Genomic DNA, 115,343 nt, shown 5'->3' with positions numbered 1-115,343 from the left:
GTGATCGCCGGGGTCAACGCCGTCATCGAGGAGACCGACCTGCAGCTGATGCTGGTGCTCGCGGCGTCCGAGCGCGGCCGCTCGCGGCTGACGCGGATCCTGCAGTCGCGCGCCGCGGACGGGGTCATGCTGCTGGCCCTGCGGGAGAACGACCCGCTGTCGAAGATCGCCGACGAGGGCCAGGTGCCGGTGGTCCACGGTGGACGCTCGCTCGACCGCACTCCCCCGCACTACGTCGACGCCGACAACCGCGGCGGCGCCCGGCAGGCCGTGGAGTACCTGGTCTCGCTCGGGCGGCAGCGGATCGCGACGATCACCGGCCAGACCGACCAGCACGCCGGCGTCAACCGGTACCTGGGGTTCCGGGAGGCCCTCGCGCTGGCCGGGCTGCCCGACCACCGCGTCGCGCACGGCGACTTCAGCGAGGCCAGCGGCGTCGAGGGGATGGCGCGGCTGCTCGACGAGCACGCGGATCTCGACGCCGTGTTCGTCGCGTCCGACGCGATGGCGGCCGGGGCGCTGAGGGTGCTGCGCGAACGAGGACTTTCCGTGCCCGACGACGTCGCGGTGGTCGGGTTCAACGACATCGTCACCGCGCAGCACACGCACCCCGCGCTGACCACCGTCCGCCAGCCGATCGAGGCGCTGGGCCGGGAGATGACGCGGATGCTGGTGCGGCTGATCGACGGCGAGAAGCCGACGTCGCTGATCCTGCCGACCGAGCTGGTGGTCCGCGAGTCCGCCTGAGCGCGTCATCCCGCGGTCACCTCCAGGGGGTCGAAGCCGATCCGGACCGTGAAGCCGTCCGGCCAGCGGATCCCTTCCTCAGTGACGTCCAGGTCTGCGGCGTCAGTGCCGAGCACGGCGTGGGCGACGAAGACGGTCTGCCCGTCGAGGTCGCCGGTGAGCCTCGGGAGGGAGACCCACGGGGTGTACGCGGTGCCGTGCGGCGCGCGGACCTCGTCCTGCCCGGTCCAGCCGCTGAGGGGTCTCAGCAGGGAGTCCGCGGCCCAGCCGGTCTGCTCGGCGGTCGCTCCCGGTGGGGCGCCGACCACCCGGTGCACGCGCACCTCGTCGCGCCCGCGCACCACGGTGACGCTCTCGACGCGCAAGCCCGGGACGGCCGCCGTCCCGAAGATCGGGCGGTGCCAGGAGGCGGCCCAGCCCCAGCCGTCACCCTGGCCCGCGCCGAGCGGGTGGATCCGGCGGCGGACGCTGCGCAGTCCCCCGACGACGACGGCGAAGTGGTTGTCCGCGGCGTTGTCCTTCGCCGTGGGGCCGGTGTGGGTGGAGTAGGCGAAGCGGCTGTAATGCGGATCGTCGGCCGACTCGGCTTCGTGGGGACGCAGGTGGTCGCTGCCGTGGTTGTGCAGGCGGACGACGCCGTCCGCCTTCTGGAGCAGGAAGCCCGGCGCGGGCTCCGCGCGTACCGTGTCCGCGTCGTCCGACTCCTCTGTGGACGTCCACAGTGGATGATCCTCCGGCGCGAGCAGGCAGGCGAACGCCTTCGACGCCCAGTACGGCGAGCCCGGGCCGGAGTAGAACTGCGTCGTCGGCGCGTGCGGGCCGTGCCAGCCGAGGCTCAGGAGGCCGTTGCCGTCGACCGAGCCGCGGTCGAGGAAGTACCTGAGCGCGCCGCTGAGCAACCGACGTGACAGGCCGGGCCGCAGCGGGGTGTCACCGGTGACCGCGCCGAGGCCGATCGCGGACACGGCGGCGAAGCGGTAGGTCAGGGACCGTCCGAAGTGGAGTGGCGCGCCGTCGCTGCCGAACCACAGTCTCAAGCTCGCCAGGTGCTCGCGCAGCCGGTCGCCGTGGTGGGTCGGTTTACCGGCCAGGTGGGCGTCGAGGACCGGGTAGAGGTGCAGGGCCCAGCCGTTGTAGTAGTCGAACGCTCGGCCGTCGCCGTCGGCGTACCAGCCGTCGCCGCGGTACCAGCCCTCCAGGAGTTCCAGCGCGCGGTCGCGGGCCCGCGCGGTCTCGGCGTCGCCGCGGCCGACGTCGTCGAGGAAACCGGCGACGGTGAAGGGGAACAGGTACCAGTTGTTCGGCGCCGGGAGGTGGTTCAGTGCCCCGCGCAGCCACTCTTCGACGCGGTCCTGGACTGGTGGTTCGAGTCGGTCCCAGAGCCAGGGGCGGGTCAGGCGGAGGCCGAGGGCGACGGACGCGGACTCGACCATCGGCTGCCCGGCGACGTCGTGGCCGAGGATCACCGGCCACGATTCGGCGTCGTCGCGGCCCGGGGTGCGGGTGCCCGCGTCGAGGCCTTCGGCGTAACGCTCCAGCCAGTTGTGCGGGTCGCCGCCCCCGGCCACCCGGAAGGCGGCGGCGAGGAAGGTGCGGGCGAAGCCTTCGAGACCGTCCGAGCGGGCGCCGCTGGCCGACGCGGGTCCGGGCAGGTCGAGCCGCGCTTTGCGGGGGCTCGCCCAGCGCCAGGCGGCGTCGAGGAGGCCGTCCGCGGCGGCGACCCAGTGGTCGCGCGTGTAGCCGGTGTGCGGGCTGAGGCTGCGATCCTCAGGTGGCAGCTTCACGCGATCAGTCCCATCCGGTCGCGGTGCAGGGGGTGGGCGAAGCCGTCGCCGGCCGCCCAGCGCGCGACCTCGGCGACGGCCAGCGCGGCCAGCCGGCCCATCTCGTTGCCCTGCGAGCCCGCCAGGTGCGGGGTGATCAGCACGTGGGGGTCGTCCCAGAGCGGGTGCGCGGGGGGCAGGACCTCGGGCTCGGTGACGTCGAGGATCGCGCGGAGCCGGCCGGCGCCGGTGGCCTCGGCCAGGGCGTCCTGGTCGAGGACGGCGCCGCGGGCGGTGTTGATCAGCACGGCGTCCGGGCGCATCGAGGCCAGCAGTTGCCGGCTGACCAGGCCGCGCGTCTCGGGCAGCAGGGGCGTGTGGACGCTGACGACGTCGCTGCGGGCGAACAGCTCGGCCAGGCTCACCCGCTCGGCTCCCTCCACGTCGTCCACATACGGATCATGCACCAGTATCCGCAGGTCGTGGGGCTGCAGCAGCTCGATGACCCGGCGGCCGATCATCGACGCGGACAGGATGCCGACCGTCCGCCGGTAGTTGCCGACGTCCCGGAGCCAATCATCGCGGGTGCGGTTTTCCCGGTATTCGCGAGCGCGTTCGAGCACGCGTTTGCCCGAGAGCAGGATCATGGCGAGGGTGTACTCGGCGACCGGCACGGCGTTGGCCGCGGCGGCCGACGTCACCTCGATGCCGCGGTCCCAGCAGGCGTCGGTGACGTGCGCGCGGACCGACCCGGCGGTGTGCACGATCGCCCGCAGCTTCGGGGCGGCGGCGAGTGCGGCGGCGTCGAGCGGCGGGCAGCCCCAGCCGGTGATCAGCAGTTCGACGTCCCGCAGCGGGGCGCCCGCGAAGTCGTCGATCACCCCTTCGGCGAGGTCCACGAGGTCGCGGAGCTTGGCCAGGGTTTCGTCGTCGAGGACGGCCTGGGCCGCGTCCCGGCTCATGGCGAGGGCGGCGCGGATCACTTGACGGCTCCCGCGGTGAGTCCGGAGCGCCAGAAGCGTTGCAGGAGAACAAAAGCCAGCAGCAGCGGGAGGACGGCCAGGAGCGAGCCCATGATGACGACCGGGTAGTACTCGGGTGAGACGGTGGCCGAGCTGTTCCAGGTGTAGAGGCCGAGGCTGACCGGGTAGAGCTTCTGGTTCGACAGCATGACCATGGGCAGGAAGAAGTTGTTCCAGATCGCGGTGAGCTGGAACAGGAACACCGTGACCACGCCGGGTCCGAGCATCCTCAGCGCGACGCGGAAGTACGTCTTCAGCTCGCCGGCGCCGTCGATGCGGGCGGCCTCCAGGACCTCGTCCGGGACGTACCCCTGACTGAACACGCGGCCGAGGTAGACGCCGAAGGGGTTGAACAGCACCGGCACGAACACCGCCCACGGCGTGTCGACCAGCCCGGTGCCCGAGGCCATCAGGTACAGCGGCAGCGCGAGCACGGTCTGCGGCACCATCACCGCCGCGAGCACCAGCCCGAAGAGCTTTTCCTTGTGCCTGAAGCGGTATTTGTCGAAGGCGTACCCGCAGGCGATGCTGATCAGTGAGCTGAGCGCGCCGCCGACGACGGCGTAAAAGAGGCTGTTGGCGTACCAGCGGCCGTAGATCCCTTTGTCCATCGCGAACAGGTCTTTGAGGTTGTCCAGGGGTGAAAATCCGTTGAGAGAAAGGAGATCGCCGCCGAAGAGCGCGTCGCCGTTCTTGGCCGCGGCGAGGACGAGCCAGAGCACCGGCAGGAGCGTGTAGAGCACGGAGATCCCGACGACGGTGTTGACGGCCGTGCGGCTGAGCAGCCTCACGGGTTCACCTCCCGGGTGCGGTTGGTCCAGCGCGTCACGCCGTAGGACAGGGCGATGGTGCAGGCGAGGAGGATGACGGACGCGGCCGCGGCGAGGCCGTAGTTGTTGCGGGTGAAGGCGGCGTCGTAGATGTACATGCTCGGCGAGAAGCGCGCGGTGATCACCGGGGTGGACTGCGAGAGCAGCATCGGCTCGGTGAACAGCTGCAGCGACCAGATGAGCGTGAACAGCACGACCATCACGACGCTCGAGCGGATCAGCGGCGTCTTGATCCGCAGCGCGGTGCGGACCGGGCCGGCGCCGTCGACGACCGCGGCCTCGAGCACTTCGCGCGGCACGGCTTGCAGGGCGGCGTAGAAGATGACGACGTTGTAACCGAGGTTGCTCCACAAGGCGATGTTCACGATCGCCGGGAGAACGGCGTGAAAGCCGAGGAAGTCGACGGTGAGGCCGGCTCGACCGAGGACGTCGACGACCGGGCTGAGGCCGGGCGTGTAGAGATAGAGCCAGATGATCGCGGCGATGATCCCGGGCACGGCGTGCGGCAGGAAGAGCCCGAGCCGCGCGAACGACTTGAGCCGCGCGGCGGCGGAGTCGAGCAACAGCGCGAGCCCGAGCGACGCGACGACCAGCAGCGGCAGATAGATCAGGCAGTACAGGGCGATGACGCCGAGTCCACCGAGGAAGGTGGGATCGGTGAGCACGGCGAGGTAACTGCGCAGGCCGACGAAAACGGTCTGCTCGGGCCCGAACCCGAGCCCGGGTTCATCGGCACCGAAAAAACTCAGCCAGACGGCCGTCCCGACGGGAATGAGAAAAACGGCAACAAGAAGCACAAAGAAGGGCGCCATAAGCACAGCAGCGGCCGAGCGCTCCCGATCGCGCCGACGCGGACTCGCGCTCTTCGCGCTCGGCTTGGCCGGGCGGATCAAAGTGGCGGTCATCAATACCCTCCGGTCAACGGGGCTCGCTCACCGACGCCCCATGGCGGAAACACAGCCGCGGCGAGGCGGCTCCCCCGACAGCTTTGGTCCGTGAAGGCCACATTGAGGGACTCTGAGTCCCTCAATGTGGCCTTCACGTACTTCGGGAGTGGCGGGGTCGGCCGCAAGGGTGCGGGGCGGGGCGCGGCGGCGGTCATCGGTGGCCTCCGGTCGGTTGTGACGCACGAGCCGAGGCAGACCGCCGCACACGAAAACACGGGGCGATCCAGGAGCGTGGTCAACGGCGCCCGCCGGTCGGCCGGGCTCGGCCGACGCCACTGACCACCACGGCTGAAGTCCGTGAATGGCCCATTGAGGGACTCTAAGTCCCTTAATGGGCCATTCACGGACTTCGGGGGGACGGCGGCGGGCCTCGGGTAGGAGACTGCGCTTGGCTGGGAGGGCGTGGGGCGGGTTGGGGTGGTCATCGGCCGGGGTTGGTCGGCCGTGTGGGGCGGACGTCCTGTGGTCATCGGAGGCCCTCAGCTCGTGTGCTCGGTTGTGGACAGGCCCAGCGCGACCAGATCCGGCATGGTTGCGCGCTGCGCGTCGCGGACCGCGTCCAGCACCGTGCCCTGGCCTGCGCCCGCCCGCGCGAAGCCGTCCTGCAGGACTCGCTGGGTCGCGCTCATCCGCGGGCCCCAGACCCAGCCGTCGCGGATCAGCCGCGCCTGCTCGTCGAACAAGCCGTAGATGTCCTGGCCGCCGTAGTACGCGCGGTCGAACGCCTGACGACCGACGTCGACCAGGGCCGGCGCCGCCGGGTACTGGCTGCTCGTGCCGCTCGACAGGCGGGCGCGCAGCGCGTCCGGGTGGGCGACCTGCCATTCGATGAACTCCATCGCCGCCTCGGGGTGGGCGCAGTCCTTGGTGACGGCGAACGTCGAGCCGCCGTGGGTGCCGACCGCCGGGTGGGCCGGGTCCCACTGCGGCAGCGGCGCGATCGCCCACTTGCCCTTCTGCCCCGGGCGGGCCTTCATCTGCGCGCCCGCGTCCCACGCGCCGCTCAGCCGGGCCAGCACCAGGCCCTGCCCGATCTGGGCGTCGCTCTGACGGCCCAGCGACGCGTTCGTGAAGACCAGGCCGTCCTCGATCAAGCCCTGCCAGTACGCGGAAACGCGCTGGGTCGCGGCGTCGGCGAGCGAGACGTTCCACGCGCCCGCCGACGTGTCGAACCAGCGCGCGCCGGCCTGCCAGGCGAACGCGGCGAACTGCAGGGCGCCGTCGGTCGGGAACAGCGCGATCCGGCGGCGGCCGTCGCGGATCCGGCGGGCCGCGGCGGCGAACTCGTCCCACGTCCGGGGAAGCGGCCCGCCGAACAGGTCCGAGCGGTAGTGCAGCACCATCGGCTCGACGTCGAGGGGAACCGTGAACACCCGGCCGTTGAACGTCGTCAGCCGCAGCGCCTGCGGTAGCAGCTTCGCGCGGAGGCGGTCGCTCACCAGGTCCGTGATGTCGCGGGCGACGCCGTCGATCGCGAAACCGGGCACCTGCGGGTATTCGATCGTGGCGACGTCCGGGGCGTTGCCCGCGCGGGCGGCGTTGCTCAGCTTCGCGTAACCGCCCTGGTCGCCGGACGGGATCTGCTGGAAGTCGACGCGGATGCGGTTCTGCGTGCGGTTGAACGCGTCGACGACCTGCTGGCTGCCGCGCAACGCCGACCAGAACGTGAGCCGCACCGGCCCACCCGAACCCCCGGGCGCCGAGCACGCGGCCGCCAGGGGCAGGGCCAGGCTCGCGGCCAGCACGGCACGGCGGCTTGCGGGCATCGTCGCCTCCTGTGGTGCGTTACGGGGACGCCCACAGTCTGATCACCTGAACGTTTTTCGGTCAATATCTCCGGTCAACTCGGTCAAACGATCGGGTTGAGCTTCGCACCTTCAGCTCGGGCAGCACCGCGACCTGACGCGACGGCCCGGCGTCCGCGCCGAGCCGTTCGAGCAGCAGCCCGGCCGCGAGCCGGCCCACCTCGGCCTTGGCCGGTGCGACGGCGGTCAGCGGCGGGCTCCCCAGCGCCGCGACGACGTCGTCGTAGGCCACGACCGAGCAGTCCCGCGGCACGGCGATCCCGGCCTCGGCCAGCTGCCGCACCAGCATCAGCGCGTCGATGTCGCCGTGCATGACCACACCGGACGTCCCGCGCTCGCGCACCACTTCGGCCAGCGGCGGCCCGTCGGCGACGGCGGCCGGGTCGGCGCCCGCGTCCGGCGCGCTGAGCACCGCGGTCGCGTCCTCGACCTCCGGCCGCGCGGCGCAGACCTCGGCGAACGCGGCGCGCAGCGCCCGCGCCGTCGGGCTGTCGTCGCGCGCGGCCAGCACCAGCCGCCGGTGCCCGAGCGCCACCAGGTGCGCCACCGCGAGGTGCATGCCGTACCAGTGATCCGTGTACACGGAATCCCTTGCGTGCAAAGCACTTCCCCGCCGGGGACGCCGTTCCAGCAGGACCACGGGCACCTCGACCTCGGCCAGCCAGCCATCGTCCGCGGCTTCGGCCTCGACGGTGCGCCAGCGCGGCGCGATCAGCAGCCCCCGGACGTCGCCGCCGGCGAGCGCGCGCTCCACGATCGGCCGTTCCGCCCCCGCGACCTGCGGCGCCGGGTGCAGCACGATCCGCGTGCCGTCCCCCTCCAGCGCGGCGCGGGCGCCGTGCACGACCTCGTTGAGGTAGGCGTGCCGCTCGGGCACGACCAGCGCGACGACCCCGGTGCCGCGCTCCCCCGGCACCGGTGCCCGCCGGGCCGGCACCAGCGACCGCGCGACGCCGTGACCTCGGCGAAGCCGGCCCGCGCGGGCCAGGTCTTCGACGTCCCGGCGGGCCGTGATGACCGAGACCTCCAGCTCGGCGGCGAGGTCGGTGACCCGCACCTCGCCCCGCGACTCGACCACGGCCAGGACCCGCTGCCGCCGGTCCGCACCCGTCTCCCGCATCACGCCACCTTGACTGCTCGTTTGACCGTTTGACCGAGCATAGCGATCAGGGCTGGAACGACAAAGGTCCCGCTTCTGTCCGGCGGAGGCTGAGGGGGGTTGCCTGCGAGCGGAAGCGGGAGTTCGAGGCCGGTACGGGGGTCGCCTCGCGGCGAGTGGCGCGACACGGCTCCGGCGGACCGGAATTCCGTGAAGGCAAGGGGTGAGGCCCGGGGACCCACCCGTACCGACACCCGTTACAACGCAACGGGAAACATGGTGTTCCCGCGCCTCGGGGTGACGTGCGGCACGCGCCGGTTCACCACCGTCCCAGCCGCTCCAGCAGGTGCCGGACCGGGAGGGTCATCGCGCCCAGCCCGAGCGCCGCGGTGACGCCGTCGTCCGGCGCGGCCAGCCGCCGCTCGAGCTCGGCCAGCAGCTCCCGGCCGTGGTCCAGGTCCACCGGGTGCCCGGTGGTGCCGACGGCGCGGACGACGTCACCGAGGGTCTCGATGAGGTCGGCGAGCGCGGCCCGCGCGTCCGGCCACGGGAGGACGAACGTCTCTTCGTGCTCCGAAGCCGTGCGGATCGCGCCGACCAGCTGCTCGATCGGCGGCCACAACCCGATCAGCGTCTCGGTCCGGCGGTCGTGGTCGTGACCGGACCGGGGATGCCGCCGTCGCAGGTTGAGGACGCGTTCCTCCCGCGTCTGCCGGACGGCGTCGGCGGCGGCCGTGACCAGGCTGCGCAGCTCGCGGGCCTCGCCGAGCCAGTCCTCGACGTCGTCGGGCGGCTCCTCCGCGCGGACCAGCCCGGCCGTGGCGTCGAGGAACGCGGCCATCGCGGTGGACAGCCGTCCCGCGGCCGCCGCGATCCGCTGCCCGAACAGCGGCGGGTACACCAGCGCGTTGACCGCGGCACCGATCGCCGCGCCCAGCGCCGTCTCGACGAGCCGGTCGCCGAGCAGCACCGTCGGCGTCCCGTAGGCGATCAGCAGCATGCCCGTGACGCCGACCCAGATCCCGGATTCGCCGAACCGCCGCCACGACCCGGCCAGCAGGCCGACGAACACCACCAGCCCCAGTGCCACCGCGGGCCACGGGATCAGCTGCCCGGCGATGCCGGCCAGGACGACGCCGGCGGCGACCGCGCCGACCTGCTGCGCCCAGCCGCGCACCGACCGGTAGACCGTCGTCTCCACGAGGAAGACCGCGGCGTAGGGGGCAAGGAACGGCTGGGGCAGGTGCAGCACCGCCGTCGCCAGCAGCCACGCCCCGGTCGCCGCGAGCGTCGCTTTCGCCGCCTGCACGAGGACGTAGCGTTCGCGGCCCGGGACGCGGAAGGCGCGTGTCAGCCAGCCCAGCGGCGTCCGGACGCCCTGGCCGAGGATGTCGTCGCCGGCCGCCGTTGTCGTCTGTTCCACCCGCCGCGACTACCCGAACCGGCGATGGATCACGCATGATCGCCCGGAATCCGGGTACCCGGGACGCATGATCACGTGGGAGGCCAGACCGGCACACGGTCTGCTGGAAACCGCTCCGCCGAAGCCGCTGCCGCTGCCCCGGTCCACCGCTTCGATCGGCGGTGACTTGCGCACGCTGTACGCGGCCGGCGCGCTCGACCTGCCGCAGCCCGGCACCGGCGGGCTGGTCGGCCGGTGGGCTGCTTTGGCCGCCATCGGCCGGATCGACCTGACCCTCGCGCGGCTGGCCGAGGGGCACACCGACGCCGTCGCGATCCTCGGCGAGGCCGGCCTGACCCCGGTGCCCGGCGCGCTCTACGGCGTCTGGGCGGCGAAGTCCGGCGGCACCGGCGCGGTCCTCGAAGACGGCAGGCTCGGCGGCACCGTGCGGTTCTGCTCCGGACTGTCCCTCCTGGACCGCGCGCTGGTCGCGGCGGGCAACCGGCTGGTCGACGTCGACCTCACCGACCCCGGTGTGCAGCGGCACCCGGACACCTGGCAGGCGGTCGGGATGGACGCCTCCGACAGCGGCGACGTCGTCTTCGACGGCATCCTGGTCTCCGCCGACTCGCTCATCGGCCCGCCGGACTGGTACATCGGCCGGCCCGGTTTCGCACTGGGCGGCGGCGGGGTGGCCGCCGTCTGGCTCGGCGGGGCGGCCGGCGTCTTCGACGGGGTCCTGGCGTACCTGCGCGAAACCGGCCGCGCCGACGACCACCAGCTGGCCCACCTGGGCGCGATGCACGCCGCCCTGCGCTCGGCCGAGACGCTGCTGCTGCACGCGGCCGGCACCATCGAGCAGGCCGCCGACCCGTGGCACGTCGCCAGCACGTGCCGCGCCGGCGTGGAGCACGCCGTGCGCGAGATCCTCGACCACGCGCCCCGGCTGACCGGCGCGAGCCCGCTGGGCCGCGACCGCCGGTTCGCGCAGCGGCTGGCCGACCTGGGGGTCTACGTCCGCCAGCACCACGCCGAACGCGACCTCGCCGCGCTGGGCCGTCAGGTGCTGGACGCCGGGGAGGGCGTGTGACGCCCGAGTCGGCGTGGACCCGCGAGTTTCCCGAGTGGACGGACGACCCGTTCACCCGCGCGCTGGTCGTCGCCGCCCATCCGGACGACGAGACCCTCGGCGCGAGCGGCCTGCTGCAGCACCTGCACGCCGCGGGCACCGCCGTGACGCTCGTGGTCGCCACCGACGGTGAAGCCGCGTTCCCCGACGCGGGCCCGGACGAACGCCGCGAGCTGGGCCGCACCCGGCGTCAGGAACTGCGGGATTCCCTGCGGGAGCAAGGACTTTCCGACGTCGAACCAGTCTGGCTCGGCCTGCCGGACTCGGGTCTCACCGAGCACGAAGACGCGATGACCGACGCGCTGCGCGAGCACGCCGACGGGTGCGACCTCGTGCTGATGCCGTGGCCGCAGGATCCGCACCCCGACCACCGCGCGGCCGGGCGGGCCGCGCTCGCCGCCGCGCCGGTGTCCGCCCACCGCTGGTCGTACCCGATCTGGCTGTGGCACTGGCACTCCCCCGCGGACACCGGGATCCCCTGGCCGCGGGCGCGGTCCTACCGCCTGACCGACGCCGAGCGCGCCGCGAAGGCCGCCGCCGTCGCGGCTTTCCCGTCCCAGCTCAAGCCCGGCCCGCGGGGTGAGGACCCGATCCTGCCGCCGGAGGTCCTCGCGCACTTCGACCGGCCGGCCGAGACGTTCTTCCGTGAGCCGCCCGCGCGTTCGGCGCCGGTGAGCCGGTTCGCGCAGCTCTACGCCGCCGACGACGACCCGTGGCACGTCGCCGACGGCTGGTACGAGCGGCGCAAACGCGCGGTGCTGCTCGCTTCCCTGCCGCGGGAGCACTACGGCACCGTCGTCGAGCCGGGCTGCGGCCTCGGCCTGCTGACCCGCGAACTGGCGGCGCGCTGCGACCGGCTGTACGCCTTCGACCCGGTACCCGATGCCGTCTCCCGGGCCACATCGCTCGTTTCTGACTTGTCCCATGTGGACGTCCACAGTGGATCCGTTCCGGCCGGGATCCCGGCGGGACCGGTGGATCTGCTGGTGTACAGCGAACTCCTGTACTACCTGGACGACGACGATCTCACAGCCACCATCGAGGCGTCGGCCTCGGCGTTGGCGCCGGGCGGGGACCTGGTCGCCCTCCACTGGCGGCCGTGGGCCCCGGAGGCGCCCCGCGACGCCGCCGAGACGCACGAACGGCTGCTCGCACACCCGGCGTTCGCACAGGTGGTGGCCCACACGGACGAAGCGTTCCTGCTGCACGTGCTGAGGCGCCGGTGATCACGGCGGTCGGCGTGGTCGTCCCGGCCCGGGACGAGCAGGACCTGATCGAGCCGTGCCTGCGCGCGCTCCGGCAGGCACTGTGGCGGCTGCCCACGCGGGTCGAGCGGGCGGTGTGCGTGGTCGCCGACCGGTGCGCGGACGACACCGCCGCCCGCGCCCGTTCCGTCTTCGGCGACTGGGCGACCGGCCGCGTCGTGGTCACCGACCGGCCCCGCACGATCGGCGAGGTCCGCGACCTCGGCGTCCACGCGGTGCGGGCCGAGCTGGCCGGGCACGCGGCGTCGGAGATCCTGCTGCTCAACACGGACGCCGACACGCGGGTCGCCTCGGGCTGGGCGCGCGAGCACCTGCGCCGCGTCGAGCGGGGCGCGCACGCGGTCACCGGCCCGGCCGAGCTGGCGGGCCCGTTCCCCGGTTCGCCGCACGCGGCCCGCCGTTACCACGCGGTGGTCTCGGGCGGGGTGAACGTCTACGGCGCCAACCTCGGCGTCCGCGCGGACGCGTTCGACACGGTCGGCGGCTTCGGCGTCTGCCGGACCGGTGAGGACCACGACCTGTGGCGACGTCTCGGCGAAGCCGGGTTCCGCTGCCGGGTGGAGCCGGCGGCGGTGGTGCGGACGAGCGCACGTCTGGACGGCCGCGCTCCGGACGGGCTGGCCTCGCTGCTGCGCAGCACGTTGCGCGAGGAACCGGTGGCCTGAGCATTCGGGCCGGCCGACGATTACCCTGGCCCAGCGCGGGTACGCGTAGAGCATGACCTCCGAAAGCCTGGTAGTGATCGGAAGTGGCGCGGCCGGGGTGTCGGCCGCCCGTGCGTATCGCGAGGCCGGTGGGCGCGGCGACGTCCGGCTGCTCACCGCCGACACGGATCCGCCCTACGAGCGGCCGCCGTTGTCCAAGGAGTTCCTGCGCGGCGAGACCGACGACATCGGCATGGAGAGCGAAGAGTTCTTCACCGGGCAGGACATCGCCGTGTCCCTGGGTGATCCGGTTGTCGAACTCGGCGACCATCGTGTGCGCACCGCCGCCGGTCTGGAGCACGCCTTCACCCGCTGCGTGATCGCGACCGGCGCGGAACCCGCCCGGCCCGCCATCCCCGGCGCGGACCACGTCGACGTGCTGGTGCTGCGGTCGGCGAAGTCGTCGCGTGAGCTGAAGAAGGTCGCGGCGGACGCTCGCAGTGCCATCGTCGTCGGCGCCGGGTTCATCGGCTGCGAGGCCGCGGTTTCGCTCGCGCGCCTCGGCGTGCAGGTGACCGTCGTCTGCCCGGAGGGCGTCCCCCAGGAGGGCCGCCTCGGCCGGGACGCCGGGATCCGGATCCTGCGGTGGCTCAAGGCCGAAGGCGTCAGCGTGCTGCGCGGCACGACGCTCGAGTCGATCGAGGCCGGCCACCGGATCCGCTCCGACCTCGTGCCGGTGCTCGACGCCGGGCTTGTCCTGCTCGCCACCGGCATCCGGCCGCGGGTGCAGCTCGCCGAGAAGGCCGGGCTGAAGATCGAGCAGGGCCGGATCCGCGCCGACGACCGGCTGCGCACCAGTGCGGACGACGTCTTCGCGGCCGGTGACGTCGCCTTCGCGGACAACGCCGCCGCGGGCCGCGCGCTGGCCGTCGAGCACTGGGGTGAGGGCCTCGCGATGGGCGCGATCGCCGGGCGCAACGCCGCGGGCGAGTCCGAGGCCTGGGCGGACGTCCCGGGCTTCTGGTCCGAGATCGGCGACCGGGTGCTGAAGTACGCCGCCTGGGGTGACGGCTTCGACCAGGCCCACCTGGTCGAGCATGACGGCGGCGGCTTCACGGTCTGGTACGAACGCGACGGCGCGGCGGTCGGCGTCCTCACCCACGAAGCCGACGACGACTACGAGCGCGGCGAGGACCTGATCCGGAAGGGCGAGCCGGTCACGGCCCGGTGACCAGCGGCTCCGCCCGCTCCCGGATCTCCTCGAACAGCTCGCCGACGTACTCGCGGACCCGCGGGCCGCCGTCGCGGCCGGTCCAGTAGCGGCGGACCGCGCCCACCAGGCGGTAGCAGACGTCGATGGGGACCAGGAAGCAGTCCGTGCCGCACTCGGCTTCGTGGAACAGGATCGCCTCGACCTCCGGCTCGGCCGCCGCGAGCAGCGGGTGGCCGTCGGACAGTTCGGTCCAGAGGTCGAGCGTCAGCAGGCTTTCGGTGGGACCGGCCGGCCCCGGGTGGAACGCCGCGACACCCGCCCCGCGGCGCAGGAAGAACGCGAAGCTCGCCGGGATACCCAGCCCGGCCCAGTCGATGCCGGTGACCGGGCGGTCCGGGTCCCACAGGTAGCGCTCGGGCACCGCGCGGTACCGGGGGTCGCAGCAGCGGCTTTCGGTGAAGAGCAGGAAACACGCGCGGCACGCGCACAGCAGGCCGCGGCGGCCGGTGTCGACGACGTGGCCGTGCCGCGACGCGACCGGCGTCCCGCACAGCTCGCACTTCTCCAGCCACGCCGAACGCTGCGCCGGCACCGGGCGGGGCCGGTCCCCGCGGTGCGGGAAACCGGTTCGGGAGCTCATGAAGCCCGCCCCTCGGTGGCGGCCCCCCAGCCGGGCGGCGGGCCCATGCCGATCTGGAAGAGTGCCGCGGGCTCGGCGATCTCGACGCCGGTCAGCTCCGGGGCGGCGTCGAGGAGCGCCGTTTCGAGGAGCGCGTCGGAGGCCGAAGAGCCACAACCACGACTGCCCGCGCGCCGCAGCCGGGCCACGCCGCCGTCGACGCCCAGGAACTCGGCGTCGCTGCCCAGCCGGTCCAGCGCGTGGCGGATCCGGACGTCCGCGTTGTGCGGGTGCAGGTCGTGCAAGACCAGGAGCCCGGACAGCAGGCCGTCTTCGGCGAGCGCGTCGACCAGGGCGGGGTCCCGCGCGCGCAGCACGCCGACGACCCGGGCGAGGCCTTCGCCGTAGAGGTCCATCAGCTGCCGGACGAGCTCCTCGGCCGGCTCCCGGCCGGCTCCGCCGAGCAGGACGCCCAGCAGTTCCTCGACGCGGTCGCCGACGGCGCGAACGGAGGTCATCGCCGTCACCAGCGGGTGGCCCGCGACGGCGTGGCCTGCGGTTCCTCGGCGCCCGCCTTGGTGCGGATCTCCCGCAGGATGCGGATCGCCGAGCCCGACACCGTGCTCGCCGCGGCCGGGGCGCCGGCGCCCGCCGGGTCCTCCATGAAGGGCATGAACTTGTCGGGGAAGCCGGGCATGGTGCAGCCGATGCAGATGCCGCCGACGTTCGGGCAGCCGCCGATGCCGTTGATCCAGCCGCGCTTGGGCACGTTGCACTTGACGACCTGGCCCCAGCAGCCGAGCTTGACCAGGCACTTCGGCGAGCCGTGCTGCTCGGCGAACTCGTCCTGCTCGTAGTACCCGGCCCGGTCGCAACCCTCGTGCACGGTGTTCTGGAACAGCCACTTGGGCCGCAGGGCGTCGTCGACGTCGATCACCGGCGCCCGGCCGGAGGCCTGGAAGAGCAGGTGCAGGATGGTCTCGGAGAGGTTGTCGGGCTGGGCGGGGCAGCCGGGGACGCACACGATCGGCAGGCCGGCCTTGGACCGCCAGTCCCAGCCGAGGTAGTCGGGCACGCCCATCGCGCCGGTCGGGTTGCCCGCCATCGCGTGGATGCCGCCGTAGGCCGCGCAGGTGCCGACGGCCATGATCGCCATCGCCTTGGGCGCCAGGCGGTCGAGCCACTCGCTGGCGGTCACGGGCTGGCCGGTGACCGGGTCGTTGCCGAACCCGGACCAGAAACCCTCGGTCTTGTTCGACTCGTCGGCTATCGAGCCTTCGATCACCAGGATGAACGGCTCGAGCTCACCCCGATCGGCTTTGTGCCACCACTCGATGAAACTGTCACGGCCCTGTTCGGGACCGCATTGGAAATCGAGGAACGGCCAGTGCATTTCGATCTTCGGCAACCCGGGAAGACCGCCGAGAACGATCTCTTCGATGCTCGGCTGGCTCGCCGCGGTCAACGCGACGGATTCCCCGTCGCAGCTCAGGCCGCCATTCATCCACAGGATATGAACGGTCGGTGGCTCATAAACCGGTTCGGCCGAAGGGCCGTTGCCGTTCTGCGTGGCCCTGTCCATCGATGCGCACCTCTGCAGGCTCGGGGATCTTCAGGCTCGGGTTCTTCAGGAATCCCGCCCCGGGACGGCCCGGCGGACGCCCACCGTAGACCTGTCCGGCATTCGCGGCAAGAGTGTCCCCCGCACGGACGGCACCGTCCCTGCTCCGTTCCGGGGTCGGGGAAAATCCCTGCGACGGCTACACTCGGAGGCCACCGGAAGGGGCACTTCGAGTGGTTGAGTCGGCTGGTCGGTCGCGCGGGGGATCGATCGAGGTGGTATCGGTCGAGGTCAGCACGAAAGTCTTTCCGGCCCGGCCGTCCGCGGTTCCGGAAATCCGCGAATTCCTCCGCGGCTGCCTCGCGGACTCACCACTGCCCGAGTCCGAAGATCGGGAACTCGGAAACACGATCCTGACCACTCTGCTGGCGGCGGCGGGACCGGCGGGAATGATCGAAATCTCGTGCCGGAAATACCCCGGACGGGTCGAGTTCGACGTCCTGCCTTCGGCGACCGCGCACCTCGACCCGGCGGCGGCGACGGAACCCGATCCGGAAGAACCCGACCCCGCCGAAAGCTTCGCCGACTGGATGACGGAGGCCCTGCGCCGGTCCGGCACCACCCGGGAAGCCGCGGCACAACGGCTGGGCGTGTCGGTGAAGACGGTGAACCGCTGGATCGGCGGCCAGACCGAGCCGCGGCTGCGTGAGCTGCGCCGGATCCAGGACCAGTTCGGCGACGTGCCCCTGCGCTGACCGGTGGACACTTCTGTCCCGGCCTCAGCCGAGCGTCCCCGTGCCCTCCCCCGCCCACGACCCCGGCGTCGCCAGCTCGATGGTGCAGCCGGCCGAGTCGGAGCTGATGTCGAGCCACTCGCAGATCTGGTCGGTCATCCACAGTCCGGTGTCGGAGCGGCGCAGGTCCGGCGGCCGGGACCCGAAGAACGGCGGCAGGTCGAGCGGCTCGTCGCTGTGCAGCGTGCACACGACCCGCCCGGCGGCCGGCCGGACCCACACCTCGGCCCGGTTGATGCCGTGGTCGATCAGGTAGGCGATCGCCTCGCCGACGGCGATGCCGAACATCGCCACGGCGTTCTCGGGCTGCAGCAGCGGCCCGGCCTTCTCGAGCACGTAACGCCGCACGGCGATCAGGTCACCCTCGAAGCGGAAGATGTCGGCCCCTTCGCCGAGCGGCGGCGGTGATGCGGGGAAACCGTCGACCCGCGCGGGCGCGGTGAACTGCTCGGAGGGCTTCGCCTGGCCGTCGACCAGGAACTCCGGGTGCGCGCGGCGGGCGTCCTCGATCGCGCCGGCCTCGAAGACCCTGGTGTCGTACGGGCAGACCAGCCAGATCCCGGTGCCGGCGAGGGACACGTTGAACCCGGCCTCGGCGAGCTTCCACTCGGCCGCGCCGCGTGCGACGCGGGCCGGCTCGGCCAGCACCCGCACCGTGGTGCCCGGTGTGGTCGACCGGTAGCGCGTCCAGTACCGGTGCAGGGCGGCGGCCAGCTGGGGCGGACGGCGTTCGAAGCAGGCCGGCTCGACCTGGACGAGCTTGCCCGCGTCGGCCCCCAGCACGTCGTCGAGCAGCTCCTGGTTGGCCTGGGTCGTGCTGACCAGCACCGGCTCTCCCCGCCGCAGCCCGTCCCGCGCGAACGGCACGGCCATCGCGAGGAACTCCTCGTCGCTGCCGTAGACGCAGCTCTGATGCCGGAAGTCCGCCTCGGCGGGAAGGGGCGTCGGGGTCGCCATGCGCGTTTCAACCTCCGGAACCGGTCGTCGAAGACGACCGCAAGATGGTGTCGTTCCCCAGAACTCGAACGGGAACGTGGGGAGAGTACCCGGGCCGACGCCTTTCCGGTATCGCCGCGCGAATGCATTCCACCTTTCGGACCAGCAGCAGGCCGTACGTTTGGAACGTCTGGGTACCGTGCCATTTATGTCTCGCGCCATGATCACCATTGCCGCAGGTCAACGACCTGGTTGTCGCTCGGCGTCGAGCGCCGAGACCATTTATGTCCGAAGGGCGCGGACGCGCGAACACAACTGTCCCGGCGGTCCCGCAAAAACGGTGAGACGGCATAACGAGGTGCGGCGGTGGTTCGCAAAATACAAATTTCCGGTATTCGGCGGGAAGGCCCGGCGACACCCGGTCCGCGCCGGCTCTGGGCACCCCCCGAAGAGCACCCAGAGCCGCGCGGGTCGCGCCACCCCCCGTCGCGCGACCGGAGAACACCCGCCGGGCCTCCCCCGTCCCGGTGGGTGTTCTCCTCGATCCCCACGGTGCCAGGCGGCCCGATCCGGCGGCAGGGAGTCGACCGGGGAGGATGGGCGGGAGGATGCGGGGAGATTTCGCCGAAGGCCTTGACGTCCGCTTCGTCCTGTGGTTGACACTCGGCGCGAAAATGCCTCAGACTGGATCTCGCTGTGCCACGTTGGCGGGGAGGGTTGACCGTGGCGACACCCAACACCGTGCTGCGTGAGCTGCGGGAACGCACGAGCTCGTCCCGGTATCCCGGCGAAGGCCTGTCCCGCCAGGAACTGGCCGAGAAGGTCAATTCCCACCTGTGGACCACCCACCGGCAACGGGTCGAGGTCGACGCCGGGTACATCGGCAAGCTCGAACGCGGCGTGATCCGCTGGCCGGGCGGTTCCTACCGGGAAGCACTGCGCACGATCCTGCGGGTTTCCACGGACGCCGAACTCGGGTTCGGCAACACCCGGCGTGCCGCGGTCCCCGTCGCCGAGCCTGGCCCGGTCCCGTCCGGCGTGCCGGACACCGTCGACGAGCGGCACGTCCGGGACGTCGCCGGTGCCGCCGAGCTGCTGAGCGCGTGGGACCACCGGCACGGCGGCTGGTCGCTGCTCGAAGCCACGCTGGCCCAGGCCCGCTGGGCGCGCGAGCTGGTGCGCGCCGGCTGCCCGGCGCCGCTGCGTGCCCCGCTCCACCAAGCGGTCGCCGATCTCGTCGGCGCGTGCGGGTTCAAGCTCTTCGACACCGGCGCCCACCGGGAAGCGAGCCGCTACTTCCGCTTCGCTCTCGAGTGCGCGGAGGAGGCCGGCGACTGGCACCGCCGCGCCCGGATCCTCGCCCGGATGGTGCGCCTGGCCGTCGAAACCGGCCAGGCCGACCAAGCGCTGACCTTGGCGGAGTACGGGCTGGTGCGCGCCGATCGCCTGTCCCCCGTCCGGCAGGCGATGCTGCACGCCGCGCACGCCAAGGCGTTGGCGGCAATGCTGCGGAAACAGGAGGCCCTGCGCGCGATCGGCGCCGCGGACGAGGCCTTCGACCGGGCGTCGGACGACGACTTCGCGACCCTGCCCACCGACCGCTACACCCGCGCCAACCTGGCCGGGGAAACGTGCGAGGCGCTCGCCACGCTGCGCACCGACTTCGGTGCGAGTTTCACCTTGGCCCAGAACGGTTTCGGCGACGAATACCCGCGGTCCCGGGTCCTGGCCGAGCTCAAGTTCGCGTCGTTCACGCTGGCGACCGGCGACCCGGCCGAAGCGGCCCGCATCGGCCACGTCGCGCTCGACACCGCCGAGCGGATGCGCTCCGGCCGGGTCGACGAACTGGTCCGCGTCCTCGAACGGGAAGTCGCCGAAGAGAACAGCCGCGCGGTGCGCGACCTCCACGACCGGCTCAGGTCGTCCGTGTGCCGGTGAGCGTTCCGGAAGCCAGGACGTGTCCCGCGAGCACCGAGGGCACGGCCTGCGTGTCGGCGACCTCGGTGAAGTCGACGTCGATGTCGAGGGCGTAGAGGTGGAAGCGGTAGCGGTGCGTGCCGTGGCCGGGCAGCGGCCTCGGCCCGACGTACTTGGCCTGACGGCGGTGATTGGGGACGAACCGGAAGCGCGGGTCGTCCGGCGTGAGCGCACCTTCCGGGAGGGCGCTCTCGATCGGCCTGAACGCGGCGATCGTGTGGATGCCGGGCGTGGCACCCGGGTTGTCGAGGTCTTCGAGCACGAAGACCAGGCCCTGGGTGCCCTCGGGAAGGGCGCTCCACGCGAGAGCGGGTGAGACGTCCTCGCCGATGAACTGCCCGCAGTGCTTGGCGGGCACCACTTCCCCGTCACCGAAGGCCGGTGACGTCAGCGTGATGCGGTCGCCGGTCGCGAGTTCGGGGGCGTTGGCGATGCTCGCGGCTTCGTCGGGGCGCCGCTTGCGCAGCAGCCGGCCGACGGGGACGAGCAGGGCTTCTACGGGGTGCATGGTGGTCCTGTTCAAGAATCGGCGAGACGGAGGAGAAGTGGAGCGATCCGGAGCAGGTCGTCGCGTTCGGCGGCGGTCAGTTCGGCGAGCCGGCCGTTGAGCCAGTCCTCCCGGTGACGGCGGGACGCCGCGGCCGCCGCCCGGCCCCCTTCGGTCAGCGTGAACAGGACCTTGCGCCGGTCGTCCGCGCCGCGGGACTTCGTGACGTGGGCGAGTTGCTCGAGCCGCCGGACCGTCTGGCTCATCGAGCCGAGCGTGACCTTCGCGGTCGCGGCGAGGTCGCTCAGGCTCAGCGGGCCCTCCTTGTCGAGGACGACGAGCACGAGCAGCGCGGCCTCGGAGACCTCGCCCTCCACGCGTTCGGAACGGAACCGGCTGTAGAGCCGCACGACCGCGCGTCGCAGCTCCGCGCCGACCGCGCCGACGTCCTCGCTCACGCCACACCTCCTAATACTTAGTAGACCATAGCATCTACTGAGTACTACTAAGCAAAGTGCGCTCGCGCGTGGCTCTCCTCCAGGGACAGGCCGTGCTGCCGGCCGTCGACGATCGTCCAGAAGCGGGGGCACTTCAGCGGTTCGCCGGCCGGGCACCGCTGCCCGTGTTCGAGGGCGGTGCGGGCCACCTCGATGCGGTGCTGCCGCTCGGCGAGCTCGGCCAGCTTCTGCTCGATCAGCTCCTGGCGGCCGTCTCCCTCGCCCGAGAGGAAGCTCGCGATCTCGGCCAGCGTGAAGCCGATCTCGCGGAAGAAGAGGATCACCCCGACGTCCTTGACCGCCGACTCGGTGTACCGGCGGCGGCCGCCGTCGCGGGTCGCCGGCCGGACCAGGCCGAGTTCGTCGTAGTACCGCAGCGTGGTCGCCGGCACACCGGTGCGTGCGGCCAGCTCACCGATGGGCAAAGTGCGCTCGGTCATTGACTTCGAGCCTACTCGAAGTGGTTCTCTCGGCCCATGGACATCAAGGAACGGGTGCTGGGCCACGGATTGCGCTGGTGGGCCCGGCACGGCGGGATCGCGCAGTTCCACCGGCCGGCCGGTGCCGCGGGGCACGTCGCGGGCTGGGTCATGGGACGGCGTTCGTCGAACGTGGCACGCAACCGTTGGGCGGCAAGGCTTCTCGACGTCCAAGCGCCCGAGCATGTCCTCGAGCTGGGCTGCGGTCCGGGGGTGGCCGTCGCCGCGCTCGCCGGCCGGGCGACCCGCGGAATGGTGGTCGGCGTCGACCATTCGGCCGTCATGATCCGGCAGGCCGGCCGCCGCAACCGGGCCGCGGTGAAGGCCGGGCGGGTACGCCTGATCCACACGCCGGTCGAAAGCCTGGCCCTCGATGGCGAGCCGTTCGACGCCGCGCTGGCGGTCAACACCCTCGGCATGTGGCCCGAACCGGCCGCCCGGCTGCGCGAACTCGCCCGGCTGCTGCGGCCCGGCGGCCGCATCGCGCTGGTGTCCCAGCCCCGCTGCGCCGGCGCCACCGCGGCGACGTCGGTGACGGCCGCCGACGAGCTGACGGCCCTGCTCACCGGCGCCGGGTTCGACGGCCTCCGGACCGAAACCCTCGACCTGGACCCACCGGTGGTGTGCGTGATCGGGTACGTCAGCGGCAGAGCTGCGCGCGCAACGTCGTGAAGGCCCACTCCTCCCACGCGCCGGCCTGCCAGCCGCAGTCACGGACGAACAGCAGGTAGAGCTCCGGGCTCAGCACCCCGAACAGCACGTCCGCCACGCGGCCGACCGGCAGATCCGGTGCGGCGCCGGTCTTTTCCACCAGGGATTCGGCGGCCGCGGCGTGCACGACGTACCGCGGGTCCTGGTCGCGTGGCCAGAGTTCGGCGATCCCGGGGTCGACGGTGGCCGCGGTGCGCAGAACCTCCAGCACGGGCGCCACCCGGCCGAGGATCGCCACCGTGCCCCGGACGTGGGCCCGCAGCAGGTCTTCGGCCGTCGACGCCGCGAGCGCGTCCCGGAACCAGTCGCGGTCCATGGTCGCCACCGGCTCGTCGTCACCCGCGATCGTGGTGTCCACGAACTCCTTGAGCAGGGCGCGTTTGTTCCCGAAGGTGAAGTAGATCGTCTGCACCGCGACCGATGCGGCGTCGGCGACGTCCTGCAGCGCCGTCGCGCCGTAGCCGCGCTCGAGGAAGAGCCGCCCCGCCGCCGCCACCATCCGGCGCCGGGTCTGCCTCGTCTGCTCCGCCCGGGCACCGCTCTTGACTCGCGCCATGGCCATAGTCTAGCTCTAGAGTCATGCACTAGAGATACACTCTAGTGAAATGACCGGGAGGTCGCCGTGGAAGCTGTCGCCAACGTCGCCCAGGCCGAAGCGTGGAACGGCTGGGAAGGCGAGAACTGGGCCCGGGACTGCGAGCGCTACGACGTGCTGATGCGGGAGTTCGACGACGCCTTCTTCGACGCCGCGGGCCTCTCGGGCCAGGACCGCGTCCTCGACGTCGGCTGCGGCACGGGCCAGACCGCCCGCCGGGCGGCGCGCACGGCCGCGCGGGTCACCGGCATCGACATCTCCGGGCCGATGCTCGCCCGCGCGCGGCAGCTCACCCGGGAAGCGAACCTCACGTTCGTGCAGGGTGACGCCCAGGTGCACCCCTTCCCGGACGGCGGGTTCGACCAGGCCATCAGCCGTGGCGGGGTCCTGTTCTTCGCCGACCCGGTCGCCGCGTTCACCAACATCGCCCGCTGCCTGCGCCCCGGCGGCCGGCTGACGTTCCTCGGGCCGCGGGCGTCCCGGCCGGACGGCGCCTACGCGCGGGCGACGGCGGCCCTGAAGCCGTGGCTCCGCGAGCCGTCCCCGGCGGCGCGGGGCATGACGTCCTTGACCGACCCGGACGGCATCCGCCGCCTGCTCGGCGAAGCCGGGTTCACCGATGTGGGCGTCGAGCCGGTCGACCGCCCGATGCCGTACGGCGCGGATGCACTGGAAGCAGCCGACTTCGTGCTTTCGCAGGGCCCGGTGCGCCACAACCTCCGCGACGCCACCGCCGCCGAGATCGACCGCCTGCGCGCGGAGCTGCGGGACGGGTTCGAGCCCTTCCGGACCCCGGACGGCGTCCTGGTGCCCGGGCACGTCTGGCTGGTCACCGCCACCCGCGCGTAGCAGCGGAAAGCTCCACCGTCAACACATCAGGCGGTAACTGGCGTGTTTCCCTGGTGTCATTGGCGCCGGGCCAGTATCGGGCCCAGGACGTTGTCGGGACACCGGTTCACAGGCCACCGTGGAGATCGACTTCGGAAACCTGAGCAAGGCGGTGACCCGTGCGTTTCGATCTTCTCGGCCCCCTCGACGTCGTCCACGACGGACGTCCGGTCGTGCTGCGCGGGGCGACCCAGCGAGCCGTGCTGGCCTATCTGCTGCTGCACCACAACGAGGTCGTCGCCACGAGCGCGCTGCTCTCGGCGCTCTGGCCGGACGAGATCCCGGCGACCGCGCGGAAGATGGTGCAGAACGCCGTTTCCGGGCTGCGCACCACCCTCGCCACCGGGGGCGGGCAGGCGATGCTGCTGACCCACGCGCCGGGTTACCTGCTGCGCCTCGACGGCGACCAGGTCGACGTCGCCCGGTTCCGGCGGCTCGCCGCCGACGGGCGGGCGGCCCAGGCCGACGGCGACCCGGACCGGGCCGTCACGGCCTACCGGGAAGCCCTCGCCCTGTGGCGGGGCCGGGTGCTCGCCGACCTCGCCGAGACCGGCGTGGTGTGGCCCGAGCTGGTCGCGCTCGAGGACCAGCGGCTGGCCGTGCACGAGGACCTCTTCGGGCTGGAGCTGGACCGCGGGCGGCACCACGAGGTGCTGCCCGACCTGCGCGGGCTGGCCGAGGCCCACCCGAACCGGGAACGGCTCAACGCCCAGCTGATGACCGCGCTCTACCGCTGCGGGCGGCACGTCGACGCGCTCGAGGTCTACCGCGCGACGCGGGCCAGCCTCGCCGAGGGCCTCGGCCTGGAGCCGGGCAAGGAGCTGCGCGAGCTGGAACGCGCGATCCTCCAGCACGACGAAACCCTGCTGACGCGGCGGCCGGACCCGGTGGCCGAGCCCGAACCGGAGCCCGCGCCCGAGGTCGCACCGCCGCTGCCGTTCACCCCCGCACCCGTCACAGTCGTTCCCCGCGCGGAAACCGTGGAGAGCGAACGGAAGCCGGTCGTCGCGGTCGGCGTCGCCGTCACCTTGGACGACGATCCCGAGGACGCCGCCGAGGTCCAGGCGCGGCTGCGGGCCATCGCCGAAGAAGAGGCAGGCACCTGCCTGCCCGGCGGCCCGGTGCTGCTGGTCGTGTTCGGCCTCCCGCGCACCGGGGACGACGACGCCGTCCAGGCGGTCCGGACGGCGCTGCGGATCCGCGACCGGCTGGCCGCGGAGGGGATCACCACGCAGATCGGCGTCGACAGCGGCGACGTGCTCGTCGAGAACGCCACCGAGCCGGCCGGCCCGGTGCTGGACCGCTGCGTGCGGTCGGCGCTGTGCGCGCCGGAAGGCCGGGTGCGGGTGTCGGACGCGGTGCGCGAGGCCGCCGAACCGGTGGTGGTGCACGAGGCGGCCGAGGACTCCCCCAGCTGGTGGCACGCCGTTTCGGTGCGCCCGCGCACGGTGGCCGAGCCCGCCGACCCCGGCAGTTTCGCCGGCCGCGACCACGACCTGGACCTGCTGGGTCACTTCCTCGGTTTTGTCGAGCGCAGCGGACGTCCGCACCGGGTGACGGTGCTCGGCGAGCCCGGCATCGGCAAGACGCGGCTGCTCGCCGAGTTCGCGGAGGTGCTGGCCAAGCGCACGGAGATCCGGGTGCTGGAGGCCGGTTCGGACGTCGTCGAAGCGTTCGCGTCCGCCCCCGGCCTGCTCCCCCGCACCGCCGCACGGCTGCGGAGCGAAGGAGGACTCCGGTCCGCGGCCGCCGAGCTGACCGCGCACGGCCCGCTGGTCGTGCTGGCCGACGACCTGCACCGCGCGGGCCCGGACGAGCGGGACACGATCGGCGGCCTCGACGACGTCTGCGCCGGTCTGCCGGTGCTGGTCGTCGCGGCTGCCCGCACCGAGCTGCCGGACGGCTGGGCCACGGGCGGCACGACGCTGACCCTCGCCCCGCTGGCCGACGACGCCGTCGGAGCGCTGCTCGACACCCTGCTGCCCGGCACCACCCGCCTCGCCCGCGGCCGCCGCGAGCTGGTCGCCCGGATCGGCGGCAACCCGCGGTTCGCCCACGCGTACGCCGAGGGCGTCCACGGCCGCACGACGCCGTTCCCGGCCCTGGGCCAGGCGACGACCCAGCACCCGACACCCCCGCTGGTCCGCCGGACCCTGGCCGTCCAGCTCGACAGCCTGCCTGCGGCGGAGAAGGCGGCCCTGAAGGCGGCGAGCTTGACGGGCGACACGTTCACGGCCGAGGAGGTCGCGGCGGTCTGCGACCTGTCGCTCCCGGAAATTGAGGGGGCTTTGAGCCGGTTGGCGCGGCTCGAGGTGCTGGACCGGGAGGATGACGCGTTTGCGTTCCGCCGGGCTTCGTTGCGGGAGCTGGCCTACCAGCGGATCCCGCGGGCGACTCGCACGGCGTTGCTGCGCCGCCCGGCTGCCCGGCCGGCCCGCGTCGAAGCCCTCGCCTGACACCTTCCCCGGCCCGGGTGGCAGGAACCTCAGCTTGCCGGGCGCTGCACCTTCCGGCGCGCGTCGCTGCGCGAGCTGGCCTACCAGCGGATTCCGCGGGCGACCCGTACGGCATTGCTGCGCCGCCCGGCTGCCCGGCCGGCCCGCGTCGGAGCCCTCGCCTGACGCACCACAGCGAGAAGCCCCGGTCACCGAGGTGACCGGGGCTTTCGCGGTGCGACGCTCAGCTGGCCGGGCGCTGCATCACGTCCGACGTGTACTTCACCGAGGACGCCTCGTGCCGCGAGGTGAACGGGCACTTCCAGTCCTCCTCGGTCATGCGGCCGGCGAAATGCCGGGACGGCATCTGGTACTCGTACGTCGTGAAGCTCGGGTTGACCGAGCCGTTGTTGGTCGTCTCGCGTTTGCGGATCGCGTCCTGCATCGAGAAGAACTTGTCGCCCAGCAGCATGAACTGCATCAGCGAGTTGAACGCGATCGCCGGGCGGACGAAACGGCGGCTGGCGCGGGAGGCGCCCGGGTGCATGCCGACGACGAAGAACGAGTGGCCGGCCACGTGGAAGCCGAAGTTCGGCTCGGCCGGGTCGGACGTCGCGCCTTCGTCGAGGCCGTACGTGCGGCTGTCGATGTCGTGCATCAGCTGGAGGTGACGCCACAGCAGGCGTTCGTGCTCCTCCTCGTCCAGGATCCCGCCCGGCTCCTCGAACGTCGAGACGAACGTGCGGAAGCTCTAGTCCGACAACGTGGGCCGGATGCCGCGGGCGTACGCCAGGATGTCGCGGTAGTGGGCGCGCGCCGACGCCGGGTCGCCCAACGCCGGGTAGTGACCGTGGACGATCGAGCCCTTCTTCAGCGCCGCGCGGGCGCCCAGGCAGCTGAACTCCTTGGTCTGGATGAACTCTTCGAGCTCCGTCCGGGGATCGCTCATGACACTCCGCCTTTCCGGTGGCCTTTCCGGTGCGCGCGGGCCGGGCGCGGCAGCCAGTCGAAGGCGCGCACCGTGACCGGGCGCGCCGGGACGGCCAGCGCGGCCGCGTGACCGCTCCCGGCGTCCAGTTCCGTGATCGTCCACTCGGGACAGTCCTCGAAGGACACTTCACCGCCGGTCAGGGTGAACGACGGCCCGGGCAGTCCGGCCAGGCCACGGCCGTCGACCTTGAGGTACGCCTCTTTGCACGTCCAGTACCGGAAGAACGTCACCGGCTCGCGGACGGCGGCGGCCTCTTCGGGACGCAGGGTCCGCGCGGCCAGGCCGTCGTGGTCGACGTCGCGGACCTCCTCGACGTCCACCCCGACCCGGACGCCGGACGTCACGGCGATCAGCGCCAGCCCGCCGGAGCGCGACAGGCTGAACTCGATCCCGGACGTCCCCGCGAGCACCGGACGGTCGCCGTCGCGGGTGAAGCGCAGAGCCTCCGGCGTGTACCCGGCCAGGACGTCGCGCAGGGCGACGTGCGACGCCAGGAACCGCGCCCGCTCCTCGTCCACCGTGATCCGCGCCGCGCGGCGCAGCTCCTCGTCGGACAGCTCGCCGAGCAGGCCGTAGACGTCGGCCGAGCCCGGGGCGAGCACGCGGGACAGCGGGACTCGCCACACATGCGCGTCCAGGATCGGGCGGAGGCGTTCCCCCAGCGCGCCGGACGGCTGCTGCCAGGCCAGGGACCACTGGGTCATCGCGCCAGCCTCCGGTGGATCACGCGCAGCAGCTCCGGCACACGCTGGTCGAGGTAGAAGTGCCCGCCCGGGTAGGTGAACAGCGTCGCGTCGGTGCCGAGCTCGAGCCACGCGGCCAGCTCGTCCTCGTCGGCCCGCGGGTCGCGGTCGCCGCCGAACACGGTGAGCGGCACCGGCAGCGGCTCCCCCGGCACGTGCCGGTAAGTCTCGTTGACCGCCAGATCGGCTCGCATGAGCGGTAGAAACATCGCCAGCAGCGAAGGTTCGCGCCGAAGGACGTCCGGCAGCCCACCCAGTGCGTGCAGCTCGGCCGCCAGCCGCTGGTCGGGCAGGGCCCGCAGCGGCGGCCGGGTGTCGGGCAGCTGCGGCGCGGCCCGCCCGGAGACGAACAGGTGCCGGGGCGGGGTCGCCCCGCGCTCGACCAGCCGCCGCGTGAGCAGGTACGCCGTCAGGGCGCCGACACTGTGGCCGAAGAACGCGTAGTCCCCGGTCAGCGCGTCGCCCAGGCCGTCGAGCGCCGCGTCGACCAGCGTTTCGACGTCCTCGTACGGCGTCTCGCGGCCGCGCTCGGCCCGGCCCGGCAGCTGCACCGGCAGCACGGCGAGGCCTTCACCCGCCGCCGCGGCCCAGTCGCGGTAGACGACCGCGCTCGCCCCGGCGTGCGGGAAGCAGAACAGCCGGGTCGCGGTGCCGTCCGGGACACCGCCGGGCAGCCAGGGCCGCGCCGTGACCGGGGCGGTCACCGCAGCTCCACCGTGAGATAGGACGGCGGCGGCTGGATCTGGCTCAGGTCGGACTCGAATACCAGCCGAGAACCGTCGCGCGAGATCTCGGTGAACCCGGCGAAGGCGTACGTCACGTACATGACGCGGTTGCGCCCGGTTTCGACGAAGTCCGCGCGCAGCTTCGCGCCGTCGGCCTTGGCCAGGCCCATGATGTGGTTGAGCAGCACGGTGCCCACCCCGCGCGACATCACGCGGCAGGACATCAGCATCATCCGCAGGTGCCAGGCTTCCGTGCCGCGCTCGGCCAGCGCCAGGCCGATCTTGCCGTAGCCGCCGTACTTGTCCGAAAGGGACGCGACGAGCAGCACGTGGTCCGGCGACTGCCGCAGCTCGTCCAGCTCGTCGTAGGAGTACGTCCGCCCGGTCGAGTTGAGCTGGTTCGTGCGGACCGTCAGCTCCTCGGCGCGCTGCAGATCCTCGCGCTGGGCGCGGGCGATGGTGAACTTCATGTCCAAAGTGGACAAGAACTCCTCGCTGGTGCCTTCGTGATCCTGCTCGACCTGCTCACGGACGGCCGCCGCGCGGTACAGATCACGCCGCACGCGGGACTCGTCGGTGACGAACTTGGGCCGGAACTCCTCCGACGCCAGCTCCGAAGCCAGCTCGGCGACGTCGACGGTCTTGACGGCCGGCAGCGCGTGCGCGACCTCGGCCAGCTCGAACGGCTGGTCGTCGACGAACGCGACCGCGTCCAGGCCGATGTTGAGCGCCTTCGCGATCCGTTCCACCGAGCCGGACTTGGGGTTCCAGGTGATCTGCGGGTACAGGAAGTACTCGTCGAGCCCGGCCGCCTTCAGCCGCGCCATCGCGGCGTCGTGGTCGTTGCGGCTGGCCACCGAGTGCAGCACGCCCAGCTCGTCGAGCCGCTTGATCTCCGCGACGACCTCGGGCCGCACGGCGACCTCGCCGTCTTCGAGCAGGGTGCCGTCCCACACCGTGTTGTCCAGGTCCCAGACCACGCACTTGATCCGGCCCCGCTTCGGTTTCTCTACAACAGTTGTTTCCAAGCTGGTCATTTCGCCACCTCCCGGTACGCCTCGTCCGCGATGGTCAGCTCCTGGATCTGGGTGCTGCCCTCGATGATCTCCATGACTTTCGCGTCGCGGTACAGCCGCGCGACCGGGTAGTCCGGGCCGCAGCCGTTCGCGCCGTGGATCTGGACCGCGTCCGCGCCGGCCTTGGCCGCGGCGGTGGACGCGAAGTACTTGGCCACCCAGGTCGCCATGATCGTCGCCGGGTCGCCGGCGTCCTTGAGCCGGCCCGCCTTCTCGCACAGCAGCCGCGCGGCGTCGCGCGCGGTGACCATCTCGCTGATCTTGGCGCGGATCTGCGGCAGGTCCCGCAGCAGCCCGCCGCCGGCCGAGCGGGCCGACGAGTAGGCCGCCGACGCCGCCAGCGCGCCCCGGATGATCCCGACGGACCCGCACGCGACGCTGTAGCGCCCGAGGTCCAGCGCCCCGGTCATCACCGTGCCCGCGGCCCAGCCGGGCGGCCCGACCAGCGCGTCCGGTTCGAGCCGGACGTCGTCGAACTCGATCGTGGCCAGCATGCTGGCGCTGGTGCCGAGCATGTTGCGCACCGGCGTCACGCGGACGCCGGGGTGGTCGGCGGGCACCAGGAACGCGCTCATCCCGGTGGCCGTGCCGGCGAACACCAGCAGCAGCCCGGCGAGCTGGCCACCGGTGATCCACGTCTTGCGGCCGCGCAACGTCCAGCTGCCGTTCTCCGCGACCGCGACGGTTCCCGCAGCGGTCGAGTCGCTGCCGCTGAAGTCCGGCTCGGTCAGGCAGAACGCGCCCAGCGTCGCGCCTTCGGCCAGCGCGGGCAGCCAGCGCTCGCGCTGTTCGTCGTCACCCCAGCGCTGCACCGTCGCGGTCACCATCGTGTGCACGGTGAGCAGGCTGCGCAGCGACGAGCAGCCGCGCCCGACCTCCTCGTGCACCCGGCCGAGGGTGACCATGTCCATGCCGGCGCCGCCCGCTTCGGGCGGGAGGAACGGGGCCCACAGTCCCAGATCCGCCACCCGCCGCAGCACGTCGCCGGGGACGGCTTCGTCCCGGTCCCACGCGTCGGCGTGCGGAACGACCTCTTCGTCGACGAAGCGCCCGACCACCACGAGTTCGGGGGCTTCGGTCCGTGTCCTCGCCCTCATGACACCGCCCTCACGTCAGGCTCCGCTCAGTGGGCGGCGGCGGCCGTGCGCCGCTGCACCAGCTCGGTCATCCGCGTGACGGTGCGGAAGTTGTCCAGCTTCAGCTCCTCGTTGGGGATGCGCGTGGCGAACGCCTTCTCGATGAACATGACCAGCTCCATCGCGAAGAGGGAGTTCACGAACCCGAGGGCGAAGATGTCCTGCTCGTCGGTGAACGACAGGCCGGGGAACTTCGCCCCGATGAAGGTGCGGATCTCGCCGCGGACGTCCTGCGACATGGTGGCTGCCTCTCTCGTGTGCGTAGGGGGTCGGCTGCGGCGTTCAGCCGCTGTAGCTGTAGAAGCCCTTGCCGCTCTTGCGGCCGTGCAACCCGGCCGACGTCATCTGCTTGAGCAGCGGGCAGGGGCGGTACTTGCTGTCGTTGTACTCGTCGTAGAGCACCTCGACGCTGTAGAGGATCGTGTCGACGCCGATCAGGTCCGCGGTTTCCAGCGGGCCCATCGGGTGGCCGAAGCAGCTGCGGAACACCTCGTCGACGGTGGCCGCGTCGGCGACACCTTCGTGCACCAGGAAAGCGGCCTCGTTGACGGTGAGCATGAGCACGCGGTTGGAGACGAACCCGGAGGCGTCGTTGACCGGGATCGGCTTCTTGCCCATCGACTCCAGCAGCGTCCGCACGATGTCCTTTGTGGACTCGCTCGTGTGGTAGCCGGGGATGAACTCGCACGCCGGCTTCATCGGCACCGGGTTCATGAAGTGCACGCCCATCACCTTGTCCGGGCGCGAGGTGAGCGCGGCGACCTTGGTGATCGGGATGGCCGAGGTGTTGACGACGAACACGGTGTCGGCCTTGCAGGCCTCGTCGAGCTTCGGGTACAGGCGGGACTTCAGGTCCCAGTTCTCGGTGATGTTCTCGATCACGACCTCGGTCTCGGCCAGCAGCTCCAGCTCGGTGCCGGTGGTGATCCGGGCGAGCACGGCGGCCGCGTCGATCTCCGGGCCGCCGAGCATCCGGCTCATCCGGCACTCGAGCTCGATACGGTCGCGGGCGTCGGCCAGCTTGCCCGGGTCGACGTCGACGAGCACGGCTTCGTGCCCGCTGGTGGCGAGGTTCTGCGCGACCCCAGTGCCCATCACACCGGCGCCGACGACTCCGACGATGCTCATCGATTCTCCTTGGCTTCACTCGTGGTCAGGTCCAGCACGCCGTCGAGACGCCCGTGTTCGGCCCGCACGGCCGCGGCGTCGGAACCGAACACGACGGTCGCGCCCAGTTCCGCACCCAGCCGGGTGGCCAGGTCCCGGGCGGTGACGTCCAGGTCACCCTCGACCAGGTAGACCGGCTTTCCGGCGTCCCGGGCGCCCAGGGCGACGTCCGAACGTGCTTCCGTCGGCTCGATCCAGTAGCGCTCGCGCTGGAACGGGTAGCCCGGCAACGTCGTCTTCCGCGGGTCACGGCCGGCGTGGTAGGCACGCCAGTCGATCGCCACGCCGGACAGCCAGGCCCGGCCGAGCGCTTCGGTGAGCACCTCCGTGTCCGGTCGCGGGTCGGCCTCCCCGGGCAGGGTCGGCACCAGCAGCGGCCACGACGCCTGCGGGAAGCCGGGGTGACCGCGGAACATCGAGCCGAGCGACTGCCCGGCTCCCAGCTCCAGCAGCACGGTATCCGGCGAATCGCTGGCCAAGTGCTCGATCATCGCGGCGAACCGGACGGGCCGGCACATGTGCTCGGCCCAGTAACCGGGGTCCTTGAGCTGCTTCGCGGTGATCGGCGCGCCGGTGACGTTCGACAGGTACGGGACGTCCGGTTCGCGTGGAGTCAGGTGCTGCCGCGCCCACGCGGTCAGCTCGGCGGCGACCGGGCGCAGCGCGCGGGAGTGGAACGCGTGCGTGGTGCGCAGCGGCCGGGCCGGGACGCCGTGCTCGGCGAGCGCCGCGGCCAGCTTCTCGACACCGTCGGCGGGGCCGGACACGACGATCATCCGCGGCCCGTTGAGCGCGGCGACGTCGACGCCGAACGCCGTCACGTCACCGACCTTCGCGGCGAGTTCGTCGGCGCCGAGCGGGATCGCGGCCATCGCGCCCTGCGGCAGCTTCTCGATCAGCTTCGCCCGGGTCGCGACCAGCGCGGTGGCTTCTTCGAGCGTCAGGGCGCCCACGAGGGCGGCGGCGGCGAACTCGCCGACGCTGTACCCGGCGAGCACCGCGGGTTCGACACCCCAGGCGCGCAGCAGACGGCCGAGGGCATAGCCGAGGGTGAACACCGCGGGCTGGGTGACGGCCGGGCCCGCGTCCTCGTTGTCGGTCGCGCGGCCGAGCAGGCGGGCCAGGTCGCCGCCGTCGGACCCGCGCGCGCCGAGCAGGCTCGACGTCGGGTCGGTACCGAGGTGCTGGCGGAACAGCGCGGCGCACTCGTCGATCGCGGCCTTGAACTCCGGCTCGCTGTCGTAGAGGCCGCCCGCCATGCCGCGGTACTGCTCCCCCACTCCGGCGAGCAGGAACGCCGCCTTCCTCGAGTGCGTGTCCGCTTCGGCGACCACTCGCGTCTCGGACCCGAAGGCTTCGGCGGCGTCGTCCACTGAGGACACGACGGTCATCCGCCGGTGCTCGAACGCCTTGCGCCCGGCGTGCAGGGTGTAGGCGACGTCGGCCAGGTCCGTCCACTCGGGACGGTCCGCGGCCAGCCGCCCGGTCATGGCGTCGGCCGCCTCGGGTGTCCGCGCGGACCAGGCCAGCAGCTGGTGCGGCCGGGCGGCGGGCCGTGACGGGTGGTTCTCCGGCGCCTCTTCGATGACGACGTGGGCGTCGGTGCCGCCGAAGCCATACGCGCTGACGCCGGCCAGCCGGGGGCGGTCACCGCGCGGCCAGTCGGCCAGGGTCTCCTGCACGACCAGCTTGTCGCCGCTGTGCGCGAGCTGCGGGTTGGGTTTCTCGAAGTTGACCGCGGGCGGCAGTTTCTCGTGGTGCAGTGCGAGAGCGGCCTTGATGAACCGGGCGATGCCGCCGGCCTGGTTGATGTGGCCGAGGTTCGCGTCGATCGAACCGAGGGTGACCCGCTCGACGCCGTCGACGTCGAAGATCTTCTGCAGCGCGGAGATCTCGGCGACGTCGCCGAACGGAGTGCCCAAAGTGGACACTTCGACGTGGTCGATTTCGGCCGGGTCGACGTCGGCGGCGGCCAGGGCCTCGGCGACGACGGCGGCCTGGCCGGGCACCCCCGGCAGGTTGAACGCCTGGCGCGCGCGGTTGCCCTCGTGGTGGATGGCCCAGCCGCGGACCACGGCGTACACGCGGTCGCCGTCGGCGAGAGCGTCCTCCAGGCGGCGCATGACGACCACGCCGAGGCCGTTGCCGGGGACCTTGCCGTTGGCGCCGGCGTCGAGGATGCGGTTGATGCCGTCGGGGGCGAACCGGCTGCCCTCGCGGTAGAGGTACCCCGGTTCTTGCGGCACCACCACGGACACCGCTCCCGCGACGACCAGGTCGGACTCTCCGGTGAGCAGGCTCGAGCAGCCCTGGGCGACCGCGGCGAGCGCGGTCGAGCTGCAGCTCTGCACGCTCACCGACGGCCCGGTCAGGTCGAGCGCGTACGACAGCCGCGACGCGATCAGGTCCTTCTCGTTCTGCAGGATCAGCTGGTCCGGGCCGGCGGTCAGGGCCGTGACGTCGTTCTGCAGCAGGTTCGACAGCAGGTACGTGCTCGGCGCGCCGCCGGCGAACACCCCGGCGAGGCCCTCGATGCGGTCCGGGTCGACACCCGCGTCTTCGAGCGCGTGCCAGGCGTTTTCGAGGAACAGCCGGTGCTGCGGGTCGAGCAGCTCGGCGTCGGCGCGGTTGTAGCCGAAGAAGTCGGCGTCGAAGCGGTCGATGCCGGGCAGCAGGCCGGCCGCGGCGACGAACGCGGGGTCGTCGGCGACTTGGGGGGCGACCCCCGTGGCGAGCAGCTCGTCGCGGGTCATCCGGGTGATGCCGTCGCGGCCGGCGCACAGGTCGGCCCAGAACTTGCCGATGTCGGGCGCGCCGGGGAAGTTCCCGGCCATGCCGACGATCGCGATGTCGTCGCCGGTGTCCCGTGATTGCGTGGTCATGGTCTACCTTCCGGTCCGGCTGGGGCGCTTGCGGAGGTTCGCGGCGCGGGCGCGGCGGCGCTCGCCGCGCGCGGAGACGTCTTCGGCGGGTTCCGCGGCGGGCGAGGAGGACGCCGCAGCTGTGTCCGGCTCGCCGAGCAGCGTGACGAACTCGGCGATGGTCGGTTTCTCGAACAGGCTGGCCGGGGCGAGCTCGACGCCGAACTCCTTGGCCACACGGCCGATCAGCACCAGGCCGATCAGCGACGTGCCGCCGAGGTCGAAGAACGGGTCGTGCACGCCGACCTCTTCCAGGCCCAGGCAGTCGCACCACGCGGCGGCGACGCGCTCCTCGGCCGGGGTGCGCGGCGCGACGAGCGCGGTGCGCAGGTCGGGCCGCGGGTAGCGTTCGCCGCTGGGCATCGCGGCATCGGCGCCGACCAGCGCGTCGACCGAGCCCATCCGGGCCAGCGCGGCCAGGACGTCGGTGAGCGGCAGCGGCAGCACCGTCACCTGCGACTCCCCGGAGGCGACGATCCGCGACAGCAGCTCGGTGCCTTCCTCCGCGCCGATGCCGAACTCCTCGCGGAACCGGCGGGAGCCCTCCTGGGCCTCGTCCGAGCCGGAGAGCCCGGACGACGTCCAGGCGTCCAGCTGCCACGGCCCCCAGGCGACCGACACGACCTGCTTGGCCGGGCCGCGCCCGCCGGCTTCGGCGGCGGCGAACCCGTCGAGGAAGGCGTTGGCCGCGGAGTAGTCGGTCTCGCCGACGCCCACGGTGAGCGTCACCGTCGAGGAATAGAGGACGAGGAGGTCGACCGGCTCGACGCGCAGGGCCTCGGCCAGGGCGAGGGTGCCGTCGATCTTCGGGGCCAGCACGGCGGCCGCCTGCTCGCGGGTCTTGTTCTGCAGCAGGCCACCACCGGCGATGCCGGCCGCGTGGACGACGCCGTCGAGGTCACCGAAGTAGCCCCGGACCTCGGCCAGCAGGGCCGCGGCCTCGCCGGGGACGCTGACGTCGGCCCGGACGGTCAGCACGTCGGCACCCAGGGCCCGCAGGTCGCGGACGGCCAGCAGGACGCTGCTCGTGCGGTCGTCGACGCCGTGGTCGCGGATCCAGTCGTCCCAGGTGTCGTCGGGCGGCAGCTCGGTGCGGCCGGCGAGGGCGAGGTTGGCGCCCAGGGGCGCGAGCCGCCGGGCCAGGGCCAGGCCGAGCACGCCGAGGCCGCCGGTGATCAGGTAGGTGCCGCCGGGTTTCCACGCTTGGGCGTCGTCGACTTCGGGCAGCTCGACGACGTCGAAACCGCGCAGCCAGCGCCGTCCCTTGCGCCAGGCCGCTACCGCGACACCGTCGACAGTGTCCACAGTGGAATTGGCCAGGAGGTCTAGTTCGTGGGCTGCCTCTTGCGCCAGGTCTCCGCCGAGGTCCGCGTACTGGGCGTGGACCAGGGGGTATTCGGCGGCGATGGCGTCGGTCATCGCGGCGATCGTCGGGGCGAAGGGGTCGTGCGCGTCGCCGCCGAGGACGTCGAAGCCGTTGCGGCCGAGGGAAAGGAGGTCGACGCGGCGGCCGGAGCACTCGGCGCCGATCGCCTTGCCGAGCCACATCAGGCTGTAGAAGCCGGATTCGCGGTCGGTCGCGGTGAGGCCGTTCGCGTGGACGATCCGCAGCGGGCCGTCACCCTTGACCTCGGCGAGAGTCTTGCGGTAACCGTCCACATCGGACTCTTCGACGACGGTCACCCGGTGGCCCGCTTCTTCGGCGGCCTCGGCGAAGCCGTCGAGCTTGCCGAAGAGGACCAGGTCACCCGGTGTCGCGGGGGTCCGGCGGGTGGTGTCGCGGCGCCAGGTCGGGGTGTGGGCGCTCAGGCCGGCTTTGACCGGGGTCTCTTCGGTGGCGGTCATCTGGTTGAGCGACCAGCCGGTGCCGCGGGAGGCGACCTCGGGCCAGTAGCGGGTGCGCTGGAAGCGGTAGGCGGGCAGCGGGACGAACTTCCGTCCCTCGCCGGCCCACTTGACGGGCACGCCGTGCTCCCAGAGCTGCCCGAGCGCGGCCAGCCACGCGTGCCGCCCGGGCTCCGGCTGCAGCGAGACCACGGGGGTTTGCGGCAGGTAGCGCCCGGCCGCCTCGGCACCTACGTCGCCGAGTCCGCCTTCGACCAGCACGGCGGCGTACTTCGCGAGGGCGAGGAGGCCGTCTTCGAAGCGGTCGTCGGCGATCCGCCAGTGGGCCGCGTCGGCGGCTTCCGCGGCGGTGAGGACCTCGCCGGTCCGCGGGGAGATCACCGGGATCGAGGGTGCCTGCGCGGCCGGAACCGCTCCGCCCAGCGCGAGTTCGAGACCACCGGCGAGGTCGAACACCCCGCCCGCGACGGCGGCGACGTACTCGCCGGTGCCGTGGCCGAGGATGACCGCGGGTTCGAGTCCCCAGGCGTCGAGCAGCCGGGTGAGGGAGTACTCGACGGCGAAGGTGACGGCCCGTTCATCGGCTGTGCCGTCGAGCAGGTCGCCGTCGACCAAGACCGCGCATTCGACGAGCGCCGTGCGGAAGGCCGGTTCGGTGCGGTACAGCTCGCCGGGGACCGAACCCGTCGTTCCCGGGAGCAGCAGGCCGAAGCGTCGGCGGTCGGTGACGGCCGATCCTCCGGTAACCGCGTGCAGGGCGGTCACGGCGTCGGCGTGGTCGCGGACCAGCACCGCCTTGCGCAACGGGAGGGCGCTGCGGCCCGCCTGGGTCGTGAAGGCCACGTCGGCGAGTTCGACGTCGGCGGTCAAGTGATCAGCAAGGGCCGAGGCGTTCGCGCGCAGCCCGGCTTCGCTGTTGCCGGACAGCGTCAGCAGCTGCCAGTCCGGACCGGGCGCGGACGACGGCACCGGCGCGGCCTGGTCCAGGACGAAGTGGACGTTCGAACCCGACCAGCCGAAGGAGCTGACCCCCGCGCGCAGCACACCGTCCGCGTTCGCCGGGAACGGCCGGGCCGCGGGGACCGGACGCACCGGGCCGTCCACCGTCACCACCGAGTTCGGGGTGCTCATGTGCAGGTTGCCCGGCAGCGTCCCGTGTTCCAGGGACAGGACCGTCTTGATCAGCCCGGCCATCCCGGCCGCGGCCAGGGTGTGCCCGACGTTCGTCTTGACCGCGCCGACGTACAGCGGCTCGGGCGCGGTGCGCTCGCCGAAGATCTCGCCGAGGGCGGTGAACTCGATCGCGTCGCCGAGCTGGGTGCCCGAGCCGTGGGCCTCGACGTAGCCGATCTCGTCGGGGGCGACGCCGGCGTCGGCCAGGGCCGCGCGGATGACCGCGTTCTGGGCCGCGCGGTTGGGGGCGGTGAGGCCGTTGCTGCGGCCGTCCTGGTTGGTCGCGGTGCCGCGGATGACCGCGCGCGCCCGCCCGGCCGGGCCGACCTCGGCCGCGCGGCGGAGTACGACGACCCCGCCGCCTTCGCCGATGACGTAACCGTCGGCGCTCTCGTCGAACGTCTTGGTGCGGCCGTCGGCGGCGAGCATGCTCATCTTGCAGGACTGGATGAAGACGTCCGGGTTGATCATCGCCGACGCCGCGCCGACGATCGCGATGTCGCACTCGCCGCGCCGCAGGCTCTGCACGGCCAGGTGCGCCGCGCTCAGCGCCGACGAGCAGGCGGTGTCCACGGTCAGGCACGGCCCCCGCAGGTCGAGCAGGTGCGCGATCCGGCCCGCGGCGGCGGACAGCGAGCTGCCGAGGCCGAAGTACGGGTCGTCGGCCGCGTCCATGCCGTCGGCCTCGAGCTGGCGCATCGAGTACTGCATGGTGTCGATCAGGCCGGCGAACACGCCGGTGCGGCTGCCGCGCAGCTCGTCCGCGGTCAGGCCGGCGTCCTCGATGCCCTCCCAGACCAGCTCCATGAGCAGCCGGAACGTCGGGTCGAGCCGCCGCGCCTCCTGGGGCGAGAGGCCGAAGAACGCCGCGTCCCAGCCGGCGATGTCGTCGACGAACGCGCCCTGCTGCGTGTACGCCTTGCCCGGCGCGGTGCGGTCGGGGTCGTAGTAGTCGGCGGCGTTCCAGCGGTCCGCGGGCACCTCGCGCACGAGGTCACGGCCCTCGACGAGGTTCGTCCAGAACTTCTCGGGGGTGTCGCTGCCGCCGGCGAACCGGCAGGACAGGCCGACGACGGCGACGTCCTGGCCCGCCGCGGCCGGCCCGCCGGTCGTCGCGCGCGGAGCGTCCGGCGCGGTCGTGAGGGAAGCCAGCAGGTGCGCGGCGAGGGCCGCCGGGGTCGCGTGGTCGAACACCATGGTCGGCGGCAGCGCCAGGCCGGTCTCGGTGTTGATCCGGCCGCGCAGCTCGATCGCGGTCAGGGAGTCGATGCCCAGCTTGGTGAACTGCTGCCCGGCCGGGACGCCGTCGGTGTGCCCGAGCACGGCCGCGGTGTGGGTCAGGACCAGCTCGGTGACGACACGCTCGCGCTCGGCTTCCGGCAGCCCGGCGAGCCGGGTGCGCCACGCGTCGGCGGCTTCCGCCCCTTCGGCGGCCTGGGCCGCTTCGGCCTCGGCGATGGCGACGACCTCGGGCAGGTCGGCCAGCAACGGGCTCGGCCGCAGCGCGGCGAACGGCGGCGCGAACTTCTCCCACGTCAGCTCGGCGACGGTCAGCGCGGTCTCGTCGCGGTCGAGCGCGTGCTGCAGCGCGACGAGGCCGGTCTCCGGCTCCATGGCCGGGACGCCCAGGCCGCTGAGCAGCTCGTCGAGGTCCTCGCCGACCCCCATGCCGACGCGGCCCCAGCGGCCCCACGCGACCGACGTCGCGGTCAGCCCCTGGGCCCGCCGCCGCTGGGCGACGGCTTCGAGGTGCGCGTTCGCGGCGCCGTACGCACTCTGGACAGCGTTGCCGATCGACGCGGCGATCGAGGAGAACAGCACGAAGGCGTCGAGGTCGAGTCCCTCGGTCAGCTCTTCGAGGTTCCGTGTCCCGGCGACCTTCGGGCGCAGGACGTCGGCGTAGCGGGTGCGGTCCATCGTCTCGACCAGGCCGAGTTCGAGAACACCCGCGAGGTGGAAGACCGCGCGCAGGTCGCCGCGGATCGGCTCGACGACCGCGGCCAAGGCGTCGCGGTCGGCGACGTCGCAGGCGGCGATGGTCACGCGGTCGCCGGCCAGTTCGGCGGCCCCCGGAGCGTCCGCGCCCTGGCGGGACACCAGGACGACGTGCTCGGCGCCGTGCTCGACCAGCCAGCGGGTGACGACCGAGCCCAGGCCACCGGTGCCACCGGTGACGAGCACGGTGCCGCGCGGCCGCCACGAGCGTGTCGGCTCGGCGGGTTCGGCGTGGGCCAGCCGTCGGCCGAACGCGCCGGTCGCCCGGATCGCGACCTGGTCCTCGCCGCGCGGGCCGGTGAGCACCCCGCGCAGCAGGGTGACGGTCCGCTCCCCCGGCTCGGCCGGGACGTCGACCAGGCCACCCCACGCCTGGGGGTTCTCCAGGGCCGCCGCGCGGCCGAAGCCCCACAGCTGGGACTGGGCGGGCGCGTCCGGGGCATCGTGCGGCCCGGTCGAGACGGCGCCGCGGGTCAGCATCCACAGTGGACCCTGCGGGTCACGGGCCGCAAGCGCTTGCACCAGGGCCATCGTGGCTTCGGCGCCGAACGACAGGCCGTCCGTCTCGGTCTCGTCGAGGGCGAGCAGGGACAGGATCCCGTCGAACGACTCGTCCGGCAGGGACACCCGGTCGGGACGCTCGACGACCAGCCGCTGGACGTCGGCACCGGACAGCGCTTCCAGCGCCGGGGCGGCCCAGGTGTCCTGAGTGGACGTGACGAGCAGCCAGCGGCCGGCGGCGGTGGTCGTCGCGGGGGTGAACGGCTGCCAGCGGACGTGGTAGGCCAGGGCGTCGGCCTCGGCGGCGAGGGACCGGGCGCGGCGGTAGCGCGTCAGGGCGGGCAGGACCGTGCCGAGCGGGGCTTCGACGTCGGACAGCTTCAGTTCGGCGGCGAACTCGCCGACGTCGCCGGCTTCGACGACCGACCAGAACCGGCTGTCCTCGGCGGCGACGGCAGGACCACCGGGGTCCTCCAGCCAGAAGCGCTTGCGCTGGAACGGGTACGTCGGCAGCGGGACGGTCCGGGCGCCGCTGCCGTCGAGGTAGGCGGCCCAGCCGACGCGGGCGCCGTGGGCGTGCAGCAGGCCGAGCGCGCTGACGAGCGTCGCGGCCTGGTCGCGGTCCTTGCGCTGGGCCGCGGCGAAAACGGCGCCATCGGGCAGCACCGAGCGGCCCATCGGGGTGAGCGCCGCGTCCGGGCCGAGTTCGAGGAACGTCGTGACGCCCTGGCCGTGCAGGGTTTCGACCGCGTCGGCGAACCGGACGGTGCCGCGGACGTGCTCGGCCCAGTACGCCGGGTCGGTGAGCCGGTCGGCGGGCTCGCCGGTCAGCGTGGAGACGACCGGGATCGACGGCTCGTGGTAGGTCAGGGTCTTCGCGACGGCCGTGAACTCGGCCAGCATCGGCTCCATCAGGGCCGAGTGGAAGGCGTGCGAGACGGCCAGGCGGGTGCTCCGGCGGCCGGGGAACCGCTCGGCAACGGCCAGGGTCGCGGCCTCGGCGCCGGAGAGGACCACCGCGCGGGGGCCGTTGACGGCGGCGAGCGCGACGTCGGCGGACAGGTGCGGGCGGACCTCGTCCTCGGTCGCTTCGAGGGCGAGCATCGCGCCGCCCTCGGGCAGGGCCTGCATCAGGCGGCCACGGGCCAGCACGAGTTTCGCGGCGTCCGCCAGCGAGAACACCCCGGCGACGTGCGCGGCGGCCAGCTCGCCGATCGAGTGCCCGGCCAGCGCGTCCGGGGTGACACCCCAGGACGTGACTAGGCGGTAGAGCGCGACCTCGAAGGCGAACAGCGCGGGCTGGGCGAACTCGGTGCGGTCGAGGCGGGCCGTGTCGGCGCCGAACACGACGTCCCGGACGCCGGGCAGGTGCGCGCAGACCTCGTCGAAGGCCGCGGCGAAGACGGGGAAGCACTCGTGGAGCCGGCGGCCCATGCCGAGGCGCTGCGCGCCCTGACCGGTGAACAGGAAGGCCAGGCGCCCGGCGGTGTCCTGACCGGTGACGGCGCCCGCGTCGCCGCCCGCGACGGCCCGCAGGCCCGCGGCCAGCTCGGCGCGGTCGGCGCCGGTGACGACCGCGCGGTGCTCCAGCGCGGCGCGGGTGGTGGCCAGCGACAGGGCGACGTCGACCGGCTCGGCACCGGACTCGTCCACAGTGGACAATAGGGCCGCGGCCTGCGCCCGGACCGCCGCCGGAGACGCACCGGAGAGGACGTACGGGACCACCGGCGGCGCGGTGACCGTGCGCTCCTCTTCGACCTCCGCGGCGGGCTCTTCCAGGATGACGTGCGCGTTGGTGCCGCTGATGCCGAACGACGACACGCCCGCCCGCCGCGGCCGGTCCGCGGGCCACGGCCGCGCCTGGTCCAGCAGCTCGACCGAACCGGCGGACCAGTCGACGTGCGGCGACGGCCGGTCGACGTGCAAGGTGGCGGGCAGGACGCCGTGGCGCATCGCCTCGACCAGCTTGACGATCCCGGCCATGCCCGCCGCGGCCTGGGTGTGGCCGATGTTGGACTTGACCGAGCCCAGGTACAACGGCTGCGAGCGGTCACGGCCGTAGGTGGCGAGCAGGGCCTGTGCCTCGATCGGGTCACCGAGGGCGGTGCCGGTGCCGTGTGCCTCCACGACGTCGACGTCCGAAGTGGACAGTCCAGCGTTGGCCAGTGCCGCGCGGATCACGCGTTGCTGGGACGGGCCGTTCGGCGCGGTCAGGCCGCTGGACGCGCCGTCGGAGTTGACGGCGCTGCCGCGGACCAGCGCGAGCACCGGGTGGCCGTGGCGGCGGGCGTCGGAAAGCCTTTCCAGCACGAGCATTCCGGCGCCTTCGGCCCAGTTCGTGCCGTCGGCGGCCGCGGCGAACGGCTTGCAGCGGCCGTCCGGCGCCAGGCCCCGCTGCCGGGAGAACTCGACGAACGCGCCGGGGGTCGCCATGACCGTGACCCCGCCGGCCAGCGCGAGGGTGCACTCCCCCGACCGCAGCGAGCGGGCCGCGAGGTGCACGGCGACCAGCGACGACGAGCACGCCGTGTCGATCGACACCGACGGCCCTTCCAGGCCGAGCGAGTAGGAGACGCGGCCGGAGACGACGCTGCCGGACGTCCCGATGCCGAGGTACCCCTCGTGCTCCTCGGGCAGCGCGGTCAGCCGGGACGCGTAGTCGGTGAAACCGACCCCCGCGAACACCCCCGTGCTGCTCCCGCGCAGCGTCGCCGGGTTGATGCCGGCCCGTTCGACCGCTTCCCACGCCGTCTCCAGCAGCAGCCGCTGCTGCGGGTCGGTCGCCTCGGCCTCGCGGGGCGAGATGCCGAACAGCTCGTTGTCGAACTCGGCGGCGTCGTGCAGGAAGCCGCCCTCGCGGACGTAGCTGGTGCCCGGCACGGACGCGTCGAGGTCGTGGATCGTGTCGGTGTCCCAGCCGCGGTCGATGGGGAACGGCGAGATGGCGTCACCACCGGCGTCGACCAGGTCCCACAGCTGTTCCGGGGTGCGGACCCCGCCGGGGAACCGGCAGCTCATCGCGACGATGGCGATGGGCTCGGTCTCCTTCTCCCGCGCGTCCGCCAGCTCGCGGCGGCTTTCGCGCAGGTCGGCCGCCATCCGCTTGAGGTAGTCGACGTACTGCTCTTCCGAAGGCATGGGTCACGGCTCCCGAGGGGCTGGAGGGCGGGTCAGCGCGGGCCGAACTCGTCGTCGATCAGCGCGAGGAGGTCGTCCGGGGACGCGGCTTCGAGGTCGGCGTGCGCAGGCTTCTTCGCCGCCCACGCCGTCACCAGCCGCTTGAGGCGGGCTTCGATGTCCGTGTCGGCGGGGTCGGCCCCGTCGAGCAGGGCTTCGAGCCGGGTGATCTGCTCGGTCACCGCGGCTCCCGGCCCGGTCTCGGGCGCGAGTTCGGTCTGCAGGTACTTGGCCAGCGCGTCCGGCGCCGGGTAGTCGAACACGACGGTGCTCGGCAAGGTGAGACCGGTCGCGACGGCCAGCGCGGTCCGGAACTCGACCGCGGTCAGCGAGTCGAAGCCCAGGTCGAGGAAGCCGCGGCCGGGAGCGATCGCGGCCGCGCCGGCGTGCCCGAGCACCGCCGCGGCCTGCCCGCGCACCAGGTCGAGCAGCGCACGTTCCTGGTCGGTCTCGGCGAGCCCGGCCAGCTTGCGACGCAGTTCGCCCGCGTCGGCCGCGGCGGCCCGGCGCCGGGTCGCCGGCACGAGGTCCCGCAGCACGGGAGGCACCTGCCCGGCGGCCAGCCCGGCACGGTCCAGCTTGACCGGCACCGTAGCGGCGACGTCCGCCGCGAGGGCCGCGTCGAACAGCGCCAGGCCTTCTTCGGTGCTGAGGGCGGGGAAGCCGTTGCGGCTCAGGCGGTTGCCCGCCTGGGTGCTGAGCGCGCCGCCCATGCCGTCGGCCCAGCGGCCCCAGGCCAGCGCGCGGCCGGGCAGGCCGAGGGCCTTGCGGTGCACGGCGAGGCCGTCGAGGAAGGCGTTGGCCGCGGCGTAGTTGCCCTGCCCGGCGTTGCCGAGCACCCCGGCGGCCGAGGAGAACAGCACGAACGCGGCGAGGTCGTGGCCCTTGGTGAGCTCGTGCAGGTGCCAGGCGGCCGCGGCCTTGGGGCCGAAGACGGTGTCCAGGCGGTCCGGGGTGAGCGCCTCGACGAGGCCGTCTTCGAGGACACCGGCCGCGTGCACGACCCCCGTCAGCTGGGGAATCCCGGCCAGGAGGCCTTCGACAGCGCCGCGGTCGGCGACGTCGCAGGCCTCGATCCGAACGGTCGCGCCCAGGTCGGTGAGTTCGGTGGTCAGTGCGGCGGCACCGGGCGCGTCCGCGCCACGACGGCTGGTGAGGACCAGGTCGCAGACGCCGTGTGCCTGGACGAGGTGCCGCGCCAGGTGAGCGCCGAGCCCGCCGGTACCGCCCGTGACGAGCACGGTGCCACCGCCGAGGTTCGGGCTTTCGCTCGCGGTCGCGCCGACCGGCGCCAGCCGGGGTGCGTAAGCCTTTCCTTCGCGCAGCAGCAGCTGGTCTTCACCCGTGGCCAGGGCCCGGCTCAGCACCGTCGTATCGCCGTCGCCGTCCACGAGGACGAAGCGGCCGGGGTGTTCCGACTGCGCCGCGCGGACCAGGCCCCAGACCGCGGCGGCGGCCGGGTCGGCACCGTCCTCTTCGGACAGTCCGACGGCGCCCGCGGTCAGGATCACCAGGCGGCCGTCCCGGGGTGCCGCGAGCCACTCCTGCAGCTTCGCCAGCACCTCGGTGGTCGCCAGCCGGGCCGCGTCGGCGACGCCCGTGGTGCCCTGCGGTTCGGGCAGTTCGAGGATCTCCGCGTCGATCTCGGAGCCGGTGAGGGTGACCGGGGTCCAGCTCAGGCGGTGCAGCGACTCGCTCGGCGCGGTCGCCACGGCCGGGCGCTCGCCGAACGTCACCTCGGCGGTGAGCACCGGCTCGCCCGCGAGGTCGACGACGCTCAGCGCGCCCGTGTCGGCCAGCGCCGTCCGAACGCGGGTGGCGCCGGTCGCGTGCAGGGTGACGTTGCGCCAGGCCACCGGCCAGCCGTGCTCGGCCAGCAGCGGGTCGAGCAGGTTCGGGTGCAGGCCGTAGAGCGTGTCCTCCGGCACGGTCAGCTCCACAAAGGACCCCTCGGCCGAGGTCGCCACGGACTCGGTGACCAGGAACCCGGTCGCGTGCCGCTGCCAGTCCTGCCCGGCGCGGGTGTGGATCGAGACCGGGCGGCGGCCGCCGTCCGCGGCGCCGACGGCGACCTGGACCTCACGGTCTCCGGCGAGGGGCGCCTCGACGGTCAGCTCGGCCAGCGTCGCGTAGCCGACCTCGTCACCGGCCCGGATCGCCAGCTCGACCAGCAGCGTGTCCGACGGCTCCGCGGGCAGGACGCCGGTGCACAGCACCGAACCGTCCCCGGCCGACGTCACGGCGGAAGCGAGCACCGGGTGACGCAGACTGCCGGCCACCCGCGCGACGGCCGGTTCGCGAATCCAGTACCGCTCGTGCTGGAAGGCGTAGGTGGGCAGGTCGACCACCCGCGGCGACGCCGGGGCGAAGAACGCGGGCCAGTCGACGTCGATCCCGCGGACGTGCAGGCGGGCCAGCGCCGTCACCGCGGCCGACGGCTCGTCGCGGTCGGCGCGCAGGGCCGGGATCGCCTCGCCGGACCCCGCGGCCAGGGCCGAGAGCACCGCGGCCGGGCCGATCTCGAGGAACGTCGTCACGCCTTCGGCGGTCAACGCCGTCAGGGCGTCGGCGAACCGGACCGGCTCCCGCACGTGCCGCACCCAGTGGGCCGGGTCGGTGAGGTCGGCGGTCAGCGTCGACACGACCGGGATCGACGGCTCGGCGTAGGTCAGTTCGTTCGCCACCGCGGCGAACTCGTCCAGCATCGGGTCCATCAGCGGCGAGTGGAACGCGTGGGAGACGTCGAGGCGCTTCACCCTGCGGCCCCGCGCTTCCAGCGCCGCGGCGGCGGCGAGCACCGGTTCCGCCACGCCCGAAAGCACCACGGCGTCCGGGCCGTTGACCGCCGCGACGGCGACGTCGGAGAACTCGGCCACCTCGGCTTCGCTCGCCTGCACGGCGACCATCGCACCACCCGCGGGCAGGGCCTCCATCAGCCTGCCGCGAGCCTCGATCAGCGTGGCCGCGTCGGCCAGGGACAGCACCCCGGCCACGTGCGCCGCGGCGATCTCGCCGATCGAATGCCCGGCGACGAAGGCCGGGCGCACGCCCCACGACTCGAAGAGCCGGTACAGCGCGACTTCCAGGGCGAAGATCGCGGGCTGGGCGGTGCCGGTCCGGTCGAGGTCGTCGCCACTGACGGCCGGAAGCAGTGCGGCGATCTCGTCGTAAGCCGCCGCGTAAGCCGGGAACGCCTCGTACAGCCCGCGGCCCATCCCGGCCCGCTGCGAACCCTGGCCGGTGAACAGGAAGGCCAGGCGGCCGGTCGCGGTTTCCCCGGTGACGAGGTTCGCGGCCGACCTGCCTCCGGCGAGGGCACGCAACCCCGAAGCCGCGTCTCCGACGACGACCGCGCGGTGGTCGTGGTGCGTACGAGTGGTCGCCAGCGAAAACCCGACGTCCACAGTCGACTTGTCCACAGCGGACAGTCGAGCTGCCTGGTCGGCCAGCGCCGCCGGGGTGCGTCCCGAAAGGACCCACGGCACGACCGGCAGGTCCCGCGACGGCTCCGGCTCGGCGAAGTCCGGCGCCTGCTCGATGACGATGTGCGCGTTGGTGCCGCTGATGCCGAACGACGACACGCCGGCGCGGCGCGGCCGCCCGGTCTCCGGCCAGGGGGTCTGCTCGGTGAGCAGTGCGATGTCGCCGGTGGTCCAGTCGACGTGCGGGGTCGGCTCGTCCACGTGCAGGCTCGCCGGGACGACGCCGTGGCGCATCGCCTCGACGACCTTGATGATCCCGGCGACGCCCGCCGCGGCCTGGGTGTGGCCGATGTTGGACTTGACCGAGCCGAGCAGCAGCGGCCACTCGCGGTCCTGGCCGTAGGTGGCCAGCAGGGCCTGCGCCTCGATCGGGTCGCCCAGCGGCGTGCCGGTGCCGTGCGCCTCGACGACGTCCACAGTGGACGATTCGACACCGGCGTTGGCCAGCGCCGCGCGGATCACGCGTTGCTGCGACGGGCCGTTGGGGGCGGTGAGACCGTTGGACGCGCCGTCCTGGTTGACCGCGGAGCCGCGCACGACGGCCAGCACGGTGTGCCCGTTGCGGCGGGCGTCGGAAAGCCGTTCCAGCACGAGGATCCCGACACCTTCGGCCCAGTTCGTGCCGTCGGCCGCGCCGGCGAACGGCTTGCAGCGCCCGTCCGGCGCGAGGCCGCGCTGCCGCGAGAACTCGACGAACATGTCGGGCGAGGCCATCACGTTGACGCCGCCGGCCAGAGCGAGCGTGCACTCCCCCGACCGCAGCGACTGGGCGGCGAGGTGCACCGCGACCAGCGACGACGAGCACGCCGTGTCGACCGAGACGGCCGGGCCCTCCAGGCCCAGCGCGTAGGCGACGCGGCCGGAGACGACGCTGCTGAAGGACGCGGTGCCGAGGAAGCCTTCGACCTGCTCGGGGATCGCGCTGAGCCGGGAGATGTAGTCGTTGGACAGGGCCCCGGCGAACACGCCGGTGCTGGTCCCGCGCAGGGTCGCCGGGTTGATGCCGGAGCGTTCGAGGGCCTCCCACGCCGTCTCCAGGACCTGCCGCTGCTGCGGGTCGATGGCGAGGGCCTCGCGGGGCGAGATGCCGAAGAACTCGGCGTCGAAGTCGCCCGCGTTGTGGAGGAAAGCGCCTTCCGAGGCGTACGTGGTGCCGCGGTGGTCTGGGTCCGGGTGGAACAGCGAGTCGAGGGGCCAGTCGCGGTCGGCCGGGAAGTCGCCGACGCCGTCGCGGCCCTCGGCGACCAGCTGCCACAGGTCACCGGGCGAGGTGACCTCACCCGGGTAGCGGCAGCCCATGCCGACGATGACGATCGGGTCGTCGTGGGTACCGGTCCCGGCCGCGATGGGGGTGACCGCGGCCGGGACCGGCGTCTCGTCCCCGACGACCTCCGTGCGCAGGAAGGTGCTGAGCGCGGCGGGTGTCGGGTGGTCGAACACGAGCGTCGCGGGCAGCCGGAGGCCGGTCGCGGCGCCGAGGCGGTTGCGCAGCTCGACCGCGGTGAGCGAGTCGAAGCCGATCTCGTTGAACGCGCGGGTCGCGGCGATCCCGGACGCGTCGGCGTGGCCGAGCACCAGCGCGACCTCGCGGCGCACCAGGTCGAGGAGCAGCTCGTCCTGCTCGCTCACGGGCAGCCCGGTGAGCTTGCGGCGCAGCTCGCCCGCCTGCTCGGCGGTCGCCGTCTTGGCCTTGGCCCGGCCGGATCCGCCGACCAGCGCGCGGATGAGCGGCGAGATCGGGGCGTCGCTGCCGCGGACGGTCGCGCGGTCGAACTTGAGGCCGAGCAGGACGGCGTGGTCGAGGCCGACCGCGCGGTCGAACATCGCCAGGCCCTCTTCGGGGTCGATCGGCGGGAACCCGCTGCGGCGCAGGCGTTCCTCGCCCGCGTCGCCGAGCTCCCCGCGCATGCCGCCGGACCACAGGCCCCAGGCGACCGACTGCGCGGCCAGGCCGTCGGCGCGGCGGCGCGTGGCGAGCCCGTCGAGGAAGGCGTTGGCGGCGGCGTAGTTGCCCTGGCCCGGGTTGCCGAGCACGCCGGCGGCCGAGGAGAACTGGACGAACCAGCGCAGTGGCAGGTCCGCGGTCAGCTCGTGCAGGTGCCAGGCGGCTTCGGCCTTCGGCGCGAGGACGCGGTCGAGACGTTCGGGGGTCAGTGCGTCGAGCGGGGCGTCGTCGAGGACACCGGCCGCGTGGACGACCCCGGTCAACGGGTGCTCGGCGGGGATCCCGGCCAGCAGCTCGGCGACGGCGTCGCGGTCCGAGCCGTTACACGCGCTGATGGTGACCGAGGCGCCCAGAGCGGTCAGCTCTGCGGCCAGTTCGGCCGCGCCCGGTGCGTCCGGGCCCCGGCGGCTGGTCAAGACCAGGTGCCGGACGTCGTGGGTGGTGATCAGGTGCTTGGCCAGCATCGCGCCGAGACCGCCGGTGCCGCCGGTGATCAGGACGGTGCCCCCGGGCTCCGGGCCGCGCGGCACGGTCAGCACGACCTTGCCGATGTGCTTGGCCTGGCTGAGCAGGCGGAACGCCTCGGGCGCGCGGCGGACGTCCCAGGTGTGACGCGGCAGCGGCGTCAGGACACCCTGCGCGAACAGGTCGAGGACCTCGGCCCACATGCGGGAGAACTGCTCGGGCCCGGCTTCGATCAGGTCGTACGGCCGGTAGTGGACACCGGGGTGCTGCGCGGCGACCTCGTCCGGGTCGCGCAGGCCCGCCTTGCCCATCTCGAGGAACCGGCCGCCGCGCGGCAGCAGCCGCAGGGACGCGTCGACGAAGTCGCCGGTGAGCGCGTCGAGCACGACGTCGACGCCGCGGCCGTCGCTGGTGGCCAGGAACTGCTGTTCGAAGTCGAGGGTGCGGGAGTTGGCGATGTGGGCGTCGTCGAGGCCGGCTTCGCGCAGGACGTGCTGCTTGCCGGGGCTGGCGGTGCCGTAGACCTCGGCGCCGAGGTGGCGCGCGATCTGGACGGCCGCCATGCCGACACCGCCCGCGGCCGCGTGGACCAGCACGGACTCGCCCTCGTGCAGCCCGGCGAGTTCCTTCAGACCGAAGTAGGCCGTGAGGAACACCAGCGGCACGGACGCGGCCTCTTCGTAGGACCAGCCGGACGGGATCCGGGCGCACATCGAGCGCTGCGCGGTGGTGACCGTGCCGATGCCGCCGATCGCGACGCCCATCACGCGGTCGCCGACGGCGAGATCGTCCACTTCGGACCCGACCTCGAGGACCACGCCGGCGACCTCGTTGCCGAGTGGGCCGGGCTCACCCTCGAACATGCCGAGGACGTTGAGCGCGTCACGGAAGTTGAGACCCGCCGCGGCGACACCGACGCGGATGTGCCCGGGGGACAGGGGTTCCAGGGCCTGGGGGCACGGCTCGAGCCGCAGCTCCTCCAGGGTGCCGCGGGCGGCCATGCCGAGGCGCCACGCGGGTTCGGCGGGCGGGACCAGCTCGTCGGGGCCCGGCACCGGGCCGAGGCGCAGGGCCGCGAAGGCGCCGTCGCGCAGGGTCAGCTGGGGTTCGCCGGTGGCCAGGACCGCGGCGAGCTCGCTGTCGGAGAGGTCGCCGGTCTCGCTGTCGACGAGCACGACCCGGCCGGGCAGCTCGCTCTGCGCCGAGCGGCCGAGGCCCCAGACGGCGGCGGCCGCCGGGTCGACGCGGCCGGGGCCGATCGCGTCGCAGGTGACGACGATGAGCTTCGCGTCGGCGAACCGGTCCTCTGTGGACAGTTGCTGCAGGACGGAAAGCACTTCGTGGGTGGCGATCCGGACGCCCATGGGGTCGGTGAACACCGGGAGCACGACCACCGGCGGCACCTCACCGCCGCCGATGCGGCCGTGGTAGGCCCAGCCGACCACGGCCGGGTCCGCCGGGGTCGGCACCGGCGTCCAGTCGAGCCGGAACAGCGAGTCGAGCCCGGGTGCGGTGGTCAGCGCCCCGGCGGCCAGCTCGCGCAGGGTCAGGGAGCCGATGGTGACGACGGGGGCGCCGGTGCCGTCGGCGGCGCGCAGGGTGACCGCGCCGGACGCGCCCGGGGTCAGCCGCAGCCGGAGCGCGGACGCCCCGGTGGCGTGCAGGGTGACGTCCTGCCAGAGGAACGGCAGCTTCGCGCCACCCGGCTCCTCGCTCAGCAGGCCGATCGCGTGCAGGCCCGCGTCGAGCAGCGCCGGGTGCAGGCCGAAGCGCTCGACGTCGGCCTTGCCGGCCGAGTCCGGCAGCTCGGTCTCGGCGAAGATCTCCTCGCCGACGCGCCAGGCGGCCTTGAGCCCGCGGAACACCGGGCCGTACTCGAGACCGGCGGCGGCGAAGACCGGGTAGACGTCGGTGACGTCGACCGCGACCGCGTCCCGCGGCGGCCACTCGGCCAGGTCGAACCCGGCCGCCGGGGCCTGCGACGCCAGCGTGCCAGAGCCGTGCAGCGTCCAGGCGCCTTCACCGGAGCGCGAGTACACCGCGACGGCGCGGCGGCCGGACTCGTCCGGCGCGGCCAGCACGACCTGGACGTCCACCGGCCCGGCCAGGACCATCGGCTCGCGCAGGGTCAGCTCTTCGAGGTGGGCGCAGCCGGCTTCGTCACCGGCTCGCAGCGCCAGCTCGACAAGCGCGGTGCCGGGCACGATGACGGTGCCGGCGACCGCGTGGTCGGTGAGCCACGGGTGGGTGGCCGGGGAGATCCGGCCGGTCAGCACGATCCCCGCGCCGTCGGCGAGCGGGACGGACGCGCCGAGCAGCGGGTGGGCGGCGTCGGCCAGGCCGAGCCCGCCTGGGTCGCCCGCGCCGCGGCCGCCGCGCAGCCAGTAGTTCTCGCGCTGGAACGGGTAGGTGGGCAGGTCGATGGTGCGGGCGCCGGTCCCGGCGTGGAACGCGGTCCAGTCGACGCGGGCGCCGCGCACGTGCAGCTCGGCGAGCACGGCCATCGCGGTGAGCGCCTCGGGACGGTCCTTACGCAGCACCGGCACAGCGACGGTGCCTTCGGGCGGCAGCGTCCGCGCGGCCATCCCGGCCAGCACGGAGTCGGGGCCGATCTCGACGAACCGGGAAACGCCTTCGCCGCGCAGGAAGCCGACACCGTCGGCGAACCGCACGGGCTGCCGGACGTGCCGCGGCCAGTAGCCGGGCACGGTGACCTCGTCCGGCCCGGCGAGGCGGCCGGTCACGTTGGACACCACCGGGATCGTGGGCTCGTGATAAGTCGCGCGGGAGGCGATCTCGCTGTACTCGGCGAGCATGCCGTCCATCCGTGCCGAGTGCGACGCGTGGGAGATGTTGAGCCGCTTGACCTTGCGGCCACGTTCGGCGAACTTCGCCGCCAGTGCCTCGGCGATCGTCTCCTCGCCCGAGATGACGACCGAGTCCGGCGCGTTGAGCGCGCCGATCGCGAGGCCGTCGGTCAGCTCGGCGGCGATCTCCTCCTCGGTGGCCTGGATCCCGATCATCGCGCCACCCGGCGGCTGCGCCTCCATCAGGCGGCCGCGGGCGGTGATCATCCGGGCGGCGTCGGCGAGGTCCCAGACGCCGGCGACGTGCGCGGCGCCCAGTTCCCCGGCGGAGTGGCCGACGACGTAGTCCGGGCGCACGCCCCGCGACCCGAGCAGCCGGAACAGCGCGACCTGCAGGGCGAACATCGCGGGCTGGGCGTACGTCATCCGGTCGAGCAGGCTCTGGTCGTCGCCGAAGACGATGCCGGCCAGCGGCCGGTCGAGGTGCGCGTCGAGGGCGGCGCACGCCTCGTCGAAGGCGGTCCGGTAGGCCGGGAACGTGTCGTACAGCTCGCGGCCCATGCCGCAGCGCTGGGCGCCCATGCCGGAGAACAGGAACGCGGTGCGCCCGAGCAGCGGCTCGCCGGTGACGACACCCGGCGCGGGCGTACCCGAAGCCAGCGCGTTCAGCCCGGCCTTGAGGTCGTCGCGGGTCCGGCCGACGACGACGGCACGGCTTTCCAGCGCGGTGCGGGTGGTGGCCAGGGACCAGCCGAGGTCGAGCGGGTCGACGTCGTCCACTGTGGACAGCAGGCTTTCTGCGGCAGCCTGCAGCGCGGCGGGTCCGCGGGCCGAGAGCGGCCACGCCTGGACCGGCGGCGGAGTGCGTTCCGGCGCAGGCTCTTCGGCCGACGGCGCCTGTTCCAGGATGACGTGGGCGTTGGTGCCGCTCATGCCGAAGGACGACACCCCGGCGCGGCGCGGGCGGTCGCCGGTGTCCCACGGCTTCGGCTCGGTGAGCAGCTCGACCGCCCCGGCCGTCCAGTCGACGTGCGGCGACGGCTCGTCGACGTGCAGGGTCCGCGGCAGGACGCCGTGGCGCATCGCCTCGATCACCTTGATGATCCCGGCGGCGCCCGCGGCGGCCTGGGTGTGCCCGATGTTGGACTTGATCGACCCCAGCCACAGCGGTTCCGAGCGGTCGCGGCCGTAGGTGGCCAGCACCGCCTGGGCCTCGATCGGGTCGCCCAGGGTGGTGCCGGTGCCGTGGGCCTCGACGGCATCGACGTCCGCGGCGGTGAGCTTGGCGTTCTTCAGCGCGGCGCGGATGACGCGCTGCTGGGCCGGGCCGTTGGGCGCGGTCAGGCCGTTGGACGCGCCGTCCTGGTTGACCGCGGACCCGCGGACCACGGCGAGGATCCGGTGCCCGTTGCGGCGGGCGTCGGACAGCCGTTCCAGCAGCAGCATGCCGGCGCCCTCGGACCAGCCGGTGCCGTCGGCGCCCGCGGCGAACGCCTTGCAGCGGCCGTCCGGGGCCATGCCGCGCTGGCGGGAGAACTCGACGAACGTCTCCGGCGTCGCCATCACGGTGACGCCGCCGGCCAGGGCGAGCGAGCACTCCCCCGACCGCAGCGCGTGCGCCGCGAGGTGGACCGCGACCAGCGACGACGAGCAAGCCGTGTCGATCGTGACGGCCGGGCCCTCCAGTCCGAGGGTGTAGGCGAGCCGTCCCGACAGCACGCTGTTGGACGAGCCGGTGCCGAGGAACCCTTCGACCTCTTCGGAACCGCCGTCGAACCCCGAGACGTACTCGCTGCGCATGGCCCCGGCGAACACGCCGGTGGCGCTGCCCTTCAGCGCCGCGGTGTCCAGCCCGGCGCGTTCGAACGTCTCCCAGGTGACCTCCAGCAGCAGCCGCTGCTGCGGGTCCATGGCGAGGGCCTCCCGCGGCGAGATGCCGAAGAAGCCCGCGTCGAACTCGCCCGCGTCGTGCAGGAAACCGCCCTGGTCGCTGTAGCTGGTGCCGCGGTGCTCCGGGTCCGGGTGGTACAGCGCGTCGGTGTCCCAGCCGCGGTTGGCCGGGAAGCCCGACATGCCGTCACCGCCGCCGTCGACGAGGTCCCACAGCTGCTCCGGCGAGGTGACCCCGCCGGGGTACCGGCAGGCCATGCCGATCACGGCCAGGGGCTCGGAACCGCTTTCCTCGGCGTCCTTGAGGCGGCGCCGCGTCTCGCGCAGCTCGGCGGCCAGCCGCTTGAAGTAGTCGAGCGTCCGTTCGTCGGTCGTCATGACGGTGGTCCTCCTAGCGGCGGCGGTGTCGCGGCGCCGGGCCGGGGTCAGAGTTCGTTGTCCAGCAGGGCGAACATGTCGTCGATGGTGTCCACTTCCAGGTCCGCTTCGCCGTCGGACGGCCGGACCCGGTCCTGCCACAGGGCGACCAGGTTCCGCAGCTTCGTCTCGACCTCGGCGCTGTCCGCGGCCGAGACGTCCACTGTGGACAGCTCGGCGGCGAGCCGGTCGATCCCGGACGCCAGGCCGGTCTCTTCGCCGGCGGCGGGCACCACTTCGGACTGCAGGTACTTGGCCAGGTCGTCGGGGGTCGGGTAGTCGAAGATCAGCGTCGCGGGGAGGCGCAGGCCGGTGGCCGCGTCGAGCCCGTTGCGCAGCTCGACCGCGGTCAGCGAGTCGAAGCCCAGCTCGGTGAACGCCTTGGCCGGCTCGATCGCGTCCGGCCCGGTGTGCCCGAGGGCCGCCGCGGCCTGGCCGCGCACCACCCCGAGCAGCACCAGTTCGGCGTCGGCCTGCGACATCCCGGCGAGCCGGCGCTTGAGCCCGTCCGCCTGCGCCGCCGCGTCGACCGGGGCGGCCCGGCGCACCGAGCCGCGGACCAGGCCGCGCAGCAGCGGCGGCACCGGCCCGGTGGCCGAGCGGAGGCCGGCCACGTCCAGCTTGACCGGCACGGACACCGGCTCGGCCAGGGTGGTGGCCAGGTCGAACAGGGCGAGGCCCTCGGCCGGGTCGAAGCTGCCGACGCCGTCGCGGCCCATCCGGTCGGCGTCCGCTGCGCCTCCCATGCCGCCCATCCCGTCGGCCCAGAGGCCGAAGGCGAGCGACGTCGCGGGCAGCCCCAGGCCGCGGCGGTGGTGCGCCAGGCCGTCGAGGAAGGTGTTCGCCGCGGCGTAGTTGGCCTGCCCCGGCGCGCCGAGCACCCCGGCGGCCGAGGAGAACAGCACGAACATGGTCAGGTCGCGGTCGCGGGTGAGCTCGTGGAGGTTCCACGCCGCGTCCACCTTGGGCCGCAGCACCTTCTCGAGCCGCTCGGGGGTGAGCGCGGTGAGCAGGCCGTCGTCGAGGACGCCGGCCGCGTGCACCACGCCGGTCAGGCCGGGGGTGCCCTCCAGCACCGCGCTCAGCGCGTCGCGGTCCGCGGCGTCGCACGCCTCGATCCGCACGGTCGCGCCCAGCCCGGTCAGGTCCGCCGCCAGTTCGGCCGCGCCCGGAGCGTCCGGGCCGCGGCGGCTGGTGAGCACCAGGTCCCGGACGTCGTGCTTCGTGACCAGGTGGCGGGCCAGTACCGCGCCGAGCCCGCCGGTGCCGCCGGTGACGAGCACCGTGCCGGTCGCCGGGCGCCGCGGCACGGTCAGGACGACCTTGCCGACGTGCTTGGCCTGGCTGAGGAAGCGCAGTGCCTCGGGGGCGCGGCGCAGGTCCCAGGTGCGGACGGGCAGCGGGGTGAGTGCGCCTTCGGTGAACAAGACCATCAGCTCCTCCCACATCTGCGCGATCCGGCGGTTGCCCGCTTCGATCACGTCGAACGCCCGGTAAGTGACCTCCGGATGGTGCCCCGCGCCGGCGCCGTCCGGGCGGACGTCGGTCTTCCCCATTTCCACGAACCGCCCACCGCGCGGTAACAGGCGCATCGAGGCGTCGATGAACTCGCCCGTCAGGGCGTTGAGCACGACGTCGACCCCGCGCCCGCCGGTCGTCTCGCGGAACCGGTCCTCGAACGCGAGGGTCCGGGACGACGCGATGTGGTCGTCGGCCAGCCCGGCGGCGCGCAGGACGTCCCACTTGCCCTCGCTGGCGGTGCCGAAGACCTCGGCGCCGAGGTGGCGGGCCAGCTGCGTGGCCGCCATGCCGACGCCGCCGGCCGCGGCGTGGATCAGCACCGACTCGCCCTTCTGCAGGGCGCCGAGGTCGGCCAGCGCGTAGTAGGCGGTCAGGAACACCAGCGGCACGGACGCGGCCTGCTCGAACGTCCAGTCGTCCGGCATCTTCGCCAGCAGGTCCCGGTCGGCGAAGGTGATCGGGCCGAAGCCGCCGTGCACCAGGCCCATCACCCGGTCACCGGGCACGAGATCGTCCACTTCGGACCCGACCTCGGTGACGACGCCGGCGCCCTCGTAGCCGATGCGGCCGGCGTCACCCGGGTACATGCCGAGCACGTTGAGCACGTCGCGGAAGTTGGTCCCGGCCGCGCGGGTGGCGATCCGGACTTCGCGCGGCAGCAACGGTTCCACAGCCTCGGGGAACGGCTCGAACGAGAGCCGCTCGAGGGTGCCCTTGACGACGCTGTCCAGGCGCCAGGCCGGTTCGTGCCACGGCGGCACGAGGTCCGGCGACGACGCCGCGGTCAGCAGCCGCGCGGCGTGGACGACACCGTCGCGCACGGCCAGCTGGGTTTCGTCACCCAGCACGGCGAGTGCGGTCTCGACGCCGGTCTCGGCCGCGTCGAGCAGGACCAGGCGACCGGGGTGTTCGGACTGGGCACTGCGGACCAGGCCCCAGACCGCGGCGGCGGCCGGGTCGACGGTGTCCGAAGTGGACACCGCCACGGCGTTCTCGGTGCGGACGACCAGGGTGGCGCCCTTGCCCTCGGCCAGCCACTCCTGCAGCTTCGCCAGCGTGCTCCGCAGCAGGGCGTGCGTGGCTGCCGGGGCGTCGCCACTCTCCGGGACCGCCCGCAGGATCTCCACCTCCGGAGCCGGGCCGGGCTCGGTCATGACCGGGCTCCAGCCGAGCCGGAACAGATCGTCCGAAGTGGACTGGTCGACTGAGGTGACTTCGCGCAGCAGCAACGATCCGACCGTCAGCACCGGGGCTCCGGCGCCGTCCGTGAGTTCCAGGCGCACCGAGTCGGTACCGGTGGTGGCGACCCGGACCCGGGCGGCGGTGGCGCCGGCCGCGTGCAGGACGACGTCCCGCCAGAGGAACGGCAGCCGGGTCTTGGTGGTGTCGCCGGTGGGCAGCAGGCCGATCGCGTGCAGCGCGGCGTCGAGCAGGGCCGGGTGCAGGCCGAACTTCCCGGCGTCGCCGTGCGCGGCGGCGGGCAGTTCGAGGTCGGCGCAGACGTCGTCACCGACGCGCCACGCGGCGGTCAGGCCCTGGAACACCGGCCCGTACTGCAGACCGGCCTCGGCGAGCCCCGGGTACAGCTCCGTGACATCCAGGGCCTCGGCCCCGGCCGGCGGCCACTCCCCCGAAGCGGCACTTTCACGTGAAAGTGACGGCTCCAGGAGGCCGGTGGCGTGCTCGGTCCAGGGGGCGTCGGCGAGGCGGGAGTGGACGGACACCGGGCGGCGGCCGTCGTCGTCCGCGGCGCCGACCACGACCTGGACGGCCAGGCCGCCGGTCTCCGGCAGCACCATCGGCGCGGCCAGGGTCAGCTCGGTGACGCGGGCGCAGCCCAGCTCGTCGCCCGCCCGGACGGCGAGTTCGACGAGCGCCGCGCCGGGGACCAGGACGGTGCCGAGCACCGCGTGGTCGGCCAGCCACGGCTGGGCCGTGCGGGACAGCCGGCCGTAGCCGACCAGGCCGTCCTCACCCGCCGTCGGGACGGTCGCGCCGAGCAGCGGGTGCCCGGCCGCGGCCAGGCCCAGCCCGGCCGCGTCGCCGCTGGTGGCGGGCGGGTCGAGCCAGAACCGCTCACGCTGGAAGGCGTAGGTCGGCAGCGGCACAGCACGGGCGTCCGTGCCGGCGAAGAACGCCGTCCAGTCGACGTCGGTCCCGGTGGCGACGAGCTTGCCGAACGCCGCCGCGGCGGTCTGGCGCTCGTCGCGGTCCTTGCGCAGGACCGGCACGAACACCGCGTCCGGGGCGCTGTCGGCGCCCATGGCCGAGAGCACGCCGTCCGGGCCCAACTCGGCGAACCGGGTGACCCCGGCCGCGGTGAGCGCGCGGACGCCGTCGGCGAACCGGACCGGCTCCCGCACGTGGCGCACCCAGTACGCCGGGTCCGTGAAGTCGGCTTCGCGGGTCACGGTGGAGACGATCGGGATCGCCGGCTCGGCGTAAGTCAGGCTTTCGGCTACCGAAGCGAACTCCGCCAGCATCGGTTCCATCAGCATCGAGTGGAACGCGTGGGACACGACCAGCGCCTTGGTGCGGCGCCCGCGTTCGGCGAAAAGCGCGGCCACGGCGTGCACCGCACCGTCCACACCGGACAGGACCACGGCGTTGGGTCCGTTGACCGCGGCCAAGCCGACCTCGTCGGTCAGGTGCTCGCGGACCTCGTCCTCGGTCGCCTGGATCGCGACCATCGCGCCGCCCTCGGGCAGGGCCTGCATCAGCCGGCCCCGCGCCTCGACGAGTTTGGCCGCGTCCTCCAGCGAGAACACCCCGGCGACATGCGCGGCGGCGATCTCGCCGATCGAGTGCCCGGCCAGGAAGTCGGGGCGGATGCCCCACGACTCCACCAGTCGGAACAGCGCGACTTCGAGGGCGAAGATCGCGGGCTGGGCGGTGCCGGTGCGGTTGAGGACGTCCGCGTCGGTGACGTCACGGACCGCGGGCAGCAGCTCACAAACCTCGTCGTAGGCGGCCGCGAACACCGGGAACGCGTCGTACAGCCCACGGCCCATGCCGAGCCGCTGGGAACCCTGACCGGTGAAGAGCACCGCGAGCTTGCCCTCGGCGGCCCGGCCCGTCACGACCTCCGGAGTCGCGCGGCCACCGGCGAGGGCGGCGAGCCCGGCGCGGACGTCACCGCTGACCACGGCCCGCCGTTCGAACGCCGAGCGCGTGGTGGCCAGGGAGAACCCGATGTCCACAGGGTCCGCGAAGCCGACCGTGCCGAGCAGCCGCTCGGCCTGGGCCCGCAGCGCGTCCTCCGTACGGCCGGTCAGCACCCACGGCAGGAGCGCGGGAGCCGTCGGCGCCCGGTCGGGCGCGGGGGCGTCCGGGGCCTGTTCCAGGATGACGTGCGCGTTGGTGCCGCTGATGCCGAACGCCGACACCGCCGCGCGCCGCGGGCGGCCGTCCGCCGGCCAGGGCCGCGACTCGGTGAGCAGCTGGACGGCACCGTCGGACCAGTCGACGTGCGGGGACGGCTCGTCGACGTGCAGGGTCGCGGGCAGGACGCCGTGGCGCATGGCCTCGACCATCTTGATGATCCCGGCGAGCCCGGCCGCGGCCTGGGTGTGCCCGATGTTGGACTTGACCGAGCCGAGCCACAGCGGCTCGTCGCGCTCCTGGCCGTAGGTGGCCAGCAGGGCTTGCGCTTCGATCGGGTCACCCAGCGCGGTGCCGGTGCCGTGCGCCTCGACGACGTCCACTGTGGACGACTCGACCCCGGCGGCGGCCAGGGCGCGGCGGATCACCCGCTGCTGCGACGGGCCGTTCGGCGCGGTCATGCCGTTGGACGCGCCGTCCTGGTTGACCGCGGAGCCGCGGACGACGGCCAGGATGCGACGGCCGTTGCGGCGGGCGTCGGAAAGCCGTTCCAGGAGCAGGAAACCGGCACCCTCGGCCCAGGCGGTCCCGTCGGCCGCGGCCGCGAACGGCTTGCAGCGGCCGTCGGCGGCCAGGCCGCGCTGACGCGAGAACTCGATGAACGGGTTGGGGCTCGCCATCACGGTCGCGCCGCCGACCAGCGCCAGTTCGCATTCGCCGGAGCGCAGCGCCTGGGCCGCCCAGTGCAGGGCGACCAGCGACGACGAGCACGCCGTGTCGACCGAGACCGCCGGACCTTCGAGCCCGAAGGTGTAGGCGACACGACCGGACAGCACGCTGCTCGCGCTGCCGGTGCCGAGCAGGCCCTCCAGGCCGTCCGGGGTGGCGGCCAGGCGGGAGGCGTAGTCGTCGTACATCACGCCGGCGAACACGCCGGTGGCGCTGCCGCGCAGCCGGGCGGGGTCGATGCCGGCACGTTCGAACGCCTCGTGCGCGGTCTCCAGCAGCAGCCGCTGCTGCGGGTCGACGGTGACCGCCTCCCGCGGCGAGATACCGAAGAACTCGGCGTCGAAGTCGGCGGCGTCGTGCAGGAACCCGCCTTCGCGGGAGTAGCTGGTGCCGGCGTGGTCGGAGTCCGGGTGGTAGAGGCGTTCCAGGTCCCAGCCGCGGTCGGCGGGGAACGGCGTGATCGCGTCGGTCCCGTCGGCGACCAGCCGCCAGAGGTCCTCCGGCGAGCTGACGCCGCCGGGGAACCGCCAGCTCATCGCGACGATGGCCAGGGGCTCGTCCGGCTCGGCCACGCGGAGCGGCTGGACGTCCACAGTGGACGTCGCCCCGACCAGCTCGCCCTGGACGTACCCGGCCAGCGCGGCCGGGGTCGGGTGGTCGAACACCAGCGTCGCGGGCAGGCGGAGGCCGGTCGCCTCACCGAGCCGGTTGCGCAGTTCGACGGCGGTGAGCGAGTCGAAGCCAAGCTCGGTGAAGGCACGGTTCGCCTCAACGGACGTCGCGGTGCCGTGGCCGAGGACGTCGGCGACCTGGCCCCGCACGAGGTCGACCAGGTGGGAGAGCTGGTCGGCCGGGGAAAGGCGGGACAGGGTCGCGGTCAGTCCCGCGGCGGCCGCGGCGTTGGCCGCACCGCGCCGCTTCGGGACGCGCACCAGCCCGCGCAGGGCCGGGGCGGGCTCGGTCGTGCGGGCCAGCGTGCGCAGGGTGGCCAGGTCGAGCTTGACCGGCACCGGGACCGGCGTCTCGGACGCCAGCGCCGCGTCGAACAGGGCCAGGCCCTCTTCGTCGGTGAGCGCGCCGAACCCGGCGCGGGCGAGACGGTCCACATCGGACTGGCCGCCCATGCCGTTGGCCCACAGGCCGTACGCCAGGGACTTGCCGGGCAGGCCGGCGTCGTGGCGTCGCCGCGCGAGGTCGTCGAGCAGGGCGTTGGCCGCGGCGTAGCTGGCCTGACCCGGGCCGCCGAGGATGCCGGAGACCGAGGACACCAAGACGAACTGGGTCAGCGGCCGATCCAGGGTCAGCTCGTGGAGCGCGTACGCTGCCTCGGCCTTGGGCCGCAGCACGGTGTCGAAGCGCTCCGGGGTCAGCTCGGTCAGGACGCCGTCGTCGAGCACCCCAGCCGCATGCACGATCCCGGTGAGGTCGCCGATCCCGTCGAGCAGAGCCGCGAGCGCAGAGCGGTCGGTGACGTCGCAGGCCACGACGTCGGCGCCGAGTTCGTCCGCCAGCTCGGCCGCGCCAGGCGCGTCGAGCCCGCGACGGCTGGTGAGGACCAGCCGCGTGACGTTCGGTGCGAGGTGCCGGGCGATCGCGGCGCCCACACCACCGGTGCCGCCGGTGATCAGGACGGTGCCCTCGCCCCAGACCGCGGGCTCGCCGGTGGTCGCCCGGGTGAGCCGGGGAACCTCCGTGACGCCGTCGCGGACCCGGACCTCGGGTTCGGCGGTGACGCTCTCGCCGTCCACGACGGTGAACCGGCCCGGGTGCTCGGACGCGGCGGTGCGGGCGAGACCACGGACCGCGGCTCCGGCCGGGGTGTCCCCGGTCTGGATGACCATCCGCGCGACCTGGTCGTCGCGGAGAAACTCCTGGACGGCTTGGAGGGTGGCCGCCAGGGCCTCGCGCGGCTCGCCGTCCGGGGCGCGGAACACGGAGACGTCCTCAGTGGACTCACCGTCGGCGGGCACTTCGGTCCAGGTCAGCTCGTACAGCGAGTCCGTGCCGCGCGGCCGCGGGGCCTCCGCCGTCCGGACGGTGACCGTACCGAGCGTCGCGACCGGCGCGCCGGTCGTGTCCGTGGCCAGCACGGACACGCTGCCGGGCCCGGTCGGCGTCACGCGCACCCGGAGCGCGGTGGCGCCAGTGGCGTGCAGGGTGACGTCGCCGAAGAGGAACGGCAGGCGGGTGCCCTCCCTCGGCGTCAGGCCGAGGGTGTGCAACGCCGCGTCGAGGAGCGCGGGGTGCAGGCCGAAGCCGTCGACGTCGGTGCCCTCGGGCAGCGCAACCTCGGCGTACAGGGTGTCCCCGCTACGCCAGGCCGTGGTGAGCCCGCGGAACGGCGGCCCGTACTCAAGCCCCGCTGCGGCGAGATCGGCGTAAAGCCCGTCCAAGGCGATCGGCTCGGCGGCCGGTGGCCATTCCCCCAGGGCGTCACTTTCACGTGAAAGTGACGGGGTCAGGGAGCCGGTCGCGTGTTCGGTCCACTCCCCCTGCGGGGCGCGCGAGTGCACCGAGACCGGACGACGTCCGCCCGTCCCGGTCGCACCGACCAGCACCTGGACGTCCAGGGCGCCGTGCGGCGGCAGGATCAGCGGTGCGGCCAGGGTCAGTTCCTCGACGGTCGCGCAGCCGGCTTCGTCACCGGCGCGGACCGCGAGTTCCAGCAGGCCCGTGCCGGGGACGAGGATTTCGCCGAACGCGGCGTGCCCGGCCAGCCACGGGTGCGTCGCCGCCGAGAGGCGGCCGGTGAGGACCCAGCCGTCGCCGTCGGCGAACGGCACCGCGGCACCCAGCAGCGGGTGCCCGGCGGGCTGGAGCCCGGCCGCACCGACGTCGCCCGCGCCGGAGCCGGCGGCGAGCCAGAAGCGGCGACGGTCGAACACCGAAGTCGGGACGTCGACGACGCGGGCGCCGGTCGGGCGGAACACCGCGGTCCAGTCGACCAGGACACCGCGGGTGAACGCGGCGGCCAGCGTGGTGAGCGCGTTCTCGGCCTCGTCTCGGTCGGCGCGCAGGAACGCCGCCGCGAAGGTGTCCGGGCCGTCGTCGGCGAGCGCGGTCAGGACCGCGGCCGGGCCGGCCTCGAGGAACTTGGTGACACCAGCTTCGCGCAGCCACGCCAGTCCGGCGGCGAACCGGACGGTCGAGCGGACGTGCTCGACCCAGTACTCCGGCTCGGTCACCCGGCCGGTCCGCTCGCCGTCCACAGTGGACACGAACGGAATGACGGGCTCGGCGAAGTCGAGTTCCCGCACCACGGCGGTGAACTCGTCGAGCATCGGTTCCATCAGGGCCGAGTGGAACGCGTGCGAGACGTCGAGGCGCTTGGTACGTCGGCCGAGCTTCTCGAACTTCTTGGCCAGCTTCACCGTCGGCGACAAAGCGCCCGACAGCACCACCGAGTCCGGGCCGTTGACCGCGGCCAGGGAGACCTTCGGGGTCAGGTGCTCGCGGACCTCGTCCTCACTCGCCTGGACCGCGACCATCGCGCCGCCCTCGGGCAGCGCCTCCATGAGCCGCCCGCGGGCCTCGACGAGCTTGGCCGCGTCGGCCAGGGACAGCACCCCGGCCACGTGCGCGGCCGCGATCTCACCGATCGAATGCCCGGCGACGAAGTCGGGCACGACACCCCAGGACTCGGCGAGCCGGTATAGCGCGACTTCCAGGGCGAAGATCGCGGGCTGCGCGGCGCCGGTGCGGTTGAGCGCGGCGGCGTCGGTGACCTCCAGCAACCCGGGCAGGTGCGCGCGGACCTCGTCGTAGGCGGCGGCGAACGCCGGGAACGCGGCGTACAGCCCCTCCCCCATGCCGAGCCGCTGCGAACCCTGGCCGGTGAACAGGAACGCCGTCCGTCCGGGCAGCACCCGCCCGGTCACCACGGAACCAGCGGACTCGCCATCCGCCAGGGAAGCCAGGCCCTCGCGGAGGTCGGCGTCGGTCGCGCCGAGCACGACGGCCCGGCGTTCGTGCGCGGTGCGGGTGGTGGCGAGCGCGAGGCCGACGTCGACCGGCTCGCCGTCGCGGCCGAGCAGGCGTCCGGCCTGCTCGCGCAGGGTTTCCGCACCACGGCCGGAGAGCACCCACGGCACCAGGGCCGGGGCCACGACCTCGCGCGGCACCGGCGTCTCCGCCGGGGCCTGCTCCAGGATGACGTGCGCGTTGGTGCCGCTGATGCCGAACGACGACACGGCGGACCGCCGCGGGCGTCCGGTCTCCGGCCAGCCGCGGCCCTCGGCCAGCAGCTCGACGTCGCCGGCTTCCCAGTCGACGTGCAGGCTCGCCTCACCCAGGTGCAGCGACGGCGGCAGGACGCCGTGCCGCATCGCCTGGACCATCTTGATGATCCCGGCGACGCCCGCCGCGGCCTGCGTGTGGCCGAAGTTGGACTTCACCGAGCCGAGGTACAGCGGCTCGCCGTCGCGCTCACGGCCGTAGGTGGCCAGCAGGGCCTGCGCTTCGATCGGGTCACCGAGGGTGGTACCGGTGCCGTGCGCCTCGACGGCGTCCACAGTGGACGATTCGACACCCGCGGCAGCGAGGGCCTGGCGGATGACCCGTTGCTGCGACGGGCCGTTCGGCGCGGTCAGGCCGTTGGACGCGCCGTCGGAGTTGACCGCGCTGCCGCGGACCACCGCGAGTACCTGGTGGCCGTTGCGGCGCGCGTCGGAAAGCCGTTCCAGCACGAGCATTCCGGCGCCTTCGGCCCAGCCGGTGCCGTCGGCGTCGGCGGAGAAGGACTTGCACCGGCCGTCGGCGGCGAGGCCGCGCTGGCGGGAGAAGCCGATGAACGTCTCCGGCGTCGCCATCACCGTGACGCCGCCGGCCAGCGCGAGGGAGCACTCCCCCGAGCGCAGGGCCTGCATCGCCCAGTGCAGCGCGACCAGCGAAGACGAGCACGCGGTGTCGACCGAGACGGCCGGGCCTTCGAGGCCGAGGGTGTAGGAGACGCGGCCGGACAGCACGCTGCCGGAGGTGCCGGTGCCGAGGAAACCCTCGACGTCGTCGGGAACGTCGCTGCCGAGGCGGGTGCCGTAGTCGTGGTACATCACGCCGGCGAACACGCCGGTCGGGCTGCCCTTGAGCGACGCCGGGTCGGTGCCGGCACGCTCCAGCGACTCCCAGGCGACTTCGAGCAGCAGGCGTTGCTGCGGGTCCATCGCCAGGGCCTCGCGCGGCGAGATACCGAAGAACTCCGGGTCGAAGTCGCCCGCGTCGTGCAGGAAACCGCCTTCGCGGGTGTAGGTCTTGCCCGCGCGGTCGGGGTCGGGGTCGTAGATGCCGTCGACGTCCCAGCCGCGGTCCTCGGGGAACCGCGTCACGCCGTCGCGTCCCGCGGCGACGAGGTCCCACAGCTCTTCCGGCGACGTGACGCCGCCCGGGTAGCGGCAGGCCATGCCGACGATGACGATCGGGTCGCCGTCGGCCCGGGTGGGCGTGAAGACCGGGGTCGCGGTGTCCGGCTCGTCGAGCAGCTCGGCGAGCAGGAACTCGGCCAGGGCCAACGGGGTCGGGTGGTCGAAGGTGAGGGTCGCGGGCAGGCGCAGGCCGGTGGCCGTGCCGAGGCGGTTGCGGAACTCGACCGCGGTCAGCGAGTCGAACCCGAGGTCACCGAAGGCGCGGTCGGCCTCGACGGCGTCGGGACTGGTGTGGCTGAGGACGTGCGCGGCCTCGGTGCGGACCAGCTCGGTGAGCAGCCGCACGCGCTCGGCGGCGGGCAGTCCGGCGAGCCGCTGGCGCAGCCCGGCCGCTTCCGCCTCCTCCGCCGCCCGGCGACGCCGGGGCCGGACCAGGCTCCGCAGCACGTGCGGGACCTCGGTCTCGGCGCGCAGCGCGGCCAGGTCGAGCTTGGCCGCGACCGGACGCGGGTCGTCACCGATGGCCAGGAGGTCGAACAGGTCCAGGCCGGTTTCGATCGCCAGGGCCGCGCCGTCGCGGCCTTCGCCCATGCCGGTTTCCCAGAGGCCGTAAGCGATCGACGTCCCGGGCAGACCCTGGGCGCGGCGGTGCGCGGCGAGGCCGTCGAGGTACCCGTTGGCCGCGGCGTAGTTCGCCTGGCCGGGCGCGCCGAGGGCGCCGGCGATCGAGGAGAACGTGACGAACAGCTCGAGGTCGCTGGTGAGTTCGTGCAGGTGCCGCGCGGCGTCGGCCTTCGGGCCCGCGACGGCCGCGAGCCGCTCGGGGGTCATGGACGTGAGGACGCCGTCGTCGAGCACGCCCGCCGCGTGCACCACGCCGGCCAGCGAGCGCCCAGCGAGCAGGGACTCGACCTGGGTGCGGTCGGCGACGTCGCACGCGGCGATCGTCACCTCGGCGCCCAGCGCGGTCAGCTCCTCGCGCAGGGCCTCGGCACCCGGGGCGTCGGCGCCCCGGCGGCCGGCCAGCAGGAGGTGCCGGACGCCGTGGCGCTCGACGAGCCGCCGGGCCAGGTGGGCACCGAGCCCGCCGGTGCCGCCGGTGACCAGGACGGTCCCGTCGAGGGTCCAGTCCGGGTCCGCGGTGGCGCGGGTGCGGACCAGCCGCGGGACGCGCAGGCCGTCTTCGGTCAGCTTCACCTCGGGCTCGCCGGTGGCGGCCGCGGCGGCGACGTCACCGGTGCCGTGCACCAGGACGAACCGGTCCGGGTACTCGGCCTGGGCGCTGCGCACCAGCCCGGCGACGGCGGCGTGACCCGGGGTGTCGCCGGTGAGCTGCACGACCAGGCGGTCTTCGGCGGCCTGCAGCATGCCGAGCACGACGTCGATCGGGGTGTCGTCGAGGACCTCGTAGACGGTGACGTCTTCACCCTGCGACGGCGTGGCGACCGGGATCCAGTCGATCCCGAACACGGCGTCTCCGCTTGCACTCGGCAGCGGGCCGTCGCCGACCGGGCGAAGGCTCAGCGAGTCGACCGAGAGCACGGGCGCGCCAACGCCGTCGGTGACGTGCAGGGCGACGGCGTCGGTCCCGGCCGGGGTGAGGCGCGCGCGCAGGGTGGTCGCGCCGGTGGCGTGTAGCCGCAGTCCGGCCCACGAGAACGGCAGCCGCGCCGGGCCGCCGGTCAGGCCGACGGCGTGCAGGACCGCGTCGAGCAACGCCGGGTGCAGCCCGAACCCGCGGACGTCGGCGCCGTCGGGCAGGGCGACCTCGGCGAAGACGTCGTCGCCGCTTCGCCAAGCCTTGGTCAGACCACGGAATGGATCACCGTAAGCGAGTCCGGCTTCGGCGAGAGTGTCGTAGAAGCCGTCGAGGGGCGCCGGTTCGGCCCCCGCGGGAGGCCACTCGGAGGCGTCACTTTCACGTGAAAGTGACGCTTCCGTGGTGAGGGAGCCGGTGGCGTGCAGGGTCCAGTCGGCGTCCGGCTCCCGGGAGTGGATGGTGAGCGTCCGGCGCGCGGCATCGTCCGAAAGGGACACTCGCAGCTGGACCGGGGTCTTCGTGAGCACCAGGGGTGCCTGCAGGGTCAGCTCTTCGACGGTGCCGCAGCCGACCTCGTCCCCGGCCCGGACCGCCAGCTCGGCGAACGCGGTGCCGGGCAGCAACACGGCGTCCCGCACCCGGTGCCCGGCCAGCCACGGCTGCTCGTCCAGCGAGAGCCGTCCGGTGAGCACCAGACCGCCGCGCTCGGGCAGCGCGACGGCCGCGCCGAGCAGCGGGTGATCGAGCGCGCCGAGGCCCAGCGCGGTGGCGTCCCCGGCGCCCGGCGGAGCCAACAGCCAGAAGCGGCGGCGCTGGAACGGATACGTCGGCAGGACGGCGGGGCGGGCGCCGCTGCCGTCGAAGTAGCGGTCCCAGTCGACCGGTCCGCCGGCCGCGTGCACCGCGCCCAGCGCCGACACCGCGGCGCGGGCCTCGTCCTGGTCCTTGCGCAGCGCCGGGACGAACACGGCGTCGGCCGCGGAGTCGGCGCCCATCGCGGACAGCACCGCGTCGGGGCCGAGCTCGAGGAACGCCGTGACGCCCTCGGCGGCCAGCCGCTCCACGGCGTCGGCGAACCGGACCGGCTCGCGGACGTGGGTGACCCAGTACTCCGGATCGGTGAAGTCGGCGTCGGCCGCGACGGTCGACACGACCGGGATGTGCAGGTCGTTATACGTCAGGCTCCGCGCGACTTCGCCGAACTCGGCGAGCATCGGCTCCATCAGCGCGGAGTGGAAGGCGTGCGACACCACGAGGTGCTTGGTGCGGCGGCCGTCCTGGGCGAACCGGGCGGCGACCGTCCGCAGTGCACTGTCCACACCGGACAGGACGACGGCGTTCGGGCCGTTGACCGCGGCCAGCGACACCTCGCCGGACAGGTACTCGCGCACCTCGTCCTCGGACGCCTGGATCGCGACCATCGTGCCACCCGCGGGCAGGGCCTCCATCAGCCGGCCCCGCGCCTCGACGAGCTTGGCCGCGTCCGCCAGGGAGAACACCCCGGCGACGTGCGCGGCGGCGATCTCGCCGATCGAGTGCCCAGCGAGGAAGGCCGGCTTCACACCCCACGACTCGTAGAGCCGGAACAACGCAACTTCCAGGGCGAAGATCGCGGGCTGGGCGGTGCCGGTGCGGTTGAGGACGTCGGCATCGGTGACGTCGCGGACCGCGGGCAGCAGCGCGCTGACCTCGTCGTACGCGGCCGCGAAGGCCGGGAAGGCGTCGTAGAGCCCGCGGCCCATGCCCAGGCGCTGGGAGCCCTGGCCGGTGAACAGCATCGCGAACCGCCCGGTGACGGCGCGGCCGGTGACGACGTTGGCCGCCCGGCCGGTGTCGGCGAACGCGGCCAGCCCGGCGCGCAGCACCGCCGGGTCGGCGCCGACGACGACCGCGCGCCGCTCGTGCGCGGTGCGGGCGGTGGCGAGGGACCAGGCCACGTCGAGGGGGTCGGCCGCCAGGTCGGCCAGCTGCGCGGCCTGCGCCCGCAGGGCCTCCTCGGACCGGCCAGACAGCACCCACGGCAGCACCGCGGGCCCGGTGCCGGACTCGGTCTCTTCGGACGGAACGTGCTCCAGCACGACGTGGGCGTTGGTGCCGCTGAAGCCGAACGACGAGACGCCGGCACGGCGCGGGCGGCCGGTCTCCGGCCAGCCCACGGACTCGCCGGCCACGCGGATCGCCCCGGCTTCCCAGTCGACCTGGGCCGACGGCGCGTCGACGTGCAGCGTCGCGGGGACAACCCCGTGGCGCATCGCCTCGACCATCTTGATCACCCCGGCGACGCCGGCCGCGGCCTGCGTGTGCCCGAAGTTCGACTTGACCGAGCCGAGCAGCAGCGGCTCTTCGCGGTCCTGGCCGTAGGTGGCCAGCAAGGCCTGGGCCTCGATCGGGTCGCCGAGGCGGGTGCCGGTGCCGTGCGCCTCGACGACGTCGACGTCCGAAGTGGACAGTCCGGCGTTGGCCAGGGCCTGCCGGATCACGCGCTGCTGCGAGGGCCCGTTCGGGGCGGTGAGACCGCTGGACGCGCCGTCCTGGTTGACCGCGGATCCCTTGAGCAGCGCCAAAACCGGGTGGCCGTTGCGGCGAGCGTCGGACAGCTTCTCGAGCAGGACGAACCCGGCGCCCTCACCCCAGCTGACGCCGTCGGCGCCGTCGGCGAACGCCTTGCAGCGGCCGTCGATCGCCATCGCGTTCTGCTTGCTGAAGTCGACGAACGGGTCGGGGTTGGCCATCACGGTGACGCCGCCGGCCAGCGCGAGCGTGCACTCCCCCGAGCGCAGGGCCTGGCTCGCCAAGTGCATCGCGACGAGCGACGACGAGCACGCCGTGTCGACCGACACGGCCGGGCCCTCGAAGCCGAAGGTGTAGGAGACGCGGCCGGACATCATCGCGCCGGACGTCCCGGTGCCGAGGAAACCCTCGACCTCCTCGGGGATCTTCGTCAGCCGCGACGCGTACTCGTGGTAGATCGCGCCGGTGAAGACGCCGGTGTCGCTGCCGCGCAGGGTGCCCGGCGGGATGCCGGCGCGTTCGAACGCCTCCCACGCGATTTCCAGCAGGAGCCGCTGCTGCGGGTCCATGGCGAGTGCTTCGCGGGGCGAGATGCCGAAGAACTCCGGGTCGAAGTCGCCCGCGGACGGCAGGAAGCCGCCGGTGCGGGTGTGTGAAACGCCCTGCTTGCCCGGGGTCTGGTCGAACAGCGCGGCCAGGTCCCAGCCGCGGTCGGCCGGGAACTCCGTGAGGCCTTCGCGGCCTTCGGCGACCAGGCGCCACAGGTCTTCCGGCGTGTTGACACCGCCGGGGAACCGGCAGCTGGTCGCGACGATCGCGATCGGCTCGGCGTCGTCGGTGACGCGGGCCTGGGCCCGCGGCCCGGCGGTGAGGTCGCCGAGGAGTTCCGAGCGGACGTAACCGGCGAGGGCCACGGGTGTCGGGTGGTCGAAGATCACCGTGGACGGCAGCCGCAGGCCGGTCGCGGCACCGAGGCGGTTGCGCAGCTCGACCGCGGTGAGCGAGTCGAAGCCGAGGTCCATGAACCCACGGCCCGGTTCGACGGTGGCGGCCGTGACGTGCCCGAGCACCAGAGCGACCTGGGTGCGGACGAGGTCGAGGAGTTCGCGGTCCTGGTCCGCCTCGGTGAGCGCGGCCAGCCGCCGCGCCAGCGAGGAGTCCTGGCCGGACTTCGCGGTCCGGCGGCCGGGCTTCACGAGCGCGCCGAGCAGCGGCGGCAACGGGCCGGATGCGGCGAGCACCGGCAGGTCCAGCTGCACCGGGATCGCGAGGGGCGCTCCGCCGGCGAGGGCGGCGTCGAAGAGCGCGAGGCCGTCCTCGACGGCGAGGGCGGGCGTGCCCCCGGCGCGTAGCCGCGCGAGGTGGGCTTCACCGAGGGTCTCGGCCATGCCCGCGGCCCACGGGCCCCAGGCGAGCGACTGCCCGGCCAGGCCGAGCGAGCGGCGGTGGGCGGCGAGACCGTCGAGGTACCCGTTGGCCGCGGCGTAGTTGCCCTGCCCGGGCGCGCCGAGGACACCGGCGGCCGAGGAGAAGGTGACGAACAGATCGACGTCGCCGGCGAGTTCGTGCAGGTGGCGGGCCGCGTCGGCCTTGGGCCCGAAGACGTGGTCGAGGCGGTCCTGGGTGAGGGTGTCGATGGTGCCGTCGTCGAGGACACCGGCGGCATGGACGACGCCGGTGAGGTCGACGCCGTCGAGGAGGGCGACCACGGCGTCGCGGTCGGCGACGTCACAGGCGACGACCTCGGCGTTCAACTCGTCGGCCAGTTCCCGCGCGCCCGGCGCGTCCAGGCCGCGACGGCTGGTGAGGATCAGCTTGCGGACGCCGTGCTCGGCCACGAGGTGTCGCGCGATCAGCGCGCCGAGGCCGCCGGTGCCGCCGGTGATGAGCACCGGCTTCTCCGGATCCAAGGTCCGCGGCATCGTGAGCGCGACCTTGCCGATGTGCTTGGCCTGGCTGAGGAATCGGAAGGCTTCCCGTGCTTCGCGGACGTCCCAGGTGCGGACCGGCAGCGGGGTGAGCACACCCGTCGCGAACAGCTCGGTGAGCGCGTCCCACATCTGCGCGGTGCGCTCGGGGCCCGCGTCGATCAGGTCGAACGCCTGGTAGTGGACGTCTTCCGGTTCGCGGATGTCGGTCTTGCCCATCTCCAGGAACCGGCCGCCCGGGGCCATCGTGCGGATCGAGGCGTCGACGAAGTCGCCGGCGAGGGCGTTCAGGACGACGTTGATGCCGCTGAACCGCTGCTCGAAGTCGAGGGTGCGGGACGACGCGATGTGGGCGTCGTCGAGCCCGGCGTCGCGCAGGACGTGCTGCTTGCCCTCACTCGCGGTGCCGTAGACCTCGGCGCCGAGGTGGCGCGCGAGCTGCGTGGCGGCCATGCCGACCCCACCGGCGGCGGCGTGGATGAGGATCGACTCGCCTTGGTCGAGGCCGGCCAGGTCGACCAGGGCGTAGTAGGCGGTCAGGAAGACCAGCGGGGTCGACGCGGCCTGCTCGTACGTCCAGTCCGCGGGCTTGCGGGTGATCATCGGCCGCTCGGCGACCGCGACCGGGCCCGCGCCGCCGGAGACGAGACCCATGACCTCGTCGCCGGGGCGCAGGTCGGTGACGCCGTCGCCGACCTCGAGGACGGTCCCGGCGAACTCGCTGCCCAGCAGCCCGGCCTCGCCGGGGTACATGCCGAGGGCGTTGAGGACGTCGCGGAAGTTGAGCCCGGCGGCGCGGACGGTGACGCGCACCCCCTGCGGGCCCAGGGGTTCCTCGGCGACCGGCTCCAGGATGAGGTGGTCGAAGGTGCCCTTGCCGGACAGGCCGAGCCGCCAGTTCCCGGCCGGCGGCAGGAGCCGCTCGGGGGCCACCAGCCGAGGCACGCGCAACTCGCCCTCGCGGACGGCGACCTGCGGCTCACCGGTGGCCAGGACGGCGTCGGTCAGCTCGTCGGCGTCGGCCAGGAGGAACCGGTCCGGGTGCTCGGACTGGGCGCTGCGGACCAGGCCCCACACCGCAGCGGCGACCGGGTCCACATCGGACTGTCCGGTGTGGACGAGCAGTTTCGCCTCGGCGAAGCGCTCTTCGGCGAGGAAGGTCTTGAGCACGTCCAAGGCTTCGCCGGCGACGGCGTGGACGTCGTCCCCTTCCGCACGGTGGACGACAACGTCGGCGACCTCCGGCCAGCGGGCCCAGCGCGGGGCTTCTCCGGTGGCGGTGATCGGCTGCCAGGCCAGCTCGTAGAGGCCGTCGCGAGAAGCGGTGGGACGCAGCTGCGCGGCCGTGACCGGCCGGACGACCAGGGAGCCGACGGTCGCGACCGGCGCACCGGTCCCGTCGGCCACCCGCAGCGTCACGGCGTCGGTGCCGGACGGGGTGAGCCGGACACGCAGCTCGGCCGCGCCGGAGGCGTGCAGGACGACGTCGCTCCAGGCGAAGGGCAGCCGGGCCGGGCCGTCGCCGTCGGCGAGGGCGTGCAGGGCCGCGTCGAGCAGCGCGGGGTGCAGGCCGAAACGTCCGGCCTGGTCGCGGGCGTGCTCGGGCAGGGAGACCTCGGCGTAGGTGTGTTCACCGTCGCGCCACAGCGCGCGGAGCCCCTGGAAGGTCTCGCCGTACTCCAGGCCGTTCGCGGCCAGCTCGGCGTACCGGCCGTCGAGCGAGACGGCTTCCGCGCCGGCCGGCGGCCACTCGGCCAGGTCCCAGTTCGCGGCGGTCGCGGTCGGCGCGAGGGCGCCGGTGGCGTGCAGGGTCCAGTCACCCGCACCGTGCGGTCGCGAGTGGACGGTCAGCGGTCGGTGGCCGGACTCCTCCGGTGCCCCGGCCCAGAGCTGGACCTGCACCGCGCCGCTTTCGGGGAGCACCAGCGGTGTCTGCAGGGTCAGCTCTTCGAGCACGGCCAGGCCGGTCTCGTCGGCCGCGCGGACGGCCAGCTCGACCAGCGCGGTGCCGGGCACGACGACCTGGCCGTGCACGGCGTGCTCGGCCAGCCACGGGTGCGTGCGCAGGGAAAGGCTGCCGGTGAACAGGAACCCGCCCGCGTCGGCGACCGACACGGCCGCGCCGAGCAGCGGGTGGTCGAGCGAGCCGAGGCCGAGCCCGGCCGCGTCCCCCGCGGCGTGCGTCGCGGGCAGCCAGTAGTGCTCGCGCTGGAACGGGTAGGTGGGCAGGTCGACGCGCCGCGCGCCGGCGAGCATCGCGGCCCAGCCGACGGTCCCGCCGTGGACGTACACCGCGGCCAGTGCGTTGATCAGCGTCTCGACCTCGGGGCGGTTGCGGCGCAGTGCGGGGACGAACAGGCCGTCGGCGCTGTCCTGGCCCGCGGCCGAGAGGACACCGTCCGGGCCCAGTTCGAGGAAGCGGGTGACCCCGGCGTCGGCGAGCGCGCGGACGCCGTCGGCGTACCGGACGGCCTCGCGGACGTGCCGAACCCAGTAGCCGGGGTCGGTGATCTCGGCGGTGGCGGCGATGCGGCCGGTGACGTTGGAGACGAGCGCGATCTTCGGCGTCCGGTAGGTGATCCGCCGGGCGACCGTGCCGAACTCGTCGAGCATGCCGTCCATCAGCGCGGAGTGGAACGCGTGCGACACGGTGAGCTGCTTGGTGCGGCGGTCGCTGAAGGCCGCCTGCACCTGGCGGACGGCGTCCTCGGTCCCGGAGACGACGATCGCGCGCGGGCCGTTGACGGCGGCGATGTCCGCACCCGGCACCAGGGCCGCGCGGACCTCGTCTTCGGTCGCCTCGATCGCGCACATCGCGCCGCCGCGCGGCAGCGCGCTCATCAAGCGGCCACGCGCGGCGACCAGCTCGGCCGCGTCTTCGAGGGACCAGACGCCGGCGACGTGCGCGGCGGCCAGCTCGCCGACGGAGTGGCCGATCAGGAAGTCCGGGATCACACCCCACGACTCGACGAGCCGGTAGAGCGCGACCTCCAGCGCGAACAGCGCGGGCTGGGCGTTCCCGGTGTCGTTCAGCGCGGCCGCGTCGTCGCCGAAGACGACGTCACGGACGCCGGGCAGCAGCGCGCAGACCTCGTCGAATGCCGCGGCGAACGCCGGGTACGCGTCATACAGCTCGCGGCCCATGCCGAGCCGCTGGGAACCCTGGCCGGTGAAGGCGACGGCGAGCTGCCCGCCGGTCGCCTCGCCGGTGGTGGCACCGTCTGCGACCGCGGTGAGAACTTCCCGCAGCTGCGTGAGGTCGGAGCCGGTGACGACGGCGCGGTGGTCGAACGTCGCGCGGGTGGCGGCCAGGGACCAGCCGATGCCGGCCGGGTCGCCGTCGACGTCCAGCAGGGCCCGGGCCTGGGCGCGCAGAGCCGCGTCGGTGTGGCCGGACAGCACCCACGGCACCACCGGGAAGCTGGGTTCGTCCACTATGGACGTTTCGACCGCAGGCGCCTGCTCCAGCAGGACGTGGGAGTTGGTGCCGCTGATGCCGAACGACGATACGCCGGCGCGGCGGTGCTCACCGTCCCAGGCGCGGGCGGCGGTCAGCAGTTCGACGGTGCCGGGTGACCAGTCGACCTGGGGGCTCGGCGCGTCGATGTGCAGGCTGGCGGGCAGGACGCCGTGCTGCAGGGCGAGGACCATCTTGACGATCCCGGCGACGCCGGCGGCGGCCTGGGTGTGGCCGATGTTCGTCTTGACCGAGCCGAGGAGCAGCGGGCCACGCTCGCCGCGGTCGCGGCCGTAGGTGGCCTGCAGGGCCTGGACCTCAATCGGGTCGCCCAGCGTCGTACCGGTGCCGTGCGCCTCGACGACGTCGACGTCCTTCGTGGACAGTCGCGCGTCGGCGAGTGCCTGGCGGATGACGCGTTGCTGCGACGGGCCGTTGGGCGCGGTGAGGCCGTTGGACGCGCCGTCCTGGTTGACCGCGGTGCCGCGGACGACCGCGAGGACCGGGTGCCCGTGGCGCTGGGCGTCGGAAAGCCGTTCCAGCACGAGCATGCCGGCGCCCTCGCCCCACGCGGTGCCGTCGGCGCCGGCCGCAAACGCTTTCACCAGGCCGTCGCGGGCGAGGCCGCGCTGGCGGGAGAACTCGATGAACGCGTCCGGGCTCGCCATCACCGTGGCACCACCGGACAACGCGAGGTCGCACTCGCCCGCCCGCAGCGCGCGGACGGCGAGGTGCAGCGTGACCAGCGACGCCGAGCACGCGGTGTCGACGGTGACGGAAGGGCCTTCCAGGCCGAGGACGTAGGAGATCCGTCCGGAAAGGACACTGCCGGAGATGCCGGTGCCGAGGTAACCCTCGACCCCTTCGACGCCCTTGGGCAGGTCACGGCCGTAGTCCTGGCCGTTGGTGCCGACGAACACGCCCGCGCGGCTGCCGCCCAGGGAGGCGGGGTTGATCCCGCTGCGCTCCAGCGCTTCCCACGACGTCTCGAGCAGGAGCCGCTGCTGCGGGTCCATCGAGACGGCTTCGCGCGGTGAGATGCCGAAGAACTCGGGGTCGAACTCGCCGGCGCCGTCGACGAACCCGCCGCGGTCGACGTAGCTGGTGCCGAGGTGGTCCGGGTCCGGGTCGACGAGCGCGCCGACGTCCCAGCCGCGGTCGCCGGGGAACCCGGTGATGCCGTGGTCCCCGGCGGTCAGCATCGCCCAGAACTGTTCCGGGGAACGGACGCCGCCGGGGAACCGGCAGCCCATCCCGATGATCGCGATCGGCTCCGCCGCGCGTTCTTCCAGCGAGGCGAGGCGGCCGCGCGTGCGCTGCAGCTCACCGGTGACTCGCGTCAGGTAGTCGCGAAGCTTGTCGTTCTCACCCACGGTGTCCCCACTCATGTCAGGCGCCGAGTTGCTGGTCGATGAAGGCGAAGAGCTCGTCGTCCGAAGACGGCTTGAAGTCCGGCCGCGCCAGGTCCGCCAGGCGCGTGAGCGCCCGGGCGTGCTCTTCGCTGTCCGCGTCGAGGCGGCTCAGTGCGGCTTCGAGCGTGTCGAGCAGGCCGTCGACGTCGTCGTCCGCTCCCCCGGCCAGCTCCTGCCAGAGGTAGGCGGCGAGAGCCTGCGGTGTCGGGTGGTCGAAGACGAGCGTCGCGGGCACGGCCAGGCCGGTCGCGGCGTCGAGCCGGTTGCGCAGCTCGACGGCGGTCAGCGAGTCGAAGCCCAGCTCGGTGAACGCGCGGTCCGCGCCGATCTTGCTCACGTCCGGGTGGCCGAGCACCCGCGCCACGGTTTCGCGGGCGAGCTGGAGCAGCAGCCGTCGCTGTTCGGGCTCGATCAGGCCGGTCAGCTGGGCTCGCAGATCCGGTGTCTCTTGTTTCGTTTCGGGACGCGGCAGCTCGACGAGGGCCGGAGCGGCGCGGAAGTCCTCGAAGAACGTGGGCCAGTCGATGTCGGCGACGGTCACGGTGACGTCGTCGGCGGCGATCGCGTTCATGAACTCTTCCGCGCCGGCTTCGGGGGTCATCGGGCGAAGGCCCTTGTGGTGGACGTTCTCCGCCATGCCGCCTTCGGCCCACGGGCCCCAGGCGATCGACACCGCCGGGACACCCTCCTCGCGCCACTGCGCGGCGAGGGCGTCGAGTTCCGCGTTGGCGGCGGCGTAGGCGGCTTGGCCGCCGTTGCCGAGGACGCCGGCCACCGAGGAGAACAGGACGAAGGCGTCGAGGTCGCTGGTGAGTTCCCGCAGGTGCCGCGCGGCGGTCACCTTCGGCCGGGCGACGGCTGCGAAGCGCTCCGGGGTGGCGTCGTCGAGGAGGGCGTCGTCGAGGACGCCCGCCGTGTGGACGACGACCCGGAGGTCGTCTATCTGGGAGACCACTGTGGACAGTGCGGTTTTGTCCGCCGCGTCGCAGGCGTGGATGGTGACGCGGACACCCAGCCGCTCGCGCAGTTCCGCCGCGCCCGGTGCGTCCTCACCGCGGCGGGACAGCAGCACGAGGTGCTCGGCTCCGGCGCGGGCGAGGCGTTCGGCCACGATCGCGCCGAGGGCGCCGGTGCCGCCGGTGATCAGCGCGGTGCCCGTTGTCGTCCACGGCTTCGCGGACGTGGGCTTGGCCGGGACGAACCTTCGTGCGAAGACCTGGCCGTCGCGGATCGCCACTTCGTCTTCCGGACCGCCGAGGACGTCTCGCAGGCGGGCGACGTCCTCCTTCTCACGCAGGGTGACGCAGCCGCCCCAGCGTCGGGGCTGTTCGATCGCCGCGACGCGGCCGACGGCGGCGACGCCGGGGTCGGTGGTGGCGCACCAGACCTTCGCCGGAGTCGCCCGGAGGATTTCGGCGAGGTCGGCGGCGTCCGCGGGGAAGGCGAGGATCGGGCCGTCCTCCGGGATCTCGGTCACGAGTGGCGCGTTCAGGGCTTTCGCGGCGCCTTCGGCCCACTCGTGCCGTTCCGGTGCGTAGACCGTCCAGTCGGCTTCGGGCGTCGCCGCGGGCTCGATCGGGCGCCAGACGACCTCGTACCGCCGGGCCGGGGGCGTGCCGCGGTCCGCGGCGGCGAGCCAGAAGCGGTCTCGCCGGAACGGATAGGTCGGTAAGTCGACACGGGCGGCGCCGGTGCCCGCGAAGATCGCGGCCCAGTCGAGCCGGACCCCGGCGGTGAACAGCCGGGCCCGGGCCAGGTCGGCGGCGGCCGTCTCGTCTTGATCTTTCCGTTGGGCGGCAACAAAAGTCGCGTCGGTGACGCAGTCGGCGCCGAGGGCGGACAGGGAGGCGTCCGGCCCGATCTCGAGGAACCGCCGGACGCCGCGGGAGCGCAGGGTGCGGACGCCGTCGGCGAACCGGACGGCGTCGCGCACCTGCCGCACCCAGTACTCCGGGTCGGTGAAGTCGGCGGTCTCGGTCACGGTCGACACGATCGGAATCCGTGGCTCGGCGTAGGTGACGCTCCGGGCGACCTCGCGGAAGTCGTCGAGCATCCCGTCCATGAGCGCGGAGTGGAAGGCGTGGCTGACGGGGAGACGCTTGGCGCGCCGGTCCGGGAAGCTTTCGACGAGTGCGGTGACCGCGGCTTCCTCGCCGGAGAGCACGACGGACTTGGGCCCGTTGATCGCGGCGATGCTCACGCCGTCGGGCAGGTCCAGCTCGTCTTCGGTCGCCTGCAAGGCGACCATCGCGCCGCCGGCGGGCAGCGCCTGCATGAGACGGCCGCGGGCGGCGACCAGGCGGGCGGCGTCGTCGAGGGACCAGACGCCGGCGAGGTACGCGGCGGCGAGCTCGCCGATGGAGTGACCGAGCAGGAAGTCCGGCTCGACGCCCCAGGAGCGGACCAGTGCGGCCATGGCCACCTCGAAGGCGAACAGCGCGGGCTGCGCGACCTCGGTGCGGTCGATCATGGCCTTGTCGCCGCAGGCCAGGACGTCGGTGAGCCGGAACCCGGTGTGCGCGTCCAGCCGCTCGGCAACCCGGGTGAAGGCCTCGCCGAAGACCGGGAACGCCGTGGCGAGCTCGGTGCCCATCGCGAGCCGCTGGGCGCCCTGGCCGGTGCAGAGGAAGGCGAGCTTGCCGCCAGTCGCGCGCCCGGTGACAACCCCGGGAGCGGCTTCACCGGCGGCCAGCGCTTCGAGGCCGGTCTTGAGGTCCCCGGTGACGGCCGCGCGGAACGGCAGAGCAGCGCGGCTGGTGGCGAGGGACCAGGCGATGTCGACCGGGTCGCCTTCGGTGCGGAGCAAGCGGGCCGCCAGCTCGGGCAGGGCGGATTCGTCGCGGGCGGAGAGCACCCACGGAAACCGTGCGGTCGGGCGGTCGGCCTCGCCGGAGACTCCGGGCGCCTGCGCTCCGGCGACCAGGTCGGCGGGGGTCCGCCGCGACCCGGCGGAGGATTCGGCCGAGCCCGGTGCCGACACCTCGCCGAAGACCCCGGGCGCTCCGGCGACCAGGTCGGCGGGAGCCCGCCGCGACTCCCCCGGCGCGGGCACCTCGGCGGGGGCCCGCCGCGGCCCGGCGTGCTTGCTCGTCCCGGCGGAGCCCGGTGCCGACACCTCAGAGGAGGTTCCGGGCGCGTGCACCCCAGCGACCGGGTCGGCGGAGACCCGCCGCGACCCGGCCGACGCTGGCACCTCCGCGGGAGCCTGGCGCAGCACCACGTGAGCGTTCGTCCCGCTGATGCCGAACGACGACACCGCCGCCGCGCGCGGGCGATCCACCGAGGGCCACGGGCGGTGCGAGGTGAGCAGCTCCACCGCGCCCGAGTCCCACGCCACGTGCGGGGACGGCTCGTCGGCGTGCAGGGTGCGGGGCAGTTCGCCGCGGCGAAGGGCCTCGACCATCTTGATGATCCCGGCCACCCCGGCGGCCGCCTGGGTGTGGCCGAGGTTCGACTTGACCGAGCCCAGGTACAGCGGCACCGACCGGTCGCGGCCGTACGTGGCCAGCAGCGTGTCGGCCTCGATCGGGTCGCCCAGGCGGGTGCCCGTTCCGTGCGCTTCGACGACGTCGATGTCCGATGTGGACAGTCCGGCGCTCGCCAGCGCGGCGCGGATCACCCGTTGCTGGGACGGGCCGTTGGGGGCGGTGAGGCCGTTGGACGCGCCGTCGGAGTTGACCGCCGAACCCTGCACGACCGCGAGGACGCGGTGGCCGTTTGCTAGCGCGTCCGACAGCTTTTCCAGCAGCAGGACGCCCGCGCCTTCGCCCCAGCCGGTGCCGTCGGCGGCCGCGCCGAAGGACTTGCAGCGGCCGTCCGGGGCGAGGCCGCGCTGGCGGGAGAACTCGACGAACGTGTCCGGGACGGCCATCACCGTCGCGCCGCCGGCCAGGGCGAGCGTGCACTCCCCCGCCCGCAGCGCCTGCGCGGCCAGGTGCACCGCCACCAGCGACGACGAGCACGCCGTGTCGACCGAGACGGCCGGGCCCTCGAAACCGAAGGAGTAGGCAACGCGGCCGGACAGCACACTGCCGGCCGTACCGGTGCCGAGGAAACCTTCGACGCCTTCGGGCAGCTGACCCGCGCCGGAACCGTAGTCGTGGTACATGATCCCGGCGAACACGCCGGTGGCGCTGCCCTTCAACGCCGAGGCGTCGAGACCCGCCCGTTCGATCGCTTCCCAGCTGATCTGCAGCAGCAGCCGCTGCTGCGGGTCCATGGCGAGGGCCTCGCGCGGCGAGATGCCGAAGAATTCGGGGTCGAACTCGGCGGCGTCGTGGAGGAAGCCGCCTTCGCGCGCGTAGGACGTGCCGGGGTGGTCGGGATCGGGGTGGAACAGCTCGGCGAGGTTCCAGCCGCGGTCGGCGGGGAACTCCGACACGGCGTCGCGGCCGTCGGCCACGAGGTCCCACAGCCGTTCGGGCGAGTCGGCCCCACCGGGGTAGCGGCACCCCATGCCGATGATCGCGACCGGTTCGCGCGCGGCGTCGGCGAGTTCCCGGTTGCGCGCGGCCAGCCTGCTGTTCTCCTTGACCGATTCCCGCAGTGCGGCAACCAGTTCCTCAGGTGTCGCCATCAGATTCTCCGGACCGGACGAGACGGGCGAAGCTCGGGCATGCCCCCCATCCTGGGCGCGCCGGCGCCCTCCCCCGCGCGCCCTTCACCACCCCCCGGTAACCCGGCACCCACTCCCCCCGAACGCAAGCAAGTCCGTGAATGGCCCATTGAGGGACTTGAAGTCCCTCAATGGGCCATTCACGGACTTTCGGGGTGGAGCGTCAGTCGCGGGAGGTGGACATGGCCCGGCTGATGAGGTCGCCGACGTCCAGGTCGTCGATGGATTCCTCGGACTCCGGTGCCGGGGTGTCCTCGGTCAGGTGGAGTAGCGCTTCCAGGACGCCTAGCTCGCGGAGGCGGTTAAGGGAGGCGGCTGCTAGGGCGCGGCGGAGGCGGGCCTCGTCGGGGACGACGATCTCCGGGAACAGCAGCGTGGCCAGGTGCGTGGCCAGGGCCGCCGGGGTCGGGTGGTCGAACACCACCGTCGCGCCCAGGGGACGGCCGGCCGCGGCCGCCAGGCGGTTGCGCAGCTCCACCGACGTCAGGGAGTCGAACCCGAGGTCGGTGAAGGCGTGCTCCGGGTCGATCTCGGACGCCGTCGCGAAGCCGAGCACCTGGGCCGTGTGGGTCAGCACCAGCTCCGGCAGCGCCTCCCGGGTGAGCACCGGAACCGCACCGCTGGAGACGACCCGGCGCACGGGCAGCCGGACCAGGCCGGTGAGCAGCGCGGGCAGCACCCCCGCCCGGGCCTGGTCGCGCAGCCCGGCCAGGTCGAGCTTGACCGGCACCGACACCGGGCCGGGCGCGAGGTCGAACAGCACCGCGCCCTCCTCCGGGGACAGCGCACCGAAGCCGTCACGCCGCATCCGGTCGACGAGTGCCTGGTCCAGCACCCCGCCCATGCCCTCGGCCGCCCACATCCCGAACGCCAGCGACCGCGCGGGCAGGCCGTCGGCGTACCGCTGCTCGGCCAGCGCGTCGAGGTAGGCGTTGGCCGCGGCGTAGTTGCCCTGGCCCGGCCCGCCGAGTACCCCGGACACCGACGAGACCAGCACGAACTCCGTCAGCGGCCGGTCCAGGGTCAGCTCGTGCAGGTGCCGCGCGCCGTCGGCCTTCGGGCCCAGCACACGGTCCAGCCGCTCGGGGGTCAGCGCGGTGACGACGCCGTCGTCGAGGACGCCGGCCGCGTGCACGATCCCCGACAAACCGGGAATGCCGTCGAGCAGCGCGGCCACCGCCGAACGATCGGCGACGTCGCAGGCTTCCACCCGCACCTCGGCGCCCAGCTCACGCAGCCGCAGCGCCAGTTCCTCTGCGCCGGGCGCGGCGAGGCCGCGGCGGCTGGTGAGCACGAGGCTTTCGACGCCGTGTTCGGTGACGAGCCGTTCGGCCAGCTTGGCCCCGACCCCGCCGGTGCCGCCGGTGACCAGCACGGTCCCCGCGGGTTCCCAGTTCGGCTTGCGGCCGGGTTCGGTCTTGACCAGCCGCGGCACCTCGGCGCGGCCGTCGCGGACGCGGACGCGGGGTTCCCCGGTGGCCAGCGCGAGGTCCACATCGGACACTTCGCCGTCCAGCAGCACAAACCGGCCGGGGTTCTCGGCCTGCGCCGAGCGGACGAGCCCGGTCGCAGCCGCGTCGTCGAGCCCGCCGCCGGTCACGACGACCAGGCGCGAGCCGGAGAACCGCGGTTCGGTGAGGAAGCGCTGCAGGACGTCGAGCACCGCGTGGACCCCGGACGCCGGCAGGACAACCACCGGCGGCACCGGCTCGGTCACCTCGTCCCAGCGCGCCTGCACCACCGGCGACGCGGGCGGCGGTTCGACGGCGACGTGCTCAACCCGGAACAGCGACCGGTCCTCGCCGGCCCGGAGTTGCTCGCCGGTGACCGCGCGGACGACCAGCGACCCGACCGACAGCACCGGCGCCCCGGCGAGGTCGGTCAGCTCGACCGCGACCTCGCCGGGCCCGGTGAACCGCAGCCGCGCGCGGACCGCCGTGGCGCCGCTCGCGTGCAGGCTGACGTCGCTCCAGCTGAACGGCAGGGCGCCCGCTTCCTCACCGGCGCCGAGGAACATGCCGTGCAGCGCGGCGTCGAACAGCGCGGGGTGCAGGCCGAAGCGGGCCGCGTCGTCGTGGGCCTCCTCCGGCAGCGAGATCTCGGCGTAGCGGTCCTCGCCGTGCCGCCAGGCCGCGCGCAGGCCCTGGAACAGCGGGCCGTAGGCGAAGCCGCGGTCGGCGAGGTCGTCGTAGAACGAGCCGAGGTCGATCGGCTCGAGCCCGTCCGGCCAGGCGAACCCGGTGACCGGCGGGGCGGCCTCGGCCAGTAGACCGGACGCGTTGAGCTCCCACTCCTCACCGGGGATCCGCGAGTGCACGGTGACCGCCGCGGCGGCGCTGACCGCGACCTGCAGTTCGACCGGTCCGGATTCGGGGATGACGACGGGCGCGTGCAGGGTCAGCTCGACCAGCCGCGGCCGTCCGGCCTCGTCCCCGGCCCGGACGGCCAGTTCAGCAAGGGCCGCGCCCGGCAGCAGGACGGTGTCGTGCACGGTGTGCCCGGCCAGCCACGGGTGGCTGGACAGGGACAACCGTCCCGTGAGGACAGTCCCGTCCCCTTCAGCCAGCGAAAGCCCGGCCGCGAGCAGGGGGTGGTCCGAGGTCTCCAGCCCGGCCGCCGTGAGGTCGCCGGTGGACGCCGGTTCGAGCCAGAAGTGCTTGCGCTGGAACGGATAGGTGGGCAGGTCGAGCCGTCGCGCGCCCGGGAGGACGCCGTCCCAGTCGATCGGCACACCCTGGACGTGCAGCGTCGCGAGTGCGGTCATCACCGTGGTCGCTTCGTCACGTCCCTTGCGCAGCAAGGGAACGCCCTCGGTGAGCGCGGACAGGACGGCGTCGGGGCCGAGTTCGAGGAACTTCGTGACGCCACCCTCGGCCAGCCGCGCCACTGCGTCAGCGAACCGGACGGTCTCCCGCACGTGCGTCACCCAGTACTCCGGATCGGTGAAGTCCGCGGTCTCGCTCACGGTCGACACGATCGGGATCCGCGGCGCGGCGAAGGTCAGTTCCCGCACCACCGCGGCGAAGTCGTCGAGCATCGGTTCCATCAGGACCGAGTGAAACGCGTGCGACACGTCGAGGCGCTTGGTCTTCCGTCCGGCGAACCGTTCCGCGACCGCGAGGGTCGGGCCTTCGGCGCCGGACAGCACCACGGAGTTCTCGTCGTTGACCGCGGCCAGGGAGACCTCGCCGGACAGGTGCTCGCGCACCTCGTCCTCGGATGCCTGGATGGCGACCATGACACCGCCCGCGGGCAGGGCCTGCATCAACCGGCCGCGCGCTTCGACAAGCTTCGCCGCGTCCGGCAACGAGAGCACTCCGGCGACGTGCGCGGCGGCGATCTCGCCGATCGAATGGCCAGCCAGGAAATCGGGCCGGACACCCCACGACTCGACCAGCCGGAACAGCGCGACTTCGAGGGCGAAGATCGCGGGCTGCGCGAACTGGGTCTGCCCGAGGTCGCCGATCTCCGGCAGCAACGCCGACACCTCGTCGTAGGCCGCCGCGAACACCGGGAATGCCTCGTACAGCTCGGTTCCCATGCCGGGTCGCTGCGAACCCTGGCCGGTGAACAAGAACGCCAGCTTGCCCGGCCGGGGCCGTCCGACGATCCCCTGGCCCTCGGCCACGGCCTTCAGACCGGCTCGCAACTCGGACGTGTCCGCGCCGACGACCGCGGCCCGGCGCTCGTGCACCGTCCGGGTCGTGGCCAGCGAGAAAGCGACGTCACGCGGGTCGGCGTCCAGGTCCAGGAGTGCGAGGGCCCGGTCGGCCAGCGCCTGGTCGGTCTTCGCCGAGAGCACCCACGGCACGACACCGGGCCGGGCGGGTCCGGCCGGGGCAGGCTCCGGGACCTGCTCCAGGACGACGTGCGCGTTGGTCCCGCTGATCCCGAACGACGACACGCCCGCACGGCGCGGGCGGCCGCTGCCGGGCCACGGCCGCGGCTCGGTCAGCAGCGAAACCGCGCCCGCGTCCCAGTCGACCTCGGCCGACAGCTCCGCCGCGTGCAGGCTGCGGGGCAGCACACCGCGGCGCATCGCCTCGACCATCTTGATGATCCCGGCGACCCCCGCGGCGGCCTGCGTGTGGCCGAGGTTGGACTTGACCGAACCGAACCACAGCGGTTCGTCGCGCTCGTCGCCGTAGGTCGCGAGGAGTGCCTGCGCCTCGATCGGGTCGCCGAGGCGGGTGCCGGTGCCGTGCGCCTCGACGGCGTCGATGTCCGAAGTGGACAGACCGGCGTCGGCCAGCGCGGCGCGGATCACGCGTTGCTGCGACGGTCCGTTCGGGGCGGTGAGGCCGTTGGACGCGCCGTCCTGGTTGACGGCGGACCCGCGGACCACGGCCAGGACCGGGTGCCCGTTACGGCGGGCGTCGGACAGCCGTTCGAGCACGAGCACGCCGGCGCCTTCGGACCAGCCGGTGCCGTCGGCGTCGTTCGAGAACGACTTGCACCGGCCGTCCGGGGACAGGCCGCGCTGGCGGGAGAAGTCGAGGAAGGTCTCCGGCGTCGCCATCACCGTGACCCCACCCGCGAGGGCCATCGTGCACTCCCCCGCCCGCAGCGAGCGGGCGGCGAGGTGCAGCGCGACCAGCGACGACGAGCAAGCCGTGTCCACCGACACCGCCGGGCCCTCCAGCCCGAGCGTGTAGGCGACGCGGCCGGACAGCACGCTCGCGGAGGTGCCGGTGCCGAGGAAGCCAGCGACGCTGTCGGGCACGCCGGCGAGTTTCGCTGCGTAGTCGTAGTACATGATCCCGGCGAAAACGCCGGTCGCGCTGCCCTTGAGCGACGCCGGGTCGAGCTGGGCGCGTTCCAGGGCCTCCCAGCTGATCTCGAGGAGCAGCCGCTGCTGCGGGTCCATCGCGAGGGCTTCGCGCGGCGAGATGCCGAAGAACTCGGGGTCGAACTCACCCGCGTCGTGCAGAAAGCCGCCGTGCCGGGTATAGGTCTTGCCGGGCAGTCCGGGCTCCGGATCGTAGATGCCGTCGACGTCCCAGCCACGCCCACTGGGGAACGGCGAGATGGCGTCGGTCCCGGCGTCGACGAGGTTCCACAGGTCCTCCGGCGACCGGACACCGCCGGGGTAACGGCAGCTCATCGCGACGATGGCGATCGGCTCGTCGGTCTGCTTGCGCCGGGTCACGGCAGGGCGGGTTTCCTGAGGCGCGCCAACCAATTCAGTGCCGAGGAAGGTCGCGACGGCCGCCGGGCTCGGGTGGTCGAAAACGAGCGTCGCGGGCAGCCGCAGCCCGGTCTCGGCGCCGAGTTCGTTGCGCAGTTCGACGGCGGTCAGCGAGTCGAAGCCCAGTTCGGTGAACGGCCTGGACGCCTCCACGGTGTCCGCACCGGCCCGGCCGAGCACGGCCGCGACGCGGGCGCGGACCAGGTCGACGAGCAGGGCTTCCCGGTCGGCTTCGGACAGCCCGGCCAGCCGTCCAGCCAGGCCGGTCTCGGCGCGCCGAGCTTCACGACGGGTCTTGACGCGGACCAGCCCGCGCAACAGCGGCGGGACCCCGGCCTTCCGGACGGCCGCGAGGTCGAGCTGCACCGGCACCAGGACTTCGCCGCCGTCGGCGACGGCGGCGTCGAACAGCGCGAGGCCGTCTTCCGGGGCGAGGGCGCCGAAGCCGTCGCGGCCGATGCGGTCGCGGTCGGTGCCGGTCAGGGTGGCGCCCATGCCGTCCTGCCACAGACCCCAGGCGAGCGACTGGGCGGGCTTCCCCTCCGCGCGACGCTGTCGGGCGAGGGCGTCGAGGTCGGCGTTGGCGGCGGAGTAGGCGGCCTGGCCCGGGGAGCCGAAGACACCCGCGATCGACGAGAACAGGACGAAGAAGTCCAGGTCGCCGGTGAGGTCGTGCAGCACCCGGGCGGCGGTCGCCTTGGCCCGGAAGACGCCGTCGAGACGCTCGGGGGTGAGCGAGGTGAGGACACCGTCGTCGAGCACACCGGCCGCGTGGACGACCCCGGTGACCTGCGGCTGGGCCCGGTCGAGGAGGTCGCGGACCTGCTCACGGTCGGCGACGTCACAGGCCTCGACGCGAACGGTGGCACCGAGGCCGGTGAGTTCCTCGGCCAGTTCGGCGGCGCCGGGCGCGGCCTCGCCGCGGCGGCTGACCAGCAGCAGGTGCCGGACACCGTGGGTGGTGACGAGGTGCCGGGCGAGCCAGGCGGCAAGACCGCCGGTACCCCCGGTGATCAGCACGGTGCCTGGCGTGTCCAGTGTGGACGATTGCCCAGCGGCCACCCTCGCCAAGCGCGGGGCGAACAGGGCTCCGTCGTGGGCGTGGACCTCCGGTTCGCCGGTGGCGAGCGCGGCTTCGACGTCTGAATGGGCGCCGCGGAGCAGGACGATGCGGTCCGGGTTCTCCGCCTGTGCCGCCCTGACCAGGCCTTCGACGGCCCCGTCGGCCGGGCCGGTCAGCACGACCAGGGGGTCCGGTTCGTCCGAGGCCAAGAACTCCTGCAGCGCCAAGAGAGTGGCGTCGAGCGAGTCGGCCGCCACGACCGCGGCCAGGCTGGAAGCTGTGACGGCCGAGAGCGGGACCTCGTCGATGCGGTAGAGGCCCTCGAGTGACCGCGTGGTGGTCACCGCGCGGACGCTCAGGCCGCCGATCGACGCCACCGGGGCACCTGTTCCGTCGGCAAGCTCCAGGGACAGGCCGTCAGCGCTCGGACGGGCGTGCACCCGCAGCTCGGTCGCGCCTCGGGCGTGGAGCACGACGTCGCGCCACGCGAACGGGACCGAGCTCTGGTCCTCGCCCCGCACGGCCGTGGCCTGCAACGCCGCGTCCAGCAGCGCCGGATGGAGACCGAAGCCGCCTCCCGCGTTCTCGGGCAGGGCCACCTCGGCGAAGATCTCGTCGCCCCGGCGCCAGACCTTGCGCAGCCCCTGGAACATCGGGCCGTACGCGAGCCCGGCCGCCGCGAGACGGTCGTAGGCGTCGTCGAGAGCGACCTCCGTGGCGTCCGGCGGCCACGGGATGTCCACAGTGGACGTCGTTGGGGTGCCGAGGAAGCCGGTGGCGTGGGTGGTCCACGGGTGCTCCGGCAGGCGCGAGTGGATCGACACCGGACGGCGGCCGTGCTCGTCGGCCGCCCCCGCGACGACCTGGACCTCCGGCGCCGAACCGGGTTCGAGGACCAGGGGCTCCTGCAGGATCAGCTCTTCGATCCCGGTGCACCCGGCTTCGTCGCCGGCGCGGATGGCCAGCTCGGCGAACGCCGTGCCCGGCACCAGCACCCGGCCCGCGACGACGTGGTCGGCCAGCCACGGGTGCCGCTCCAGGGAGAGCCGGCCGGTGAGCAGGACGCCGTCGTCGGCGGCCACGGACACCGCGGCGCCGAGCAGCGGGTGGTCGGCGGCGGCGAGCCCGGCCGAGGTGACGTCGGCGTCGCTCTCCTGGCCGAGCCAGAAGTGCTCGTGCTGGAAGGCGTAGGTGGGCAGCTCGACGAACCGGCCGCTGCCGCCGAAGTACGTGGCCCAGTCGACGGGGACGCCGTGCGCGTGCAGCGTGCCGAGCGCGGTGACCAGCTGCCGCGGCTCGTCGTGGTCACGGCGCAGTGCGGGCACGGCGACGTCCGCGTCGACCAGGGCGCTCAGCACGGCGTCGGGCCCGAGTTCGAGGAACTTGGTGACGCCCTTCCCGCGCAGGTGATCGACCGCGTCGGAGAAGAGCACGGTGTCCCGGACGTGCGAGACCCAGTACTCGGGATCGGTCAGGTCCGCGCCCTCACGGACCGTCGAGACGATCGGGACCCGCGGCGCCGCGAAGGTCAATTCCCTTACCACCGAAGCGAATTCGGCCAGCATCGGTTCCATCAGCACCGAGTGGAACGCGTGCGAGACGTCGAGGCGCTTGGTCTTGCGGTCGGCGAACCGGGCCGCGGCCTCAAGGGTGGCTTCCGCAACACCGGACAGCACGACGGACGTCGGCCCGTTCACCGCAGCCAGTGACACCTTGTCCGAGAGCACCTCGCGGACCTCGTCCGCCGACGCCTGGACCGCGACCATCGCGCCGCCTTCGGGCAGCGCCTGCATCAACCGGCCGCGCGCGGACACCAGCTTCGCCGCGTCTTCCAGCGACAGGACACCTGCCACATGGGCGGCCGCGATCTCGCCGATCGAGTGCCCGGCCAGGAAGTCCGGGCGGACGCCCCACGACTCGACCAGCCGGAACAACGCGACTTCCAGGGCGAAGATCGCGGGCTGCGCGAACTCCGTCCGAGACAGGTCCCCGATGTCCGGCAGCACCGCCGCAACCTCGTCGTAGGCCGCCGCGAACACCGGGAACGCCTCGTACAGCGCGGCACCCATGCCGGGCCGCTGCGAACCCTGGCCGGTGAACAGGAACGCCAGCCCGCCTTCGGTGACGCGGCCGGTCACCCGGTCCGAGCCGACGACGACCGCGCGGTACGGCAACGCGGCCCGGGTCGTCGCCAGGGTGTACCCCACGTCGACCGGCTCCGCGGTGACCGAGGCCAGCCGGGCGAGCTGGCCGGCCAGCGCGGGTTCCGTGGCCGCGGACAGCAGCAGCGGGACGACCGCGGGCGGCGCGGGCCGCTCTTCGACCACGGCTTCAGGTGCCTGTTCCAGCACCACGTGCGCATTGGTCCCGCTGATCCCGAACGACGACACGGCACACCGCCGCGTGCCCTCGGGCCAGCCGGTGCGCTCGGTCAGCAGCGACACTGGGCCGCCGGCCCAGTCGACCTCGGTGCTGGGCGTGCCGACGTTCAGGGTCGGCGGCAGGACGCCGTGGCGCATCGCCTCGACCATCTTGATGATGCCGGCCACCCCGGCCGCGGCCTGGGCGTGGCCGAAGTTCGACTTGACCGAGCCCAGGAACAGGGGGCGTGAGCGGTCGCGGCCGTAGGTCGCCAGCAGGGCTTCGGCCTCGATCGGGTCGCCGAGGCGGGTGCCGGTGCCGTGCGCCTCGATCGCGTCGACGTCCGATGTGGACAATCGGGCGTCGGCCAGCGCGGCACGGATCACGCGTTGCTGCGACGGGCCGTTCGGGGCGGTGAGGCCGTTGGACGCGCCGTCGGAGTTCACCGCGGAACCCTTGACCACGGCGAGGATCCGGTGGCCGTTGCGCTGCGCGTCGGACAGCTTCTCCAGCACGAGCATGCCGACGCCTTCGGCCCAGGCGGTGCCGTCGGCGTCGTCGGAGAACGACTTGCACCGCCCGTCCGGGGCCAGGCCGCGCTGGCGTGCGAAGTCGACGAAGATGCCCGGGGACGCCATCAGGTTGACCCCGCCGGCCAGCGCGAGGGTGCACTCCCCCGCGCGCAGGCCACGGACCGCGGCGTGCACCGCGACCAGCGACGACGAGCACGCCGTGTCGATCGACACGGCCGGGCCCTCCAGGCCGAGCTGGTAGGCGATCCGTCCGGAGTGGACACTGCAGGTGGTGCCGGTGAGCAGGTAGCCGTCGACCGCGTCACCCGGGTTGTGCAGGCGCGGCCCGTATTCCTGCGCCGACACTCCGATGTAGACACCGGTGGGGCTGCCGCGCAGCGCGGCCGGGTCGAGACCCGAACGTTCGACGGCCTCCCAGCCGACCTCCAGCAGCAGCCGTTGCTGCGGCTCCATCGCGAGCGCCTCACGCGGCGAGATCCCGAAGAACTCGGCGTCGAACCCGGCGGCACTGGGCAGGAAGCCGCCGGTGCGCACGTAGGTGGTGCCGCGGTGGTCGGGGTCGTCGTCGAACAGGCCGGAGGTGTCCCAGCCGCGGTCGGCGGGGAACTCGCCGATGCCTTCACGGCCGTTGTCGACGAGGTCCCACAGCGCGGCGGGGGTGTCGGCACCGCCGGGGAACCGGCAGGCCATGCCGACGATCGCGACCGGCTCGTGCCGGCCGTCCTCGGCGTCACGCAGCCGTTCGCGGGTCCGCTGCAGGTCTCCCGTGACGCGCTTGAGCAGGTCGAGGAGCTTGTCTTGGTCCGCCATCATTCCCTCGCTGTGGTCAGAAGATCTCGTCGGTGAGGAAGTCGAAGACCTTGTCGATCGCGGCGTCGACGAGCAGGTCGTCGAACTTCTCGTCGCCGTCCCCGGTGGCGTAGGCCAGCAGCAGCTTCTTCAGCGGCTTGGCGACTTTCTTGCGGTCTTCCTTGTCGAGCTCGCGCAGGTTCTCGCTCAGCTTCTCGATCTCGCCGAGCACCCGCTTGACGGCCTTCTTGTCCGGCATCAGGAGATCCCCAGCTCGGTGGCCAGGAAGTCGACGACCTCGTCGGCGGTCGCGTCCTCCAGCCGGGAGCTGGCACCGGGCGCGGCGAACCCGTCCAGCAGAGCACGGAGCCGCGCGGCGATCCGGCCGTCGTCGTCCACAGTGGAGAGCCGTGCTTCGAAGCGGTCCAGTTCGGACAGGAGAGCGTCGGTCGGGCTCACCGACGGGGGTGCCAGCTCGGCCAGGAGGTGCCCGGCCAGCGACGCGACGGTCGGGTGGTCGAACACCGCGGTGGCCGACAGGCGCAGGCCGGTGACGGTGTTGATCCGGTTGCGCAGCTCCACCGACGTCAGGGAGTCGAACCCGAGGTCCTTGAACGCGCGGGCCGGGTCGATCGCGCCGCCGGCTTCGTGGCCGAGGACCGCGGCGGCGTTGTGCCGCACCAGGTCGATCAGCAGGGTCGAGCGTTCCTCGTCGGGCAACGTCGTGAGCCGGTCGCCCAGGGCGTGTCCGGCCGTCGCGGGCCCGGCCGCGCGGCGCGTGGTGACCTTCGCGAGGCCCCGCAGCACCGGCGCGACCTCGGTGGTCCGGGCGTGGGCGCGCAGGGCCGCGCGGTCCAGCTCGATCGGCAGGACGGTGGTGAACCCGCCGTCCAAGGCCGCGTCGAACAGCGCGAGCCCGGTCTCCGCGGTGAGCGGCGGCAGGCCTTCGCGGGCCATGCGGTCGACGTCGGTGTCGGCCAGCCCGCTGCCCATGCCTTCGCGCCAGAGCCCCCACGCGAGCGAGACCGCGGGCAGACCCTCGGCTCGGCGGTGGGCGGCCAAGGCGTCGAGGAACGTGTTCGCGGCGGCATAGGACGCCTGGCCCGCGGAGCCGACGATCCCGGACACCGACGAGTACAGCGCGAACAGCGCGAGGTCGTGGCCGCGCGTCAGCTCGTGCAGGTGCCAGGCCGCGTCCACCTTGGGGCGCAACACCTTCTCGAGCCGCTCGGGTGTCAACCCGGTCAGGACGCCGTCGTCGAGCACACCCGCAGTGTGCACGACACCGGTCAACTCGACGCCGTCCAGGAGCGCGGCCAGCGCCGCGCGGTCCGTGACGTCACAGGCGACCACCTCGGCGTTCAGCTCGGCAGCCAACTCCCGCGCACCCGGTGCGTCGAGGCCACGACGGCTGGTGAGGATCAGCTTGCGGACGCCGTGCTCGGCCACGAGGTGCCGGGCGATCAAGGCCCCCAGCCCGCCGGTACCGCCGGTGATCAGCACCGGCTTCTCCGGATCGAGTGCTCGCGGCAGTGTGAGAGCGACCTTGCCGATGTGCTTGGCCTGGCTCAGGAACCGGAACGCCTCGGGGGCTTCGCGGACGTCCCAGGTGCGCACCGGCAGCGGGGTGAGCGCGCCGGACGCGAACAGCTCGGCCAGGGCGTCCCAGATCTCCGCCGTCCGTGACGGGCCCGCGTCGATCAGGTCGAACGCCTGGTAGTGGACGTCTTCCGGCTCGCGGATGTCCGTCTTGCCCATCTCCAGGAACCGGCCGCCGGGCGCCATGGTGCGCAGGGACGCGTCGACGAAGTCCCCGGAGAGGGCGTTCAGGACGACGTCGATCCCGCTGAACCGCTGCTCGAAGTCGAGGGTGCGCGACGACGCGATGTGGTCTTCGGGCAGGCCGGCCGCGCGCAGGACGTGCTGCTTGCCCTCGCTCGCGGTGCCGAACACCTCGGCGCCGAGGTGGTGCGCGAGCTGCGTCGCGGCCATGCCGACACCGCCCGCGGCCGAGTGGACCAGGATCGACTCGCCTTGCCTCAGCCCGGCCAGGTCGACCAGCGCGTAGTACGCGGTCAGGAAGACCAGCGGCACGGTCGCGGCCTGCTCGTCGGTCCAGCTGTCGGGGACGCGGGCCAGGAACGGCCGCTCGCCGACGGCGACCGGGCCGATGCCGCCGTGCACCATGCCCATCACGCGGTCACCGGGGGCCAGGTCGGTGACGGCGGCGCCGGTGGCGAGAACCGTCCCGGCCACCTCGCAGCCCAGCGGCCCGGCCTCGCCGGGGTACATGCCCAGGACGTTGAGCACGTCCCGGAAGTTGAGCCCGGCCGCTCGCACGGCGATCCGGACGTCGTGGGGGCCGAGGTCGGACTCCTCGACCGGCGCGAGGGTGAGGTGGTCGACGGTGCCCTCGCCGTCCTTGTCCAGGCGCCACGGGCCGTGCGGCGGGAGGAGACCACCCGCTTCGGCGATCCGCGGGACCAGCGGGACGCCGTCGCGCACCGCGACCTGCGGTTCGCCGGTGGCCACTGCTAGGGGGACGTCCTCGAGGTCGCCGTCGACGAGGACGAACCGGCCCTGGTGCTCGGCCTGGGCGCTGCGCACCAGACCCCAGACCGCCGCGGCCGCCGGGTCGGCGGCGCCGGGACCGGCCGCGTGTCGCGTGTGGACGACCAAAGTGGACTCGTCTCGGGTCACCCAGTCCTGCAGCACTTCCAGGAGCCGCGTGGCCAGTTCGTGCGCCGAGGCGACCGGGTCGCCTTCGGACGTCACCGACAGCACGGCCGGCCGTCCCGGGATGACCTCGGGGTAGGTCGTGCAGGTCACCGGTTCGGCGGCCGCGATCGGCGTCCAGTCGAGGGTGAACAACCCGGACGGGACATCCCGGCCGCGGGCGGCGGGGCGGCGGACGACGAGGGACTCGACGCTGAGCACCTCGGCGCCCGCCGGATCGACGGCGACCAGCGACACCGTGTCGGCCGCGCGGAACGAGATCCGCAGCCGCAGGCTGGTCGCGCCGGTCGCGTGCAGCCGGACCCCCGACCAGGAAAACGGCAGTCCCCCGGCGGATTCGGCCGACTCGCGCAGGAACAGGGCGTGCAACCCGGCGTCGAGCAGCGCCGGGTGGATCCCGAACCCGCCCTCGGCGTCTTCGGCCAGGGCGACTTCGGCGTGGACGTCGTCCCCGTCGACCCACACGGCTTGCAGGCCGCGGAAGACACCGTCGTAGCTGAAGCCGGGCAGGTCGTCGTAAAAGCCCTCGAGGGACTGAGCCTCACCCGGCGGCGGCCATGCGCCTAGTGCGGCACTTTCACGTGAAAGTGCCGCCAGGGTGCCGGTCGCGTGGCGGGTCCAGTCGTCGCCGTGTTCCGGGCGGGAGTGGACGGTGACCGCGCGGCGGCCGTCGTCGTCCGGGGGTGCCACCACGACCTGGACCTCGGCCGGGGCCGAGAGCACCAGCGGCGCGCCCAGGGTCAGCTCCTCGACGGCCGGGCAGCCGGTCTCGGCGCCGGCGTGCAGGGCCAGCTCGAGGAAGCCGGTGCCGGGGAACAGGACGTCGCCGCCGACGACGTGGCCGGACAGCCAGGGCTGGTCGGTCACCGAGAGCCGAGCCGTGAACACCGTGTCGCCGCCGGGGACCGGGACGACCGCGCCGAGGAGCGGGTGCTCGGCGCCGCGCAGGCCGAGGCCGCGCGCGCCGCTGGTGCCCGCGCCGGGGGTGAGCCAGTAGCGCGACCGCTGGAACGGGTAGGTGGGCAGGTCGATCCGGCGGCCGCCGGGGGCGAGGGCCGCGAAGTCGACGTCCGCACCGCGTACGTAGGCCGTGCCGAGGGCGTTCAGCGCCTCCGGGACTTCCGGGCGGTCGCGGCGCAGGAGCGGCCGGGCGACACCGTCGTCGACCAGGGCCGAGAGGACGCCGTCCGGGCCCAGCTCCAGGTAGGTGCCGCAGCCGGCGTCACGCAGCACGTCCAGGGCGTCGGCGAACCGGACGGTCGCCTCGACGTGCTCGATCCAATATTCCGGCGTGTCGTGGCCGCCGATCTGGCCGGTGACCGTGGAGACGATCGGGAGGCGCGCCGGGTGGTAGTCGGCGAGGCGGCAGATCCGCGCGAAGTCGTCGAGCATGCCCCGCATGAGCGGCGAGTGGAAGGCGTGGCTGACGTTGAGCCACTTGGTCTTGCCGTCGAACCCGGCGATCGCCTTCTCCAGGACGTCACCCGAGCCGGACAGCACGACGGCGTCCGCGCTGTTGACCGCGGCGAGCCCGGCGTACCGCTCGTGTCCCTTGAGCAGCGAGAGAGCGGTTTCCTCCGACGCGCGCAGGGAAACCATCGCGCCGCCTTCGGGCAGCTCCCGCATGAGACGACCGCGCGCGGTGACCAGCATGGCCGCGTCGGACAGCGAGAGCACGCCCGCCACGTGCGCGGCCGCGAACTCGCCCACCGAGTGCCCGCACAGGTACGCCGGGGTGACCCCCCACGACTCCAGCAGCCGGAAGAGGGCGACCTCGACGGCGAACAACGCGGGCTGGGCGTAGTCGGTGCGGTCCACCAGCTCCGAGCCGAACACGACGTCACGCAGCGGGGTGTCGAGCTGGACGTCCACGTGCGCGCAGACCTCGTCGAAGGCGTCCGCGTAGACGTCGTAGGTGTCGTAGAGGCCGCGGCCCATCGCGATCCGCTGGGCGCCCTGGCCGGTGAACAGGTAGGCCAGTTCCGTCTGCTGATTGCCGTGGAGAACGCGGTCGTCGAAGGCGGTCAGGGCGGCGGAGAGGGCGGCGGAGTCCGGGGCCACGACGAAGGCGCGTTCGGGGAGGGTGGCCCGGGTCGTCGCCAGGGAGAAAGCGAGGTCCGCGGGGTTGCCGTCGAAGGCCGCGAGCTGGGCGGCTTGGGCGCGGAGTGCGTCCGGATCGGCGGCCGAGAAGCCGAGCGCGATCGGCGACAGTGGTTCCGGCTCGGGCCGTTCCGCGGTGACGGCGGGTTCTTCGAGGATGACGTGGGCGTTGGTGCCGGAGATGCCGAACGACGACACCGCGGCCCGCCGAGGTTCGCCGCCGCGGGGCCAGGGTCGCGGCTCGGCCAGCAGCGAGACCGCGCCGGACGTCCAGTCGACGGCCGACGAAGGATCGGCGCCGAGCAGCGTGCGCGGCAATCGGTCGTGCTGCAGGGCCATGATCATCTTGATCACGCCCGCCGCGCCCGCGGCGGCCTGCGCGTGCCCGATGTTGGCCTTGATCGACCCCAGCCACAGCGGTTCCCCGCGGTCGCGGCCGTAGGTGGCGAGCAGCGCCTGCGCCTCGATCGGGTCACCCAGGGTGGTACCGGTGCCGTGCGCCTCCACGACGTCCACAGTGGACGCCTCGACGCCGGCGTCGGCCAGCGCGGCGCGGATCACCCGCTGCTGCGACGGGCCGTTCGGGGCGGTCAGGCCGTTGGACGCGCCGTCGGAGTTGACCGCGCTGCCGCGGACCACCGCGAGCACCGGGTGGCCGAGGCGCTCGGCGTCGGACCGCCGTTCCAGGACGAACATCCCGGCGCCCTCGGCCCACGCCGTGCCGTCGGCGGCCGCCGAGAACGGCTTGCAGCGGCCGTCCGGGGCCAGGCCGCGCTGGTTCGAGAAGGCGACGAACGGGCCGGGGGTGCCCAGCACCGCGACCCCGCCGGCCAGGGCGAGCGTGCACTCCCCCGCCCGCAGCGCGCGGACCGCCAGGTGCAGCGCGACGAGCGAGCCCGAGCACGCGGTGTCGACGGTGAGCGCGGGCCCCTGCAGGCCGAGGGTGTAGGCGATGCGGCCGGAGACGACGCTGGGCGCGCTGCCGGTGAGCAGGTGCCCGTCGAGGCCCTCGGGCGCGTCGGCCAGGCGGGTGCCGTACTCCTGCGGCTCGGCGCCGACGAACACACCGGTCGGGCTGCCGGCCAGGGTGCCGGCGTCGATCCCGGCGCGTTCCAGCGCTTCCCACGCCGTCTCCAGGACCAGGCGCTGCTGCGGGTCCATGGCCAGGGCTTCCCGCGGTGAAATGCCGAAGAAGCCCGCGTCGAACTCGGCGGCGTCGTGCAGGAAACCGCCGTGGCGCACGTAGGTGCGGCCCGGGGTGCCGGGGCGGGGGTCGTAGAGGCCGTCGACGTCCCAGCCGCGGTCGCGCGGGAACTCCGTGACGACGTCCCGTCCTTCGTCCACAATGGACCATAGGGCGGCGGGCGAGTGGGCGTCGCCGGGGAAGCGGCAGCCGATGCCGACGATCACGATCGGCTCGCTGTCCACCGTGACGGCAGCTTCGTCGGCAAGAGAAACCGCGCCGAACAGGCACTCGTCCAGGAAGTCGGCCAGCGCGTCGGGGCCCGGGTGGTCGTAAGCCAGGGTCACCGGCAGGTCGAGGCCGGTCTCGGCGGTCAGCCACGCGTGCAGCCGCACGGCGAGCAGCGAGTCGAAGCCGAGGTCGGCGAACGTGCGGCCGGACGGCGGCGGGCCGTCCAGCACCGCCGCCACGGCCCGGCGCACCAGGGCCAGCAGCGTCCGGCGTCGCTCGGGGCGCGGCCGGCCTTCCAGCCGTCGCAGGGAATCCAGCTCGGTCATGCGCGCACTCGCCACCTCGGGTCGCCCGGCACAGGGAATTCGCTGCTCCAGCTAGCCACAGGGGGGTGCGCGGCCGGGGCGGAACTGTTCCACCGGCGGGTAATCGCGCGCCCCGCGAGCCGGTTTCCGTTCCGTGGACGGGCGGTGGAAAAGGTATCCGGCGCGGCGGTACGGAATCGTTAACGTGGCTCTCGGCGAACCGGATTTCAGCGCCGAGACCCGTGGCCGCACGACTGCCGGGACGCACCGGCGACAGCGTAAGGGCGCTCCTCCCGGGCGTCCGCCGTGCCGGCCGGGGGCCGCCTGCGCGACGCCAGAACTAGTGCCGGAGGTAACGCCGATGACCATGTCTCCCGTCGAAGAACGCCCGCTGCCCGGCCTCCCGGCCGAGGCCGGTTCGGCGAGCATGCTGTGTCCCGACTTCCCGTTCGCCTACGACGACTGGATCCGGCACCCGGCCGGCCTGGGCCGCGTGCCCCGGCACGCGCACGGCACCGAGGTCGCGGTGATCGGCGGCGGCCTGTCCGGGATGGTGGCCGCCTACGAGCTGATGAAGCTCGGCCTGAAGCCGGTGATCTACGAGGCCGAGCAGCTCGGCGGGCGGATGCGCTCGGTCAGCCTGCCCGGATACCCGGACGCCGTCGCGGAGCTGGGCGCGATGCGCTTCCCGCCGTCCGCCGGCGCGCTCTTCCACTACATCAACAAGCTCGGGTTGGAGACGACGCCGTTCCCGAACCCGCTCTCGCCGGCGTCGCCGAGCACGGTGATCAACCTGCACGGCGAGAGCCACTGGGCCCGCACGTCCGCCGATCTACCGTCGGTGTACCGCGAGGTCAACGACGCCTGGACGAAAACGCTGCAGGAGCAGGCCGACCTGTCGCTGATGGAGGACGCCATCCGGCGCCGTGACGTCGGCACCATCAAGGCGCTGTGGAACCACCTGGTCACCAAGTTCGACAACGTGTCGTTCTACGGCTTCCTGACGTCGTCGCCGCTGTTCTCCTCCTTCGAGCACCGCGAGATCTTCGGCCAGGTCGGCTTCGGCTGCGGCGGCTGGGACACCGACTTCCCCAACTCCGCGCTCGAGATCCTGCGGGTGATCTGCACCGACACCAGCGACGAGCACCACCGGATCCTCGGCGGCTGCCAGCAGCTGCCGCTCGGCCTGTGGTCCGACGAGCCCGACGGCCTCGAGTACTGGCCGGCCGGGACGTCGCTGGAGTCGCTGCACGGCGGGCAGCCGCACCCGGCGGTCGTCCGGATCGACCGGACCGGCCGCGGGTTCACCATCGAGGACGCCGACCGCGACGTGCGCACCTACCCGGCCGCGATCTTCGCCGCGCAGAACTGGAACCTGCTCTCGGGCATGAAGGCGGACGACTCGCTGCTGCCCCAGCCGGTGTGGACCGCCCTGGAGCGCACGCACTACATGGGCGCGTCCAAGCTGTTCGTCATCACCGACCGGCCGTTCTGGCTCGACCAGGACCCGGCGACCGGGCGGGACGTGATGAGCACGACGCTCACCGACCGCATGCCGCGCGGGGTCTACCTCATCGACAACGGCCCCGACGAGCCCGGCACGATGCTGCTGTCCTACACGTGGAACGACGACTCGCTGAAGGTCGCCTCGCTGACCCCGGACGAGCGGCTCGACGTGATGCTGTCCGCGCTGGGCAAGATCTACCCCGGCGTCGACATCCGCTCGCACATGATCGGCCCGCCGATCGCGATCACCTGGGAGACCCAGCCGCACTTCAAGGGCGCCTTCAAGTCCTGCCTGCCCGGCAGCTACCGCTACCAGCGCCGGCTGTTCACCCAGTTCATGCAGCGGGACGCCGCCGAGCGCCACCGCGGCTTCTTCCTGGCCGGCGACGACGTCGCGTGGATCGCCGGGTTCTCCGAGAGCGCGGTCACGACCGCGCTGAACGCCGTGTGGGGCGTTGTCGAGCACCTGGGCGGCGGCACCCATCCGGACAACCCCGGCCCCGGCGACGTGTTCGACGAGATCGCCCCGGTGAGCCTCGACTGACCAGCGGAAAGGACTTCCCATGTTCGCGAAGATCTATTCCCCCGACGCGGTCACCGGGGGTGAAGCCTTCGAACAGCACGCCCTGCGCGTGGCCGAGGTGCTGCGCGACCGCGGTGTCGGCTCCGGCGACCGGGTGCTGCTCAAGGCCGACAACACCCTGGCCTACCTGACGATCCTCGTCGCGCTGATGCACGCCGGCGCGTCGGTGGTGCTCGTCGACCACATGGAGCACGCCGACCGCACCGCCGAGACGATCGCGGCCTCCGGCGTCGTACTGGCGGTCGTCGACGACGACGCGCCGCTGCCACCGGACGCGCCCTCGGCGTTCACCTACGAGATCATGGTCGCCGCCGCCGACCGGACCCCGGCCGACGACCACCTGCGCTTCGACGTCTGGGAGAAGCTGCCGGACAGCCTCGTCATGTGGTCGTCGGGCTCGACCGGCGTCCCCAAGGGCGTCGCGAAGAACGGCGCGCGGTTCCTGAAGAACCTGGAGCGCAACGCCGATCTCGTCGGCCACGTCGCCGACGACGTCCTGCTGCCGCTGCTGCCGTTCAACCACCAGTACGGCCTGTCGATGGTGCTGATCGCGTGGCTGCGCGACTGTTCACTGGTCATCGCACCCTACCGGCGCCCCGACCGGGCCCTGCGCCTGGCCGGGCGGGCCGGGACGACGGTCGTCGACGCGACGCCGTCGACCTACCGCAGCCTGTTCAACATCGTCGGCAAGCGCCCGGCGCTCAAGGACGAGTTCTCCCGCGTCCGGATGCTGTGCAGTGGCGCGGCGCCGCTCGAGCCCGCGCTGGTGGCGCAGGCCGAGGAGCTGTTCGGGATGCCGCTGCTCGACAGCTACGGCAGCACCGAGATGGGCAACGTCGCCTTCGCCAACACAGAAAACCCTTACGGCTGCGGGCAAATCGTCGACGGACTGACCCTGGAAGTGCGCGCCGACGACGGCACCGTGCTGCCCGCCGGCGAGGTCGGCGAGCTGCACGTGCTCGACCCGGACCTGATGGAGGGTTACCTCGACGGCGCCGGGCGGGTCGTGCCCGCCGACCGCGGCTGGTACGCCACCGGCGACCTCGGCCGCCTCGACGCGTCGGGGAACCTGTTCCTGGTCGGGCGCAAGCGGGCGGTGCACCGCAACGGGCACACGCTGCACCCCGAGGTGATCGAGCACCGGCTGGCCGAGGAAGGCTGCTCGGCGAAGATCGTCGCGCTGCCCGACCAGCGGCGCGGGTCGAGCCTCGTGTTCGTCGTCCAGGACGACGCCCAGCGCGACCCGCGGTACTGGCGCGACCGGATCTGCGGGGTGCTGGCGCCGGCCGAGCAGCCGAACCGGGTGCTCGTCACCGACCAGTTCCCGTTGAACCGCAACGGGAAACCGGACCGGCAGCGGCTGGAGCAGTTCGCCGCCGCCGAGCAACTCTGAGCTGGGTGTGCATTGTGGACAATCCTGCGGACGCCGTCCTGTTCCCCGGCATGGGCCCGGCCCGTGCCGCGGAGCTGGGCCGGTTCCTCGTCGTCGACCCCCGGGCGCGGCGCCTGCTCGGCGTGGCCGAGCGGGCGCTCGGCCGATCCCTGCTGGACCCGCTCGCCCGTGAGGGTGAGGAGTACACCGAGCACACCCAGATCGCCTTCGTGCTCGCGTCGCTGGCGCTGGCCGAGCGGGCCGAGGCCGAGCACGGCCTGACCCCGGTCGCCGTCGGCGGCGCGAGCTTCGGGCAGCGCGCCGCCGTCGTCCGCGGCGGCGCGCTGGCCCTGGACGACCTGGTCCGGCTCGTCGACGCCGTCGCCCGCGTCGAACGCTCGTATTTCACGACAGCACACCAGGACCTGGTGAGCCAGTTCGTCTACCGCACCCCGGAACCGGCGCTCGGCGAGCTTCTCGACGGGATCGACCACGAGCGTTCCGGGCGGTTCGACGACGAGGTCCACCTGGTGACGCTGCGCGAGTCCACTTTGGACGAGTTCGTCCGGCGGGTCCGGGCGGCGGGCGGGTACGCGCTCACGACCATGCGGCCCGCGGCGCACGCCCGGGCGCTCGGCGGGCTGCGCGACCGGCTCGCGGAAGAAGTCTTCGGCAGCTTCGGGTTCTCCGACCCGGCGCTGCCGATCGTGTCCGATCAGGACGGAGAGCCGGTCCGGACCGGCGACGAAGCGGCGTCGCTCCTGCTGGAGTCGACGGTCGACGCGGTGCGGCTGCCCGAGCTGGTCCACCGGTTCGCCCGGCTCGGCGTCGGCCGGGTACTCGTCGCCGGTCCGGACCACCTGCTGCACCGGCTGCCGGGGCTGAAGGCGGCGTTCACCCTGGTGCGCGCCGACGTCAAGGACGTGCTGAAACCGCGGCGCCGGCCGAGGCTGGCGGTGGCCGCGTGAAGACCCGCGACTTCGCCACGATCATGGTGTCCTGCCTGGCGCAGCTGATGGTCGCGATCGACATGACCGTGCTGCACCTGGCCGTGCCGGCGCTGACCACCCAGCTCGGCGCGTCGGCCGAGGAGCTGCTGTGGATCGCCGACGTCTACGGGTTCGCCATGGGCGGGCTCCTGGTGACCATGGGCAACCTCGGCGACCGGTTCGGCCGGCGGCGGGTGCTCGTCGTCGGCGTCACGGCGTTCGCCGTCGGGTCGCTGCTGGCCGCCTACGCCCCGACCGCCGAGCTGCTGATCGCCGCCCGCGCGGTGCTCGGCGTCGCCGGCGCGGCCGTGCTGCCGTCGACGACTTCCCTGCTGCGCGCGGTGTTCACGACGCAACGGGCACGAACGGCGGCCGTCGGAGCAGGGGCCGGGGTGTCGGCGGCCGGGTTCGCGATCGGCCCGATCGTCGGCGGTGTGCTGCTGGACCACTTCTGGTGGGGTTCGGTGTTCCTGGTCAACATCCCGGTCGCCGTGCTGATCCTCGTCGCCGCCCGGCTGGTGCCGGAATCCCGTTCCGGCGGCCGGTTGCGACTCGACGCGCTCAGCGTGGCGCTGTCGATCGTCGGGCTGGTCGCGGTGGTGTACGCGCTCAAGGGCGCGTTCTACGCCGGGATCTGGTACCCGGAGGTGCTCGGTGCGTTCGCGGTCGGCGGCGTCTCGCTGTACCTGTTCGCCCGCAGGCAGCGGCGGCTGGCGCAACCGTTGATCGACCTGGACCTGTTCCGGAGCCGCGGGTTCTCGGCGTCGGTCGGGTCGAACCTGGTGTCGGTGTTCACGATGTCGGCGTTCGCGCTGATCAGCAGCCAGTACTTCCAGCTCGTGCTGGGCTGGAGCCCGCTGCGCTCGGGGCTGGCGTTCGTGCCGGGCGCGGTCGCCGCGCTCGTCGCGGGCGGAATCCTGGCGGCCAAGGCGGTCCGCCGGTTCGGTCGCGCGCCGACGGTGTCGGGCGGCCTCGCCCTGGCTGCAGTGGGGTTCGGGCTGTTCGGCGGGGTGGACACGGATTCGCCGTACGTGCTGGTGCTGGCCGCGCAGGTCGCGTTCGGCGCGGGTGCCGGGCTCACCCTGACGGTCACCGGCGACACGATCCTCGGCACAGTCCCCCGCGACCGCGCCGGCGCGGCGGCGGCGATCTCCGCGACGGCGTACGAACTGGGTGGCTCCCTGGGCATCGCGGTGGTCGGCAGCGTGCTGTCGGCGGTCTACCACGCCGAACTGGCCCTCCCGCCCGGCGTGCCCCCAGCGCTGGCGGCCCAGGTCCACGAGTCGTTCAGCGCCACGGCGGCAGTCGCGGCGGGCCTCCCGGAACCGGTCGCGAGCGCCGTCCGGCTGGCGGCGGAGGAGTCCTTCGTCGGCGGCATCCGCACGAGCATGCTGGGCAGCGCGGCGGTGATGACGATCCTGGCGGTGGTCGCGTTGCGCAGCCTGCGCGGGGTGCCAAAGGTGATCGAGACGGACGTCCCGGCCCCCGACCCCGACCCCGCCGCCGAGGCGCGCACCTGAAGTCCGTGAATGGCCCATTGAGGGACTTAGAGTCCCTCAATGGGCCATTCACGGCTTGGGACGGGACCAGCGGCCGGACCATTGCTCGGCGCCGTAGGCCTCGAAGCGCTCCACCTCGGTGAAGCCCAGCTTCTCCAGCAGGCGCATCGACGCCTTGTTGGCCGTCTGGGTCACCACGGTCATGGGCTCGCCGGGGCAGGCGGTGGCGAACCAGTCGAGGACCGCCGCGCACGCTTCCGTGGCGTAGCCGTGTCCCCAGGCCGTCGGCAGGAACAGGTAGCCGAGCTGACGCACGTCCTCGGGCCGGTCGAGGGTGATCACGCCGATGGCCGAGCCGTCCCGCTCCACCACGAACAGGCCGAACCGGCGGCCGGGTGTCTCGGCGACCGTGCGTTCCAGCTCTTCACGCGACTGGGGGCCGCCGATGTAGGTGCCCACCTCCGGTGAGGAAAAGAGCTCGATCAACCCCGCGCGGTCGCGGGCCTCCGATTCGCGCAGCACCAGCCGCTCGGTCCGGATCGGGGCGGGTGGCCAGCCGGGTTCGGTCATGTCCGGCAACCTACGACAGGTACTCCCCGGTCAGGATCGCGGCCGCCAGTTCCACGCGGGAGCCGTAGCCGATCCGGGAGAACATGCGGGTCAACCGGCCTTCCACGCTCTTCTCGCTCGCGTCCAGCACCTTGGCCAGCTGCCGGTTCGTCAGCCCCTCCGCGACCAGGATCGCCAGCAGCCGCTCGTTCTCCGACGTCGTCTCCGCGCGACCCGGGCCAGGGAATCCGTTGTCCCGCAACAGCTTCCGCAGCCGGGCCCGCCAGAACCACGCGCCCACCTCGCCGTAGAGCTCGTAGGCCTCGGTCCACGACCGCTCCGGCTCGTGCCCGGCGAGGCCGGCCCACAGGAACGCCATCGCCGTCTCGTACGGGACGTCGCGGCGCTCACGGGCGATCGCGACCGCGCGGCGGGCGGCGGCCGGGTCTCGGTAGACCGCCGCGCGGGCCAGGTGGTGGCACAGGTGCGCGCGGGCGGTGTCGAGCCGCATCGCCGTGCGCGCCGAGCGGTTGACCCAGTGCTCCGCCTCGCGCCGGTTCTTCCGCAGCAACGCCGAGCGCGCCAGGTCGGCCCACAGGTCTTCGGTGCCCAGGAGGTAGCCGCCGCGGTCGGCGCTGCGCGCGGCCGAGAACAGCAGCCCGTCGGCGCCCTCGTCGTCGCCGAGCTTGCGCAGCACGGTGAACTCCGCGTGGTCGACGACGTGGGACATCGGCAGGTCCCGCCCCTCGGCGGCCAGCGACCGGGCCCGCGCCAGCCAGCCCTGCGCGCCGAGGATCCGGATCGCGCCGTGCATCATCATGTTGTGCATCGGCCGCGCGGGATCGGTGCCCTCCAGCAGCGTCCGGCGGGCCAGCTCCATCGCCTCCGGCCAGTCGCCGCCGAGGTAGCTCAGCGCGAACCGGTCCGGGCCGCTCAGCTGCTCGACGGTGACACCGGCGTCGAGCATCCGCCGTTGCGTGTGCTGCAGCTCCCCCAGCTGCAGCAGCATGTCCACCTCGAACCGGCGCTGCTCGAACCGGTGGTTCGGCAGGTGCCCCGACCGCCACAGCTCCGGGTGCGCCACCAGCGCGAACAACTGGGACGAGTCGCCGAGCACGACCCCGCAGCCGGCCAGGAACATCGTGCCGAAGTCCGCGGTCACGGTGTTGCCGCCGCTCCAGACCTCGCGCTCGCTCTCCAGGAGCCCGCGCGCCTCGGGCCAGTGCCCGCTCATCATCAGCGCGAACGCGCGGTTGATCACCGCCAGCCCCGGGTCGTCCGGCAGCACCGGGGACACCCCGGCGGCGATCTCGGCCAGCTCGCCGAGCTCCCCGCGGGCGGTGAGCCCGGTGATGAACACGATCGACAGCTCCTGCGCCTGGGCGGGCGACAGGTGCGCGACGTGGTCGCGCAGCACCTGCCGGGCGCACTCCCCCGCCTCGGCCTGCCGCAGGTGCAGCGCCCTCGCTCCGCTGAGCAGCAGCAACGCGCCCGCGCGCTCCTCCGGCGTCGTCACGCGGGACACCGCCGCGCTGAGCCAGCGTTCCGCCTTGGCGCCGTCGGTGAGCAGGACGCGGCGGCCATGCTCCAGCAGCTCCTTCGCCGCGCGCCGGGCGTCGACGAGGGCCCCGGCCTGCGCGACGCGGTCGAGCACGAAGTCGTCGTCGGGGGCGACGACTTCGCCGTCCCACACGGCGTGGACCGCCCGCGCGGCCAGGCTGCGCCAGGCGTAGGGCCCGAGCCGGGACAGCAGGGCGTCGCGGACGGCCGGGACGCGGAACCGGACGCCGTGGTCGCGCCGCCGCACCAGGGCGCGCCGCGCGACGAGCCGGTCGAGGGCCGAGGCGACCACGGCCTCGTCCCGGCCGAGGGCGGACGCGGCCAGCGCGGGCGCGTCGGCGCCGAGCGGGGCGAGCACCGCCATCGCCTCGGCCACCTCGCGGACGCCGTCGCCGGCCTCGGTCACCGCCCGCAGCAGCGGGTGGTCCGCGGTGGCCACCGGCGGCTCGACCCAGCCCGCGCGGTAGGCCGTGCGGTCCACGATCCGCATCGCCCCGGCCGCGCGGTAGCCGCGGACGAGCGCGGTCAGCGCGGCCGGATTGCCCCGGGCCGCCGCGTGCAGCTCGCCGGTCAGCTCGGCGTTCGGCCGGGCCGAGACCAGCCCGGCCAGCAGGGACCGGGACTGGGCCAGGGAAAGCGGCCGCAGCAGCCGCAGCCGGGCGCGGCCTTCGGCCTGCAGCCGGGCGAACGTCGCGCGCAGGGCGGCGCCGCCGGGCAGGTCGTCACCGGCGCCGATCCGCAGGGTGGCCACGACGCTGGTCCGCGAGTCCCCCGAGCAGTGGTGCACCAGGGAAACCCAGCAGGAAAGCGGTTTCTTCGTCGATCCACTGCGCGTCGTCGACCAGCAGCACCAGCGGGCTCCGGGCGCGCAGCAGCGGGAAGACGGCCTTGGCGACCCTCGCCGCGGTCTCCGGGCTGCGCGGCGGGGCCGTGCCGAGCCGCCCGATCAGCGCCCGCAGCGGCTGCCCAGCCGGGTCGTCCGCCCGGCCCGGCTCGAGCTGGTTGAGCAGCCGGAACACCGCCCCGTACGGCAGTTCGCGGTCGAGCTCGGCCAGCCGCAGGACGAGCACGGTCGCGGACCCGGCCAGCTCCCCGGCCAGCCGGTCGAGCACCGTGCTGCGCCCGCTGCCGGGCTCGCCCGCGACCACCGTCAGCGGTGCGGTGCCGAGCCACGCGTCGTCCCGCAGGACCCCGACCTCTTCGGCGCGGGCGTCCGCCCGCAGCCCGCTCCCAGCGCCCATGGCCCCAGTGGACCAGCTCTCGCACACGCGCTGTTTCTCCCGATCGCTCGACCGGGTGTGCCGGGGCAACAACGATGCCTGAAGGTGACCGGCCGCCGGGGGCCCGCTGGACGAAGCGGACACCCGCCGCCACGCTCGGGGTGAGGGGATGTGATCCGCCGCCCGTGCCGGCGCGAGGAGGGAAATGGGAGCGACGGCCGTCTCGAACGCCGGACCGGACGACGCCCACGCGGCCCTCGACCGGCTCCTTTCCGGCCCCGGCGCGGTCTGGGTCGTGCAGGGTCCGGCCGGCAGCGGCCGCAGCACGGCGCTGGCCGCCATGGCCCAGCGCGGCCGCCGCTCCGGCGCCGCCGTGCTGCCCGTGCCCGCCGGCACCGAACCGGGCGCCGTCCTGCTCCGGCTGGCGACCCAGCTGGCCGAGCTGATCACCGCGCTGGACCGGACGGAACTGGTCAGCATGCTCAGCGCCGTCGCGTGGCTGCGCACCCGGCTGGACGCCGGCACCGGCGGCGGCCCGCTGACGGTGGCCCACGACCTGGTCACCGTCCTCGCCACGCTCGCCCCGCGCAGCCGGATCGTGCTGCAGTTCGACGACTTCGACCTGGTCCCGCCGGACGTCGCCGCGGTGCTCACCCTGGTCGCCGAAGGCGCCCGAGCGTCCGGGACGGTCACCGTCGCGACCGCGCTCGGCCCGGACGCGGCCGGCAGGCTCGTCCGCAAGCTGCTCGCGATCGCCGACGGCACCGTCGAGCTCCGGCCGCTGACCGAAGCCGAGACGACCGGGCTGCTGCCGTCCTGGACCACGCCCGCCGGGCGGACGACGAGCGATCCCGGGCTCGTCACGGCGCTGCGCACCGCGCTCGGCCCGCTGTTCGGCAACCCGGGCACGGTCCGCGCCACCGTCGCCGACCTGCGGGCCCGCGGCCGGCTCGCGGTCGTCGACGAGCACGTCTGCCTGGCCGGCACCGGGCTGCCGATCGTGCTGCCCGCCAGTCATCCGCTGTCCCTGCGGCTGGGGCGGCTCGGGCCGGCCGCCCGGCGGCTGGCCGCCGTCGTCGCGGTGCTGGGCGAGCGGGACACTCCCTCGATCGACGCGCTGCCCGGCCTCGCGGCGTCGGCCGGGCTGACGCTGCCGGCCGCCGGGCACGGCCTGGACGAGCTGGTGCGGGCCGGGATCCTGCACCTCGGCCGCGAAGGCGCGGTGGAGTTCACGGTGCCGGCGCTGGCCGACCGCCTGCGGCTGGAGCACGGGGCGCGCTGGCGCGACGTGCTGCACCGCGGGATCACCCGGCGGACGTCCGTCGGTACGGCGGAGATCGCCCGGCACCTGGCCGAGCTGCCGCCGTCGCCGCCGGACGCCGAGGCGGCCGCGGCACTGCTCGCCGAGGCCGCTTCGGCGGAAACCGACCTGCCGACGGCCTGCCGCTACCGGGTGACGGCGTTGCGGCTGCTCGAACCGGCGGACGAGCGATTCCCCGGTGTGCTGCGGGCCCTGCTCGCGGACGGCCTCGCGGCCGGCGGGTACGGCGTGCTCGCCGACGCCCTCGCCACCGTCGTCCTGCCGCGGCTCGGCGAAGCCCGGCTGACCGAGCGCCTGTCCGCGACCACGCTCGTGTGCTGGCTGGCCGCCCTCGCGCACGAACAGCGGCTGGTCGAACTCGACGTCGTGCGCCCGCTGGCCGCTCTGGTCGCCGAGGCGGGACCGCTGCTCGACGCCGTCCGCGGGGCCGACCGGACGGCCACCGCGTCGGCGGTGGCGGAGTTCGCGCGCGCCTGCGGTGCCGAGGACGACGACCTGCTCTCCCTCGGCGCCGGGATCCTGCTGGGCGCCCTGCCCGGCGACGGCTCCCGGCTCGACTCGGCGTGGCCGGTGCTGGCCGGGGTGCCGCCGCGCGAGGACGTCTCCGAAGCCGCCGACGTCCTCGATTCGGTGAGCGTGCTGCAGGTCGTGCTGCCTGGGCGCTACCGGCCGCCGTCGACCGGGTTCACGGCCGGCTGGCACGCCGTCCGGCAGGCCTACCGCGACGGCGAATGGGACACCGCGCTGTCGCTGGCGCGGCGGCTCGAAGGTGAGCGCCTCTGGTGGGAACCGCCGCGGCGGCACCGGTTCGCGAGTGTGCTCGCCGCCGAGATCTGCGCCCAGCGCGACGAGCCGGACCGGGCCGCGGACTGGTTGCGGCGGCTGCCTTTCCAGACGTCGGCGGGCGCCTACGTCGCCTGGGTCCGGTGCCGGCTGCGGCTGTCGGCGGGCCAGCACGCCGAGGCCGTGGAACGCGGTTGGCAGGACTACGTGGCCTGCCGCGAACGCGGAGCGCGCGCGGGCCTGGAACGCTTGCTGGGCCGGCTGTTGCGGGCCGCGCGGGAGCAGGCCGACGCGCCGGCCGCGGACCGGTTGCTGGCCGAGCTGGAGGGCCTCGCCGTCCGCCGCCCGACGGTGCCGGTGCGGGAGGCGTCGCTGGTGTACGGCGGTCTCGCGCGCGGCGACCTGGAGTCGGTGCGGGCGGGCGTCGAGCTGGCCCGCCAGTCCGGTGACGCGTTCCGGGTCGCCGAGGCGTGCGCGGCGTTCGGCGAGCTGAGCCCGGTGCCCGGGCCGTGGCTGCTGGAAGCGCACCGGACGCTGAAACGGCTGGACGCGGTCGCGACGCTGGCGTCGGTGGAGGACCTGCTGGACCGCCGCCGGATCACCGTCCCGCCGGACCGGGCGGACCGCACCGGGCTCGATCCGCTGGAGCGCCACATCGCCGGCCTGGTCGCGAGCGGCCGCACGAACCGCCAGATCGCGGCGGCGCTGAGGGTGAGCGAGAAGCGCGTCGAGGCGCGGTTGACGTCGTTGTTCGAGCGCACGGGCTGCCAGTCCCGGGTGGAGCTGGCGGCGGCCTGGCTGCAGGGCCGCCTGGGCACCGCGGCGGCGGTCTGACGGTCCCGGGGTCAGCCCGCGCGGTGGCCGCGCATCGCCGCGGCCAGTTGTGCCCGGCCCGTGATGCCCAGCTTGCGGTACGAGCTGGTCAGGTGCTTCTCCACCGCCCGCACCGTGACCTCCAGCAGCTCCGCGATGTCCCGGTTGCGACGCCCCGACACCGCCAGCTCCACCACCCGCTGCTCGGTCGCCGTCAGCGGGCCGCCGTCGGAAGAGTCGGCTGGTTCCGCGGCGGACCCGGACAGCCAGTGCGCGCCGCACGCCGCCGCCAGGCGGCGGCCTTCCTCGAGGTTCTCCGGCGCGTCCGGGCCGGTGTCGCGTTCGCCGAGCAGGATCAGCGTGCGGGCCAGTTCGAGCCGGTCTCCCGAGCGAGACAGCGCTTCCACGGCCTCGCGCAGCAGCGGCACCGCGTCCTCGTCGCGGTCGAGCAATGTCGCACGGACCCGCAAGGCGCGTCCCACGGCGGCCGGCGCGCCCCACGCCAGGGCCCGCGACGCTTCGTCCTGCGCGACCGCCTCGGCCCGCACGGGGTCGTCGGTCGCCGCCAGCAGCAGGGCGATGCGGCCGCGCAGGGGCAGCAGGACGCCGTTGACGCGCCCGGAGCGTTCCAGCTGGTGCGCGCAGTCCAGGAAGTACTCGGTCGCGGCCGTGTGGTTGGCCTCGGTCAGCGCCAGCGCGCCGTGGGCCAGCGACCGCAGCCACGGCTCGTGCTCCGGCTCCAGGTGGTCGACGACCAGCCGCGCCAGCGCCGGATCCCGTTGCTCCACGGCGATTTCCGCCAGCACCCGCATCGCCGTCGAGGTGATGCCGATCCGGCTGGGCCCGGCCGAGGCCAGCACCGCCTGCGCCCGCTCGCGGGCCACGCCGAGCTGTCCCGACGCGGCGGCCACCACGGCCTGTCCCGTCCAGGCGACCAGCGTCGGCAGGTCCGGGTCGGCGGCCGGGCCGCAGGCCGCGGCGAGCCACGACTCGACGCCTTCGAGCGCGTCGGCGGCCACCAGCACCAGCACCGTCAGCGGCAGCGTGGTGTACATCTGGTTCGGCGAACCGGGTTCCCGCTCCAGCACCTGCCGCGCGATGTCCACAATGGACTCCCGCGGCGCGGCGTCGGCGACGGTCGCCAGGTACAGCAGGACCGCCACCAGCTCCCGCTGGGCCGGCGACCCGTGCGCCGGCGCGTCGCCCAGCTCGGCCAGCCGCTTCGCCGCGTCGACCCCCGATCCCGGCACGCCCCGCTCCAGGTACCGCAGCCGGGCCTCCAGCCGCATCGCCGCTTCGGCCGCGTCCGGCTCCGGGTCGCTCCGCAGCTGGGCGAGCACCTGCCGGACCTGGCGGATGTCGGGGGCGAACCGGGCGCCGGTCACCACCGGCAGCAGGCCGAGCGCGAACGCGCGGTCCGCCGGGTCCCGCAGCAGGCCCAGCGCCTGGTGCAGGTGCCGGTGCGCGGCGGCCAGGTCGTACCCGCGTTCGACGGCGGCGAGGTCGACGAGCAGCTCGGCGCGGTCGGCGCCCGGGTGGGCCAGCGCGTGGCGCAGGTACTGCGCCGCGGTGCGCGGCTCGGCGTTCGTCAGCGCGGCACCGGCCGCGGTCCGCAGCACCTCCGCGGCCCACGGCTCGGGTTCGGCGACGGTCGCCAGCAGCTGCCGCCCGATCTGCTCGACGGGGCGGCCGTACCGGTAGAAGACGTTCGCCGCGCGCAGGTGCAGCCGGTCCTGCTCCCCCGCGGTCAGCTGGTCGGCGACGAGGTCGCCGACCATGGCGCCGGCGAACCGCAGCAGCCCGCCGGCCGGGTCCTCGACGAGCCCAAGCCGTCGCAGCGCCCGTGCCACCGCGTCGAAGTCCGGCAGGTCGAGGCCGGCCACCTCGGCGACGACGTCGGCCTCGGTCGCCTCGCCGAGCGCGGCCATCGCGTTCGCCACCGCGCCGACCGCGGCCGGCTGCGCGCGCAGGCACCGGGCCAGCCGGGCCGCGGCGGGTGACGGCCGCAGCGCGGCGAGATCGGCCGCGGCCGCGGCGATCGGGTGCAGGCCGTGCCCGAGCATCGTGTTGACCAGTGCGTCCAGCAGCATCGGCGAACCGCCGGTGCGGGTGTGGCAGGCGTCGGCGAACTCGTCCTCGGGCGGGACACCGCAGCGCGCGGCCAGGTAGGCCCGCACCCCGGCGGCCGAGAGCGGGGCGGCGTGCACCGTGCGCGCCGCGGTGTGGGCGATGTCCTTGACCACGACGTCGTCCGCGGCGTTGTCACCCTCCAGCAGCGTCGCCACGACGAGGACCCGCAGCCCGCCCATCCGGTTGGCCAGGTAGGCGAGCCACCGCAGCGACGCCGCGTCGGCCCACTGCAGGTCGTCGACGAGCAGCGCCACCGGGCCGGTGTCGTGGACGACCTCTGTGAACAGCTCCAGCAGCTCGTGCAGCACGAGGTGCGCGCGCCGCGGGTCGGGCGGCGCGGGCGGGTGGTCGAGGTCCGGCCGCACCTCGGCGGGCAGCTCCCGGCGGCGCCCGGCCTCCAGTAGCGGTTCCAGCAGCAGCCAGACGACGCCGTGCGCGACCTGGCGTTCCAGCGGCGTCGCGACCGCCCTCACGACACGCAAACCGCGCGCCGCGGCCTCTTCACCCGCCGCGTGCAGCAGGGCGGAGCGGCCGGTGCCGAGCCCGCCGCGGACGACGACGAACTCCCCCGCCCCGCCGCGCACCCGGGCGACCGCGGCGGCGAGCGCGGCCAGCTGGTCCGCGCGCTCGATCATCATGACGACGGATCAGAGCTCCTTGTCCAGCGCGGCGAACAGCTCGCGCAGCTCGGTCCGCCCGGTCACCTCGAGCTGCCGGTAGATCGCGGTCAGCCGCAGCTCGACGGCGCGCTTGCTGATCTCGAGCTCGGCCGCCAGCTCGGCGTTGGACGCGTCGGCCAGCACGCGGCGCACGAGGTCGGCCGCCTTCGGGGAGAGCGCCCGCCAGCGCCGGGACGCCGTGCGGTGCGACGTCAGCGGCTTCGGCCGTTCGGAAAGGCGTTTGCCCAGGTCGGCGAGGCGGGCGGTCGCCCAGCCGAGCTGGTAGGCCGTGGCCAGCCGCTCGGCCTCGCGCAGCAGGCGCGCGACGCCACCGGTCTGGCCGCGGTTGAGCTGCGCGGCGGCGAGCAGCAGCTGCGCCTCGACGTAGAGGACGCGGGCCGGGGACTGCTGGAGCGCGTTGACCGCCTGGGTCAGCCGGAACACCGCGTCCTCGGACCGGACCGCGACCCCGGCGCCCAGGTGGGTCCGCCCGATCGCGGTGCGCGTGCCCCAGGCCTGCGCCAGCTGCCACTCCTCGCTGATCATCGCGGCGGCGGTGTGCTCGTCGCCCAGTGCCTGGGCCGCGATCGCGACGTGCGAGCGCCACGGCACCAGGCCGGGGTTCGTCCAGCCGACGGCGTTCATCCGCCGGCCGCACTCCTGGAACAGGCCCAGCGCGCGCTGGTGGCGTTTCAGGTCGAGCTCCAGGAGCCCGCGCATGAACAGCAGGTACGGCGAGGAGAACCGCAGGCTGCCGTCGGCGGCCGCCGCGTCGACGGCGCGCTGGGCGGCCGCGAGGTCCCCGCGGGTGAGCGCGGCGGCGATCGCGACGGTGCTGAGCGAACCGGCCACGGTCGGCGGCCAGCCACCCGGCGGACCGGCCGCGGTGGCCTCGGCCAGCGCCTCTTCGGCGTCCTGGACGCGGCCGCGCTGCAAGTGGATCCAGGCGCGGCCGGTCAGCGCCAGCGCGACGGGGACCCGGGCCCCGGCCGCGCTGGCGTCGGCCATCACCCCGTCGTAGACGGAAAGGGCCTCCAGGACGTCGTCGGTCTGGGCGAGGGTGGCGGCCAGCGCGAGTCTCGGCGAGTACAGGGAAATCCGCTCGTGCGGCGACTCGCAGGCCCGGCGGGCCAGGCGCCGGGCCGCCTTGGCGTCCCGGCAGGCCATCGTCGTCAGCCACGACGCCGCGGCCGCCTGCGCCGGGCTCATGGCGCCCGGATCGACGTCCGCGACGGCCGGAACGCCGAGGGTGGCGGCGCCGCTGCCGGTCCCTTCGGCCAGCCAGTGCAGCGCCGCGAGGTCCGCGCGGTCGCGGTCGCCGAGCCCCGCGCCGCTCAGCCCGGCCAGCTCGCGCAGCGCGTCGTCCTTGGCACCCCGCTGCATCATCAGGTCCACTGCGGACAGTCGCGTTCGGACGGACTCGCCGTCGGCCGACACCCGGGTCGCGCGGGCCAGCCGCAGGTCGCCGGTGAAGTGGCACGACGACGCCTCGACCGTCTCGAGCTCGAGACGCAGCCGCGCCGACGTCCCGGCCGGCACCGGCTCGGCCAGCGCCCGGCGGTAGTAGCGCGCCGCACCGGCGTGGTCCCCGGCTTCGCGGCGGCGCAACGCGGCCGCGCGCAACGTCTCCAGCGCCCAGGCCTCGCCGACCGGCTCCGAGCCGAGCAGCAGCCCGGCGACGTCCTCTTCGGGAGCGGCCCGGCGGTGCCCGAGCTCGGCGGCGCGGCGGCGCGTCGCGGCCCGCTCGGCCGGGCCGGTCACGGCCAGCACCCAGGTGGCGACCTGGGGGTTCATCGGCTCGGCGGGGTCGGTGCCGACCAGGCCGGAGTCGGCCAGCACGCGCAACGCGCGGCTCAGCGGCATGCCGAGCGGGCCGGCGAGCGGCCGCAGGCAGGCCTCGTCGAGGGTGCCGACCGCGGCGATCGTCCGCACCAGCGCGGCGAGGTCGGCCGGCAGCCGGGCGAGCAGGTCCAGCACGACGTCACGCCGGACGTCCGCGGTGATCGCGTCGATCTCCGGCCCGGGACCGGCGGCCGCGCGGGCGAGCACCTCGGTCAGCAGCGCGGGGTTGCCGCGGGTGGCCTCGTACACCTCGGTGACGGGCGGGCGCGGTGCCGGCCCGGCGTGCACCACCCGGCGGACAGCGGCCTCGCTCAGCGGGCGCAGCCGCACGACGTGCCGGTTCTCCCAGGGCAGGCCACCCACCGGCTCCTCGCCGTCGGAGCCGGCGGGCCCGGAGTGGGCGGCGAGCAGCAGCACGGGATCGTGCCCGCGACGCCGTTGCAGCGCGGCCAGCCAGGCAGCGGACTCCTCGTCGGCGAGAGTGAGATCGTCGACGACGAGCAGCACCGGCCGCCGCCGCGCCGATTCCAGGAGCCGCTGGCAGAGCAGTTCGTGCAGCACGGGCACGTCGGGCCCGCCTTCGAGCGCGGCGCGCAGCCACGGGAGGTCCGCGAGCTCCGGCACCGGGGTGAGCAGCTGGGAGAGCAGGCCGTAAGGCAGGTCGGCCTCAGTGGCCGACCCCCGGGCGGCGAACACCTGCAGCCCTCGTTCGGCGGCCCGCGCGGCGATTTCGCCGAGCAGCGCGGTCCGCCCGCTCCCGGCGGGCCCGAGGACAAGAGCCGACCCGGCGCGGCCGCGCTCGAGGTCCGCGAGGAGGCTGGTGAGCAGCCGCAGCTCGGTTTCCCGTTCGACGAGCTGCTCACCGCCTTCGGCCTCGATCCGCCGCACGGCGCTCACCGTGCACCCCCGGGAATGCGGGGAAACCCGTTCTGCCGCGGGAACAACCGGCTTGGGGCGGACTCTTCGACCGGAACCTGTTCACCCACAAGGTAAAATGCTTCGCGCTTCCGCCCACGAGTCGGCTCGGCGGGGCGCCGAGCAACGCAAGCCCACCTGCGCCGCCGGACACAAGGCACCTCACCCGGCACAGCGAGCCGCCGAACCGCGTTCGCCGAGCCTCCACCGAGAGCGAGCCCTCCGACGGCAACCTCTTCCACTGCCACACAAACCGACCCGCGCCTCCACCCACGAGCCACCTCCGCGGGGCGCCGAGCAACGCAAGCCCACCTGCGCCGCCGAACACAAGGCACCTCACCCGGCACAGCGAGCCGCCGAACCGCGTTCGCCGAGCCTCCACCGAGAGCGAGCCCTCCGACGGCAACCTCTTCCACTGCCA

At 73.7% G+C, this 115,343-nt stretch carries 49 protein-coding genes and 1 pseudogene (1 of these 50 cut by a window edge); 15 read left to right on the top strand and 35 right to left on the bottom strand.

The features are described from left to right. Positions 1-747, top strand: the 3' portion of a protein-coding gene (locus tag ACIOD2_RS42240; RefSeq protein WP_400551005.1) for a LacI family DNA-binding transcriptional regulator. 255 nt of this gene lie to the left of the window's left edge; only the last 747 of its 1,002 coding nucleotides appear in the window; its start codon lies off the left edge, out of view; the stop codon is at positions 745-747. Positions 748-752: 5 nt separating this feature from the next. On the opposite strand, the gene ACIOD2_RS42235 is transcribed toward ACIOD2_RS42240, so the two are convergent. The 7 genes from ACIOD2_RS42235 to ACIOD2_RS42205 form a co-directional block, all read right to left on the bottom strand. Continuing rightward, positions 753-2,531, bottom strand: a complete 1,779-nt coding sequence (locus ACIOD2_RS42235; RefSeq protein WP_400551004.1) for a DUF2264 domain-containing protein — start codon at positions 2,529-2,531, stop codon at positions 753-755. Beyond that, positions 2,528-3,493 carry a hydroxyacid dehydrogenase gene (locus tag ACIOD2_RS42230; RefSeq protein ID WP_400551003.1) on the bottom strand — a complete coding sequence of 322 codons (966 nt, stop codon included), beginning with the start codon at positions 3,491-3,493 and terminating at the stop codon, positions 2,528-2,530. Before ACIOD2_RS42230 ends, ACIOD2_RS42235 begins: the two co-directional genes overlap by 4 nt. Then, positions 3,490-4,323: a carbohydrate ABC transporter permease gene (locus tag ACIOD2_RS42225; protein ID WP_400551002.1), complete on the bottom strand. Its 834-nt coding sequence runs from the start codon at positions 4,321-4,323 to the stop codon at positions 3,490-3,492. Before ACIOD2_RS42225 ends, ACIOD2_RS42230 begins: the two co-directional genes overlap by 4 nt. Then, positions 4,320-5,174: a carbohydrate ABC transporter permease gene (locus ACIOD2_RS42220; RefSeq protein ID WP_400551001.1), complete on the bottom strand. Its 855-nt coding sequence runs from the start codon at positions 5,172-5,174 to the stop codon at positions 4,320-4,322. The genes ACIOD2_RS42225 and ACIOD2_RS42220 overlap by 4 nt, the downstream gene beginning before the upstream one ends. A gap of 614 nt (positions 5,175-5,788) precedes the next feature. Continuing rightward, positions 5,789-7,075 (bottom strand): ABC transporter substrate-binding protein, encoded by a 1,287-nt coding sequence (locus tag ACIOD2_RS42215; protein ID WP_400551000.1) that lies wholly within the window; start codon positions 7,073-7,075, stop codon positions 5,789-5,791. 61 nt (positions 7,076-7,136) lie between these two features. Beyond that, entirely contained in the window at positions 7,137-8,234 is a 1,098-nt protein-coding gene (locus ACIOD2_RS42210) for a substrate-binding domain-containing protein (RefSeq protein WP_400550999.1), read from the bottom strand. 298 nt (positions 8,235-8,532) lie between these two features. Continuing rightward, positions 8,533-9,636 (bottom strand): aromatic acid exporter family protein, encoded by a 1,104-nt coding sequence (locus ACIOD2_RS42205; RefSeq protein WP_400550998.1) that lies wholly within the window; start codon positions 9,634-9,636, stop codon positions 8,533-8,535. Positions 9,637-9,703: 67 nt separating this feature from the next. Here ACIOD2_RS42205 and ACIOD2_RS42200 point away from each other — a divergent pair, with 67 nt between their 5' ends. From ACIOD2_RS42200 to ACIOD2_RS42185, 4 genes are read left to right on the top strand one after another with little or no spacing between them, the layout of a single operon-like run. Next, positions 9,704-10,705 (top strand): acyl-CoA dehydrogenase family protein, encoded by a 1,002-nt coding sequence (locus ACIOD2_RS42200; RefSeq protein ID WP_400550997.1) that lies wholly within the window; start codon positions 9,704-9,706, stop codon positions 10,703-10,705. Next, positions 10,702-11,970, top strand: coding sequence for a bifunctional PIG-L family deacetylase/class I SAM-dependent methyltransferase (locus ACIOD2_RS42195; protein ID WP_400550996.1), 1,269 nt, complete (start codon positions 10,702-10,704; stop codon positions 11,968-11,970). Before ACIOD2_RS42200 ends, ACIOD2_RS42195 begins: the two co-directional genes overlap by 4 nt. Beyond that, positions 11,967-12,674, top strand: a complete 708-nt coding sequence (locus ACIOD2_RS42190; RefSeq protein WP_400550995.1) for a glycosyltransferase — start codon at positions 11,967-11,969, stop codon at positions 12,672-12,674. The genes ACIOD2_RS42195 and ACIOD2_RS42190 overlap by 4 nt, the downstream gene beginning before the upstream one ends. Positions 12,675-12,726: 52 nt before the next feature. Beyond that, positions 12,727-13,884 (top strand): NAD(P)/FAD-dependent oxidoreductase, encoded by a 1,158-nt coding sequence (locus ACIOD2_RS42185; protein ID WP_400550994.1) that lies wholly within the window; start codon positions 12,727-12,729, stop codon positions 13,882-13,884. On the opposite strand, the gene ACIOD2_RS42180 is transcribed toward ACIOD2_RS42185, so the two are convergent. Genes ACIOD2_RS42180 through ACIOD2_RS42170 form a run of 3 tightly spaced genes read right to left on the bottom strand, consistent with a single transcriptional unit; the run spans position 13,871 to position 16,067 of the window. Continuing rightward, positions 13,871-14,506 carry a DUF5947 family protein gene (locus ACIOD2_RS42180; RefSeq protein ID WP_400550993.1) on the bottom strand — a complete coding sequence of 212 codons (636 nt, stop codon included), beginning with the start codon at positions 14,504-14,506 and terminating at the stop codon, positions 13,871-13,873. The two genes, ACIOD2_RS42185 and ACIOD2_RS42180, sit on opposite strands and share 14 nt — an antisense overlap. After that, complete coding sequence (locus tag ACIOD2_RS42175) at positions 14,503-15,003, bottom strand: NifU family protein (protein WP_400550992.1); 501 nt, start codon at positions 15,001-15,003, stop codon at positions 14,503-14,505. Before ACIOD2_RS42175 ends, ACIOD2_RS42180 begins: the two co-directional genes overlap by 4 nt. A 5-nt stretch (positions 15,004-15,008) precedes the next feature. Further along, the gene (locus ACIOD2_RS42170; RefSeq protein WP_400550991.1) at positions 15,009-16,067 is read right to left on the bottom strand and encodes a hydrogenase expression protein HypE; all 1,059 of its coding nucleotides are present in this window, start codon (positions 16,065-16,067) and stop codon (positions 15,009-15,011) included. 428 nt (positions 16,068-16,495) lie between these two features. On the opposite strand from ACIOD2_RS42170, the gene ACIOD2_RS42165 reads away from it, so the two are divergent. Then, complete coding sequence (locus ACIOD2_RS42165) at positions 16,496-16,801, top strand: multiprotein-bridging factor 1 family protein (protein WP_400550990.1); 306 nt, start codon at positions 16,496-16,498, stop codon at positions 16,799-16,801. A gap of 24 nt (positions 16,802-16,825) precedes the next feature. Here ACIOD2_RS42165 and ACIOD2_RS42160 read toward each other — a convergent pair whose 3' ends face one another. Further along, positions 16,826-17,797 (bottom strand): anti-sigma factor RsbA family regulatory protein, encoded by a 972-nt coding sequence (locus ACIOD2_RS42160; RefSeq protein ID WP_400550989.1) that lies wholly within the window; start codon positions 17,795-17,797, stop codon positions 16,826-16,828. 702 nt (positions 17,798-18,499) lie between these two features. On the opposite strand from ACIOD2_RS42160, the gene ACIOD2_RS42155 reads away from it, so the two are divergent. Further along, entirely contained in the window at positions 18,500-19,714 is a 1,215-nt protein-coding gene (locus ACIOD2_RS42155; RefSeq protein WP_400550988.1) for a multiprotein-bridging factor 1 family protein, read from the top strand. Here the strand turns inward: ACIOD2_RS42155 and ACIOD2_RS42150 are convergent. From ACIOD2_RS42150 to ACIOD2_RS42140, 3 genes are read right to left on the bottom strand one after another with little or no spacing between them, the layout of a single operon-like run. Beyond that, the gene (locus ACIOD2_RS42150; RefSeq protein WP_400550987.1) at positions 19,692-20,261 is read right to left on the bottom strand and encodes a YbhB/YbcL family Raf kinase inhibitor-like protein; all 570 of its coding nucleotides are present in this window, start codon (positions 20,259-20,261) and stop codon (positions 19,692-19,694) included. The genes ACIOD2_RS42155 and ACIOD2_RS42150 overlap by 23 nt on opposite strands. A gap of 11 nt (positions 20,262-20,272) precedes the next feature. Continuing rightward, positions 20,273-20,698 carry a MarR family winged helix-turn-helix transcriptional regulator gene (locus ACIOD2_RS42145; protein ID WP_400550986.1) on the bottom strand — a complete coding sequence of 142 codons (426 nt, stop codon included), beginning with the start codon at positions 20,696-20,698 and terminating at the stop codon, positions 20,273-20,275. A gap of 47 nt (positions 20,699-20,745) precedes the next feature. Beyond that, the gene (locus tag ACIOD2_RS42140) at positions 20,746-21,177 is read right to left on the bottom strand and encodes a MerR family transcriptional regulator (protein ID WP_400550985.1); all 432 of its coding nucleotides are present in this window, start codon (positions 21,175-21,177) and stop codon (positions 20,746-20,748) included. Between the two features lie 36 nt (positions 21,178-21,213). On the opposite strand from ACIOD2_RS42140, the gene ACIOD2_RS42135 reads away from it, so the two are divergent. Then, positions 21,214-21,888, top strand: coding sequence for a class I SAM-dependent methyltransferase (locus ACIOD2_RS42135; RefSeq protein ID WP_400550984.1), 675 nt, complete (start codon positions 21,214-21,216; stop codon positions 21,886-21,888). Here ACIOD2_RS42135 and ACIOD2_RS42130 read toward each other — a convergent pair. After that, complete coding sequence (locus ACIOD2_RS42130) at positions 21,857-22,483, bottom strand: TetR/AcrR family transcriptional regulator (RefSeq protein WP_400550983.1); 627 nt, start codon at positions 22,481-22,483, stop codon at positions 21,857-21,859. The two genes, ACIOD2_RS42135 and ACIOD2_RS42130, sit on opposite strands and share 32 nt — an antisense overlap. Before the next feature lie 66 nt (positions 22,484-22,549). Between ACIOD2_RS42130 and ACIOD2_RS42125 the strand changes: the two genes are divergently transcribed. Then, complete coding sequence (locus ACIOD2_RS42125; protein ID WP_400550982.1) at positions 22,550-23,371, top strand: class I SAM-dependent methyltransferase; 822 nt, start codon at positions 22,550-22,552, stop codon at positions 23,369-23,371. A 158-nt stretch (positions 23,372-23,529) separates the two neighbouring features. Next, entirely contained in the window at positions 23,530-25,866 is a 2,337-nt protein-coding gene (locus ACIOD2_RS42120) for a BTAD domain-containing putative transcriptional regulator (protein ID WP_400550981.1), read from the top strand. Positions 25,867-26,089: 223 nt separating this feature from the next. On the opposite strand, the pseudogene gntA reads toward ACIOD2_RS42120, so the two are convergent. From gntA to ACIOD2_RS42045, 15 genes and pseudogenes are all read right to left on the bottom strand, one after another. Continuing rightward, positions 26,090-26,794: pseudogene (gntA, locus tag ACIOD2_RS42115) on the bottom strand (guanitoxin biosynthesis heme-dependent pre-guanitoxin N-hydroxylase GntA). Then, positions 26,791-27,540, bottom strand: a complete 750-nt coding sequence (locus ACIOD2_RS42110; RefSeq protein ID WP_400550980.1) for a 4'-phosphopantetheinyl transferase family protein — start codon at positions 27,538-27,540, stop codon at positions 26,791-26,793. Before ACIOD2_RS42110 ends, gntA begins: the two are co-directional and overlap by 4 nt. Continuing rightward, positions 27,537-28,283, bottom strand: coding sequence for a thioesterase II family protein (locus ACIOD2_RS42105; RefSeq protein WP_400550979.1), 747 nt, complete (start codon positions 28,281-28,283; stop codon positions 27,537-27,539). The genes ACIOD2_RS42110 and ACIOD2_RS42105 overlap by 4 nt, the downstream gene beginning before the upstream one ends. Beyond that, entirely contained in the window at positions 28,280-29,341 is a 1,062-nt protein-coding gene (locus ACIOD2_RS42100; RefSeq protein ID WP_400550978.1) for an HAD-IIIC family phosphatase, read from the bottom strand. The genes ACIOD2_RS42105 and ACIOD2_RS42100 overlap by 4 nt, the downstream gene beginning before the upstream one ends. After that, positions 29,338-30,477, bottom strand: coding sequence for an acyl-CoA dehydrogenase family protein (locus ACIOD2_RS42095; RefSeq protein WP_400550977.1), 1,140 nt, complete (start codon positions 30,475-30,477; stop codon positions 29,338-29,340). Before ACIOD2_RS42095 ends, ACIOD2_RS42100 begins: the two co-directional genes overlap by 4 nt. 26 nt (positions 30,478-30,503) lie before the next feature. Then, positions 30,504-30,755 carry an acyl carrier protein gene (locus ACIOD2_RS42090; protein ID WP_323337128.1) on the bottom strand — a complete coding sequence of 84 codons (252 nt, stop codon included), beginning with the start codon at positions 30,753-30,755 and terminating at the stop codon, positions 30,504-30,506. A 43-nt stretch (positions 30,756-30,798) separates the two neighbouring features. Next, positions 30,799-31,644 carry a 3-hydroxyacyl-CoA dehydrogenase NAD-binding domain-containing protein gene (locus ACIOD2_RS42085; protein ID WP_323337130.1) on the bottom strand — a complete coding sequence of 282 codons (846 nt, stop codon included), beginning with the start codon at positions 31,642-31,644 and terminating at the stop codon, positions 30,799-30,801. Continuing rightward, a complete protein-coding gene (locus ACIOD2_RS42080) occupies positions 31,641-34,565 on the bottom strand; it encodes a type I polyketide synthase (protein WP_400550976.1) in 2,925 nt (974 codons plus the stop codon). Before ACIOD2_RS42080 ends, ACIOD2_RS42085 begins: the two co-directional genes overlap by 4 nt. 3 nt (positions 34,566-34,568) lie before the next feature. Then, on the bottom strand, positions 34,569-43,256 hold the full coding sequence (locus ACIOD2_RS42075; protein ID WP_400550975.1) for a type I polyketide synthase: 8,688 nt from the start codon (positions 43,254-43,256) through the stop codon (positions 34,569-34,571). A gap of 32 nt (positions 43,257-43,288) precedes the next feature. Further along, entirely contained in the window at positions 43,289-54,262 is a 10,974-nt protein-coding gene (locus tag ACIOD2_RS42070; RefSeq protein WP_400550974.1) for an SDR family NAD(P)-dependent oxidoreductase, read from the bottom strand. 47 nt (positions 54,263-54,309) lie between these two features. Continuing rightward, positions 54,310-76,038, bottom strand: coding sequence for an SDR family NAD(P)-dependent oxidoreductase (locus tag ACIOD2_RS42065; protein WP_400550973.1), 21,729 nt, complete (start codon positions 76,036-76,038; stop codon positions 54,310-54,312). 16 nt (positions 76,039-76,054) lie between these two features. Then, positions 76,055-80,656 (bottom strand): SDR family NAD(P)-dependent oxidoreductase, encoded by a 4,602-nt coding sequence (locus ACIOD2_RS42060; RefSeq protein ID WP_400551615.1) that lies wholly within the window; start codon positions 80,654-80,656, stop codon positions 76,055-76,057. Between the two features lie 199 nt (positions 80,657-80,855). Then, positions 80,856-90,647: an SDR family NAD(P)-dependent oxidoreductase gene (locus ACIOD2_RS42055; protein ID WP_400550972.1), complete on the bottom strand. Its 9,792-nt coding sequence runs from the start codon at positions 90,645-90,647 to the stop codon at positions 80,856-80,858. 16 nt (positions 90,648-90,663) lie between these two features. Beyond that, positions 90,664-90,885, bottom strand: a complete 222-nt coding sequence (locus ACIOD2_RS42050; RefSeq protein ID WP_400550971.1) for a hypothetical protein — start codon at positions 90,883-90,885, stop codon at positions 90,664-90,666. Further along, positions 90,885-97,202, bottom strand: a complete 6,318-nt coding sequence (locus ACIOD2_RS42045; RefSeq protein ID WP_400550970.1) for an SDR family NAD(P)-dependent oxidoreductase — start codon at positions 97,200-97,202, stop codon at positions 90,885-90,887. The genes ACIOD2_RS42050 and ACIOD2_RS42045 overlap by 1 nt, the downstream gene beginning before the upstream one ends. Before the next feature lie 340 nt (positions 97,203-97,542). Between ACIOD2_RS42045 and ACIOD2_RS42040 the strand changes: the two genes are divergently transcribed. From ACIOD2_RS42040 to ACIOD2_RS42025, 4 genes are read left to right on the top strand one after another with little or no spacing between them, the layout of a single operon-like run. Beyond that, positions 97,543-99,231, top strand: coding sequence for a flavin monoamine oxidase family protein (locus ACIOD2_RS42040; protein ID WP_400550969.1), 1,689 nt, complete (start codon positions 97,543-97,545; stop codon positions 99,229-99,231). 19 nt (positions 99,232-99,250) lie between these two features. Next, complete coding sequence (locus ACIOD2_RS42035) at positions 99,251-100,663, top strand: class I adenylate-forming enzyme family protein (RefSeq protein ID WP_400550968.1); 1,413 nt, start codon at positions 99,251-99,253, stop codon at positions 100,661-100,663. A 14-nt stretch (positions 100,664-100,677) separates the two neighbouring features. Beyond that, positions 100,678-101,610 (top strand): ACP S-malonyltransferase, encoded by a 933-nt coding sequence (locus ACIOD2_RS42030; RefSeq protein ID WP_400550967.1) that lies wholly within the window; start codon positions 100,678-100,680, stop codon positions 101,608-101,610. A gap of 23 nt (positions 101,611-101,633) precedes the next feature. Continuing rightward, positions 101,634-103,151: an MFS transporter gene (locus tag ACIOD2_RS42025; protein ID WP_400551614.1), complete on the top strand. Its 1,518-nt coding sequence runs from the start codon at positions 101,634-101,636 to the stop codon at positions 103,149-103,151. Between the two features lie 48 nt (positions 103,152-103,199). Here ACIOD2_RS42025 and ACIOD2_RS42020 read toward each other — a convergent pair whose 3' ends face one another. From ACIOD2_RS42020 to ACIOD2_RS42010, 3 genes are read right to left on the bottom strand one after another with little or no spacing between them, the layout of a single operon-like run. Beyond that, on the bottom strand, positions 103,200-103,700 hold the full coding sequence (locus tag ACIOD2_RS42020; RefSeq protein WP_400550966.1) for a GNAT family N-acetyltransferase: 501 nt from the start codon (positions 103,698-103,700) through the stop codon (positions 103,200-103,202). A gap of 10 nt (positions 103,701-103,710) precedes the next feature. Beyond that, positions 103,711-105,990, bottom strand: a complete 2,280-nt coding sequence (locus tag ACIOD2_RS42015; RefSeq protein WP_400550965.1) for a LuxR C-terminal-related transcriptional regulator — start codon at positions 105,988-105,990, stop codon at positions 103,711-103,713. Next, complete coding sequence (locus tag ACIOD2_RS42010; RefSeq protein ID WP_400550964.1) at positions 105,962-106,480, bottom strand: ATP-binding protein; 519 nt, start codon at positions 106,478-106,480, stop codon at positions 105,962-105,964. Before ACIOD2_RS42010 ends, ACIOD2_RS42015 begins: the two co-directional genes overlap by 29 nt. Before the next feature lie 184 nt (positions 106,481-106,664). On the opposite strand from ACIOD2_RS42010, the gene ACIOD2_RS42005 reads away from it, so the two are divergent. Continuing rightward, complete coding sequence (locus ACIOD2_RS42005) at positions 106,665-109,397, top strand: LuxR C-terminal-related transcriptional regulator (RefSeq protein ID WP_400550963.1); 2,733 nt, start codon at positions 106,665-106,667, stop codon at positions 109,395-109,397. An 11-nt stretch (positions 109,398-109,408) separates the two neighbouring features. On the opposite strand, the gene ACIOD2_RS42000 is transcribed toward ACIOD2_RS42005, so the two are convergent. After that, on the bottom strand, positions 109,409-112,144 hold the full coding sequence (locus ACIOD2_RS42000; RefSeq protein WP_400550962.1) for an AAA family ATPase: 2,736 nt from the start codon (positions 112,142-112,144) through the stop codon (positions 109,409-109,411). 9 nt (positions 112,145-112,153) lie between these two features. Continuing rightward, complete coding sequence (locus ACIOD2_RS41995; protein ID WP_400550961.1) at positions 112,154-114,904, bottom strand: AAA family ATPase; 2,751 nt, start codon at positions 114,902-114,904, stop codon at positions 112,154-112,156. Positions 114,905-115,343 lie beyond the last annotated feature (439 nt).

This window comes from Amycolatopsis sp. NPDC088138, assembly GCF_044741685.1.
Taxonomy (GTDB): domain Bacteria; phylum Actinomycetota; class Actinomycetes; order Mycobacteriales; family Pseudonocardiaceae; genus Amycolatopsis.
This window is presented reverse-complemented; position numbering and strand designations above follow the sequence as displayed.

Coding starts and splice junctions, on each gene's coding strand:
- ACIOD2_RS42085 (WP_323337130.1), bottom strand. CDS start 31,644: ATGAGCATCGTCGGAGTCGTCGGCGCCGGTGTGATGGGCACTGGGGTC.
- ACIOD2_RS42040 (WP_400550969.1), top strand. CDS start 97,543: ATGACCATGTCTCCCGTCGAAGAACGCCCGCTGCCCGGCCTCCCGGCC.
- ACIOD2_RS42020 (WP_400550966.1), bottom strand. CDS start 103,700: ATGACCGAACCCGGCTGGCCACCCGCCCCGATCCGGACCGAGCGGCTG.
- ACIOD2_RS42010 (WP_400550964.1), bottom strand. CDS start 106,480: ATGGGCGCTGGGAGCGGGCTGCGGGCGGACGCCCGCGCCGAAGAGGTC.
- ACIOD2_RS42070 (WP_400550974.1), bottom strand. CDS start 54,262: ATGACGACCGACGAACGGACGCTCGACTACTTCAAGCGGCTGGCCGCC.
- ACIOD2_RS42035 (WP_400550968.1), top strand. CDS start 99,251: ATGTTCGCGAAGATCTATTCCCCCGACGCGGTCACCGGGGGTGAAGCC.
- ACIOD2_RS42200 (WP_400550997.1), top strand. CDS start 9,704: ATGATCACGTGGGAGGCCAGACCGGCACACGGTCTGCTGGAAACCGCT.
- ACIOD2_RS42215 (WP_400551000.1), bottom strand. CDS start 7,075: ATGCCCGCAAGCCGCCGTGCCGTGCTGGCCGCGAGCCTGGCCCTGCCC.
- ACIOD2_RS42005 (WP_400550963.1), top strand. CDS start 106,665: ATGGGAGCGACGGCCGTCTCGAACGCCGGACCGGACGACGCCCACGCG.
- ACIOD2_RS42075 (WP_400550975.1), bottom strand. CDS start 43,256: ATGCCTTCGGAAGAGCAGTACGTCGACTACCTCAAGCGGATGGCGGCC.
- ACIOD2_RS42130 (WP_400550983.1), bottom strand. CDS start 22,483: ATGGCGCGAGTCAAGAGCGGTGCCCGGGCGGAGCAGACGAGGCAGACC.
- ACIOD2_RS42185 (WP_400550994.1), top strand. CDS start 12,727: ATGACCTCCGAAAGCCTGGTAGTGATCGGAAGTGGCGCGGCCGGGGTG.
- ACIOD2_RS42165 (WP_400550990.1), top strand. CDS start 16,496: ATGATCGAAATCTCGTGCCGGAAATACCCCGGACGGGTCGAGTTCGAC.
- ACIOD2_RS42170 (WP_400550991.1), bottom strand. CDS start 16,067: ATGGACAGGGCCACGCAGAACGGCAACGGCCCTTCGGCCGAACCGGTT.
- ACIOD2_RS42050 (WP_400550971.1), bottom strand. CDS start 90,885: ATGCCGGACAAGAAGGCCGTCAAGCGGGTGCTCGGCGAGATCGAGAAG.
- ACIOD2_RS42025 (WP_400551614.1), top strand. CDS start 101,634: ATGGTGTCCTGCCTGGCGCAGCTGATGGTCGCGATCGACATGACCGTG.
- ACIOD2_RS42180 (WP_400550993.1), bottom strand. CDS start 14,506: ATGAGCTCCCGAACCGGTTTCCCGCACCGCGGGGACCGGCCCCGCCCG.
- ACIOD2_RS42055 (WP_400550972.1), bottom strand. CDS start 90,647: ATGGCGGACCAAGACAAGCTCCTCGACCTGCTCAAGCGCGTCACGGGA.
- ACIOD2_RS42220 (WP_400551001.1), bottom strand. CDS start 5,174: ATGGCGCCCTTCTTTGTGCTTCTTGTTGCCGTTTTTCTCATTCCCGTC.
- ACIOD2_RS42210 (WP_400550999.1), bottom strand. CDS start 8,234: ATGCGGGAGACGGGTGCGGACCGGCGGCAGCGGGTCCTGGCCGTGGTC.
- ACIOD2_RS42080 (WP_400550976.1), bottom strand. CDS start 34,565: ATGACCACGCAATCACGGGACACCGGCGACGACATCGCGATCGTCGGC.
- ACIOD2_RS42135 (WP_400550984.1), top strand. CDS start 21,214: ATGGACATCAAGGAACGGGTGCTGGGCCACGGATTGCGCTGGTGGGCC.
- ACIOD2_RS42150 (WP_400550987.1), bottom strand. CDS start 20,261: ATGCACCCCGTAGAAGCCCTGCTCGTCCCCGTCGGCCGGCTGCTGCGC.
- ACIOD2_RS42095 (WP_400550977.1), bottom strand. CDS start 30,477: ATGAGGGCGAGGACACGGACCGAAGCCCCCGAACTCGTGGTGGTCGGG.
- ACIOD2_RS42045 (WP_400550970.1), bottom strand. CDS start 97,202: ATGACCGAGCTGGATTCCCTGCGACGGCTGGAAGGCCGGCCGCGCCCC.
- ACIOD2_RS42090 (WP_323337128.1), bottom strand. CDS start 30,755: ATGTCGCAGGACGTCCGCGGCGAGATCCGCACCTTCATCGGGGCGAAG.
- ACIOD2_RS42110 (WP_400550980.1), bottom strand. CDS start 27,540: ATGACCCAGTGGTCCCTGGCCTGGCAGCAGCCGTCCGGCGCGCTGGGG.
- ACIOD2_RS42100 (WP_400550978.1), bottom strand. CDS start 29,341: ATGACCAGCTTGGAAACAACTGTTGTAGAGAAACCGAAGCGGGGCCGG.
- ACIOD2_RS42140 (WP_400550985.1), bottom strand. CDS start 21,177: ATGACCGAGCGCACTTTGCCCATCGGTGAGCTGGCCGCACGCACCGGT.
- ACIOD2_RS42175 (WP_400550992.1), bottom strand. CDS start 15,003: ATGACCTCCGTTCGCGCCGTCGGCGACCGCGTCGAGGAACTGCTGGGC.
- ACIOD2_RS42160 (WP_400550989.1), bottom strand. CDS start 17,797: ATGGCGACCCCGACGCCCCTTCCCGCCGAGGCGGACTTCCGGCATCAG.
- ACIOD2_RS42000 (WP_400550962.1), bottom strand. CDS start 112,144: ATGATGATCGAGCGCGCGGACCAGCTGGCCGCGCTCGCCGCCGCGGTC.